Annotated in this window: 106 protein-coding genes, 2 rRNA genes and 1 pseudogene (1 of these 109 only partly in view); 45 read left to right on the top strand and 64 right to left on the bottom strand. The window is 60.2% G+C overall.

What is annotated here, in order from left to right:
* The first annotated feature begins 119 nt into the window (after window positions 1–119).
* Entirely contained in the window at window positions 120–449 is a 330-nt protein-coding gene (locus RB216_RS24320; RefSeq protein ID WP_236321708.1) for a hypothetical protein, read from the top strand.
* Window positions 450–457: 8 nt separating this feature from the next.
* Here the strand turns inward: RB216_RS24320 and RB216_RS24325 are convergent, their stop codons facing one another.
* Window positions 458–1,093: a LysE family translocator gene (locus RB216_RS24325; RefSeq protein ID WP_308907983.1), complete on the bottom strand. Its 636-nt coding sequence runs from the start codon at window positions 1,091–1,093 to the stop codon at window positions 458–460.
* Between the two features lie 125 nt (window positions 1,094–1,218).
* On the opposite strand from RB216_RS24325, the gene RB216_RS24330 reads away from it, so the two are divergent.
* From RB216_RS24330 to RB216_RS24345, 4 genes are all read left to right on the top strand, one after another.
* Window positions 1,219–1,590 carry a PH domain-containing protein gene (locus RB216_RS24330; RefSeq protein WP_028617859.1) on the top strand — a complete coding sequence of 124 codons (372 nt, stop codon included), beginning with the start codon at window positions 1,219–1,221 and terminating at the stop codon, window positions 1,588–1,590.
* Between the two features lie 132 nt (window positions 1,591–1,722).
* A complete protein-coding gene (locus RB216_RS24335) occupies window positions 1,723–2,886 on the top strand; it encodes an S-type pyocin domain-containing protein (protein ID WP_308907984.1) in 1,164 nt (387 codons plus the stop codon).
* A 15-nt stretch (window positions 2,887–2,901) separates the two neighbouring features.
* On the top strand, window positions 2,902–3,189 hold the full coding sequence (locus RB216_RS24340) for a colicin E3-like toxin immunity protein (RefSeq protein ID WP_028617861.1): 288 nt from the start codon (window positions 2,902–2,904) through the stop codon (window positions 3,187–3,189).
* Between the two features lie 4 nt (window positions 3,190–3,193).
* Window positions 3,194–3,751, top strand: a complete 558-nt coding sequence (locus tag RB216_RS24345; RefSeq protein ID WP_308907985.1) for a hypothetical protein — start codon at window positions 3,194–3,196, stop codon at window positions 3,749–3,751.
* 325 nt (window positions 3,752–4,076) lie between these two features.
* Here the strand turns inward: RB216_RS24345 and RB216_RS24350 are convergent, their stop codons facing one another.
* On the bottom strand, window positions 4,077–4,454 hold the full coding sequence (locus RB216_RS24350) for a c-type cytochrome (protein WP_028617863.1): 378 nt from the start codon (window positions 4,452–4,454) through the stop codon (window positions 4,077–4,079).
* A gap of 43 nt (window positions 4,455–4,497) precedes the next feature.
* The gene (locus tag RB216_RS24355) at window positions 4,498–4,929 is read right to left on the bottom strand and encodes a bleomycin resistance protein (protein WP_308907986.1); all 432 of its coding nucleotides are present in this window, start codon (window positions 4,927–4,929) and stop codon (window positions 4,498–4,500) included.
* A 148-nt stretch (window positions 4,930–5,077) separates the two neighbouring features.
* On the opposite strand from RB216_RS24355, the gene RB216_RS24360 reads away from it, so the two are divergent.
* The 3 genes from RB216_RS24360 (at window position 5,078) to RB216_RS24370 (ending at window position 8,508) form a co-directional block, all read left to right on the top strand.
* On the top strand, window positions 5,078–5,458 hold the full coding sequence (locus tag RB216_RS24360; protein WP_122683404.1) for a response regulator: 381 nt from the start codon (window positions 5,078–5,080) through the stop codon (window positions 5,456–5,458).
* Window positions 5,459–5,653: 195 nt separating this feature from the next.
* Window positions 5,654–6,268 (top strand): biliverdin-producing heme oxygenase, encoded by a 615-nt coding sequence (locus RB216_RS24365; protein WP_122683406.1) that lies wholly within the window; start codon window positions 5,654–5,656, stop codon window positions 6,266–6,268.
* A complete protein-coding gene (locus RB216_RS24370) occupies window positions 6,265–8,508 on the top strand; it encodes an ATP-binding protein (protein WP_068932159.1) in 2,244 nt (747 codons plus the stop codon). Before RB216_RS24365 ends, RB216_RS24370 begins: the two co-directional genes overlap by 4 nt.
* An 11-nt stretch (window positions 8,509–8,519) precedes the next feature.
* On the opposite strand, the gene RB216_RS24375 is transcribed toward RB216_RS24370, so the two are convergent.
* Window positions 8,520–9,836: a sensor histidine kinase gene (locus RB216_RS24375; protein WP_028617868.1), complete on the bottom strand. Its 1,317-nt coding sequence runs from the start codon at window positions 9,834–9,836 to the stop codon at window positions 8,520–8,522.
* Complete coding sequence (locus RB216_RS24380) at window positions 9,833–10,543, bottom strand: response regulator (protein WP_236321238.1); 711 nt, start codon at window positions 10,541–10,543, stop codon at window positions 9,833–9,835. The genes RB216_RS24375 and RB216_RS24380 overlap by 4 nt, the downstream gene beginning before the upstream one ends.
* Window positions 10,544–10,708: 165 nt before the next feature.
* Between RB216_RS24380 and RB216_RS24385 the strand changes: the two genes are divergently transcribed.
* The 4 genes from RB216_RS24385 (at window position 10,709) to RB216_RS24400 (ending at window position 14,991) form a co-directional block, all read left to right on the top strand.
* Window positions 10,709–11,497, top strand: a complete 789-nt coding sequence (locus tag RB216_RS24385) for an MlaA family lipoprotein (protein WP_028617870.1) — start codon at window positions 10,709–10,711, stop codon at window positions 11,495–11,497.
* Window positions 11,498–11,628: 131 nt separating this feature from the next.
* Window positions 11,629–11,835, top strand: coding sequence for a hypothetical protein (locus tag RB216_RS24390; protein ID WP_028617871.1), 207 nt, complete (start codon window positions 11,629–11,631; stop codon window positions 11,833–11,835).
* Between the two features lie 111 nt (window positions 11,836–11,946).
* A complete protein-coding gene (locus RB216_RS24395) occupies window positions 11,947–13,836 on the top strand; it encodes an alkaline phosphatase D family protein (protein WP_122683416.1) in 1,890 nt (629 codons plus the stop codon).
* A gap of 141 nt (window positions 13,837–13,977) precedes the next feature.
* The gene (locus RB216_RS24400; protein ID WP_308907987.1) at window positions 13,978–14,991 is read left to right on the top strand and encodes a sensor domain-containing diguanylate cyclase; all 1,014 of its coding nucleotides are present in this window, start codon (window positions 13,978–13,980) and stop codon (window positions 14,989–14,991) included.
* 12 nt (window positions 14,992–15,003) lie between these two features.
* Here the strand turns inward: RB216_RS24400 and RB216_RS24405 are convergent, their stop codons facing one another.
* A complete protein-coding gene (locus RB216_RS24405; RefSeq protein ID WP_028617874.1) occupies window positions 15,004–16,032 on the bottom strand; it encodes an amino acid ABC transporter substrate-binding protein in 1,029 nt (342 codons plus the stop codon).
* A 144-nt stretch (window positions 16,033–16,176) separates the two neighbouring features.
* Here RB216_RS24405 and RB216_RS24410 point away from each other — a divergent pair, with 144 nt between their 5' ends.
* A complete protein-coding gene (locus tag RB216_RS24410; RefSeq protein ID WP_032864356.1) occupies window positions 16,177–17,076 on the top strand; it encodes a LysR substrate-binding domain-containing protein in 900 nt (299 codons plus the stop codon).
* Between the two features lie 83 nt (window positions 17,077–17,159).
* Entirely contained in the window at window positions 17,160–18,410 is a 1,251-nt protein-coding gene (locus RB216_RS24415) for a 2-aminoadipate transaminase (protein WP_308907988.1), read from the top strand.
* Here the strand turns inward: RB216_RS24415 and RB216_RS24420 are convergent.
* A complete protein-coding gene (locus RB216_RS24420) occupies window positions 18,407–20,431 on the bottom strand; it encodes a c-type cytochrome (RefSeq protein WP_122683423.1) in 2,025 nt (674 codons plus the stop codon). The two genes, RB216_RS24415 and RB216_RS24420, sit on opposite strands and share 4 nt — an antisense overlap.
* Before the next feature lie 199 nt (window positions 20,432–20,630).
* Here RB216_RS24420 and RB216_RS24425 point away from each other — a divergent pair, with 199 nt between their 5' ends.
* Both RB216_RS24425 and RB216_RS24430 read left to right on the top strand, forming a co-directional pair.
* Window positions 20,631–21,134, top strand: a complete 504-nt coding sequence (locus RB216_RS24425) for a DUF6622 family protein (RefSeq protein WP_308907989.1) — start codon at window positions 20,631–20,633, stop codon at window positions 21,132–21,134.
* A gap of 70 nt (window positions 21,135–21,204) precedes the next feature.
* Window positions 21,205–21,924 carry a hypothetical protein gene (locus RB216_RS24430; RefSeq protein WP_308907990.1) on the top strand — a complete coding sequence of 240 codons (720 nt, stop codon included), beginning with the start codon at window positions 21,205–21,207 and terminating at the stop codon, window positions 21,922–21,924.
* Window positions 21,925–22,056: 132 nt separating this feature from the next.
* On the opposite strand, the gene ptaA is transcribed toward RB216_RS24430, so the two are convergent.
* From ptaA to hmpA, 8 genes are all read right to left on the bottom strand, one after another.
* Window positions 22,057–23,151 (bottom strand): pyoverdine biosynthesis transaminase PtaA, encoded by a 1,095-nt coding sequence (gene ptaA / locus RB216_RS24435; protein ID WP_308907991.1) that lies wholly within the window; start codon window positions 23,149–23,151, stop codon window positions 22,057–22,059.
* A gap of 145 nt (window positions 23,152–23,296) precedes the next feature.
* A complete protein-coding gene (gene cyoE / locus RB216_RS24440) occupies window positions 23,297–24,184 on the bottom strand; it encodes a heme o synthase (protein ID WP_003194050.1) in 888 nt (295 codons plus the stop codon).
* 11 nt (window positions 24,185–24,195) lie between these two features.
* A complete protein-coding gene (gene cyoD, locus RB216_RS24445) occupies window positions 24,196–24,537 on the bottom strand; it encodes a cytochrome o ubiquinol oxidase subunit IV (RefSeq protein ID WP_010206434.1) in 342 nt (113 codons plus the stop codon).
* The gene (locus RB216_RS24450; protein ID WP_010206435.1) at window positions 24,537–25,163 is read right to left on the bottom strand and encodes a cytochrome o ubiquinol oxidase subunit III; all 627 of its coding nucleotides are present in this window, start codon (window positions 25,161–25,163) and stop codon (window positions 24,537–24,539) included. The genes cyoD and RB216_RS24450 overlap by 1 nt, the downstream gene beginning before the upstream one ends.
* A gap of 3 nt (window positions 25,164–25,166) precedes the next feature.
* Entirely contained in the window at window positions 25,167–27,185 is a 2,019-nt protein-coding gene (cyoB, locus tag RB216_RS24455; RefSeq protein ID WP_028617881.1) for a cytochrome o ubiquinol oxidase subunit I, read from the bottom strand.
* Between the two features lie 3 nt (window positions 27,186–27,188).
* The gene (cyoA, locus tag RB216_RS24460) at window positions 27,189–28,130 is read right to left on the bottom strand and encodes a ubiquinol oxidase subunit II (RefSeq protein WP_028617882.1); all 942 of its coding nucleotides are present in this window, start codon (window positions 28,128–28,130) and stop codon (window positions 27,189–27,191) included.
* A gap of 792 nt (window positions 28,131–28,922) precedes the next feature.
* On the bottom strand, window positions 28,923–29,429 hold the full coding sequence (locus tag RB216_RS24470; RefSeq protein ID WP_010206438.1) for a disulfide bond formation protein B: 507 nt from the start codon (window positions 29,427–29,429) through the stop codon (window positions 28,923–28,925).
* Window positions 29,430–29,639: 210 nt separating this feature from the next.
* The gene (gene hmpA, locus RB216_RS24475) at window positions 29,640–30,821 is read right to left on the bottom strand and encodes an NO-inducible flavohemoprotein (RefSeq protein WP_305382727.1); all 1,182 of its coding nucleotides are present in this window, start codon (window positions 30,819–30,821) and stop codon (window positions 29,640–29,642) included.
* 147 nt (window positions 30,822–30,968) lie between these two features.
* On the opposite strand from hmpA, the gene norR reads away from it, so the two are divergent.
* A complete protein-coding gene (gene norR, locus RB216_RS24480; RefSeq protein ID WP_028617884.1) occupies window positions 30,969–32,492 on the top strand; it encodes a nitric oxide reductase transcriptional regulator NorR in 1,524 nt (507 codons plus the stop codon).
* A 46-nt stretch (window positions 32,493–32,538) separates the two neighbouring features.
* Here norR and RB216_RS24485 read toward each other — a convergent pair whose 3' ends face one another.
* The gene (locus RB216_RS24485) at window positions 32,539–33,438 is read right to left on the bottom strand and encodes a DMT family transporter (RefSeq protein ID WP_028617885.1); all 900 of its coding nucleotides are present in this window, start codon (window positions 33,436–33,438) and stop codon (window positions 32,539–32,541) included.
* Between the two features lie 138 nt (window positions 33,439–33,576).
* On the opposite strand from RB216_RS24485, the gene RB216_RS24490 reads away from it, so the two are divergent.
* Window positions 33,577–34,452, top strand: a complete 876-nt coding sequence (locus tag RB216_RS24490; protein WP_122683429.1) for a helix-turn-helix domain-containing protein — start codon at window positions 33,577–33,579, stop codon at window positions 34,450–34,452.
* On the opposite strand, the gene RB216_RS24495 is transcribed toward RB216_RS24490, so the two are convergent.
* The 8 genes from RB216_RS24495 to RB216_RS24530 form a co-directional block, all read right to left on the bottom strand.
* Window positions 34,449–36,950, bottom strand: coding sequence for a LuxR C-terminal-related transcriptional regulator (locus RB216_RS24495; RefSeq protein WP_308907992.1), 2,502 nt, complete (start codon window positions 36,948–36,950; stop codon window positions 34,449–34,451). The two genes, RB216_RS24490 and RB216_RS24495, sit on opposite strands and share 4 nt — an antisense overlap.
* Before the next feature lie 241 nt (window positions 36,951–37,191).
* Window positions 37,192–38,550 (bottom strand): DUF1329 domain-containing protein, encoded by a 1,359-nt coding sequence (locus RB216_RS24500; protein ID WP_068932147.1) that lies wholly within the window; start codon window positions 38,548–38,550, stop codon window positions 37,192–37,194.
* Window positions 38,551–38,576: 26 nt separating this feature from the next.
* Window positions 38,577–40,367: a DUF1302 domain-containing protein gene (locus tag RB216_RS24505; RefSeq protein WP_028617889.1), complete on the bottom strand. Its 1,791-nt coding sequence runs from the start codon at window positions 40,365–40,367 to the stop codon at window positions 38,577–38,579.
* 484 nt (window positions 40,368–40,851) lie between these two features.
* Window positions 40,852–41,763 carry an SDR family oxidoreductase gene (locus tag RB216_RS24510; RefSeq protein WP_028617890.1) on the bottom strand — a complete coding sequence of 304 codons (912 nt, stop codon included), beginning with the start codon at window positions 41,761–41,763 and terminating at the stop codon, window positions 40,852–40,854.
* A 117-nt stretch (window positions 41,764–41,880) separates the two neighbouring features.
* Window positions 41,881–42,783, bottom strand: coding sequence for an alpha/beta fold hydrolase (locus tag RB216_RS24515; protein WP_028617891.1), 903 nt, complete (start codon window positions 42,781–42,783; stop codon window positions 41,881–41,883).
* Window positions 42,783–43,565, bottom strand: a complete 783-nt coding sequence (locus RB216_RS24520; RefSeq protein WP_308907993.1) for a class II aldolase/adducin family protein — start codon at window positions 43,563–43,565, stop codon at window positions 42,783–42,785. Before RB216_RS24520 ends, RB216_RS24515 begins: the two co-directional genes overlap by 1 nt.
* A 150-nt stretch (window positions 43,566–43,715) precedes the next feature.
* Window positions 43,716–44,402 carry an LrgB family protein gene (locus tag RB216_RS24525; RefSeq protein ID WP_236318309.1) on the bottom strand — a complete coding sequence of 229 codons (687 nt, stop codon included), beginning with the start codon at window positions 44,400–44,402 and terminating at the stop codon, window positions 43,716–43,718.
* Complete coding sequence (locus RB216_RS24530) at window positions 44,392–44,763, bottom strand: CidA/LrgA family protein (RefSeq protein WP_028617894.1); 372 nt, start codon at window positions 44,761–44,763, stop codon at window positions 44,392–44,394. The genes RB216_RS24525 and RB216_RS24530 overlap by 11 nt, the downstream gene beginning before the upstream one ends.
* 98 nt (window positions 44,764–44,861) lie before the next feature.
* Between RB216_RS24530 and RB216_RS24535 the strand changes: the two genes are divergently transcribed.
* Window positions 44,862–45,758, top strand: coding sequence for a LysR family transcriptional regulator (locus RB216_RS24535; protein ID WP_028617895.1), 897 nt, complete (start codon window positions 44,862–44,864; stop codon window positions 45,756–45,758).
* Here the strand turns inward: RB216_RS24535 and RB216_RS24540 are convergent.
* Complete coding sequence (locus RB216_RS24540) at window positions 45,739–46,194, bottom strand: flavodoxin (protein ID WP_028617896.1); 456 nt, start codon at window positions 46,192–46,194, stop codon at window positions 45,739–45,741. The two genes, RB216_RS24535 and RB216_RS24540, sit on opposite strands and share 20 nt — an antisense overlap.
* 128 nt (window positions 46,195–46,322) lie before the next feature.
* Here RB216_RS24540 and RB216_RS24545 point away from each other — a divergent pair, with 128 nt between their 5' ends.
* Entirely contained in the window at window positions 46,323–46,790 is a 468-nt protein-coding gene (locus RB216_RS24545) for a PAS domain-containing protein (protein WP_028617897.1), read from the top strand.
* A gap of 58 nt (window positions 46,791–46,848) precedes the next feature.
* A complete protein-coding gene (locus RB216_RS24550) occupies window positions 46,849–47,454 on the top strand; it encodes a hypothetical protein (protein WP_028617898.1) in 606 nt (201 codons plus the stop codon).
* A 2-nt stretch (window positions 47,455–47,456) separates the two neighbouring features.
* Here the strand turns inward: RB216_RS24550 and RB216_RS24555 are convergent, their stop codons facing one another.
* On the bottom strand, window positions 47,457–48,407 hold the full coding sequence (locus tag RB216_RS24555) for a MerR family transcriptional regulator (RefSeq protein WP_068932142.1): 951 nt from the start codon (window positions 48,405–48,407) through the stop codon (window positions 47,457–47,459).
* A 215-nt stretch (window positions 48,408–48,622) separates the two neighbouring features.
* On the opposite strand from RB216_RS24555, the gene RB216_RS24560 reads away from it, so the two are divergent.
* The 6 genes from RB216_RS24560 to RB216_RS24585 are packed head-to-tail and all read left to right on the top strand — an operon-like array spanning window position 48,623 to window position 51,550.
* On the top strand, window positions 48,623–49,183 hold the full coding sequence (locus tag RB216_RS24560) for an antibiotic biosynthesis monooxygenase (protein WP_028617900.1): 561 nt from the start codon (window positions 48,623–48,625) through the stop codon (window positions 49,181–49,183).
* A 57-nt stretch (window positions 49,184–49,240) separates the two neighbouring features.
* Window positions 49,241–49,951, top strand: coding sequence for a dihydromonapterin reductase (folM, locus tag RB216_RS24565; protein WP_308907994.1), 711 nt, complete (start codon window positions 49,241–49,243; stop codon window positions 49,949–49,951).
* Between the two features lie 19 nt (window positions 49,952–49,970).
* Entirely contained in the window at window positions 49,971–50,525 is a 555-nt protein-coding gene (folE, locus tag RB216_RS24570; protein WP_028617902.1) for a GTP cyclohydrolase I FolE, read from the top strand.
* Between the two features lie 2 nt (window positions 50,526–50,527).
* A complete protein-coding gene (gene folX / locus RB216_RS24575) occupies window positions 50,528–50,899 on the top strand; it encodes a dihydroneopterin triphosphate 2'-epimerase (protein WP_003176029.1) in 372 nt (123 codons plus the stop codon).
* A gap of 23 nt (window positions 50,900–50,922) precedes the next feature.
* Complete coding sequence (locus RB216_RS24580) at window positions 50,923–51,219, top strand: DUF1244 domain-containing protein (protein ID WP_010206472.1); 297 nt, start codon at window positions 50,923–50,925, stop codon at window positions 51,217–51,219.
* Window positions 51,212–51,550: a HopJ type III effector protein gene (locus RB216_RS24585; RefSeq protein ID WP_028617903.1), complete on the top strand. Its 339-nt coding sequence runs from the start codon at window positions 51,212–51,214 to the stop codon at window positions 51,548–51,550. The genes RB216_RS24580 and RB216_RS24585 overlap by 8 nt, the downstream gene beginning before the upstream one ends.
* Before the next feature lie 155 nt (window positions 51,551–51,705).
* Here RB216_RS24585 and trxB read toward each other — a convergent pair whose 3' ends face one another.
* Complete coding sequence (gene trxB, locus RB216_RS24590; RefSeq protein ID WP_016976180.1) at window positions 51,706–52,668, bottom strand: thioredoxin-disulfide reductase; 963 nt, start codon at window positions 52,666–52,668, stop codon at window positions 51,706–51,708.
* 283 nt (window positions 52,669–52,951) lie between these two features.
* On the opposite strand from trxB, the gene cysZ reads away from it, so the two are divergent.
* Together cysZ and RB216_RS24600 are read left to right on the top strand one after the other, a co-directional pair.
* Window positions 52,952–53,719 (top strand): sulfate transporter CysZ, encoded by a 768-nt coding sequence (gene cysZ / locus RB216_RS24595; RefSeq protein ID WP_308907995.1) that lies wholly within the window; start codon window positions 52,952–52,954, stop codon window positions 53,717–53,719.
* 54 nt (window positions 53,720–53,773) lie between these two features.
* A complete protein-coding gene (locus tag RB216_RS24600; RefSeq protein WP_068932139.1) occupies window positions 53,774–54,976 on the top strand; it encodes a glycosyltransferase family 4 protein in 1,203 nt (400 codons plus the stop codon).
* Here RB216_RS24600 and RB216_RS24605 read toward each other — a convergent pair.
* The 7 genes from RB216_RS24605 to rplU all read right to left on the bottom strand — a co-directional run bounded on the left by RB216_RS24605 (window position 54,945) and on the right by rplU (window position 60,624).
* Window positions 54,945–56,048, bottom strand: coding sequence for an NADH:flavin oxidoreductase (locus RB216_RS24605; protein ID WP_123477922.1), 1,104 nt, complete (start codon window positions 56,046–56,048; stop codon window positions 54,945–54,947). The two genes, RB216_RS24600 and RB216_RS24605, sit on opposite strands and share 32 nt — an antisense overlap.
* Before the next feature lie 259 nt (window positions 56,049–56,307).
* Complete coding sequence (locus RB216_RS24610; RefSeq protein WP_078050157.1) at window positions 56,308–56,790, bottom strand: glutathione peroxidase; 483 nt, start codon at window positions 56,788–56,790, stop codon at window positions 56,308–56,310.
* Between the two features lie 101 nt (window positions 56,791–56,891).
* Window positions 56,892–57,356 (bottom strand): CreA family protein, encoded by a 465-nt coding sequence (locus RB216_RS24615; RefSeq protein WP_068932136.1) that lies wholly within the window; start codon window positions 57,354–57,356, stop codon window positions 56,892–56,894.
* A 15-nt stretch (window positions 57,357–57,371) separates the two neighbouring features.
* Entirely contained in the window at window positions 57,372–58,490 is a 1,119-nt protein-coding gene (gene proB, locus RB216_RS24620) for a glutamate 5-kinase (RefSeq protein WP_025999729.1), read from the bottom strand.
* 111 nt (window positions 58,491–58,601) lie between these two features.
* Window positions 58,602–59,825: an Obg family GTPase CgtA gene (gene cgtA / locus RB216_RS24625; protein ID WP_016976186.1), complete on the bottom strand. Its 1,224-nt coding sequence runs from the start codon at window positions 59,823–59,825 to the stop codon at window positions 58,602–58,604.
* A 192-nt stretch (window positions 59,826–60,017) separates the two neighbouring features.
* The gene (gene rpmA, locus RB216_RS24630; protein ID WP_003176049.1) at window positions 60,018–60,275 is read right to left on the bottom strand and encodes a 50S ribosomal protein L27; all 258 of its coding nucleotides are present in this window, start codon (window positions 60,273–60,275) and stop codon (window positions 60,018–60,020) included.
* A 34-nt stretch (window positions 60,276–60,309) separates the two neighbouring features.
* Entirely contained in the window at window positions 60,310–60,624 is a 315-nt protein-coding gene (gene rplU / locus RB216_RS24635) for a 50S ribosomal protein L21 (RefSeq protein ID WP_007950961.1), read from the bottom strand.
* A gap of 239 nt (window positions 60,625–60,863) precedes the next feature.
* On the opposite strand from rplU, the gene RB216_RS24640 reads away from it, so the two are divergent.
* From RB216_RS24640 to RB216_RS24650, 3 genes are all read left to right on the top strand, one after another.
* On the top strand, window positions 60,864–61,832 hold the full coding sequence (locus tag RB216_RS24640; RefSeq protein ID WP_005791318.1) for a polyprenyl synthetase family protein: 969 nt from the start codon (window positions 60,864–60,866) through the stop codon (window positions 61,830–61,832).
* A 115-nt stretch (window positions 61,833–61,947) separates the two neighbouring features.
* On the top strand, window positions 61,948–62,289 hold the full coding sequence (locus RB216_RS24645) for a zinc ribbon domain-containing protein YjdM (protein ID WP_236318294.1): 342 nt from the start codon (window positions 61,948–61,950) through the stop codon (window positions 62,287–62,289).
* Window positions 62,290–62,451: 162 nt separating this feature from the next.
* On the top strand, window positions 62,452–62,709 hold the full coding sequence (locus tag RB216_RS24650; RefSeq protein ID WP_028617909.1) for a PA4570 family protein: 258 nt from the start codon (window positions 62,452–62,454) through the stop codon (window positions 62,707–62,709).
* Between the two features lie 139 nt (window positions 62,710–62,848).
* On the opposite strand, the gene bamJ is transcribed toward RB216_RS24650, so the two are convergent.
* A complete protein-coding gene (bamJ, locus tag RB216_RS24655; protein WP_068937259.1) occupies window positions 62,849–63,466 on the bottom strand; it encodes a BamJ family beta-barrel-assembly machinery protein in 618 nt (205 codons plus the stop codon).
* A gap of 384 nt (window positions 63,467–63,850) precedes the next feature.
* Here bamJ and RB216_RS29940 point away from each other — a divergent pair.
* Window positions 63,851–64,780, top strand: a pseudogene (locus RB216_RS29940) (methyl-accepting chemotaxis protein); the annotation flags it as partial.
* A complete protein-coding gene (locus tag RB216_RS29945) occupies window positions 64,772–65,635 on the top strand; it encodes a methyl-accepting chemotaxis protein (protein ID WP_371923957.1) in 864 nt (287 codons plus the stop codon). The pseudogene RB216_RS29940 and the gene RB216_RS29945, both read left to right, overlap by 9 nt.
* 640 nt (window positions 65,636–66,275) lie before the next feature.
* Here the strand turns inward: RB216_RS29945 and RB216_RS24665 are convergent.
* The 4 genes from RB216_RS24665 to RB216_RS24680 are packed head-to-tail and all read right to left on the bottom strand — an operon-like array spanning window position 66,276 to window position 70,374.
* Complete coding sequence (locus RB216_RS24665; RefSeq protein ID WP_308907996.1) at window positions 66,276–66,644, bottom strand: glyoxalase superfamily protein; 369 nt, start codon at window positions 66,642–66,644, stop codon at window positions 66,276–66,278.
* A 29-nt stretch (window positions 66,645–66,673) separates the two neighbouring features.
* Window positions 66,674–68,137: an N-acyl-D-amino-acid deacylase family protein gene (locus RB216_RS24670; RefSeq protein ID WP_308907997.1), complete on the bottom strand. Its 1,464-nt coding sequence runs from the start codon at window positions 68,135–68,137 to the stop codon at window positions 66,674–66,676.
* A 1-nt stretch (window position 68,138) separates the two neighbouring features.
* Window positions 68,139–68,999, bottom strand: a complete 861-nt coding sequence (locus RB216_RS24675; RefSeq protein WP_028617914.1) for a MurR/RpiR family transcriptional regulator — start codon at window positions 68,997–68,999, stop codon at window positions 68,139–68,141.
* 25 nt (window positions 69,000–69,024) lie between these two features.
* The gene (locus tag RB216_RS24680) at window positions 69,025–70,374 is read right to left on the bottom strand and encodes a GntT/GntP/DsdX family permease (RefSeq protein WP_185035940.1); all 1,350 of its coding nucleotides are present in this window, start codon (window positions 70,372–70,374) and stop codon (window positions 69,025–69,027) included.
* Window positions 70,375–70,622: 248 nt separating this feature from the next.
* On the opposite strand from RB216_RS24680, the gene RB216_RS24685 reads away from it, so the two are divergent.
* Window positions 70,623–71,003 carry a lysozyme inhibitor LprI family protein gene (locus tag RB216_RS24685; RefSeq protein ID WP_028617916.1) on the top strand — a complete coding sequence of 127 codons (381 nt, stop codon included), beginning with the start codon at window positions 70,623–70,625 and terminating at the stop codon, window positions 71,001–71,003.
* Between the two features lie 4 nt (window positions 71,004–71,007).
* On the opposite strand, the gene RB216_RS24690 is transcribed toward RB216_RS24685, so the two are convergent.
* The 5 genes from RB216_RS24690 to RB216_RS24710 all read right to left on the bottom strand — a co-directional run bounded on the left by RB216_RS24690 (window position 71,008) and on the right by RB216_RS24710 (window position 76,062).
* On the bottom strand, window positions 71,008–72,453 hold the full coding sequence (locus tag RB216_RS24690) for a SulP family inorganic anion transporter (RefSeq protein ID WP_308907998.1): 1,446 nt from the start codon (window positions 72,451–72,453) through the stop codon (window positions 71,008–71,010).
* 209 nt (window positions 72,454–72,662) lie between these two features.
* The gene (locus RB216_RS24695; protein WP_308907999.1) at window positions 72,663–73,556 is read right to left on the bottom strand and encodes an NAD-dependent epimerase/dehydratase family protein; all 894 of its coding nucleotides are present in this window, start codon (window positions 73,554–73,556) and stop codon (window positions 72,663–72,665) included.
* Between the two features lie 103 nt (window positions 73,557–73,659).
* Complete coding sequence (locus RB216_RS24700; RefSeq protein ID WP_122683446.1) at window positions 73,660–74,556, bottom strand: LysR substrate-binding domain-containing protein; 897 nt, start codon at window positions 74,554–74,556, stop codon at window positions 73,660–73,662.
* A 30-nt stretch (window positions 74,557–74,586) separates the two neighbouring features.
* Window positions 74,587–75,177, bottom strand: a complete 591-nt coding sequence (gene mdaB, locus RB216_RS24705) for an NADPH:quinone oxidoreductase MdaB (protein ID WP_028617920.1) — start codon at window positions 75,175–75,177, stop codon at window positions 74,587–74,589.
* A gap of 120 nt (window positions 75,178–75,297) precedes the next feature.
* Window positions 75,298–76,062, bottom strand: a complete 765-nt coding sequence (locus tag RB216_RS24710) for a sulfite exporter TauE/SafE family protein (RefSeq protein ID WP_308908000.1) — start codon at window positions 76,060–76,062, stop codon at window positions 75,298–75,300.
* Window positions 76,063–76,244: 182 nt separating this feature from the next.
* Here RB216_RS24710 and RB216_RS24715 point away from each other — a divergent pair, with 182 nt between their 5' ends.
* Window positions 76,245–77,135, top strand: coding sequence for a LysR family transcriptional regulator (locus RB216_RS24715; RefSeq protein ID WP_126571423.1), 891 nt, complete (start codon window positions 76,245–76,247; stop codon window positions 77,133–77,135).
* Here RB216_RS24715 and RB216_RS24720 read toward each other — a convergent pair.
* Complete coding sequence (locus tag RB216_RS24720) at window positions 77,081–78,487, bottom strand: amino acid permease (RefSeq protein WP_028617923.1); 1,407 nt, start codon at window positions 78,485–78,487, stop codon at window positions 77,081–77,083. The two genes, RB216_RS24715 and RB216_RS24720, sit on opposite strands and share 55 nt — an antisense overlap.
* A 134-nt stretch (window positions 78,488–78,621) precedes the next feature.
* Complete coding sequence (gene kynU / locus RB216_RS24725; protein WP_308908001.1) at window positions 78,622–79,872, bottom strand: kynureninase; 1,251 nt, start codon at window positions 79,870–79,872, stop codon at window positions 78,622–78,624.
* A 144-nt stretch (window positions 79,873–80,016) separates the two neighbouring features.
* On the opposite strand from kynU, the gene RB216_RS24730 reads away from it, so the two are divergent.
* On the top strand, window positions 80,017–80,490 hold the full coding sequence (locus RB216_RS24730; protein ID WP_016974903.1) for an Lrp/AsnC family transcriptional regulator: 474 nt from the start codon (window positions 80,017–80,019) through the stop codon (window positions 80,488–80,490).
* Window positions 80,491–80,546: 56 nt separating this feature from the next.
* On the opposite strand, the gene catA is transcribed toward RB216_RS24730, so the two are convergent.
* From catA to RB216_RS24745, 3 genes are read right to left on the bottom strand one after another with little or no spacing between them, the layout of a single operon-like run.
* Window positions 80,547–81,476, bottom strand: a complete 930-nt coding sequence (gene catA / locus RB216_RS24735; RefSeq protein ID WP_028617925.1) for a catechol 1,2-dioxygenase — start codon at window positions 81,474–81,476, stop codon at window positions 80,547–80,549.
* A 41-nt stretch (window positions 81,477–81,517) separates the two neighbouring features.
* Window positions 81,518–81,808, bottom strand: coding sequence for a muconolactone Delta-isomerase (gene catC / locus RB216_RS24740; RefSeq protein ID WP_236318287.1), 291 nt, complete (start codon window positions 81,806–81,808; stop codon window positions 81,518–81,520).
* 12 nt (window positions 81,809–81,820) lie between these two features.
* Complete coding sequence (locus RB216_RS24745) at window positions 81,821–82,948, bottom strand: muconate cycloisomerase family protein (protein WP_028617926.1); 1,128 nt, start codon at window positions 82,946–82,948, stop codon at window positions 81,821–81,823.
* Window positions 82,949–83,062: 114 nt separating this feature from the next.
* Between RB216_RS24745 and RB216_RS24750 the strand changes: the two genes are divergently transcribed.
* Window positions 83,063–83,938 carry a LysR family transcriptional regulator gene (locus RB216_RS24750; RefSeq protein ID WP_028617927.1) on the top strand — a complete coding sequence of 292 codons (876 nt, stop codon included), beginning with the start codon at window positions 83,063–83,065 and terminating at the stop codon, window positions 83,936–83,938.
* Here the strand turns inward: RB216_RS24750 and RB216_RS24755 are convergent.
* Window positions 83,935–84,921, bottom strand: a complete 987-nt coding sequence (locus tag RB216_RS24755) for an AraC family transcriptional regulator (RefSeq protein WP_028617928.1) — start codon at window positions 84,919–84,921, stop codon at window positions 83,935–83,937. The genes RB216_RS24750 and RB216_RS24755 overlap by 4 nt on opposite strands.
* Window positions 84,922–85,231: 310 nt before the next feature.
* Here RB216_RS24755 and antA point away from each other — a divergent pair, with 310 nt between their 5' ends.
* The 4 genes from antA to RB216_RS24775 all read left to right on the top strand — a co-directional run bounded on the left by antA (window position 85,232) and on the right by RB216_RS24775 (window position 89,712).
* On the top strand, window positions 85,232–86,623 hold the full coding sequence (gene antA, locus RB216_RS24760; RefSeq protein ID WP_028617929.1) for an anthranilate 1,2-dioxygenase large subunit: 1,392 nt from the start codon (window positions 85,232–85,234) through the stop codon (window positions 86,621–86,623).
* Entirely contained in the window at window positions 86,623–87,114 is a 492-nt protein-coding gene (gene antB / locus RB216_RS24765) for an anthranilate 1,2-dioxygenase small subunit (RefSeq protein WP_028617930.1), read from the top strand. Before antA ends, antB begins: the two co-directional genes overlap by 1 nt.
* 117 nt (window positions 87,115–87,231) lie before the next feature.
* Window positions 87,232–88,239: an anthranilate 1,2-dioxygenase electron transfer component AntC gene (gene antC, locus RB216_RS24770; protein ID WP_308908002.1), complete on the top strand. Its 1,008-nt coding sequence runs from the start codon at window positions 87,232–87,234 to the stop codon at window positions 88,237–88,239.
* A gap of 72 nt (window positions 88,240–88,311) precedes the next feature.
* Window positions 88,312–89,712 carry an amino acid permease gene (locus tag RB216_RS24775; RefSeq protein WP_028617932.1) on the top strand — a complete coding sequence of 467 codons (1,401 nt, stop codon included), beginning with the start codon at window positions 88,312–88,314 and terminating at the stop codon, window positions 89,710–89,712.
* 145 nt (window positions 89,713–89,857) lie between these two features.
* Here RB216_RS24775 and kynA read toward each other — a convergent pair whose 3' ends face one another.
* Both kynA and kynB read right to left on the bottom strand, forming a co-directional pair.
* Entirely contained in the window at window positions 89,858–90,715 is an 858-nt protein-coding gene (gene kynA / locus RB216_RS24780; RefSeq protein ID WP_028617933.1) for a tryptophan 2,3-dioxygenase, read from the bottom strand.
* Entirely contained in the window at window positions 90,712–91,362 is a 651-nt protein-coding gene (kynB, locus tag RB216_RS24785; protein WP_308908003.1) for an arylformamidase, read from the bottom strand. The genes kynA and kynB overlap by 4 nt, the downstream gene beginning before the upstream one ends.
* Before the next feature lie 375 nt (window positions 91,363–91,737).
* On the opposite strand from kynB, the gene RB216_RS24790 reads away from it, so the two are divergent.
* Entirely contained in the window at window positions 91,738–92,082 is a 345-nt protein-coding gene (locus RB216_RS24790) for a cupin domain-containing protein (protein WP_025858010.1), read from the top strand.
* A 64-nt stretch (window positions 92,083–92,146) separates the two neighbouring features.
* Here RB216_RS24790 and RB216_RS24795 read toward each other — a convergent pair whose 3' ends face one another.
* Window positions 92,147–92,317: a hypothetical protein gene (locus RB216_RS24795; RefSeq protein ID WP_163002111.1), complete on the bottom strand. Its 171-nt coding sequence runs from the start codon at window positions 92,315–92,317 to the stop codon at window positions 92,147–92,149.
* Between the two features lie 39 nt (window positions 92,318–92,356).
* Entirely contained in the window at window positions 92,357–92,893 is a 537-nt protein-coding gene (locus RB216_RS24800; RefSeq protein ID WP_308908004.1) for an N-acetyltransferase, read from the bottom strand.
* 153 nt (window positions 92,894–93,046) lie between these two features.
* Between RB216_RS24800 and RB216_RS24805 the strand changes: the two genes are divergently transcribed.
* Window positions 93,047–93,757 (top strand): SIR2 family NAD-dependent protein deacylase, encoded by a 711-nt coding sequence (locus RB216_RS24805; protein WP_308908005.1) that lies wholly within the window; start codon window positions 93,047–93,049, stop codon window positions 93,755–93,757.
* 48 nt (window positions 93,758–93,805) lie between these two features.
* Here the strand turns inward: RB216_RS24805 and mmsB are convergent, their stop codons facing one another.
* Window positions 93,806–94,693 (bottom strand): 3-hydroxyisobutyrate dehydrogenase, encoded by an 888-nt coding sequence (gene mmsB / locus RB216_RS24810; protein WP_308908006.1) that lies wholly within the window; start codon window positions 94,691–94,693, stop codon window positions 93,806–93,808.
* A gap of 15 nt (window positions 94,694–94,708) precedes the next feature.
* Window positions 94,709–96,226 (bottom strand): CoA-acylating methylmalonate-semialdehyde dehydrogenase, encoded by a 1,518-nt coding sequence (locus tag RB216_RS24815; RefSeq protein ID WP_016974890.1) that lies wholly within the window; start codon window positions 96,224–96,226, stop codon window positions 94,709–94,711.
* A gap of 129 nt (window positions 96,227–96,355) precedes the next feature.
* Here RB216_RS24815 and RB216_RS24820 point away from each other — a divergent pair, with 129 nt between their 5' ends.
* The gene (locus RB216_RS24820) at window positions 96,356–97,303 is read left to right on the top strand and encodes a LysR family transcriptional regulator (RefSeq protein WP_028617937.1); all 948 of its coding nucleotides are present in this window, start codon (window positions 96,356–96,358) and stop codon (window positions 97,301–97,303) included.
* Between the two features lie 193 nt (window positions 97,304–97,496).
* Here the strand turns inward: RB216_RS24820 and yfiB are convergent, their stop codons facing one another.
* From yfiB to RB216_RS24860, 8 genes are all read right to left on the bottom strand, one after another.
* Window positions 97,497–97,988, bottom strand: coding sequence for an outer membrane lipoprotein YfiB (yfiB, locus tag RB216_RS24825; protein ID WP_028617938.1), 492 nt, complete (start codon window positions 97,986–97,988; stop codon window positions 97,497–97,499).
* 4 nt (window positions 97,989–97,992) lie between these two features.
* Window positions 97,993–99,255, bottom strand: a complete 1,263-nt coding sequence (gene dgcN / locus RB216_RS24830) for a diguanylate cyclase DgcN/YfiN (protein ID WP_068937246.1) — start codon at window positions 99,253–99,255, stop codon at window positions 97,993–97,995.
* Window positions 99,252–99,827, bottom strand: coding sequence for a regulatory sequestration protein YfiR (yfiR, locus tag RB216_RS24835; RefSeq protein WP_068937245.1), 576 nt, complete (start codon window positions 99,825–99,827; stop codon window positions 99,252–99,254). The genes dgcN and yfiR overlap by 4 nt, the downstream gene beginning before the upstream one ends.
* 146 nt (window positions 99,828–99,973) lie before the next feature.
* Complete coding sequence (recD, locus tag RB216_RS24840) at window positions 99,974–102,040, bottom strand: exodeoxyribonuclease V subunit alpha (protein ID WP_068937244.1); 2,067 nt, start codon at window positions 102,038–102,040, stop codon at window positions 99,974–99,976.
* A complete protein-coding gene (gene recB / locus RB216_RS24845; protein WP_122683467.1) occupies window positions 102,037–105,711 on the bottom strand; it encodes an exodeoxyribonuclease V subunit beta in 3,675 nt (1,224 codons plus the stop codon). Before recB ends, recD begins: the two co-directional genes overlap by 4 nt.
* On the bottom strand, window positions 105,708–109,160 hold the full coding sequence (gene recC, locus RB216_RS24850) for an exodeoxyribonuclease V subunit gamma (protein ID WP_308908007.1): 3,453 nt from the start codon (window positions 109,158–109,160) through the stop codon (window positions 105,708–105,710). The genes recB and recC overlap by 4 nt, the downstream gene beginning before the upstream one ends.
* Window positions 109,161–109,304: 144 nt before the next feature.
* A 5S ribosomal RNA gene (rrf, locus tag RB216_RS24855) occupies window positions 109,305–109,420 on the bottom strand.
* A gap of 155 nt (window positions 109,421–109,575) precedes the next feature.
* Window positions 109,576–110,000, bottom strand: a 23S ribosomal RNA gene (locus RB216_RS24860) (it continues 2,466 nt past the right edge of the window).

Genomic DNA, 110,000 nt, shown 5'->3' on the forward strand with positions numbered 1-110,000 from the left:
CATAAGCATTCCAGTTGCCTGCCTACGCATAGTAGTAGCCCCAGGTCTTTTTTTTCCGCCACGGAACAGGGATCATCGCCCTCCCCTACTATCCCCAAAGACGCCGAGGAACCGAGACCATGGAATTGACGCTGGAAGCGGCTGCGCTCTTTGCACTGAAGCTGGTGCACGAGACGGAAGGCGGCAGCACGGTTTTACGGGATGATCCGGTGATGGAGGGGTATGACCGCGAAGTGTTTGGGTTGTTGGTGCGGCAGGGGGATTTGGCTGGGATTCAGTTGAAGCTCAATGAATGCCTGAAGTTGGCGCTCGACTCCCTGGGCGGCGCCGATACTGTGCTGGGTCGCGAACTGCAACGGCTGGCGGTGGATGTGCGCCAAGCGTCGACACTGAATGAACTCAATGCCCCGCTCAGCGCACTCAAGGACTATCTGAAAGCCATCCTATAAAGAATAACTTACCGCCGCCCTTCCACCGCCATCCGCACCGCCAACCCCATCAACACCGACCCCATCAACCAACGCTGCACCACCTGCCACGCCGGTCGGGTGACGAAAAACACCGCGATGGATCCCGCCATGGAGGCAATCACCGCATTGACGCTCACGCTGATAAAAATCTGCGTAAAACCCAGCACCAGCGATTGCACCAGCACACTGCCATGACCGTTCGGGTCGATGAATTGGGGCAGCAATGACAAATACATCACCGCCACCTTGGGGTTCAGCAGGTTGGTGACCAGGCCCATGGTGAACAGCTTGCGCGGACTGTCCTTGGGCAGGTCCCGCACCAGAAAGGGTGAACGCCCACCCGGCCGGATCGCCTGCCAAGCCATATACGCCAGGTACATCGCCCCGCCGAAGCGCAGCGCGTCGTAGGCAAACGGCACCGCCATCACCAACGCCGTGATCCCCAACGCCGCGCACAGCATATAAACCAGAAACCCCAACGCCACGCCGCCCAGTGAGATCAATCCGGCCGTGCGCCCTTGGCAGATCGAGCGGGAAATGAGGTAGATCATATTCGGGCCGGGTGTGAGCACCATGCCGAGTGATATCAGCGCATAGGCCAGCCAATTGGAGAGTTCAGGCATGATGGGGCTCCGTTTTTGAAACATCTGGCCAAGGTTGTAAGGTTGGCGCCATGGTAGGGCGTTCAAAATGCCCGTGTTAGATACAGATCCGCGAGCAAAACGGCATACACCCAAGAGGCAGGCCCATGATCGATTTCAACAACAACGGTTTCTTCAAACTCAAGCAAAACAACGAATACGCCGAACGCGTCGCCGACCTGCTGCTGGACGGTGAAGAAGTGGTGGATGCGTACAAGGCCATGCGTGATGGGGTGGTGTTTACCACCAAGCGGATTATCGCGGTGAATGTGCAAGGGATTACCGGCAGCAAGAAGGACTTCACGTCGCTGCCGTACAAGAACATCGTCGCTTATTCGGTGGAGACGTCCGGGACGTTTGATCTGGACTCGGAGTTGGAGATTTACTTTTCTTCGCTGGGCAAGGTGAAATTCGAATTTACTGGGAGGACCTCGATTGTCGAAATTTCACGGTTGATTTCCAAGCACCTGCTGACCTGATCAACCTGCAGAAACAGACGCCTTCACTCAAGCGTCAGTCCACTTTTCCCACATCAATCGCCGATTGATGCCGACATAAGGTTTTAACTACCCCTCGTACGCTCACTCTCTCCCACAAGGAAGTGAGCCGACATGTCAGAACGCTTTTACCCACCCACAGAAGAAGAGTTAAGCAAGCGACGGATCCTGACCCCGCAACCATCGCGTGCGCCTTATTCGCCGTCTGTTGATTACTTCGAGGCATCCCCTGCCCCGCCACCCGCGATAGCCAAACCTCCCGGCTGCGTCTTTATCAAACCCTGCCAACTGCCTGACGGCATCACTCATTACTTCAACCCCGCCGGTTATGTCCCACTGGAGTTGATCAAGGAGTACAGCCATTTAAGCCTGTTGGGTGGGCGTGAAGTGGACAGCCGGGGGACGGTTGTCTTACGCAAGATCAGTGGTAGCGCTTTGCCTGCTGGGTTGGGGCAATTGGCATTGCGTTCGGCGGTTCTGGAGTCGGCGGCCACTGCCGTCGTGTCCGCTGCTGGTGGATTGTTGACAGGTTTGGTGGCTCTGGCTTGGCCGTCGGAATTGGGCGATAGCGCGCTCTACGGCGAAGCGCAATTGCGCTCGATGCAGCGGGCGCGTTCGCAGATGCGGCTGCATGTCGAACAAAGGGAGGACGGCACGCTCAAGGGGTATGGGTTTTACACAGGCAATAACCCTGACTGGCAGATGATTGATGTGGTGCAGTTTCAAAGCCGTGGCGATCAGTTTGTGGCGGATCTGGGTGAGGGTGTGGAGCTGATCTGGACACCTGCCGTTGATCCAGGTGACACGTTAGGTATTCCGGCGTTGGAGGCTGCGCCGCAAGCGCCGGTGATCTGGATTTATCCGCCGACGGAGAAGGCGGCGCAGATTCTGGTGAACCCGATTTACCCGCCGGAGTATCGGGATTTTATTCTGGTGTTCCCGGTGGAGTCGGGGGTTCGGCCGCTGTATGTGGTAATCAATAATCCAAGGAAAGGGCTCAAAAACCCAGACCATGATTACTTCCCTGCGCCCGAAATCGAAAACATAACAGGCTTCCCAGGTCTGATTTCGCAAAAACCTGTGACACCAAGAAGAGGTGGAGCAGGCTTACGTGAACGCTGGATAGACGCAAAAGGAAGAAAGATATTTGAATGGGATTCCAAGAAAGGCGAGCTGGAAGTCTATCGGAACAGTGATCTAGAACACCTTGGCGCGTTTGACCCTTACACCGCCGAACGTCGAGGCCCGGCGGACCCGAAACGTCGAATCTACAGATAACGAGGAACTCGGAAAATGGTGATGAAAATCAAATTACGATGGTACGAAAAGCACAGCAATGACTTGAAAGCGCATGAGTACTCAGCGGACATCGAAGATTCAGACGGTGTTTTTGAAGCGTTGGATTTAGCTGAAGAAACTGCGATATATGCAGATGTATTCAACGTATTGCCTAAGTGGCTAGCGATTATTCAACCTTACTTCCAACACATGATTGAACCCGACCACTTCGATTATCAAATCTCCTTCCGCTACCAAGGCGCCTGGCCACCACCTCCCAAGCAACCTAACAAGGAGTTTTGATACAATGAGACCTGTACTGCAGAAGCCCCTCCTCTACCGCTCAGTCAACACCCGAACCCATGGCGTACGCCACGGGAGTTGCAGCGCTTACCGATACGAACGCCACAGCAAAAAGGCACAGCGCGCACTATCAACCCGTGGCTCAATGCACAGCCATCATCAGCACGGGCTTGATTACACCCCGCTATTCCGCTTCCTCTTATCCAAAGTCGGTCATCAATGGGATAACGTTTTCAGCGAAGCCAACGCCCGTCTGGATCGTCCGGATCCTGTGTTCTGGATGGTTGCGCTACATGAAAGCGACAAGCGGGACTACGTAGTGTTGGATGAAAATAGCTATTACAGCGGCTTATGTGTCGACGAAGCGGGCCTGCTGCAAAAGGTCAATCCACAGCTGACGCCCGAGCAGATGAACCCCGTTTGCGATGGCTACACCCACACCTTCAACGGTGTGGTATTCGCCCAGCCTTTGCCACGCAAACGGAGGCCAACGCCCACCATCACCCCTCCTTCACCTCAGTCCCCGCCCCCCCGGATCAACACCGATTCCCCGGATCCGTAATATCAAACACCTGCAGCGCACACGCTGTTAAGCCGGAACTGGAACTCCACCCAATACACCTTGGCCTTCTGCGGGCTGAACGTGCTCATCACTGGCCCGCAGCTGTAGTAAGTCCCATTGCCCTGGCTTCTCGCCGAGCTGAACACGATGAGTTTCTTGCCAGGATCCGCCTGTATATCCAATTGAGGAAACCGCTTGAACCCCGCGCTCGCCACCGTCTGGTTGACCTTGGCAATCCAGTTGAAGACCTTGGCCGAACAACACTCCTAAGAGTTTCAACGCCGGTAAGGGCTGACCCGAGGGCTGTATGAGAGTGCGCGAATGATCACTTAGGCTGGAAGGTTTCCAGGTACGCCAGGATGTTTTCGATTTTCTCCTGATCACTAATGCCCCAGAAGATCATCCGCGTGCCACTCACCACCTTCTTCGGTGCCTCGATGTAGGCAGCGAGTTTGTCCCGGGTCCAGACCACGCCGGAGTTTTTCATCGCGTCGGAATACTGGTAGTCCGTGGTGGTCCCGGCGGGTCGGCCGATGATGCCGTTGAGTTCTGGCCCGAACCCACCTCGCGCACCTTCACCGATGCTGTGGCAACCGCCGCAGGTCTTGGTGAAGAGCTTGCCACCGGCCTCGGCGTCGCCGGCTGCGAAGGCAGGGCTTGTGGTGAGGATCAGGGCGAGGGTCATCAGAGCGCGGTACTTCATGGGGACTCCATTTCAAGCGTTGCGGCGACAAAGGTCGAGGTAATTATGCCGGTACTAAAGGCCTTTCCCCCAGCCGTTCAACCAGGCGTACCAGGTAACCGTCAGGGTCTTGCACAATGAACTGGCGCTGCCCGGCCTCCACATCGCCCGCGCGGTACCAGGCTTGCTCAACATCCTTGAATAGCGGCCAGTCAACACGGGCCAAACGTTGCAAAATCGGCGCGACGACGGGTACGTCGATCTGCAGGTTGATACCTCGTCCGAAAGGTCGATCCAAAGATGCGGTCAACCATTGCCCGGCGTTGGGGTCGTATTGCTCCAGCATGATTTGCGCGCCATTCAGGTCGAGGTATGCAAAGCCTTCCTCAACGCGCTGGTAAGCCAGGGTGAAACCCAACTTGTGCACCCAGAAATCCAGACTGGCAATGAGGGTGGTAACGATCAGTTCTGGAACCATAGGGTTACGAATAAACATGTCAATCCTTGAGCACGTAGAAGCAAGCCCCGCACTTTACCGGATAGTGCCTCTAAAACGACCATCCATCGCCCCATAGATATCCAATCGAACCTATATAGACGTGTTCTACTCCACCTCTATGAACCCTGATGGTGGAGTAAGGATCATGGCTCAGCCATCGATTTTAGTGCTGGAAGACGACGAGATCATTCGATCATTGATGGTGGATGTACTGGAGGATTTCGGCGCGCTGGTGACGTCGTTTCCTTCGGCGGATGAAGGGATGATTTACCTGGAACGGGGCGATGACCCGGTGGACTTGATTGTCAGTGATATCCAGATGCCGGGGTTGCTCAATGGTTATGACTTGAGCCGGGTAGTCGCCCATCGTTGGCCGAGCGTGCCGGTGGTGCTGACGTCGGGTAATACCAGGCTGGCGGCTCAGTTGGGGGGATCCGTGCGCTTTCTGCCCAAGCCGTGGAGCAGAGAACACCTGATTGAATGCGTGAAAACTGCCCTGACCCAACAGCGGTTGTCCATGCATTAATAGCATCACGACATCACTGAAACCGAACTTCGCGACAAGCCCTGCGGTCATTAATGAGGCAAGGAGCGACTTTTCTGATCCGCTGGTCAGCCTTTTCGCCTTGTGCGTACAGATGAAGGCTTTGAGGTGTGTAGAATCGTCGCCCATTTCGACGCGTCATTCATGGCCGAGAGGCCCACAGTTCGAGCTCATTGAATGCATTCACAGGCCCATGACGTTGGTGCGCCCTCATTGCTGGAAGCGTTGCGCACAGGCACGGCCCTGTTGCATGTGGCGCTGGAAAAGCGCCTGCCGTTTTTCTCAGAACGACTGGATGCCGATTGGTACGTGCGCTTGCTCGAGGCGTATTACGGGTTTTATCAGCCGATGGAGTCCGCCCTGTATGACAGTGGCTTGATCCCAGATGGATTCGACACAGCGCTGCGTGTGAAAACACCCACGTTGGTGTGCGATCTCAATGCGTTGGGCCTGGATGCCCCAGCCATCAACACCCTGCCCCGTTGTACTGAACTACCAACCTTCAATACCCCCGCCGCCTGCCTCGGTGCTCTGTATGTACTGGAAGGCGCGACCCTGGGCGGCCAGGTATTGCGTCGGGAAATCACTCAGCGCCTGAACGTAAACGCCGACAACGGTGGTGCGTTTCTCAATGTGTACGGAGCCGAAACCGGTCGGCGCTGGAAAGATTTTCTCGACTACCTGGGCGTCCAGCCACTGGACGCGCCAGCCAGGCAGCGCGCAGTAGACGCTGCCCGATCAACATTCAGCTGCTTTGAGCATTGGCTCGACAGCCAGGAGGTACTGCTATGAAACCCGAAGATTTTGAAGAGCTACTTGCCAACTGTGCCGACGAGCCCATCCGTTTTCCTGGAGCGATCCAGCCCCACGGTGTGCTGCTGACGTTGTCGGAGCCGGACCTGAACATCATCCAGGTCAGCGCCAACATCGGGATTTTGTTCGGCCATGCCCCCGAGGCGCTGCTGGGCCAGCCACTGCACACGTTGGTAGGCGCGGAGCACGCCAAGGCGGTTGCCGTCATGGCCGAAAACCATACGTTCTTCGATGCCCCCCCTTTGCATGTCACATTCAACGGCGCGGAATTCGAAGGCCTGCTGCACCGCCATCAAAATGTGCTGGTGCTGGAGTTCGAACCGCTGCTCAAGGATTTCCGCCCGCGGGCGCTGAATGGTCGCACCAGTGACCTGGGCAAAATGCTGCAGCGCTTGCAGTCAGCGAAAACCCTGCAAGCGCTGTACGAAATCAGCGTGAATGAAATCCAGGCCATGACCGGGTACGACCGGGTACTCATCTATCGCTTCGAAGACGAAGGCCATGGCCAAGTGATCGCCGAAGCGTCGGCGCCGTCCATGGAGCTGTTCAACGGGCTGTTCTTCCCTGCCTCCGACATCCCGGAGCAAGCCCGCGAGCTGTATCGCACCAATTGGCTACGCATCATCCCGAACGCGGCCTACGAGCCCGTGCCACTGCTGCCCAAGCTGCGCCCGGACACCGGCCAGCCGTTGGACTTGAGCTTCGCCACACTGCGCAGCGTGTCGCCGATTCATTGCCAGTACATGCAGAACATGGGCGTGTTGTCGTCCATGAGTATCTCGCTGATGAAGGGCGACAGGCTGTGGGGCCTGATTAGTTGCGGCAACCGTGAGCCGTTGCTGGTGCCTAATGACCTGCGTACGGCCTGCCAAACCATCGGCCAGGTGTTGTCGTTGCAGATCAGCGCCATGGAAGCCCTGGACCTGAGCCGTCAGCGTGAAGAGAAAGTCGAGGCCCTGGCCTTACTGGATCAGGCGATGAAGCGCTCGGAAGCAAACGTGTTCGACGGCCTGGCCCAGCAAGGTCAGTTGCTGATGGACCTGACCCTGTCCGGCGGCGTGGCGATCATCGAAGACAAGCAACTGCACCGCTACGGAAACTGCCCGGAGCCGGCGCAGATCCGTGCTTTGCACAAGTGGCTGCAAGAGGGTGGCGAGCCGGTGTTCTCCAGCCATAACCTGTCGTCGGTGTACCCGCCGGCCGCCGAGTTTCAGCAGGTAGCCAGTGGGGTGCTAGCCATGAGCCTGCCCAAGCCTGTGGATAACGGCGTGCTGTGGTTCCGCCCGGAGGTGAAGGAGAACATCAACTGGAGCGGCGATCCGAAAAAACCGCTGGACCTGGAAAACTCCGACGCCGGCTTGCGCCTTCGCCCACGCACCTCGTTTGAAATCTGGAAGGTGGAGATGGCCGGCATCTCCACCAAGTGGAGCCATGGTGACCACTTTGCCGCCAATGACCTGCGCCGCTCGGCTCTGGAAAACGACCTGGCGCGCCAGGTGCTGCGCGAACAACAAGCCGTGCGCGCCCGCGACGAGCTGGTGGCGGTGGTGTCCCATGACCTGCGCAACCCAATGACGGTGATCTCCATGCTGTGCGGCATGATGCAAAAGGCCTTCAGCTCTGCCGGCCCACACACATCGCGACGGATTTCCTCGGCCATCGACACCATGCAGCAGGCCGCCGGGCGCATGAATGTGCTGCTGGAAGACTTGCTCGATACCTCGAAAATCGAGGCCGGGCGTTACGTGGTGCGGCCAGTGATCTTGGATGTGAGCCAGATTTTCGACGAGGCCTACTCGTTGCTGGCGCCCCTGGCGATGGAGAAAGGCATCGATCTGTCGTTCAACGCTGAACCGGGCCTGCAAATCAATGCCGACCCGGAGCGTCTGTTTCAGGTGCTGTCGAACCTGATCGGCAATGCCATCAAGTTCACCCCGCGCCAGGGCAATATTGGTATCAGCGCCATGAGCAATGGCGAAGAAATCGTGTTCTCGGTGCGCGACTCCGGCGAAGGTATTGCACCGGAACAACTGCCTCACGTGTTCGATCGCTACTGGACGCAAACAGAAAACAACCCGACCGGCAGCGGGCTGGGACTGTACATCACGCAAGGCATCGTCCAGGCCCATGGCGGCAAGATCGTTGCCGAGAGTGAGGTGGGGCGCGGCAGTGAGTTCCGGTTCACAGTGCCGAAGGTGATTGACGACTCGCATACCTGACGGACCTTGGGTTAAACAGGTAACACCACCACCGCCTCCACCCCCCCACCCTGGCGCTCGGCCAGGGTCAAGGTGCCGCCATGTTCCAACACAATCGCCCGAGCGGTGGAGAGTCCCAAGCCGACACCGCCCGTGCTTTTGTTGCGTGACCCTTCAAGGCGATAGAACGGCAGGAACACCTGCTCACGATGCTCAACGGGAATGCCTGGCCCGCGATCCAGTACGCGAACCACCACCTCTCCATTTTTTTGCTGCAATTCGATCTCCGGCGCGGTGCCGTAGTGAATCGCGTTGTCCATCAGGTTGGTCATCACGCGCTTGAGGCCCAACGGTCGGCCGAAGTACACCAGGCGCGGCGGGCCGCGAAAGGTCAGGTCAATGGCCTGGTCGCGGTAGTCGTCGATCAGGGTTTGCAGCAATTCCGCAAGGTCCAGTTGGGTGGCTTGTTCCAGGCGGGCATCGTCGCGGAAGAATTCCAGCGCGGTGTTGATCATGGCCTGCATTTCATCCACATCGCGAAACAGCTTTTGCTGTTGATCAACATCCTCGATGAACTCACCACGCAGGCGCAGGCGGGTCAACGGCGCGCGCAAGTCGTGGGAAATGGCCGCGAGCATTTGGGTGCGGTCCTGGATGAAATGCCGCAACTGCGCCTGCATGCTGTTGAAGGCGAGGATCGCCTGGCGGATTTCGTGCGGGCCGACCGGCTCGATGGGCGGTGCCCGAAAGTCGGCACCAAAGCGCCGCGCGCCCTGAGTGAAGTGCTGCAGAGGGCGGGCCAGGCGGCGGGTCGCGACCAGGGTGACCAGCGCGGTCGATATCAGCACCAGCAACACCACGATCAGGCTGCGTGCACCATCGTCCAAACCCCAACTGCGCGACGGCGCGCTGAACATCAGCCAGGAGCGGTCAGCCAATTGCACCAGCAGCGCATAGCGGCCGTTGCCGCCGGGCCAGTCAGACGGCTCATACGCCTCCATCGGACGAGGTGGCCCTTGGAGCAGGTGCTTGAACACCTGCTCGCCCGAGTGGAAATCAGGGTCGGCCAGAACGGGTAACCCCAATGCCTGGCGCTGCGCGGCCCAGGTCACCCTGAACGTTTCGTCACCTACCGCTTGGGCCAGACGTGGACGTTGCGACGGGTCGGAGGCCTCGACCACGCGCACAACGACGGCGATCCTTTCCAACAATCCGATTTCAGTCAGCGGTGGTCGCGCCCACACACCTGCCATTTGCACAAACAAAGCGTTGAACGCCAATGCAGTCAACATCGCAATCAGAATGGTCAGGGCGATCCAGCGCGCCACAGTATCGCGTGGGCGCCTCATGAGCGGGTCACACTGGCGGTGAATTGGTAGCCACCGTTGCGCACCGTGCGAATCATCGCCGGGCGCTTGGTATCGAATTCCAGCTTGCGGCGCAGGCGGCTCACTTGCACGTCAATGCTGCGGTCGAATGCATCATGACTGTGGCCACGCGCCAGGTTCAGCAATTGCTCGCGACTGAGCACCCGTTGGGGGTGTTCGACAAACACCAGCAGCAGGTCGAACTCGCCGGATGACAATGGGATCATCACCTGATCGGGCGAGCGCAATTCGCGGCGCGTGAGGTCCAGTTGCCAGCCGGCAAAACGGATCAGCGGGCGCGCTGCATCGCCCAAGGGCGGCCCGCTCTCCCCCGCCCGGCGCAACACCGCGCGCACTCGGGCCAGCAATTCACGCGCGTCGAAAGGCTTGCTCAGGTAATCATCGGCGCCCATTTCCAGGCCCACCACTCGGTCGCTGAGTTCACCCATAGCGGTGAGCATGATCACTGGCGTGGCGTATTGCTGGCGCAGGCGCTGGCACAGCAGCAGGCCGTTGTCGCCGGGGAGCATCAGGTCGAGGATGATCAGGTCGGCGGGCTGGCGCTCCATGGCCGCCCACAGCTCGATGCCACTGGCCACGGTCTCGACCGCATAGCCGTGTTGCAGGAAAAATTTCTTCAGCAGGGCGAGGACTTCAAGGTCATCGTCCACGATCAACAGGTTGCTCACCGACGGTCTTCACTGGGCTGGGACAAGGTGCCATCTAAAACCATTCGGCGCGGCTCGTCATATATTTCAACCGTGCAATAAAGCGTCACCGGCGCAATAAACCAGACATCTTTGCGCAAGACGGCAGTGCCAGCATCGGCTTCCTTTTTGCGGAGACCGTCCCCCATGCGCTCGCTAACCTACCCCCAACATCTGGCCCGCCAGGCCGTGCTGTTGCTGACTGTGTCCTACCTGACGGGCTGTGCGAGCCCGGCGCCCGTGACGCCCGCCACGCAGTGCGCACAGGTGAACTACCCGGTGTATGACCCGGCGGAACCGGTCAACCGCGGGGTGTTTGCATTCAACCGTGCGGTGGACGACTACGCACTGGCTCCCGTAGCCCGCGGCTACCGTTACCTACCGGATTTTTTCCAGCAGGGTGTGCACAACTTCGCGAGCAACTTCAGCGAGCCAAAGGTGTTTATCAACGATCTGCTGCAAGGCAACCCGCGACGCTCGGTCAATACCCTGGGGCGTTTCGCAGTGAACACGACGGTAGGCGTGGTGGGGCTGTTTGATGTGTCAGATAGCCTGGGCATCCCGCGCCACACAGCTGACTTCGGCCAGACATTCGGCGTGTGGGGCATGGGTAACGGCCCCATTGTCGAGTTGCCATTGCTGGGCACCAGCAACAGCCGGGACGCTGCGGGCAAGGTCTTGAGTTTCCTGGTTTCGCCACTGGGGGACAGCGACACGGTGCAGACTTTGGGCACCCTCAGCCTGGTCGGCGGTACGGTCGATACACGGGCGTCATTGTTGCCGCTCACCGACAGCCTGCAGAAACTGCCGGATTATTACAGTGCGTTGCGTAATGTGGTGGCGGACAATCGCGCGGCGTTTGTGCGGGAGGGCAAGCAAGGCGCTACCTCTCCCGGCCTAGACAGTTGCGCGAACAGCGCCTCGGATGACTTCTGAAAGCGCCAGCCACCTCCTGGTCATATCTTGCAGCAGCGCGTTTATAGCTGACCCGTTTCGTCCTCTATAAGTTTGGCCTCACTTCGCTCCAACAGGCGAAGTAACCGTCTACTCACAAGAAGGAAACATTCATGCTTAGCGCAATCAATCACTCACTGGGCAGCTTTCAATACCCTCCCCTGCAGCAGGATGATGCAGAGCCCCAGCGCAGGAAGCGCAGCATTGAAGCAACACATACGCAACAGAGCGCCGCTGATCCTGAAGGCTCGGCCGCCAATGATCGGCGCCGTAAAACCGGAGGTGGGCTAGATAGCCTCGGTGGAGGCAATCTGCTGTAAACCGCATTAGACGAAGGGCAGTGCACGGCCCTTCGTACTTTCCCTTAACAAAATCATGACATTCACTGGATTAATCTCGCGGGTTCAATCCAGTCTGGAAATCTTGCCTGCATGCCGCTCACCCACACACTGCCCGCCGTACTGGCTGGACCGCTGCTGCGACGCCTCGAACCACGGCGCCTGGTGGTGTGGCTGGTGGGGAGTCAAGCGCTGGTATTGACCCTGAGGCTACATCTGCCCTCACGAATCCTGGAGGTCCCCCTTGACCACTGTCAGGTCGTACCCGTGGGGCGCCATGCCTTTATCCACCTGATCGATGTGACACTGGACAACGCACTGCCCCTGGACGTGGAGATCAGCTACGACCTGCTGTTCGACAACACCGGCATCGCCGACTGGGCACCGCACCTGCTGTACGCCAACGCCCAGTTACCGAGCTTTGTGCTGCACAGCCGCATTCATCAATTGGTTCACGGCTCATGCCGCAAACCCCATCACAGCGCCGACGAGGGTCTTTTGTGTGTCGATCGCCTGTTGGCCGATGCCCAAACGCCTGCCGACCGCCCGGCGCTGTTGATGATGAGCGGCGACCAAGTCTACGCCGACGATGTCGCTGGGCCGATGCTGCGGGCAATCCATGCATTGATTGCACGCCTGGGTTTGTTCGATGAATACCTGGAGGGCGCTGTGGTAGATGACAGCGCCAGCCTCTATGGACATAGCGCCAGTTATTACCATCGCGCCGACTTGCTGCCGGCGTTGGACAGCAACGAAACCCTGCGCGAACGCTTCTTTGGCGGTGTGAAAAAACCAATCTTTACCAGCAGCACCGCCGACAACCACCTGGTGACCTTCGCCGAAGTCATCGCAATGTACTTGCTGGTGTGGTCGCCGACGCCCTGGACGCTGATTGCGCCTCAACCTCCGCATCTGAATGCAGAACGACAGCAGCGTTACGCCCGTGAACAGACCCAGATAGAGCGATTCCGCGACGGCCTGCCAGGCGTCGCGCGGGTCTTTGCGCACCTATCCACCTTGATGATCTTTGATGATCACGACATCACCGATGACTGGAACCTCAGTGCCCAGTGGGAAGAAACCGCCTACGGCCATCCCTTTTCAAAGCGCATCATCGGCAACGCCCTGTTGGCCTACCTGCTATGCCAAGGTTGGGGCAACCAACCGGATGCATTTGGGGAACTGATCAACCAGACCCAAGCGCTCACTGCTCAACCACAAGCCAACCATCTTGACGCCACCGCGCAGGATGAACTGCTCGAAACACTGCTGGAATTTCAACGCTGGCATTACGTATTGCCTACCACGCCGGCCCTGGTGGTGCTCGACACCCGCACCCGCCGCTGGCGCAGCGAATTCACGCTCAAGCAACCTTCCGGCCTGCTGGACTGGGAAGCCTTGAGCGAGCTGCAACAGGAACTGCTGGACCACCCCTCGGCCATAATCGTCTCACCCGCGCCGATCTTTGGCGTCAAGCTGATCGAGACGGTGCAGAAAGTCTTCAGCTGGTGCGGCCACCCCTTGCTCGTCGATGCGGAAAACTGGATGGCCCATCGTGGCGCCGCCCAGGTGATCCTCAATATCTTCCGCCACTCGCGCACGCCGGGTAACTACGTGATCCTCTCCGGTGACGTGCACTACTCGTTCGTCTACGAAGTGCTGATCCGCCATCGCAACGCCGGCCCCAGGATCTGGCAGATCACCAGCAGCGGTATCAAGAACGAATTCCCACCACGATTACTGGAGTGGTTCGACCGCCTCAACCGCTGGCTCTACTCGCCCCGCTCGCCCCTCAACTGGTTCACGCGCCGCCGCACCATGCAGGTGGTGCCACATATTCCCGAGCATGCCGAAGCGGGCGAACGGTTATGGAATTCGGCGGGTATCGGCCAGGTATTTTTCAATGATCAGGGCCAGCCAGAAACGATTTACCAGCACAACGCGGATGGGAAGGTGCCGACGAGGATGGCGGCCCCAAATTAATAGCCTATAGCCATCAATCGTAAGCCGTACATCTGCCCTATTCAAAGCCTCCAGACCTCGTTGTACAGTAGCCTCAGCCACGGAGTATCGGCGACAACAATGGCGGGCTTCAGATGCTTGCCTACGCAAGGAAACGCGCAGATGAACGAGACCTCCGACAACAATCCGTTAAAGCAGGATTTCTCTCACTTCAACGCCGACATGCTGCACACCGTCCTGGAGCTGGTCAGCGATGGAATCTGGGATTGGAACGCCAATACCGGGTTCGTCTACCGCAACCCCGGCTGCTACGAAATGCTTGGCTATCATCGCCACGCACTGGAGAACAGCGTATTCACCTGGGAGAACGTGATCCACCCGGATGACTACCCCCAGGTGATGAAACGGTTCGACGACTACATCCACCGTCGCGCCCCTCACTACCAGGCCGAGTACCGTTGCCGCAAAAAAGATGACAGCTACCTGTGGATCGAAGACCGCGGCTACGTGATTGCGCGCAATGAGGATGGCTCGGTGGCGCGCATGGTGGGCGCCCACCGCGATATTCATCTAAGGAAATGCTCCGTCGAACAGTTGGAACGGCGCAATCAATCCCTTGAAGCGCTGGTGGCCGAACGCACCCGCGAGCTGTCACGGGTCAATCAACAGTTGCAACTGCAGTTGGATGAAAACCGCGCCCTGGCCGAAAGGGATGCCCTGACTCTGGTCGCCAATCGCTACCGCCTGGAAAAAGTGTTGCTGGAAGAGTGCGACCGCGCCCAGCGCTTTCGCCTGCCGCTGGCGCTGATCGCCATGGACATCGATGATTTCAAGTCGATCAATGATCGATACGGTCACGGTGTGGGCGATCAAACGCTGGTGCAGGTGGTTGAATGCCTGCAAAGCTGTATTCGCCCAGGTGACCTGCTGGCTCGATGGGGTGGCGACGAGTTTGTGCTGATCCTGCCCAAAACCTCGGTGGAAATCGCAAAAACAATGGCGGCGAGTGTGCGTCTGAAGTTGAAGAACAGCCCGCACCGGGATGACTTCAAGGTCACCCTGAGCCTGGGCGTGGCCGAGCGTCAAACGGATGAGCCCCCCGCCGCCTTGATAGCGCGCGCCGATCAGGCGTTGTATCGCGCCAAAGCGGCGGGGAAGGATGGGGTGTCCGAATAACACCCCAGCGTCTCAGCGAACCGGCGGTGCGTACTGGATGCCACCGTTGTTCCACAGCGCGTTGAGCCCGCGCTTGATCTTCAACACGCTGCCCTGGCCAATATTGCGTTCAAACACTTCGCCGTAGTTACCCACTTGCTTGACGATCTGCACTACCCAATCCTTGCGCAGCTTCAAATCCTTACCGTATTCGCCGTCCGTCCCCAGCAACCGCGCGACATCCGGATTCTTGGTGGTTTTGGCCTGCTCCTCGACGTTCTGCGAGGTGATGCCCATTTCCTCGGCGTTGAGCATCGCGAACAGGGTCCATTTGACGATGCTGAACCACTCGTCATCCCCCTTGCGCACCAATGGACCCAGTGGTTCCTTGGAGATCACTTCCGGCAACACCACGAACTCGTCCGGGTGAGCCATCTTGATGCGCTGGGCGTACAGGCCCGACTGATCGGTGGTCAGCACGTCGCAACGCCCGGCTTCCAGGCCCTTGGCGCTTTCGTCGGCGGTGTCGAAGGTAATCGGCGTGTACTTCATGCCATGGGTGCGGAAGTAGTCCGAGACATTCAACTCGGTGGTGGTGCCGGCCTGGATGCACACCGTGGCGCCGTCCAGTTGCTTGGCAGCGGTGACGCCCAGTTTGTTGTTCACCAGAAAGCCAATGCCGTCGTAGTAGGTGACGCCGGTGAACACCAGGCCCATGCCCGAATCACGGGAACTGGTCCAGGTGGTGTTGCGTGAGATCAGGTCGATTTCACCGGATTGCAGCGCAGTGAAGCGCTCCTTGGCGGTCAACTGGGTGAACTTCACTTTTGATGCATCGCCAAAAACCGCCGCCGCCACCGCGTGGCACACGTCCACATCGATACCGGTCATCTTGCCCTTGCTGTCCGGTACGCCGAAACCCGGCAGTCCGTCACTGACGCCGCACTGGATAAAACCTTTTTTCTGGATGGCGTCCAAGGTCGTGCCCGCCTGGGCGGTGCTCGCCAAACCGAAAACGGCGGTGGCGCCGATGGCGGCCAAGGTGGTTTTGAATGGGTTCATGCAAGGCGCTCCCTGTCATTCCTTATTATTCGGCGCCCCACAGCCCGCGCCGGTTTATAGTGCTGCGGGGCAGTATCAACGGCTTTGCGCTACTGCCACAAACGACCTTTAGGCAAAGGCTCCTTCCGATTTGGAATGAACTGCATGATTTCAAAACGCTTGACCCCATCGATGACCGCCCTGCAATGCTTCGAAGCCGCCGCCCGCCATTTGAGTTTCACTCGCGCCGCCGAAGAGCTGCACCTGACCCAGAGTGCGGTGAGCAAGCAGGTGGCGCAGCTGGAAGAGATGCTTTGCCACAATCTGTTCGAACGGGTGCGTCAGCGCCTGTACCTGTCGCCGGCGGGCTCGCTGTACCTGGCCGAGGTGCACAAGATCCTCACTCAGGTGGACATCTCCAGCCGCTACATCCTCACCTACGGCGGCGAGACTGAAGTGCTGCGCATCGCCACCCAGCCCACCTTCGGTGACCGCTGGCTGGTGCCCAAACTCAAGGATTTCGCGGCGAAACATCCGAATATCCATCTGGACGTGCGCAACGAGCTGGAGCCTTTCGACGTATTGCAGGCCAAGGCCGATATCGCGTTTTTCTTCGGCCAAGGCTCATGGCCAGGTGCAACCTGCATCGAGCTGTTCCGTGAGGCGGTAGTGCCGGTGTGTGCGCCAGGATTCGTCGCCGAAGGCAGCGATGCGTCGTCGCGCCACACCTTGCTGCAATGCACCTCGCGTCCGGAGGCCTGGCACGAATGGTTCCTGGAGCAGGGCCTGCACTCGCAAAACAGCTACCACGGCCCGCGTTTCGACACGTTCTACATGTGCATCCGCGCGGCACAATCGGGCTATGGCGTAGCGCTGGTGCCGCAGTATCTGGTGGCGGATGAACTGGCGCAGGGTAGCCTGATGATTCCGTGGAACTACGCGATGCCCAGCAGCGGCGCGCACTTCATCGCCCATGCCGAACATGCTGGCGAGATTCCCAAGGTGAAAGCCTTCCTCAACTGGATGGTGGAGTACATCGGCACACATCCCGACTTTCAGTCATGACCCGGCGACTTTATTTCGTTTGCGGCAAGTGCGGGTGCCCGGCTTAGATAAAAACAAGCCCGTCATTGCCGAGTCCCCGATTCATGAGCCGCGAAACCATCAGCCAATCGATTTCCATTGTTCACCCCATCAGCCTCAGCCACGGTAAAAACGCTGAGGTCTGGGACACCTCGGGTAAACGCTACATCGATTTTGTCGGCGGCATTGGTGTGCTCAACCTCGGTCACTGCCATCCCGGCGTGGTCGAGGCAATTCGCGACCAGGCGACCCAGCTGACGCACTACGCGTTCAATGCCGCCCCTCACACGCCCTACATCGAGCTGATGGATCGTCTTACCGCATTTATCCCGGTGGACTACCCGGTCAGCGGCATGCTCACCAACAGCGGCGCGGAGGCGGCGGAAAACGCGCTGAAGATCGTACGCGGCGCTACCGGCCGCACCGCAGTGATAGCGTTTGACGGCGCCTTCCACGGCCGTACCCTGGCCACGCTCAACCTCAATGGCAAAGTCGCGCCCTACAAACAAAAGGTCGGCGTACTACCAGGCCCGGTGTATCACCTGCCCTACCCCAGTGCCGATAACGGCGTGACCTGCGCCGAGGCGCTGAAGGCCATGGACCGCTTGTTCAGCGTGGAAATCGATGTCAACGACGTGGCCTGTTTCATCATCGAGCCGGTACAGGGCGAAGGGGGGTTCCTGGCGCTGGACATCGAATTCGCCCAGGCGCTGCGGCGCTTTTGCGACGAGAACAACATTTTGCTGATTGTCGATGAAATCCAATCGGGCTTTGGCCGTACCGGCGAGCGTTTTGCGTTCTCGCGCCTGGGGATCGAGCCGGACTTGATCCTGCTGGGTAAAAGCATCGCCGGCGGTGTGCCGTTGGGCGCCGTCGTAGGGCGCAAGGCGTTGATGGACAATCTGCCCAAAGGTGGCCTGGGCGGCACCTATTCCGGCAACCCCATTGCGTGCGCGGCAGCGTTGGCGACCCTCGATGCCATGACCGATGAACACCTGAAAACCTGGGGCTTACAGCAGGAAGAAGCCATCGTCAGCCGCTATCAGACCTGGTGTGCGCAAGGCCTGACACCCTACCTCGGCCGTCTGACCGGCGTGGGCGCCATGCGCGGCATCGAACTGGCCAACGCCGACGGCACACCCGCGTCGAAACAGCTGACCCAGTTGCTCGGGCTGGCGCGGGACGCCGGATTGTTGCTGATGCCCAGCGGCAAGTCGCGGCATATCATCCGCCTGCTGGCACCGCTGACCATCGAGCCTGCGGTGCTGGAGGAAGGCCTGGATATTCTCGAGGCCTGCCTCAAACAGTTGGACTAGTAACGCGCATCGACAGGTTTACCGCCGTTCGGCCAGTCCTTGATCTTGTCCGGGAAGTCCGGGCGCGGTTGACCAGAGAAATACGCCGCCACATCCACGGCTTCCTGGTCCGATAAACCGCCCTGCCCCAGCGGGAATTTCTCGTGGAAGCCAATCGGCATGTTGCGTTTGACGAACGCCGCTGCCGTGTAGGTGCGCGCCATGCCGGCACCGATGTTGAACGATTGGTCGCCCCACAGCGGCGGGTAGATCAGCTCTCCATCGGCACGTGCCAGGCCCTGGCCGTTGTCGCCATGGCACACCGCGCATTGCTTGGCGTAGACCTGTTTGCCATTGGCCAGGTCCGGCTTGATCGCCGGGTCGACCTTGCCCACGCCGCGCCCGGCTACTTTGTCTTCGGGGCGGGTGTTGTTTTTCATCCAATCGAAATAGGCGACCATCGCTTGCATGTCTGCCGATTGTGGCGGCAGTGGTTTGCCATTCATCGAGCGGCGGAAGCAGCCGTTAATTCGTTCTTCCAGGGTCACCACCTTGCCTGCGCGCGGCGCATAGCTGGGGAAAAACGCCGAGACGCCTACAAACGGAGACCCATCCGCTACCGTGCCAGCGTTGAGATGGCAACTGGTGCAATTGAGTGAATTGCCGACATTGCTGGGCAGCAGCTCTTTGGTTTGCAGATGCAGGCGCATGCCGCGAATCACCTGGTCGGCGTTGGGCGCCGCAAGCAACTCGGCCAGGCGCGGGGTTTCGAAGGCCGATGAATCGGTGGTGGCCGGGTTGAGTTGGTCACGCAGTTTCTTCACCTGGCCGGCGCTGATCGGCGTGCCTTCGTTACCCCAACGGGTACGTACGAAACTGAGGATCTCGGCGATTTCCTGATCGTTCAAGCGGGCGAAACCCGGCATGGTGTAGATCCGTGGGTGCGTTGCCGTTTGTGCGGTCTCCCAGCCGGTGAGGGTGATGTGCAGCAGTGAAGTCGGATTGCTGGACGCAATGCTCGGATTGACGGCCAAAGGTGGGAACAGACCTTTCACGCCCGCACCATCGCTGCGATGACAGTCGCTGCAGAACTGCATGTAACCCAGTCCGCCACGACTGGTGAACAAATCTGCAGGTGGCACGGCTGGGGCCTGGGCCACGGACGGCATGGGCAAGTCGTCTTTACCGAGGGGTAGGGATTTCAAGTAACTGGCGATAGCCGTCAGGTCGTAGTCGCTGAAGTGCTGGGTGCTGTGGTGAATCACATCGGCCATGTTGCCGGCGACCGTGGCAAAGCGGTTTTGCCCGGTCTTGAGCAGTTGCACGGTGTCTTCCACCGTCCACAGGTTGCGCAGGCTCAGGGCGCGCCAATGCTCGACGGTTTCGCCGGCCAGGTAGTGCTGGCCGCTGGAACCCTCGTCGCTCATGGCTTTTTCCTGGAACGCAATGCCCCGTGGCGTGTGACAGGAGCCGCAGTGGCCCAGGCCCTGGACCAGGTAGGCGCCACGGTTGAGTTGTGCATCGCGTGCAGGATTCGGCTTGAAGGGTTGTTTGTCGAGGAAGACAAAATTCCACAACGCCAGACCCCAGCGCTGGTTGAACGGGAAGCCCATGTCCGCCTCAAGATTGGCCTGCTGCACCGGCTCGACGCCTTGCATCAAATAAGCGAACAGGGCACGCATGTCGGTTTCGCTCATCTTGGCGTAGGACGGGTACGGCATCGCCGGGTACAGGTTCATGCCCGTCGGCGTCACGCCTTCGCGCATGACGCGGTCGAACGCTTCGAAGGTGTAGGCGCCAATCCCTGTCTCTCGGTCCGGCGTAATGTTGCTCGAATAGATCGTGCCCATCGGCGTGCTCAGCTCCAGGCCGCCGGCCATCTCCTTGCCTTGCTTGGCGGTGTGGCAGGCGATGCAGTCGCCCAGTTGCGCGACGTATTTGCCCTGCTCGATCAGCGAAGCGTCGGGAACGTTGGCGTGCAGGGGAAGAGACAGGCAAAGCGTCGCCCCCAGCGAGGCCAGGCGAGAAAGGGAAAGCGCCATCGCATTAGTCCTTTAACAACCTGGCGTGGGGCGGTCCCCTCGGCGCAGGTCAGTGGTCGTTTTTATGGGTTCATCAGGCCTCTGTGTTGTAACGGTTTTGTGGGCGGGGAGTGTTGATGTGGGTCAGGGGCAGATCGCTGGACAAAGGCGTCAGTACTCAACGACTATCCACCACCTCCCCTTTGCACGGACGCACACCATGCTCGACATCCTCCAAGGCACGCCCATTTGGGTCTACGCCATTTACCTGTGGATTTGCTACTACGGCATCAAGGCCTGCCTGGGTGGACGCGAAAATCGCCGCTCGCTGGTAATCCTGCCGGTGGTGCTGGTGGTGTGGTCGTTGATGTCGCTGGCGCCTTCAATCTTGTCGAGCGGCGCCTGGGTTGCCGGCGCGGTGCTGGGCAGCCTGGTGGGGATGGTGCTGTTCAACGTTGAGGGGGCGCGGCTGGATGCCAATGGCGAGACCCTGGTATTGCCGGGCACCTGGAAAACCCTGCTGATCTCGCAACTGTTCTTTGCGGTGAAGTACTACTTCGGTTACCAGCAAGCCGTGCATCCGCTGCTGCTGAGCACGCCGTCGATGTTGATGGCAGTGGGCGGCATATCGGGGTTTACCGTAGGTCTGTTTTGCGGACGAGCCGTACGGCTGCAGCGGGCGCTGACGGCGTTGCGTCGGGATAAGGGCATTGTGCTGCCTTGACCTGACCTCCCTCCCCCCTGAAAATGCCCGACGCTTTTTTGTCCTCGTTTACTGAAGTAGTGAAATTTCAATGTCCGATTCTTACACCGAAAAATCCGCCCCCGAAGAATCCGTAGTCGCCTTGCACGCCAAAGCCGAATACGAAAACGCCATCAATCTTTCACAGCATCTGCCAGCAGCCAAGATCATCAGTGAGATGGTGCTGGACGCGTTCCACACGTCCAAGGAAAGCGACCAGATCCGCGAGCTGCGCGTGGCCATCCGCCAGGCCCACGATGCTTTCGATGACGACAAGGCCTACGACCTGATGGGCCAGCTCAAGCAACTCAAGGACGCCGAAGCCGCCGATAACGCAGCCCTGGAAGACCTGAGCAGCAAGTTTTCGATCAGCCGCATCCTGTCCAGCTTCAAGGACGACCCCGAATTCCAGGAGTTGGTCTACGGCCTGGCGTTGAAAGTGCTGAACCAGAGCCACCAGGCCATCAGCAACCCAAGCGCCGGCAAGAGCAAGGCCTCACGGCCCAAGAAAGAAGCTGAAGTGTTTGTGATCAGCAAGGATGGCATCAGCGTCACCCTGCCGCTGCGCACGCCGCGCTCCAAGCTGAATGTCGACCGTGAGGCGTTCGAGTTTTTGGGGTTCAGCTTTGTGGGTGAAGGAGATGAGGCGGAGCTTGCGGTTGAGAGCTTTGTGGATAACGCCGGCGCCGAGCAGCCGCTGAGCCGCAAGAGCGTGATCACTGCGCTGCAGCAGCAGACCGCATTTGATGGGTACAGCATCGCGCAGCAGTAACCCAAGGCAAGCGACACCGCAGAATCAAATGTGGGAGCTGGCTTGCCTGCGATAGCATCACCTCGGTCTCATTGATATACCGAGGCGTCTGCATCGCAGGCAAGCCAGCTCCCACATTTGTTTTGCATCGGTTTAACCCGCGCGTTCGACTTGTGCCGCAAACACCTCACGAAACCGTGCCATCTCCCGCTTGTTCCCCACCGTCACCCGAACCCACTGCGGCCAGTTTTTAAACACACGGCCGATCAGCACGCCTTGGGCTGCCAGTTTCTCGATCACCTGCTCCGCCGGTTGCTTCACGTCGATCATGAAACAATTGGCCTGGGAGGCCGTGCAGGTGAAACCACGCCCCTGCAGCCAGGCCACAGTCTCATCGCGCAGTTGTTTATTGAGCGCCTTGCGTTGCGGCAGCAGTTTGACGTCCTCAAGGCTGGCAAGGCCGCCGAGCAGAGTGGTGCCGGCCGGCACGTTGTCGCCGCCAAATATGGCGAGGCGTTCCAGCAACGCCGGATGCCCGACCGCCAAGCCCAGGCGGGCACCGGCCATGCCGTAAATTTTCGAGAAAGTGCGCAGCACCAGCAGGTCGTCGTGGTCCTTGACCCAACTGACCACGCTGGGTACGTCGGCGAAGTCGATGTAAGCCTCGTCTACCACCAGCACACTGCCTTTGGGTTTATTCGCCAACGCGTGGCGGATGTCGTCGACGGGCGTAACGGTGCCAGTGGGGTTATTGGGGTTGCACAGGTAGAGCATGCCGGCCTGTGGATCGGCGGCGAGCATGGCCGGGATGTCGTGGGCGTGGTCGGCGTTCAGGCTGACTTCCTTCACCGCAGCTTTGTTCGCCTGCGCCGCCTGGTGCGGCACTTCGTAGGACGGCGTAGCCATCACCAGGCCGCGAGTTTCGCTGGTGAATGCCAGCACCGCATAACGTAAGGCCGCCATTGAGCCTGCAAACACTGCCACCTGTTCTTCGGCAATGCCTTGCTGCTGAGCAAATAGCCCGGCTAAAGCATACATGTGGTTGTAGGGGTAACGCCCGGACGTCGCGATACCACGCTGCATCGCTTCACGGGCGGCCTGTGAGGGTCCGTAGGGGCTTTCGTTGTAGTTGAGTCGCACCTCGTCAGACTTTGCCGGCGGCGGCGCCGCGACCGCCCAATCCAGGCGCCCCAATAAAGGCAGGGCGGCGCCCAGGGCGAGAAGGGACCGACGACTAACGCTGACCATGGGGCAACTCCTTGTTGGCGGGTGGTGGATTCGCAGAGCACGTACAGAGGGGTATGACGAGATAAACATCCGCAGATTTAAACCGACGCCCAAGAAAAAGCCCCGCGCTTCTCTCGAAGGCGGGGCTCTTTCACTGCAGGACCACTCAGTGAGCGTAGGTCAGCAACAGCTCTTTCGGCACTTGGAAATCCAGGGACATCATCACGCTGAGCGCGGTGATGGTGAAGATCGAGAACACGAACAGCTTGCGTGCCCAGACGGTGTCATCCACCGCCTTGTAGCCGGTCCAGGCCATGTACAACCAGTACATGCCCATGGCGGCGGCGACGGCAAGGTAGCTCATGCCGGCGTAGCCACTGAAGGTCAACATCAAGGTCGCCACGAGGAAGGCCAGGATGTACAGCAGGATGTGTTTCTTGGCGACCTGGATGCCACGCTTGACCGGCAGAACCGGAATCGAAGCAGCCAGGTAGTCATTGAAGCGGAAAATCGCGATGGCGTACGAGTGCGGCATCTGCCACAGGCTGAACATCACCAGTAGCGTCAGCGCGGCCATGTCGAAGCTATTGGTCACAGCCACATAACCAATCACCGGCGGCATCGCTCCCGACAGACTGCCCACCAGCGTGCCGTGAACCGACTTGCGCTTGAGGTACAGGCTGTAGAGGCCGACGTAGATGACAAAGCCGATCACGGCAAACAGCGCCGCCAGCGGGTTGGCCACCTTGTACAACAACGCCACGCCGGCAACACCGAGGACGGTCGCGTAGATCAGTGCCAGCTTCAGGGAGATGAGGCCCTGGACCAGCACACGATTCTTGGTGCGTTCCATCTTGATATCGATGTCACGGTCGATGCAGTTGTTGAACACACAACCGGAAGCTACCACCAGGGAAGTGCCGATCATTGCAGCCAGGAAGATGGCCAGATCGACATGTCCCTTGGAGGCCAGGAAGAAACCGCCCGCCACAGAAAGCACGTTACCGAAAATGATCCCCGGTTTGGTGATTTGGATAAAGTGCTTAAGCGACATCGGGTCTTACCTCACTTCGCCATCATGAACGTATGGATGCTGAACATGATCCATATCGACAGGCCAACCAGCAGCAGGATTACCAACCCTGCGAACACGAACGCAATCACGTTATCGCGTTGCTCTTTGGAGCGGTCCAGGTGCAGGAAGTACACCAGGTGAACCAGAACCTGAATCACCGCGAATGCCAGCACGATCATCAAGGTGATCGACTTAGGCAGGGTCGGGTACATCACCAGACCGAACGGGATGAGCGTCAGGATTACCGACAGGATGAAGCCGATGGCGTACGACTTAACGCTGCCGTGGCTTGCATCATGGCTGTCATGGTCATGGGAGTGTGCATTAGCCATTACAGAGTCCCCATCAGGTAAACAACGGTGAAGACGCAGATCCAGACCACGTCCAGGAAGTGCCAGAACAGGCTCAGGCAGCTCAGGCGAGTCTTGTTGGTGTTGGTCAGGCCGTGTTTATTGACCTGATACATCATCACCGCCATCCACAGCAGGCCAGCCGTTACGTGCAGACCGTGGGTGCCTACCAGCGTGAAGAACGCCGACAGGAAGCCGGAACGGTGCGGGCCGTAGCCTTCGGAGATCAGCAGGTGGAACTCATTGATCTCCATGCCGATGAAGCCCAGGCCGAACAGGAAGGTCAGTGCCAACCAGCTCAGTACGCCTTTCTTGTTGCCCTTGTAGAAGGCCAACATGGCGAAGCCGTAGGTGATCGAACTGAACAACAGCAAGGCGGTTTCGCCGAGCACGTAAGGCAGTTCGAAGATGTCGTGGCCCGACGGGCCACCCGCTACGTTATTTACCAGTACCGCGTACACCGCGAAGATCGACGCAAACAAGATGCAGTCGGTCATCAGGTAGAGCCAGAAACCGAAAACGGTCATCGGCCCCGAGTCGTGGTGATGGTCATCGTGCCCATGGTCATCGACATGGGCGTGTCCAGCATTGGTCACTAAGTTCGACATGGTTTAAGCCTGTTCCAACGAGGTTTCTACACGGTTGGCCGGGATTTTCTTCTCGGCGACCAGGCGAGCGTGTTGCTCGGCTTCGATGCGTTCGATCGTCTCGACCGGCACCATGTAGCCTTGATCATCACGTGCGGCGTGGACAATGAAGTAGCCGATGGTGCCCACCAGGCTCGCGATTGCCAGCCACCAGATGTGCCAGATCATCGCGAAACCGAACACGGTCAACAGCGCGCCCATCACCACGCCAGTGGCGGTGTTGTTTGGCATGTGGATCGGTTCGTAGTGCTTAGGACGCTGGTACGCAGTACCGTCTTCCTTGGCTTCGGTGAACGCATCAATGGTGTTCGCAGTAGGGATCACGGCGAAGTTGTAGAACGGCGGTGGCGAAGAAGTCGACCATTCCAGGGTGTGGCCATTCCATGGGTCACCGGATTCGCAAGCGTTCTGCTTACGGTCACGGACACTCACGTACAACTGGATCAGCTGGCAGGCGATACCCACAGCGATCATCACCGCACCGAACATGGCGACGTACAGGTACGGCACCCACTCAGGGTTGGTGGTAGCGTTCAGACGACGGGTCATGCCCATGAAGCCCAGTGCATAGAGCGGCATGAACGCGACGAAGAAGCCCGAGATCCAGAACCAGAATGCAGCCTTGCCCCAGCCTTCGTGCAGCTTGAAGCCGAACGCTTTCGGGAAGTAGAAGCTGAAACCAGCGATGTAACCGAAGACAGCACCACCGATGATCACGTTGTGGAAGTGAGCGATCACGAACAGGCTGTTGTGCAGCACGAAGTCAGCACCCGGGATGGCCAGCAGTACGCCGGTCATGCCGCCAATGGCGAAAGTCACCATGAAGCCCAGGGTCCACAGGACCTGGCTGGTCATGCGCAGACGACCGTGGTAGATGGTGAACAGCCAGTTGAATAGCTTCACCCCCGTCGGGATGGAAATCAGCATCGTCGCCAGGCCGAAGAAGGCGTTGACGCTGGCACCCGAACCCATGGTGAAGAAGTGGTGCAGCCAAACCATGAAGCCCAGTACCGAGATTGCGCCCGATGCGTAAACCATCGAGTGGTGACCGAACAGGCGCTTGCCGGTAAAGGTCGAGATCACTTCGGAGAAGATACCGAACGCTGGCAGGATCAGGATGTACACCTCAGGGTGACCCCATGCCCAGAACAGGTTCACGTACATCATTGGATTGCCACCAAGTTCATTGGTGAAAATGTGGAAATCCAGGTAACGGTCAAGCGACAGCAGCGCCATGGTAGCGGCCAGGATCGGGAACGAAGCCACGATCAGCACGTTTGCCCAGGTGCAGGTCCAGGTGAAGATCGGCATGTCCATCAGTTTCATGCCAGGGGCGCGCATTTTCAGGACGGTGGCCAGGAAGTTGACCCCCGTCAGTGTCGTCCCGAGTCCTGATAACTGTAGGGCCCAGATGTAGTAGTCCACACCCACGCCAGGGCTGTATTGCAGGCCCGACAATGGCGGATACGCAACCCAACCGGTCTTGGCGAATTCGCCGACGCCCAGGGACACGTTGATCAGCACCACGCCGGAAACCAGCAGCCAGAAGCTCAGGGAGTTCAGGAACGGGTAGGCAACGTCACGCGCGCCAATCTGCAGCGGCAAGGCAAGGTTCATCAGGCCGGTGAAGAATGGCATCGCCATGAAGATGATCATGATCACACCGTGAGCGGTGAAGATCTGGTCATAGTGTTCAGGTGGCAGGTAGCCAGGCGAACCCTCGGTGGCCATGGCCAACTGGGTACGCATCATGATGGCGTCGGCAAAACCACGCAGCAGCATGACCATGGCAACGATGACGTACATGACGCCGATTTTCTTGTGGTCGACCGACGTCAACCACTCGGTCCACAGGTAGGTCCACTTCTTGAAGTACGTAATACCTGCAAACAGTGCCAGACCACCCAGCGCGATCATGGCGATGGTCACCATTACGATCGGCTCGTGGAACGGGACCGCATCCCAACTTAATTTACCAAACATCGTTTACTCCTCTGCCCCAGCAGTTGAATGCGAGCCCGTGTCAGAACCTTCAACCGCGGCCACTTCTTTCTTCTCGTGCTTGACCGGCTTGCCTGGCTTCATACCTTCGTACTTGTCGACGATTTTCTGAAACAGGTCCGGCTCATACGCGGAGTACAGAGCGACTGGGTTGTTCTGGCTTGGTTTGGTCAGGGCATCGTATTCAGCTTGATCAAGCTGTTTAGGTGCGGCCTTGACTTCGGCTACCCAGGCGTTGAAACCTTCCTGGCTCGTCGAGATCGCTTTGAATTTCATGCCGGTGAAGCCAGCGCCGCTGTAGTTTGCGGAGATGCCTTCCATTTCAGCTTTTTCGTTGGCGATCAGGTGCAGGCGAGTCTGCATGCCTGCCATCGCGTAGATCTGACCGCCCAGGGCTGGGATGAAGAACGAGTTCATCACGGCGTCGGAGGTGATCCGGAAGTTAAGCGGAGTGTTCTCTGGGAACTGGATTTCGTTGACGGTGGCGATACCCAGGTCCGGGTAGATGAACAGCCACTTCCAGTCCAGCGCGACCACTTCGATGTTGATCGGCTTGACGTCGGATTCCAGCGGACGGTACGGGTCCAGCTCATGGGTCGACTTATAGGTGATGTAACCCAGGGCGATGATGATGAGGATCGGCACCAGCCACACTGCGATTTCAATCTTGGTGGAGTGCGACCACTTCGGCGCGTAGGTCGCGCTGGTGTTCGACGCGCGGTATTTCCAGGCGAAGGCGAAGGTCATGATGATCACAGGCACCACAACCAACAACATCAGCAGGGTGGCGGTGATGATCAGGTTTCGTTGATCCAGACCGATCTGTCCTTTTGGGTCCATCAAGGTCCACTTGCAGCCTCCCAGCATTAACATCATGCCAAGCAGCGGCAAAAAGCCTAGTAATCGGGGGTACCTGTTTTTACTCATCTCACGACCTCTAAAGCAGCTTGCGCAATGCAGTTGGGTTTTGATCGCCAACACTTCACCCTGCCAAGGGTTGGCATTTCTCTTCGATTGAATAAGAGCCTGCCCATCGCGCCATTAGGTGGCGTTTCACGGACCTGCGGTGAGTTCTTATTCGATTTCGTGGTTAAAGGCCTTGTTACAGACCAATTCCATTTGGTGCGGATAGTTGAAAGGCTGTCGGAACCTTGGGGTCGCACAGAGCCGTCCATCTGCCCCTCGACCGCTCCAGTGCTCAAATATTGAACAGCACCGGACATTCAGTGCGGGCGATTGTAGTTAGCTAGCGATGTATAAACCATGTCTTATAAAGAAATAATTTTTATCGATTACAGCAATAATCCTTCACCAATATTGCAAAGGTTCGCGATCTTATCGTGTTCGATTCTCAACAAAAACCACAAAAAATGCCGTGTTATAGGGCGACCCGTCGCAGCCCATATGGGCTGTAAGGGTAAGCCAAAGCGATGCAAGCCCCCATAAAACAAGGCATTCGGACATCACGCAATTGCTGACGTGGCCTGAGGTTCGTGGCCTCGCCGGAACCACGAACTGACAGCACATCTTGGCCGTTTTATGCAAATTTAAGCGGCCGTTCGGCGGGTCAGAAACGTCCTGCGGCAGCTTCCGTGTGACAACATGTCGCACACTGCGCGCACCTAAAATTGTCCGGCGTCACGTTCTATTCACAAATCCCTACAAACAAAAACGCCCCGGCCGTCCCTCAAGAAGGACCGGGGCGTTTCAGGGATGGGCTCAGGCTTTGCGCTGGCGATTCCGGTAAATCCCCAACGGCACCAGGATCACCGTCAGCACGAACGCAACCAGTGCCCACTGCGCCAGGGACAGACCCAGCACGGGCGGATACGGGGTGCTGCAGAAGCCATCGACCTGGAACCCCAGGGGGAACACTTTGGCCAGTGGCAGGTCATCGACGATCGGTTGCAGCACATCAATGCCGCAACTGACCTGGGGGAAGAACTGGGTGTACACGTGGTGACCGGCTGCGGCTACACCGCCGAGGGCGCTGAGTATCACCAGCCCTTCGAAAAACGTGAGCGCCCCTTTGGTGCGCATCGCCGCACCGATGAACGCGAAGATCGCGATCAACAGCAAGGCGTAGCGTTGCAGGATGCACAGCGGGCACGGCGCCTCGCCGAGTACCACCTGCATATAAAGCGCACCGCCGATCAGCGCCAGGCAGATGATGCCCAGCAACACCAGAAAGCGCCGCTCCCTGCCTAAACGCAATTCGTCACTCATCACCGTTTCCCTTTGTTTGGTTGTGCCAATGGCCGCAAGTTTACACACAGGGAGTGGTTTAAACAGAGGGGGTTAACGGGGGATTAACCTGGAGGAATAGATAAGCAAATGTGGGAGCGGGCTTGCTCGCGAATGCGGTTTGTCAGTCGACCTGTAAGTGACTGATCTATCGCATTCGCGAGCAAGCCCGCTCCCACATTTTTGAGCGTGTTATTCCAGGGCCGCAGCCGGGCCGAAGAACTCATAGCGGCTTTGCTTCTCGGGTACACCCAGCGCCTTGAGATGGCGCTTGATCGCGCCCATGAAGCCTTTAGGGCCGAGGAAGTAGGCATCGAGGTCGCGCTGCTCGGGCAACCATGCCGCCAATTGTTCCTGACTCAGCAAGCCGACCTTGTCCGCCGCCGGGCTCACGCCATCATCTTCGGCGTAGCAATAGAAGCGCTTGAGCTGTGGGTGCTTGGCCGCCAGGGCATCGACCCAATCACGGAACGCATGCACCCCGCCGTTACGCGCGCAGTGGATGAAGTGCACCGGGCGCTGGGTAGCCAGGGCCGCTTCGAGCATCGGCAAGGTCGGCGTGATGCCTACTCCACCGCTGATCAGCACCAGCGGTTTGTCGCTGGCTGCCAGGGTGAACTCCCCCGAAGGCGGAAACAGGTCAATAGTCGCACCGACGTGCAGTTGGTCGTGCAGGTAGTTGGACACCCGCCCGCCGGCTTCGCGTTTGACGCTGATGCGGTACAGGCCCGAATCGGTCAGGGCTGACAGCGAATAGTTGCGGCGCACTTCCTCGCCATCCAGCACCAGTTTCATGCCGATGTATTGGCCCGGTGCAGCGGCAAGAATCGGACCGTTGTCCACCGGGGCAAAGTAGAAGGAGATAATCTCGTCACTCTCCACCACGCGCTTGACGATGATAAACGGCCGCGCACCCCGCCAGCCACCCGGGGCCTGCGCTTTCTCTTCATAGATCGCCGCCTCGGCGCCGATCAGGATGTCGGCCAGTTGGCCGTAGGCCGCGCCCCAGGCGTTCATCACCTCGGGAGTCGCAATCTCACTGCCTAGCACTTCGGAAATCGCGCGCAGCAGGCACGCGCCGACGATCGGGTAGTGCTCCGGCAGGATCTGCAGGGCCACATGCTTGTTGATGATCTTGGCCACCAGGTCGCCCAGTTGGTCCAACTGGTCGATATGCCGCGCGTACATCAACACCCCGTTGGCCAAGGCGCGGGGTTGGTCGCCGCTGGCCTGGTGGGCCTGGTTGAACAGCGGGCGAACTTCCGGATACTCGGAAAGCATCATGCGGTAGAAATGGGTGATCAGCGCTTCGCCGCCGCTTTCCAGCAGGGGCACGGTGGATTTGACGATGGCACGGTCTTGGGCACTAAGCATGGGAGCCTCCTGGGCTTCTTTACTGATTGCCTTTACCTACTCAGTATTCGTGCCAACAAATAAATCGTTTAATTTCAATAAGTTATGCAATTTGTAGTCAGTATGACTTCCTGCAACGTATAGTCATAAGGACTACAAGGAGTCATTATGACTGCGCAATCGCTGCTCACCACCCTGCTGCCTCTGGTCGCCGACCTGTCCCGTGAACTGCCCGAAGGCGAGCGTTATCGTCGTCTATTACAAGCCATGCGCGCCCTGCTGCCCTGTGACGCCGCCGCGCTGTTGCGCCTGGACGGCGAATGGCTGGTGCCGCTGGCCGTCGACGGCTTGAGCGCAGACACCCTGGGCAGACGCTTCAAAGTCAGCGAACACCCGCGCTTCGCCGTGTTACTGAGCAGCCCAGGCCCTACGCGGTTTGACAGTGACAGCGAATTGCCCGACCCCTACGACGGCCTGGTCGATGGACTGCACGGGCACCTGGAAGTCCACGATTGCATGGGTTGCCCGCTGTTCGTCGACGATCAGCCCTGGGGCCTGCTGACCCTGGACGCCCTCGACACCGAGCGCTTCGAGCGCGTCGAACTGGACGCCCTGCAAGCCTTCGCCAGCCTCGCCGCAGCCACCGTCAACGTGGCCGAACGTATCGAACGCCTGACCCTGCGCGCCGAAATCTACCGCGAGGCCAGCGGCCAGCAGCACAAGGAGATGATCGGCCAGAGCAAACCCCACAAGCGCCTGGTGGAAGAGATCAAACTGGTGGGCGGCAGTGACCTCACTGTGCTGATCACCGGCGAAACCGGAGTTGGCAAAGAACTGGTGGCCCAGGCCATCCACGCCGCCTCAACCCGCGCCGATAAACCGCTGATCAGCCTCAACTGCGCCGCCCTGCCGGAAACCCTGGTGGAAAGCGAGCTGTTCGGCCATGTACGCGGGGCCTTTACCGGCGCGTTGAACGAACGTCGTGGCAAGTTCGAACTGGCCAATGGCGGCACGCTGTTTCTCGATGAAGTGGGCGAACTGTCGCTGACTGTGCAGGCCAAGCTGCTGCGAGTACTGCAAAGCGGTCAATTGCAACGCCTGGGCTCGGACAAGGAACACCAGGTGGACGTGCGCCTGATCGCCGCCACCAACCGCGACCTGGCTGACGAAGTGCGCCATGGTCGCTACCGCGCCGACTTCTATCACCGCCTCAGCGTCTACCCGCTGCAAGTGCCGGCGCTGCGCGAGCGCGGGCGCGATGTGCTGCTGCTGGCCGGCTTTTTCCTTGAGCAGAACAGGTCACGCATGGGCTTGGGCAGTCTGCGCCTGACCAGCGATGCCCAGGCGGCGCTGCTGGCCTATAACTGGCCAGGCAATGTGCGGGAGCTGGAACATTTGATCGGACGCAGCGCACTCAAAGCCTTGGGAAACTGTCGCGAGCGTCCGAAGATTCTGAGTCTGAACGCCCAGGACCTGGATCTGCCCGATGTCAGTGCGCCGGTGATCGACGAACCGGTCGATGCGGTGCCCAGCGTGACCGGCGACCTGCGCCAAGCCACCGAACACTATCAACGCCAGATCATCAGCGCCTGCCTGGAGCGCCACCAGCACAACTGGGCCAGCGCCGCCCGAGAACTGGGCCTGGACCGCGCCAACCTAGGCCGCATGGCCAAGCGCCTCGGCCTCAAATAACCCCACCCTCTGTAGGAGCCGGCTTGCCGGCTCATACAGTGATGGGTCAGGCCAAGGATTGTGAGGCAACCACGACCGGCTTGGGCTTACGAAACACCAACACATTGCCCAGCATCACCAGCACCAACCCCGCCAACGCTGGTGCAGTCCACTGGTACCCTTCGGCAAATGCCGAGACGTTCAACGCCACCACCGGGAACAGCACCGTGCAATACGCCGCACGCTCCGGCCCCATACGTCCGACCAACGTCAGGTATGCAGTAAAGCCGATCACCGAGCCGGGAATCACCAGGTACCACAGCGCGCCGATGTACCGCGCACTCCAGTCCATCTCGAACGGAATCCCACGCACCACGCAGTAGGTTGCCAGCATCAACGAACCATACAACATGCCCCAGGCATTTGTGGTCAGCGGTCTCAGACCGGCCTTCTGTTGCAGGCTCGAGAGCATATTGCCAGCCGAGAAACACATCGTCCCCAGCAGCGCCAATCCCAAACCGAGCAAGGTTTGCGGGCTGGCGGTATGCCCCACCAGTTCCGGCCAGAACAGCAGGCCCAAGCCCATCAAGCCCAGCCCGCCGCCCATCAACACAGTGCGCGCCACCCGCTGGCCGAAAAACACCCGGGCATTCAGCGCATTCCACAGCGTGGCCGTGGAAAACACCACCGCCACCAACCCGCTGGGGATCCATTGGCTGGCCGTCAGGAAACACATGAAGTTCACGCAAAACAGGCACAGCCCCTGGGCCAGGCAGATCAAATGCCCGCGCCGGTTCATCACCTGCAACTTGCGGCTGACCAGCAACAGCGCAAACAACACCAGCGCCGCCAGGCCGAAGCGATAGACGATGGACACAGGAATCGCCACCACGCCCAGTTGCCATTTGAGGGCGATCCAAGTGGTGCCCCAGATCAGCACGGTGAGTAAATACAGGGAAAGGTTCATAGCGGGCTCCATCGATTGAGCCACAGTGTGGCCTGCGATTCATGGCGCGCTCTTGCACAATCTTGCGCTTTTGTCGGACGGTGGGCGCACAGCACTCAACGCGCGGAGTAGGATGCAAGGCGTCGGAGAGTACGAACAATGCCTGATCTGGAATCCCTGCACGTCTTTCAAGCCCTTAACCGCTCGCCCAATGCACGCCTCGAAGCCTGCGCCGAGCTCGGTGACGGCTTGTCTGCGGCTTTGTGGAGCAACCATCACGATGCCCAGGATTACCAGGCTCCCAGCCATCACACCTTGTCGTGCTACATCGGCGGTGGCACCGGCACCTTTCGGCGTGACCAGCCGGGCACCAAGGGCGGGCCCGACAAGTTGTGCATCCTGCCCGCCGAGCATCAGTCGGCCTGGGTGATCAACGGCGAAATCCGCCTGGCCCATGTGTACTTCAGCCCGGAGCAATTCGCCCTGGGCTGCGTCACCCTGCTCGACCGCGAACCGCGCACTCTGCAATTGCGCGAAAGCACCTTCCTGGAAGACGCCAGCCAGGCCCGGCGCTTTCACCAGTTGATCGCGCTGAACTGGCACGAGCCCGCCGAGCGCCTGCTGACCAGTAGCCTGGCCCATGAAATGCTCAGCCACACCCTGCTCAGCCAGGTCGGCGCCCGCGATGGGCTGCGATTGAAAGGCGGGCTGGCGGCGCATCAGCGACGGCTGTTGGTGGACTACATCGACCAGCACCTGGAAGACCCGATCAGCCTGGGCCAGCTCGCCGGGATGTGTGCGCTGTCGGAATACCATTTCGCGCGGATGTTCCGCCAAAGCTTCGGCCTGCCGCCCCACCAATACCTGCTGGCGCGCCGCCTCACCCGTGCCCAGGCCCTGCTGCGCAGCAGCGCCCTGCCCTTGAGTGAAATCGCCTTGATGTGCGGTTTCTCCAGCGCCAGCCACTTCACCCATCGCTTCCGTCAAGCCATGGGCGCCACGCCCGGCGAGTACCGACAGGCGTTTTGCGCCTAGGTCATCAACCCCAACGTCTTGGCCTTGGCCACGGCTTGCGTACGTCGCTCCACGCCGAGCTTACTGTGGATACGCCGCGCGTGGGTCTTGACCGTATGCAGGGAGATAAACAGCCGGTCGGCGATTTCCAGGTTGGAATTGCCCAGGGCGATCAACTGCAGGACTTCCAACTCGCGCTGGCTGAGTGGGCTCTCTACCGTTCCCGACCCTGGCGCTTGCGGCTCCATGCCCAGCTCACTCAACAACCCCGGCGAGCGCAACCGCAGTTCGCGAATCGCTTGCTGCACTTGGCAGCGTGCCGCCAACGCCAGCCCGGTTTGCAGCGAGCGGCGTGCCAGCGCGCAATCACCGACTTGCCAGGCCACTTCGCCCAGCACCAGGTGCAGCTCGGTTTCCAGGCAGAGCATGCCGCGCTGATGGGCGGTGTCCAGCAAGGCCGTGAGCCGCTCCACCGATTGATCGGCGCAACCCAGTTTCACTTCAGCCAGCACCAGCAGGTACTCCAGGCGCGGCACCAGTTCCAGAGTGGCCGGCGGTGCCTGTCTGGCCTGGGGCCCACGAAAGTGGCGAAGCACGCGGCGCACCGCTTCCACTGTCAATTCAGCACGCCCCTGCTGCAACCAGAAATGACCGCTGACCAACAGCAACACCGCGCGGTACACCGTGTCGGGCACCTGACGCTGTTGCATCAGCCGCTCGGCGTCGCGCAGTTGCACAAAGGCCTGGGCGTAATCGCCACGGTTGGCGGCCAGCAGAGCCAGTCCAAGAAATCCGTAAAGCACGCGCTTGTCCTGGCTGTGCAGGCACATCTTCAAGCCCGCCTCGAAACACTCGGCAGCCAGGCTGTCCTGCCCTTGCCGCAACGCCAGGTGCCCGCGCCGCAGGGCGATGCGCCCGACCAGAGGCCCGGCCTTGAGGCGCTGCTCGAGCAGCATCGCCTGCACATTCTCCAGCAGGCTTTGCGCCCGATAAGGAGCGCCACGCTGCTCCAGCAGTTGCGCGTGATCCAGCTCCAACAAGGCTTCGAGCAGCAACGAGCCGTGGGCACGGGCCAGGCACAAGGCTTCGCGGCTCAGGGCCTGGGCCACGTCCAGTTCACCGCGCAACAAGGCTTGCTGGGTCAGGCCCGAAAGACACATCAACCGCGACGTCCAGGCGCTGTCGGGCAAGGCTTGAAGCGCTTCGAGGAAGTGTTCGCGAGAACGTTCGGCATCGCCACCCAGATGCAGCAGCCAGCCCCACTGCGCCTGCCAGCGCGCCAGCAGATAGCGCTGCTGCGCCGCTGTCGGTTGCGGCGCGAAGCGTGCCAGTTGATGGATGCATTGCGCGGCCTGCTCGAAGCGCCCGGCGAACAGCAACGCCGCGGTCAACAGCCCGACCAATTGCGCCGAACCGAGCATCAGCTCATCGCCGTGCTGTTCGTGCAGGCGCAACAGCAGCATCGCGTTCTGCTGGCGGAACAGGTCTTCGAAACTGAAGTGCTGCAACAGGCTCACCGCCACTTCATATTCTTCGGCGAGCAAGGCTTGTTCAAATGCGGCCTGCCAGTCCTGTTCGGCGGTGAACCATTGGCAGGCGCGGCGATGCCATGAACGCTTGGCCGGCCAGGGCTCATCACGCAGCAAATGGGAGAGCGGAGGAAAAACCTGCAACCAGTCGGTGTCTTCCCAGGGCTGGATAAACGCGCCGAAGGCCTGCAGATCGTGCAGGTACTGATCACCGTCGCCAAAGCCGAACAAGTGCTCGCACAGCCCAGCGTTGAAGCGCGGCAGATGGGCCAGCACGCGCCAGGCTTCGGCCAGTTCGGTTGGCAAGGTGCTGAACAGTTCGTGTTGCAGGTAATCGAGCAAGGTCTTTTCCGGGTGGCCGTCCCCCAGCAAGGCAATGCGCGCGCCGGCACACCAACCAGCACTGAACTGCAACACGCTGTCGACGGATTGCCCCGGGGCATGAGTGAGCAAATGCTGGATCTCGACAGGGCTGAACGCCAAGTCTGCGCCGCACTCCAGCAACTCGTCGTCGAGCAGCAACCGCGGCCAATTGCACAGTGGCCGACGCCGCGCGCCCAGCCACCAGGTCAGGGCTGGACTGCTGGCGGTCAACAGGCGATCGAGCAAAGCGTCGGTGTCCGGCGCGGGCAAGCGGCAGAAGTCATCGAGGAACACCCACGCCGGGGCCTGCCAACGCGCAAGGTCCGACAGCAGGGTGGCTTCATCGGTGAACGGCAAACCCAGGTTCTGCGCCAAGCGCAGGCAAAGATCGACGGGGCTCAGGGCAACGCCATTGAGCGGCAGCCAGTACACCGGGCAATCCTTGGGTGCCTGCAACGCGCACTCGGCGAGCAGCGCACTCTTGCCACTGCCAGCCGGCGCGCAGAGCAACTTGACCCTGACCTGCGCCGCCAGCAAAGGCTCGGCCAAACGTGGGCGCAATAGATGGTGGGCGGACAGCCGAGGCATGAATCCAGGACGGTCCAGGCAGCGTGTCATGGCGGTCATTGCTGCATCCTGCTTTTTTATTGTTATGCAACGTGGCGCCTACCCTAGTCCTGTGGTCGGCGGTTGTTGAAGAAGTATTCAGCAGGGTGATTTCCAGCCATAAAATTCAAGGTATCCACAACCCAATGTGGGAGCGGGCTTGCTCGCGAAGGCGGCGGATCAGTCTATGAATTCGGTGACTGACACTCCGCGTTCGCGAGCAAGCCCGCTCCCACATTGGACCTGCATTTTACATCAAGGATCAACGAACCCCTTCGGCCCTCAATGCGGCCGGGGTGTAGTCCGCAGCCTTGGCCGCGAAGCCAAACATAAAGCTGCTCTTCTCCTCATTCTTCATGCCCAGCGCGATGTAGCGCCCGGCGATGATGTCGTAGAGGGTTTCCACGGTGTAGGCCGGAGTCTGGTGGTCGTAATAGAACTGCGCATGACCTTCGGCGACACGCCACAGTTGACCACGGCCGTCGTAGTGATCCACCAGCGCCACCTGCCAGCTGTCCTCGTCGATATACATGTGGCGCTTGGCGTAGATATGCCGCTCACTCGGCTTGACCGTGCCCACCACTTCCCACACGCGGTGCAGCTCATAGCGGGTCAGGTCCTGGTTGATATGGCCGGCCTTGATGATGTCGTCGTACTTGAGTGTCGGCTGGTCCAGCTTGTAGCTGTTGTAGGGGATGTACATCTCTTTCTTGCCCACCAGCTTCCAGTCGTAGCGGTCCGGAGCACCGGAGAACATGTCGAAATTGTCCGAGGTGCGCAGGCCGTCGGAGGCGGTGCCCGGCCCGTCATAGGCCACTTGCGGCGCGCGGCGTACGCGACGCTGGCCGGCGTTGTAGATCCACGCCAGGCGCGGCTCCTTCACTTGGTCGAGGGTTTCATGCACCAGCAGCACGTTGCCCGCCAGGCGCGCCGGGGCCGTCACCGACTGTTTGAAGAAGGTCAGCACGTTGGCCGCCTTGGCCGGGTCCATGTCCGGGATCAATTGCGGCACCGCCACTTCCTCTTCGAAGCGGATCGGCGTGTAGCTGCCGTTGGTCTGCGGCGTGGCCTGGGTGATGATGCGGCGCAAATTGCCGCCGTGGTAGCGGGTGATGTGGTTCCACAGCACTTCCACGCCATTCTTCGGAATCGGGAACGCGTAGTAGCGGTTACCGGTGAAACCTTCCAGTCCATTGCCGTCGTTGATCGGCTTGACGTTCAGCGCGCTGCGCTTGATCGACTCGTAGATCTCCGGCGGCAGGTTGACCGTGCGGTGGGTTGGGTACACCGGAATTTTGTAGGTCTCAGGGTAACGCTTGAACATCGCCACCTGGCCGTCGGAAAGTTTGTCCTTGTACTTGTCGACAGTGGCCGCGGTGATCACGAACAGCGGTTTCTCACTGGCGAACGGGTCGGCGAGGAAGCCTTTGCTGTCGACGGCGCCGGCATTTTTAGGAATGCCACCGGTCCAGGCCGGGATTGAGCCGTCGGCGTTGCCGGCTTTTTCGGCGCCGACCGGGGTCAGGGTCGTGCCGAGCTTGGCCGCCTCTTCCGGCGACACCGCTGCCATCACGTGGGTGGCCAACAGGCTGAGGGCCAACACTGCAATTGTCTTACGCATGGATGCTTGTCCTTCTTTAAGCCAGGTCAGAAGTTCGCGCCGAAGCTGAGGGCGAGGAAGTCGCGGTCGGTCAGGGTGTTGTAGTCGCCACCGAAAAAGTCGGTGTAGCTCAGGCTGGCGGTGTAGGTGCTGCGGTAGTCCGCGTCCACGCCGATGCTGATGGCCTTGGCGCCTTTGTTGAACAGACCATTGGGGCCGTAGCCGGCCACGTCATGGGACCACGACAGGTTGGGCTTGAGGTTCACCCCGAAAATTGCATTGTTGTAGTCAAGGATCGCGCGCGCTCGGTAGCCCCAGGAATTGGCTGTGACAAAACCGTCGGTGTCGCCTTGAAAACCATAGGCACCGTAGACCGAGTCGCGGCCGTAGCGCAGTTTGGATTTGTCTTCCAGCCCGGCGACGTGCACGTACGCAGCCTCGCCAACCAGCGTCAGGCGTTCGGCCCCCAGCACCTGGTCGAAGAACTGGGTCATGGTGCTTTGGATCTGGGTGATTTCCTTGCGGCGGTAGCCTTTGTTGTCGTCGCCAAAGTTGCTGCGGATCGGCGAGGCCAGTTGGCCTGCAACCGGGTTGATCAGGGCCAGGGTCAGGTCGGTGGTGTTGAGTTGCACGGGGGCATTGGGGCGATAGCTGATCTCGCCGGTCCAGGCCGTGCCGGTAGGCAAGGTGGTGGAGAAGCTCGCACCGAACAGGCGGATGTCTTCCGGGTAGTCGAGGTAATACTGGCCACGACCGAGCATCAGGCTCTGGACCAGACCTGCACCCGAGCCGGGCGCGATGCCATTGGCTGCGCCGGAGATCGCACCGAGCCTGGCCAGGCTTGTATTGTTGGTGATGGTGCCCACCGTCGGGGTGCGGCTGTGGTAGTTCATGAAGTACAGGCCGTATTCGGTGTCATCTCCCAACCAACGCAACGCCGTACCGAACTGACCACTGTCACGGGCATCACGATCCCGTGCACGCTGCACGATCACACCTTCACGGGTCACTTGAAAGCCCTGTCCAAACGCGGCGGCTAGAGGCTGCAACGGCGCAATCGCCGGGTTACCGACCGTGTAGTTGTCATTACAGCCGTGGGCCGCCACATCCCCACCAAAGAATGTGCCGCAATTATCCAGTACGGTATTTTCCCAGTTCAGTTGGTAAAAACCTTCCACTGTCAGCTGGTTGGTCAAGCTCTGGGAAGCGAACAGCATATTTACCGGAATCAGCCCTTCCTTGATCTCCGCACCGGGGCGGCGAAAGGCTGAAACGTCGATGGGGTTGATGCTGTTGATGGAGTTACCGATAAAAGTGCTCTCGCCCCAACTGACCACTTGCTTGCCCAGCCGCACGTTCCCTGGCTGATCGCCAATGGAATAGTTGTGATAGACGAAGGCATCGAGCAATTCGTAGCCGGAAGACCGCGCGCCTTCATCGCGGTGGTGATTGCTGATCTGTTTGAATTCGCGATCTTCATCCTGCAACTCGAAGTCGTACCAGTACTTGCCCCGAACGAACACGCCGCTGTCACCGTACTTGAGTTCCAGGTCGTGAATACCCTTGAAGATCTTGGAAAAGGTCTCGCCCTTCTTGAAGTTCAGGCGCCCGTCATCCCCGGTAGACGCCTGGCCAGTGCCGCCGTTGACGGTGCCCACCAGCTTTTTATCGGCGTCGCGCATGCCCCAGCTCGCGCCCACCGACAGCGAGGAGTCGAATTGCCCTTCGATCTCGCCAATGTTGAACGAAACAGCCTGTGCCTGGGCACAGCACCCCAACGCAACCGCAGCGGCCAGCGCCTGTGGCCTGAAGATGGCGCGCATTGTTGTTCTTGTCATGCGTCTTCCCCGGTGAGTGACAGAAGGCCCCACCCTACTGCCGCCCAACGGGAGCGATAAGCGCACCAAGGAGGGATTCGTGTTGTCGCCCAAAAGGATGACACGGCGCTCTGGCCTGGGCTCCGGGCGCAGGCATGCATTAGGTGGATGGAGGGTTATCAGGGGGATGTATGGAGGACTGCGCAACTGTTGCTGATTGCGCAACAGTCCTTGTCACGAATCGGCATTACTCATTTTGTTACAAGCGGCTATTCTTGTCGGGCTTTCAGGGCAAATGGCCCGCTTCCCCATCGGGAAGAAAAGCCAGATTCAAATGGATTGATGCCTGTTTTCAGTCTATTAGCCGTGTTCACTGACGTTGATTTGTCGCTCCTTGATCCAACGTCTTACTTCGGCCGCTGCCTATGCAGCGGCCTTTTTTATGCCTGGAATAAAACGGGACGCCATCAGCGCCCTGTAGGATTCAAGCTTATTCAAGCAACGATCACAGGCTGAACTTCTGCAAATTGGCCATCATCTCCTTCAACGCCTCGATGTTGTCCTTGGGGTGCGCCGCCCCTTCGAAGTCGCAGATCTGCTGCCAATGCGCCGCCACGTCATCAGGCGAGAAGCCCGTTTCCGGATCAAAGCCCACCCCCAGGCTACGCTCCCAACGGGTCTTGCCGATCCAGCCGCCGCCCACTTCAAACAGCCCCGAGGTTTCCTGGCACGCTTCGCTGCCCAGGTACACCACCAATGGGCTGACCAGCTCCGGCTTGAGCCGCTCGAATACCTGCGGCGGGATCAGGCCTTCGGTCATGCGCGTGCCGCCTGTCGGGGCGATGGCGTTGACCAGGATGTTGTTCTTGCGACCTTCCAGCGCCAGGGTCCGCGTCAGCCCGTACAGACCCAGCTTGGCCATGCCGTAGTTGGACTGGCCGAAGTTACCGTAGATGCCCGAGGTGGATGCGGTGAAGATCACCCGGCCGTAACCTTGCTCGCGCAGATGGGGCCAAGCGGCGCGGGTAACTTTGTAGGCGCCCTCGACATGCACCCGGTAAACCAGGTCCCAGTCGCTGTCGTCCATTTTGTGGAAGGTCTTGTCGCGCAGGATGCCGGCGTTGTTGACCACCACATCGATACGGCCAAACGCATCGAGGGCGTTCTGCACAATCTTGTCACCGTCGGTGACAGAGTCATGGTTGGCTTCAGCAATACCGCCAGCTTCGCGAATCTGCGCCACCACGCGATCGGCAGCCGAAGCGTTGGCGCCTTCGCCCTGGGTGGAACCGCCCAGGTCGTTGACCAGCACCTTGGCGCCATGTTTGGCGAACAGCAGCGCATGGGCACGGCCCAATCCGCCGCCGGCACCGGTGACGATCACGACCTTATCCTGGAACTGCACTGATTCACTCATACCGAACTCCAATGGCGACAATGGGAATAGGTCGAGTGTCAGGCAAGGGGGCGCTGGTCACAATAAAGCCGGCCAGGGCTGAATGGTGCTCGATAAGGCTGGGGGATAATCGTCAGCTCAGGAATAGGCCAATCGAGGTGTCGGTTGCCCAATCCGGTCACGAAACGCCAGGTAGTGTTTGAGCACCTGCACCGGCGCCTCGATCTGTGGGTAGTGGCCGATATTGGCCAGCAGCACCGTGTCGGCGTGGGGCACCAACTCGCGGTAACGCGCCACCATATGAGCGCCCGAAATCGGGTCGATCTCGCCGTCGATCACCCGCAGCGGCACATCGCCCTGTTGCATCGCTGCCACCCAACGCTCACGCATACGGCGGCGTTGAGGGATGTAGGCAATGAGTTTGTGCAGGATGCGCGTGCCGTCATGGCAGTCGATCAGGCTCCAGAAATCATCCAGAGCGCTTTCGCTGGGGCGGGTATCAGGGCCAAAGATCTGGTTGAAACTGTTCGCCAAGGCATTGCGCCCAAAGGCACGACCGATCATCCAGCCCAGCGGGCTCAGCAAGAGTTTTTGCACCAGCGCCGGGCGATGGGTTTCGGGAAACAGCCCACCGTTGAGGAACACGCAGCTGGCCATCTGAAAGCGACCCTCGTAGTGCCGGGCCAGCAGTTCCTGGGCGACGCTGTCACCGTAGTCGTGGGCGAGCACGTGCACCGGCTGCTCAACGCGCAGGTGTTCCAGCAATGCTTGTTGCAAATCCGCCTGCTCCAGCAGGCAGTAACCGTGGTCGAGTGGCTTGGCCGAGTCGCCGAAACCGAGCATGTCGCAGGCGATCACCAAGTTGCGCTGGGCCAAGGGCTGCCACAAGTAGTGCCAGTCCCAACTGGCGGTGGGAAAGCCATGGATCAGCAGCAACGGCTCGCCCTGCCCCGCCACCCAATAACGGAGGGTGCGGCCATGGAAGTCGAACGTCTGGCTGCGTTTGCGCCAGGCTCTCAGCGGGATCTCGGCGAGTGGCATCAGCTTCTATACCCAGGGTCTTGAGTGTCCAGCTTACGCAGCAACGCCGGCCAGGCCAGCGCGCCTCCCATACCTTGCGCGCTCTTTGTGACAGCCGCCACCATCGCCTTGGCGCCAGCGAGAATCTGCGGGCCGATGTTGATCAATTCAGCGCCACCGTTTTGCGCCAGCACCTGGATATCGCAGGCGCGCTGGAAAGTGAACATCATCAGAAAGGTGTCGGCAATGGTGCTGCCGCAGGTCAGCAGGCCATGGTTGTGCAGCATCAGGAAGTTGTTGTCGCCCAGATCGGCCTGCAGGCGGGCCTTCTCTTCATGATTCAGCGCCACGCCTTCGTAGGCGTGATAAGCCAGGCTCGACAGCACGAATATCGACTGCTGGCTGATGGGCAATATGCCTTGCTTCTGTGCCGCCACCGCCACACCGGCAGCGGTGTGGGTGTGCAGCACGCAGGTCACGTCGTGGCGCACTTCGTGGATGGCGCTGTGAATGGTGTAGCCCGCCGGGTTGATCTCGTAGGGGCTGTCCATCAGCTTCTTGCCGGCCTGGTCGACCTTCACCAGGCTCGACGCGGTGATCTCATGAAACATCAGCCCGTAGGGGTTGATCAGGAAGTCATCAGTGCCCGGCACCTTGGCCGAGATGTGGGTGAAGATCAGGTCATCCCAGCCATGCATCGCCACCAGGCGGTAGCAGGCGGCAAGGTCGACACGGGTCTGCCATTCGGCAGCGCTGACCTGATCTTTGACATTCTGTGGCGATAGAACGGGGGCATGACTCACGGCAACGACCTCCTTGGCACATTTTCTTCTTGTTATTTTGGGTGATGGGCCAGTCTAGTCAGACGTCTCTGCCGCCGTAGTTGCCTTGGCAGCCAGCTTGATGACCGTACGAGTCAGCGTTGAGAATAGTTGAGATCCATCCAAGCGACGTCAGAGAATTGCCGTCAATAAGGGCGCGGCGAACAGGTTGAGCAACCCCGTCAGCACCATCACCAAGCCCGCGACGGAGCCCTCTTCGCCGCCGACTTCATGGGCTCGGCTCACGCCCGCACCGTGGGCACCCACGCCAAACAGCGCGCCGCGCGCCAAGGGTGTGCGCAGCGGCAGCCACTTGAGCAGCACGCCGCCGAGCATGGCGCCGAATACGCCGGTGAACATCACGAACACGGCCGTCAGTTCCGGCACGCCACCCAGGTCGGACGACACGGGCATGGCGAACGGTGTGGTGATGGAGCGCGGCACCAAGGACATCGTCACCGAGCTGTCCAACGCCAGGGCTTTGGCCAGGCCGAACGAGGTGGCGATAGAGGCCACGCTGCCGGCGATCATGCCCAACAACAAGGCCGGCCAGTAACGCGCCAGCAACGTGCGCTGCTGCCAGATCGGCACCGCGAACGCCACCGTCACCGGCCCCAGCACGAGCATCAGCCAGTGGGTGTCGGCGGAGTACTCGGCGTAGGCGGTGTTCATCGGCACCGCCACGGCCAGCAAGAGTACCGGCACCAAGATCAGCGGCGACAACAGGTAAAGGCCGGTACGGCGGTAGATCCAGCGGCTGAAAATGTACGCACCCAAGGTCAAGGCGAGCCAGAATACCGGCATCCATTCAAGCTTCATGGCGCAGCCTCCAACGGCACACCAGTTCGACGGTGAACGCGGTCACCAACATCACCGCCAAGGTGCTGAAGCCAATTACAAGCAAGATGCGCCAGCCGTCATTGCGCAACAGGCCGCCGTAGTCCAGCAGGCTCATCAGCGCGGGGATGAAGAACAACAACATTTCAGCCATCAATACACCGGCGCCCAATTGCAGGGCCGCCGGTTTGACCAGGCCGCTGGCGAAGGTTGCAAGCAGCAAGCCGAGGCCTACTACACCACCAGGGATCGGCCACGCCAGCCAGACGGCCAACTGGCAACCGAGCAGGTAAATGGCCAACAACACGACCAGTTCAATCAACAGACGGATGAAACGTTTCATGGGCTTTGGGTCCTCGCAGGCCTTCATTTTAGAGAGGCGCGCCCTATCCCCACAGCGAATTGTTAGACTGCCAGCCATTCCAAACAGGAATTCAGTAGATGGAATTCAAACAGCTGCGCAGTTTTGTAGAAGTGATCCACCGGGGTGGCTTCACTCAAGCGGGAAAAACGCTGCACATCAGTCAATCCGCCGTCAGTAAACAAGTGGCACAACTGGAGCAGAGCCTGGGCACACCGCTGTTGGAACGTACCGGCTCACACATCCGCCTGACCGCCACCGGCGAAGTGGTGCTGCAACGGGCTGAAGCCATGCTGCGCTTGCAAACAGAACTGCTCAGTGAACTGGATGATATGCAGCAACTGACCCGCGGCGAGTTACGCCTGGGCCTGCCGCTATTGGCGGGCGATACGCTGTTTGCCGGGCTGTTTGCCGAGTACCGCAAGCGCTACCCGAAAGTCACCATCCAGTTGCTGGAGGGCGGCAGTCGCACGATCGAACAGGCGATTCTCAATGGTGAACTGGATGTGGGGGGCTGCCTGAACTCCAGTGATCCGGCCTTCGCCCGACAAGCCTTCTGCGATGAACCGCTCGACGCCCTGCTGCCGATGGATCACCCGCTGGCACACAACGCTCAGGTGCGCCTGGAGGAACTGGCGGACACGCCGTTCCTGATGTACCAGCGCAGCTTTGTGCTCAATGATCGGTTGATCCAGGCCTGCCAGCAGGTAGGTTTCACTCCCCGGGAAATCGGGCGCAGCGGCCAGGCCGACTTCCTCGCTGCCCTGGTCGCGGCCGGACAGGGCGTGGTGCTGTTGCCCAGCGTGGTTGCCCGTGGACTGGTGCGACCGGGCGTGGTGCGCCTGACGCTCAAGGCACCCGACGACCTGCGCTGGGACATTGCGTTTACCTGGCGTGCGGGCGCCTATCTGTCGAAGGCCGCCCAGGCCTGGCTGGCGTTGCTGCGGGAATTTCCGGTCAGCCGCGCAGTGCAGTGACCAGGTCGGCCAACCACGGTTCGGCGTCGGCTTCGGGGGTGACGCTTTCGCTGGCGTCCAGGCGCAGCATCGGCAGCACTTCGCGCACGCCGAGTTCACCAAACAGCTCGCGCATTTGTTCGCCGCCACCACAGAAGGTATCACCGTAGCTGGCGTCACCCAGGCCGATCACCGCGCCGGGCAGACCGCGCCAGGCGGCAGGCAGTTGGTCGCGAATGGCCGAATACAGGGGTTGCAGGTTGTCGGGCAACTCGCCCATGCCGGTGGTGGATGTCACCGCAAGGAACGCCTCGGGGCCGAAGGCTTGCACATCCGCCAGCGTGGCGCGTGGATTGTGCCAGGCCTCGAAGCCGGCGGCCTTGAGGATGTCGGCGGCGTGGCGGGCGACTTCTTCTGCAGTGCCGTAGACCGAGCCGGAAAGGATGGCGACTTTCATCAATCTGATCCTGTAGTTGAGCGAAAGCGTGGGATATTAACAGCTGAGGCAAATATTTCGGCGCAGCCCGTGCAACATTCGCCAATTGCCATAAACTTCAGGCTCAAAAACAAGCCATGGACCGCTCAATGATTAACGCCAAGCTGATGCAACTGGTCGTCAACGCTTCCAACGACGGCATCGTCGTCGCCGAGCGCGAAGGCAAGGACAAGCCGCTGATCTATGTCAACCCGGCATTCGAACGCCTGACCGGCTACACCCTGGATGAAATCCTCTATCAGGATTGTCGATTCCTGCAATCGGGCGACCGTGACCAGCCGGCCCTGATGGCCATTCGGGAGGCACTGGAGAGTGGCGGGGCCTGCCGGGAAATCCTGCGCAATTACCGCAAGGACGGCACCCATTTCTGGAACGAGCTGTCGCTGTCGTCGGTGTACAACGAGGCGGACAAGCAGACGTATTTCGTCGGTGTGCAAAAGGACGTTACCCTGCAAGTCAAAGCCCAGCACCGCGTCGCCCAACTGGAGAGCGAACTGGCGCAGGTCAAGGCTGAACTGGCGATGTTCAAAGCGACGAGCGGATCTAACAAAATTTAGAAAATGCGGTCATTAGGGGGGATAATGGCATTTTAATACCCCCTAATGAGCATGAGTGATGCAGCGTGACGCGCTTCTGACCCAGGATGAGCTGGACTTCATTCAGAATATGCAACACAACCCGCAACTGAACCTGCGGGATGCGTCGTCGAGCTTAACGGTCAACGGGGGCGCGCAAATTCGCGATTTGCTCACACGACTGGCCGCTCATGACCACGTCACCATCCAGGCGCAATTCGACAACCAGCAACTCACTTTTCCGCTGCACCTGGTGGAAGATGAGTTCCATGCGATTCACCTGCGTCTGGGCGTACCGAGTATTTTCGAAGACGGCCCGATGATTCGGCCGTGGCGCCTGGCGCTTGAAACACCGGTGGCGCTGGAAAACATCAGGGGCAACGCAGGTGCGTTGTGGGTGCATGAGGTGTCGTTCAAGGGTGTGCTGGTGGAGATTCGCGGTCGGGTCAAGCCGCCGAAAACCTTTTCCCTGTGGTTCAGTCCTTCAGGTTACGAACGCATCGCGCTGCGCGGAACCTTCGAACGAGAAACCGCACGGGGGCTGTTCGCCTATCGGCTGAGCCAGGGCGACATCGACGAAACCGAGCGCCTGCGCCAATTCATCCTGCACCAGCACCGTCTGGTCCATCCTGAAGTCCATGCTTGAGATCAGGTATCCAGGCCACCGCCCAGAAACTGCTGCAAGCGGCGCTGCATCAACCGGCCTTCATTCCCCAGACAGCCGATTGATGACCCGGCGAGGCTTTCCTGCGCCAAGTCCGCTGCATCACCGGCCAGCAACAGCGGGCAATGCAGGGTCAGCGCCAGACGCTTGAGCCGTAGCGGCAACTCGCTGCTGGGGGCGCGATTGGAAAACAGCACCAAGGCACTGGGTTGGGTCTTTTCACAGATCAGCGTCAACTCATCGAATGGCTGCCCCACACCCAAGATCTTGACCGCTTGTTTTTCCCCGGACATCAGCAGGCCCGCGACCAGCAACTCCAACTCGCGGCACTCCCCTGCAACAGCCGCCAGCAATACGCGAGGCAGCGGCGCAGCGGCGGCCATCTGCAGACGTTGTGCGGTACGCGAGCGCAGGAAATTATCGAAGAACACCCACTCACTGGCTTGGCCGAAGCGGCCTTGGTGACGCAACAATGCCTGCCAGAGCGGCATGAAAATGTCCTGGAACACCACGGCGAGGGGATAGGCGGAAAAGATCTGGCCGTACAAACGGTCCAATTGGCGGTCATCGAACGCGCTGATTGCATGGCGCAATTGCCCGTGCCATTGCTCCCACTCCGCCTGCGCGCCGAGGGCGGCATCAGGTTCGCTGAGCAACGCGTCGCGCGCCAGGATCCTGCCGACTTTGCTCACCGCCACGCCGCGTTCGATCCAATCGAGAATCCGGTGCACGGTGTCGATATCGATGCGCGAGTACAACCGATGCCCGCTTTCGGTGCGAGTGGGTTGGATCAGGCCGTAGCGCCGTTCCCAGGCACGCAAGGTCACCGGGTTGACGCCGGTCAGCCGGGCGACTTCGCGGATAGGGAAAAGATCATCGGAAACGGTGCCGTTGTCGGAAGTCGTTTCGCGCTGAAGATCAATAGTTTCGGGCATCAGAGGTCAAAAACGTCCGTGTCAGTTTGGATACTATTTAACGCTTATTAGACGGGTTGATTCAAGGAGCACGACGAGCCGACCAAAGTATCTGGCGTATTTCGCTAAAACAGGAATAATCCTTGCCTGTTTTTTCTACGTCGCTGCAACACCCCGCAGCCTCGTTCGTGTGCCGCCTACCCGGCCCAGCGCACTCGCTTATTTGGAGATACACAATGTCTACCTCTCCCGTCACCCTGATGGTTGCGCGCCGCGTGGCCAAAGGTCGCTACGAAGAACTGATGGCCTGGCTGCGCGAAGGCGAGCAATTGGCCACAGACTTTCCCGGCTACCTGGGCTCAGGTGTCCTTGCACCGCCGCCCAACGATGATGAATTCCAGATCATTTTCCGCTTTGCCGATGAAAAGACCCTGCATGCCTGGGAGTTTTCGGCGTCCCGCAGTGCCTGGTTGAGCCGTGGCAGCGAGCTGTTTGCCGACCCGTCCGAGCACCGCGTACGCGGTATCGATGGCTGGTTCGGCGCAGTCGGCGCCCGCCCACCACGCTGGAAGCAGGCGGTGGCGATCTGGTTGGCATTTTTCCCAGTGTCACTGCTGTTCAACTTTGTCCTCGGACCGCTGCTCAGCGAGCTCGACCTGGCGCCGCGAGTTCTGGTCAGCACAATGGCCCTTACGCCGCTGATGGTGTACTGGTTCATCCCGCTGTCGACCCATCTGTTGGCCAATTGGCTGCATCCTGTTCCGACCCCGCGCAAGGCCAGCGAAGCCGCTGCTTGAGTACAGGGGCGCCCGGTCGCTGGTATAGTTTCAATCTGCCAGCGACTCGAGCCTCCCATGACTGCAACGAACGCCCCGATCCTGATCACCGGCGCCGGCCAGCGTGTCGGTCTGCATTGCGCCCAGCGCCTGCTGGACGACGGCTATCCGGTGATTTTCAGCTACCGCAGCGAGCGGCCCGGCGTACAGGCCCTACGCGAACGCGGAGCGATTGGGGTGTTTGCCGATTTCTCCAGCGAGGCCGGCATCCTGGCGTTTATCGCTGAACTGAACACCCATACCCAACGCCTGCGCGCGATCATCCACAACGCCTCGGCCTGGATCGCCGAAACGCCCGACGAAGAAAGTCGCGCCTTTACCGACATGTTCAGCGTGCACATGCTTGCGCCGTATCTGATCAACCTGCATTGTTCACCTTTGCTGCAACGCTCTTCTCCCGCAGACATCGTGCACATCAGCGATGACGTGGTGCGCAAGGGCAGCCGCCAGCACATTGCCTATTGCGCCACCAAGGCCGGCCTCGACAGCCTCACGCTGTCATTTGCCGCGCAGTTCGCGCCGTCGATCAAGGTCAACGGCATCGCCCCGGCAATGGTGATGTTCAACGAAGGCGACGACGCAGCCTACCGCGCCAAGGTGCTGGCCAAGTCGGCACTGGGCATCGAGCCCGGACCCGAGGTGATCTATCAGAGCGTGCGTTACCTGCTGGATAACCCTTATGTCACCGGTACCACCCTGACCGTCAACGGCGGGCGGCATATCAAGTAGCCGTTTGTGAGGATGTTGTATGACCCTGCCCCACCATTACCGCGAGATCCTCAAAGGCCTGGGCGAAGACCCGGAACGCGAAGGCTTGCTCGACACTCCCAAGCGCGCCGCCAAGGCCATGCGGTACCTGTGTCACGGCTACGAGCAAAACCTGGAAGAGATCGTCAACGGTGCGCTGTTCACCTCCGACAATGACGAGATGGTGATCCTCAAGGACATCGAGTTGTACTCGCTGTGCGAGCACCACCTGCTGCCCTTCATCGGCAAGGCCCATGTGGCCTATATCCCCACCGGCAAGGTGCTGGGCCTGTCGAAGCTGGCGCGCATCGTCGATATGTTCGCCCGGCGCCTGCAGATCCAGGAAAACCTCACGCGGCAGATCGCCGACGCGATCCAGGACGTGACCCAGGCCGCCGGCGTGGCCGTGGTGATCGAAGCCAAGCACATGTGCATGATGATGCGCGGTGTGGAAAAACAGAATTCAACCATGAACACCTCGGTGATGCTCGGCGCGTTCCGCGAGTCGAACACCACGCGCATGGAGTTCCTGCAACTGATCGGACGGAGCAAGTAGCAATGCCACAACTTCAACCAGGCATGGCGCGCATCCGGGTCAAGGACCTGTGCCTGCGCACGTACATCGGCATCAACGAGGACGAGATCCTCAACAAGCAGGATGTGCTGATCAACCTGACCATCCTGTATGCCGCCCAGGAAGCCGTACGCGACAATGACATTGATCATGCGCTGAACTACCGCACCATCACCAAGGCGATCATCGCCCACGTCGAGGGCAACCGCTTTGCCCTGCTGGAGCGCCTGACCCAGGAACTGCTGGACCTGGTGATGAGCAATGAGTCGGTGCTGTACGCCGAGGTCGAAGTGGACAAGCCCCATGCACTGCGCTTTGCCGAATCGGTTTCGATTACCCTGGCGGCCAGCCGCTAACCCCTGAATTGTCAGTGAGCCCTATGAACGACCAACAACGTCTCGAACTTGAAGCCGCCGCCTTCCGCCGACTGGTGGCGCATCTGGACAGCCGCAAGGATGTGCAGAACATCGACCTGATGAACCTCTCGGGCTTCTGCCGCAACTGCTTGTCCAAGTGGTACAAGGCCGAGGCCGACGAGCGCCAGATCGAGCTGAGCCTCGATGACGCCCGTGAAGTGGTGTACGGCATGCCGTACGCCGAGTGGAAAGCCCAATACCAGAAAGAAGCCAGCGCCGACCAACAGGCTGCGTTCGCCAAAGGAAAAACCCATGACTGATTTGAACACCCTGCGCGCCAGCCTCAACAGTGGCAAACATGTTTTTGCCGATACCTTGGCGTTTGTGGCTGCCGGTTATGACTACCAGCCGCAAGCCTTTACCAATGGCGACGTGGAAAATGCCGCGGGGCAGAACGAAGGGTCGTGCAAGACCTTGGGCTTGGCGTTGCTGGAAGGTCTGAGCGACCAGGAAGCATTGCTGGCGTTTGGTGAGCATTACCGCTCGGTAGTGGCGACGCCTGAGGGCAGTGATCACGGCAACATCCGTGCGCTGATCGCCCATGGGTTGGCCGGTGTGAAATTTGACCAGCAACCTCTGACACGCCGCTAAATCAATTTGAAAACCTGGTCAGTGTGGGAGCCGGGCTTGCCCGCGATAGCGGTGGTAACTGACACACCGCTATCGCCGGCAAGCCGGCTCCTACAGCGGATAACAGCGGACATAAAAAAACCGGCCTTTCAGCCGGTTTTTTTAGTTCAACGGGTTCAGAACGAAGCGTTCTGCAGGCCGTCGAGATAACGCTCGGCATCCAGTGCCGCCATGCAGCCGGCGCCAGCCGAGGTGATGGCCTGGCGGTAGACGTGGTCGGCCACGTCACCGGCAGCGAAGATACCTTCGATGTTGGTGGCCGTCGCGTTACCTTCACGACCGCCCTGCACCACCAGGTAACCGTCTTTGGCTTCCAGCACGCCTTCGAACAGCGAAGTGTTCGGGGTGTGGCCGATAGCGATGAACACGCCGTCGACTTTCAGTTCGTCGAAGCTGCCGTCGTTGTTCTTCAGGCGGGCACCGGTCACGCCCATGTTGTCGCCCAGGACTTCGTCCAGGGTGGCGTTGAGCTTGAGGATGATCTTGCCTTCAGCGACACGGGCATGCAGCTTGTCGATCAGGATCTTCTCGGCGCGGAAGGTCTCGCGGCGGTGAACCAGGGTCACGGTGCTGGCGATGTTGGCCAGGTACAGCGCTTCTTCCACGGCCGTGTTGCCGCCACCGACTACGGCGACTGGCTTGTTGCGGTAGAAGAAACCATCACAGGTCGCGCAGGCCGAAACGCCTTTGCCCATGAACGCCTCTTCCGACGGCAGGCCGAGGTAGCGGGCGCTGGCGCCGGTGGCGATGATCAGCGCGTCGCAGGTGTAAACGCCGCTGTCGCCGGTCAGGCTGTAAGGCTTTTTGGAGAAGTCGACCTGGTTGATGTGGTCAAACACGATCTCGGTTTCGAAACGTTCGGCGTGTTCTTTCATGCGTTCCATCAGCACCGGGCCGGTCAGACCGTGGACGTCGCCCGGCCAGTTGTCGACTTCGGTGGTGGTGGTCAGTTGACCACCCGCCTGCATGCCAGTGATCAGCAGCGGCTTCAGGTTGGCCCGGGCAGCGTAGACCGCAGCGCTGTAACCGGCAGGGCCGGAACCCAGGATAATCACTCGCGAATGACGGGTATCAGACATGACTCACTCCTATCGACCGCCCGGACTACAAGGCGGCTGGAATAAAAAAGGGACCACGAAGCACTTGGGGAAGGCTTCAACTCGCAGACCCTGAAAAATAATGGGTGCAGCGTATCGAGGGGGGCAAGATTAAGGAAATACGGAATAACAATCCAGCTCATAGGTGGTCTCTATTCAGTTACCGATGTTGATCAACACCTTTGTTACCACTGATGTCGCCGCTTTCGCCTGTTAAACAAAGCCGGTAAGGTCGGCGCGTTCGTCACTTTGTTCGGAGTTCTCCATGCCCGCCCCCGCTCTTTCCGGCCCGCAATACCTGCGTGAAGGCCTCAAACTGGTGTTGAGCCCCGGCCTGCGTCTGTTTGTGCTGTTGCCGCTGGCGATCAACCTGGTGCTGTTCGTCGGCTTGATCTATTTCGCCGGTCATCAGTTCAGCCTGTGGGTCGATCATCTGATGCCGACGCTGCCGACTTGGCTGAGCTTTTTGAATTACCTACTCTGGCCCCTGTTTGTCGTACTGGTGGTACTGATGGTGTTTTTCACCTTCACCATGCTGGCCAACATCATCGCCGCGCCCTTCAACGGTTTTCTCTCGGAGAAAGTGGAAGTGGTGGTACGCGGCACCGATGACTTCCCGGCCTTCAGCTGGGGCGAGTTGATCGCCATGGTCCCGCGCACACTGGCCCGGGAAATGCGCAAGCTGGGTTACTTCCTGCCACGGGCCATCGGCCTGTTTATCCTGTCGTTCATACCAGTGGTCAACCTGATCGCCGCCCCGCTGTGGCTGCTGTTCGGCGTGTGGATGATGGCGATCCAATACATCGACTACCCAGCGGACAACCACAAGCTTGGCTGGAACGAGATGCTCGCCTGGCTGCGCCAGAAACGCTGGCAGAGCATGAGCTTCGGCGGGATTGTTTACCTGGTGCTGCTGGTACCGGTGGTCAACCTGCTGATGATGCCGGCAGCGGTGGCTGGGGCGACGTTGTTCTGGGTGCGTGAGCAAGGTGCCGAAGCGATGGCGCAGCAGCAAAAGATAACCCAGTCATAAATCCATCATCTCGATGACACAATGACGACATGGCCCGCGGTGACACTGTGGGTCATGACGACAGCTTCGCTTCACATCACCCTCATTACCGAAACCTTCCCGCCAGAGATCAACGGGGTGGCCAATACCCTGGGTCGCCTGTGCGAGGGGTTGCGGGCCCGCGGCCATCAAGTCGAACTGGTGCGCCCGCGCCAAGGTGTCGACCAGAGCCGCCCCAGCGACGACGCCCTGCTGCTGTGCCGTGGCTGGCCGCTGCCGGGTTATCCGGGGCTGCAATGGGGGCAGTCGTCGATGCACAAGTTGCTGCGGCGCTGGACCCGTCAGCGCCCGGACGTGCTGTACATCGCCACCGAAGGCCCGCTGGGTTTGTCTGCCCTGCGCGCGGCTCGACGCCTGGGGATCAGCGTGGTCAGCGGCTTTCACACCAACTTCCAGCAGTACTCGAACCAATATGGCATGAGCCTGTTGAGCCGGATGGTCACTCACTATCTGCGCTGGTTCCACAACCGTTCGACGCTGACCCTGGTACCCAGCGCCAGCCAGCGCCTGGAGCTGGAACGCAAGCATTTCGAGCGTCTGGGGATGTTGGCGCGCGGGGTGGACAGCCAACTGTTTCATCCCGCCAAACGCGATAACGCGCTGCGTGAAAGTTGGGCACTGAACAGTGAGCAGACCGCAGTGCTCTATGTGGGCCGACTGGCCCAGGAAAAAAACCTGGGCCTGCTAAAGCGCTGCTTCGAGGCCTTGCAAGACACCTATCCCCTGCGTCAGATGAAGCTGATCATCGTCGGCGATGGCCCGCAACGCGCGACGATGGAAAAGGAACTGCCAGAGGCGATTTTCTGCGGCACCTTGCGCGGCGAAGAACTGGCACGGCATTACGCGTCAGGCGATGTGTTCCTGTTTCCCAGCCTGACTGAAACCTTCGGCAACGTGGTGCTGGAAGCGATGGCGTCGGGGTTGGGTGTGGTGGCCTACGATCAGGCAGCGGCGACCCAGCATATCCGCCATGGCTACAACGGCGTGCTGGCGATGCCTGGGGATGAGAATGCGTTTTGCGAGGCGGCCAACTGGCTGCTGGAAGACGCTGAAAGCCTGCGCCGTATGCGCCTGAACGCGCGCCAGCATGCGAGTCGCCAGGGGTGGCCGGCGATTATCGAGCAGTTCGAGCGCCAGCTGCGCGGGGTATGCAAGGACGGGCACCCGGTGCCCGCCCTGTTGCCACTTACACCAGGGTCGTCAACGCCTCACGACTGAATGGCAGGATGTCGCTCTCGCGACCTTCGCGCACCTTCACCGCCCAGTCCGGGTCCACCAGCAGGGCACGGCCCACGGCTACCAGGTCGAACTCGTCGTTGTTCAGGCGCTCCAGCAACTTCTCCAGGCTCGCCGGTTGCGCGACCTTGTCGGTGTTGACCATGAACTGCAGGAACTCGCCATCCAGGCCGACGCTGCCTACAGTAATGGTCGGCTTGCCGGTGAGCTGCCGGGTCCAGCCGGCCAGGTTGAGGTCGGAACCTTCGAACTCTGGCTCCCAGAAACGACGGGTGGAGCAGTGGAAAATATCCACACCCGCTTCAGACAATGGCTTGAGAAACTCGCCCAGCGCCTCGGGGGTTTGCACCAGGCGCGCGGTGTAATCCTGCTGCTTCCACTGGGAGAACCGGAAGATGATCGGGAAGTCCGGACCCACGGCAGCGCGGGTGGCCTGAATCAGCTCAATGGCGAAACGCGACCGGTTGGCCAGGCTGCCACCGTACTCGTCGGTACGCTGGTTGCTACCTTCCCAGAAGAACTGGTCGACCAGATAGCCATGGGCGCCGTGGATCTCAACGCCGTCCATGCCGATGCTCTGGGCATCCTTGGCGGCTTGGGCGAAGGCGTTGATGACCTCCTTGATGTCTTGATGCGTCATGCCGTGCACGACCACGTTGCCATCCTTGAGTTTTTCCATCGGGCCATAGGCCGGCACGCTGGCATCCGGCTCGGTGCCGATGCGGCGCACGCTGCCCACGTGCCACAACTGCGGGACGATCTTGCCGCCTTCGGCGTGTACCGCGTCGACGACTTTTTTCCAGCCAGCCAGCGCGGCTTCACCGTAGAAGTGCGGCACATTGGGGTAGCCATTCGAGGCTTGATGACCGACCACGGTGCCTTCGGTGATGATCAGGCCTACGCCGGCAGCGGCGCGGCGACGGTAGTACTCGATGACTTTGGAGTTGGGAACGCCACCCGGCGAGAACGAGCGGGTCATCGGTGCCATGACGACGCGGGTCGACAGTTGCAACGCACCGAGCTGGAAGGGTTTGAACAAGGCTTGGACGGGCATGGGGCACTCCACGAAAGACGGGGTTTATGATGTGGATAATATGGGGAGCGCAAGGTGGTGGATAGCACTATTGATCTGGGTGATTAAGGGGTAAAAGTGGCACAACCGGTTGCCGCTAACCTGAAGTGAGCGGGCTTGCCCCGAAGCCGCCCCAGTAAAAACGCCGCGTTCTGTCTAGAAATGCGGCGTCTGATTTTAGGGCGGCTTCGCCACCCAGCGCGGGACAAGCCCGCTCACCACAAAAGCCTCCTGGACGTCTTCAGGCCAGGGCTTTTTCGATGGCCTGGACGATCGTCGGATCATCCGGCGCAGTACGCGGGGAAAAGCGTGCGAGCACCCGCCCATCCTTGCCCAGCAGGAACTTCTCGAAATTCCAGGTGATGTCCCCAGGAAACTCGGCCCCCTCGCCCGCCAGCAGGCGGTACAGCTGATGACGATCAGGCCCGTTGACCTCAAGCTTGCTGCCCAACGGGAAGGTCACCCCGTAATTCAGGCTACAGAACGCCTGGATTTCTTCCTCGGTGCCCGGTTCCTGACCGGCAAACTGATTGCACGGCAGGCCAAGCACGGTAAACCCCTGGTCCTTGTACTGCTGGTAGAGGTTCTCCAGCGCGGCGTATTGCGGGGTCAAACCACATTTGGAGGCCACGTTGACCACCAGCACCACTTGCCCCTTGAAGGGCGCCAGCGGTAGCTCTTGTCCGTCCAAAGCTTTGAGTTTCAGGTCGTGGAAAGCACTCATGACGAACTCCAGATATCCCATGTTCTTCGCATTGCGGCACGTCGAGATTACAACTCGCAAGCCTGCAATCATAGACGCCGATTGCAAAACCCGCCCGCGAGTTACTGAGCGGTCGGCCAGGGCAAAATCGGAATGGCGGTCACGGCGTTTTGCGGGCTGCCTTCGATCAGGCGGTCGCTGTACACCAGGTAAACCAGGGTGTTGCGCTTCTTGTCGAGGAAGCGCACCACCTGCATGGTCTTGAACACCAGGGAGGTGCGTTCCTTGAACACTTCGTCGCCGTCCTTGAGCTCGCCCTTGAAGCGGATCGGGCCGACCTGACGGCAGGCAATCGAGGCTTCGGCGCGGTCTTCGGCCAGGCCCAGGCCGCCTTTCACGCCGCCGGTCTTGGCACGCGACAGGTAGCAGGTCACGCCGTCGACCTTGGGGTCATCGAAGGCTTCAACCACGATCCGGTCGTTGGGGCCGACAAACTTGAACACTGTCGACACCTGACCGATTTCTTCAGCCGAGGCCAACAGCGGCATGACCAGCAGCAGGCCGAGCAATCCCTTCATTACGCGCATCGTGTATTCCTTTGGTTAGACCAGGATCAGGTTATCGCGGTGAACCAGCTCTGGTTCGGCCATGTAACCTAGTAGTCCGACAATCGCATCGGAGGATTGTCCAATGATTTTCTGGGCTTCAAGGGCGCTGTAGTTGGCCAGGCCACGGGCAATCTCACGACCGTCCGGCGCCACGCACACCACCATCTCGCCCCGGCGGAAGCTGCCCTGCACCAGCTTGACGCCGACCGGCAGCAGGCTCTTGTTGCCTTGGGACAACGCCGATACGGCGCCATCGTCCAACACCAGGGTGCCACGGGTTTGCAGATGACCGGCCAGCCATTGTTTGCGCGCCGCCAGCATGCCGCGTTCCGGCGACAACAGCGTACCGATGCGCTCGCCCGCCTTGAGCCGGTCCAGCACGCGCTCGATGCGCCCGCCAATGATGATGGTGTGGGCGCCGGAACGCGCCGCCAGGCGCGCCGCACGCAGCTTGGTCTGCATGCCGCCGCGGCCCAGGGCGCCGCCAACACTGCCGGCCACGGCGTCCAACGCCGGGTCATCGGCGCGAGCCTCATAAATAAGTTGGGCTTCGGGGTTGTTGCGCGGGTCAGCGTCGAACATGCCGTCTCGGTCGGTGAGGATCACCAGCAGGTCAGCTTCCACCAGGTTGGCCACCAGGGCGGCCAAGGTGTCGTTGTCGCCAAAGCGGATTTCGTCAGTGACCACGGTGTCGTTTTCGTTGATCACCGGGATAACCTTGAGTTCCACCAGCGCGCGCAGAGTGCTGCGGGCGTTGAGGTAACGCTTGCGGTCGGACAGGTCGTCGTGGGTCAGCAGGATCTGCGCCGTGTGCCGGCCGTGCTCGGCAAAGCTGGATTCCCAGGCTTGCACCAGGCCCATCTGACCGATGGCGGCGGCGGCTTGCAGTTCGTGCATCGCGCTGGGTCGCGCAGTCCAGCCGAGGCGGCTCATCCCGGCGGCAACCGCTCCGGACGACACCAGCACCAACTCCACACCGGCCTCATGCAAGGCCACCATCTGCTCGACCCAGACGCTCATGGCTGCACGATCGAGCCCCTTGCCATCCGCCGTCAGCAACGCACTGCCGATCTTTACGACCCAGCGCTGCGCACCTGTCACTTTGCTCCGCATCATCTTCAACCTTAGATTGAGGGCTGCGCGACCCAGCGCGGCCCATAACGTTAAACCCGGATACTAAAACGCCGCTCTAACAGGAGCGGCGTTCAAGTTTATCGCAACGACTCAGTCGCGCACGTAAATGATTTCAGGACCGTCTTCATCATCCACGTCTTCTTCGTCCCAATCGTCGTCACCGATGTCATGGACCGACTTCACGCCGCTGCGGCGCAGGGCACGCTGGTCGTCCAGCGCTTGCAACTGGGCGCGGGCTTCGTCTTCGATCTGTTGATCGAGCTCAGCCAGTTCGGCCTTGAACACCGGATCGGCCGCCAGGCGGTCGGCGCGGTCTTCGAGGTAGCGCATGATGTCACGGGTCAGGCGCTCGGTGCCTTCTTTGGCGATGGCCGAGATCACGTAGACCGGACCTTCCCACTCCAGGCGGTCAACGATTTCCTTGACGCGCTCTTCGTGCTCTTCTTCCAGGATCTGGTCGCACTTGTTCAGCACCAACCAACGATCACGCTCAGCCAGGGCCGGGCTGAACTTGGTCAGCTCGCTGACGATCACTTCGGCGGCGTCCGGTGCGCTGGTGTCATCCAGCGGCGCCATGTCGACGAGGTGCAACAGCAAACGGGTACGCGACAAGTGTTTGAGGAAGCGAATCCCCAGGCCGGCGCCATCGGAGGCGCCTTCGATCAAGCCGGGAATGTCGGCGATCACAAAGCTTTTCCAACGGTCGACGCTGACCACACCGAGGTTTGGCACCAGGGTGGTGAACGGGTAGTCGGCGACTTTCGGCTTGGCGGCCGAAACCGAGCGAATGAAGGTACTTTTACCAGCGTTCGGCAGGCCCAGCAGGCCCACGTCAGCGAGTACTTTCATTTCCAGCTTGAGGTCACGCTGCTCGCCCGGCTTGCCTGGCGTGGTCTGGCGTGGCGCACGGTTGGTACTGGACTTGAATCGGGTGTTACCCAGACCGTGCCAGCCGCCCTGTACAACCATCAGCTTCTGGCCAGCCTTGGTCAGGTCGCCGATCACTTCCTGGGTCGCAGAATCGATAATCGTGGTACCGACCGGTACGCGCAGTACCAGGTCTTCGCCTTTTTTACCGGTGCAGTCGGTGCTGCCGCCGTTGGAGCCACGCTCGGCATCGAAGTGCCGGGTGTAACGGTAGTCGACCAGGGTGTTGAGGTTTTCGTCGGCCATCATGTAGATGGAACCGCCGTCACCGCCGTCACCGCCGTTGGGGCCACCGTTTTCGATGAACTTTTCGCGACGGAAACTCATGCAACCGTTACCGCCGTCGCCTGCTTTTACTCGGATGGAAACTTCATCAACGAACTTCATAACAAAACGCCTCTCGTCGCATGGACGAGCTTAAAGAACCAAGACATAAGACTCTTGCAAAAATGAGCGCAGCGACCTCAATCAGCGACCGCAAACCAGCGCCTGAGCCCATTACAAACAGCTTTGCAAGAGACTCACTCCACAAACGAAAAAGCCCCGTCGCAAGACAGGGCTTTTCCAGCGATCTCGCAATTAAGCTGCGACAACGCTCACGTAACGGCGGTTGAACGCGCCTTTTACTTCAAACTTGATCACGCCTTCGATTTTCGCGAAGAGGGTGTGATCTTTACCCATGCCAACACCGTAACCGGCGTGGAATTGGGTGCCGCGCTGACGCACGATGATGTTGCCCGGAATGATTTTCTGGCCGCCATACATCTTCACGCCAAGGCGTTTGGCTTCTGAGTCGCGACCGTTACGGGTACTACCACCAGCTTTTTTGTGTGCCATGAGTCAATTCTCCTAGTGAGGAATTAGGCTGAAATTAAGCCTGAATACCGGTGATTTTGATCTCGGTGTACCACTGGCGGTGGCCCATACGCTTCATGTGGTGCTTACGACGACGGAACTTGATGATGCGGACTTTATCGTGACGACCTTGGGAGATCACTTCAGCCACAACGGTAGCGCCAGCAACAACTGGAGCGCCGATGTTCACGTCATCGCCATTGGCGACCAACAGAACGCGATCAAAAGTAACGGATTCGCCGGTAGCGACTTCCAGTTTTTCGATCTTCAGGTATTCACCTGGGGCGACTTTGTATTGCTTGCCACCAGTAACAATTACTGCGTACGACATGGTATTTCTCCGATAATCCTGCTCACCCAGCGCTTTATAAGAAGAGGTATTGGCTGGCATGGCTGCATGGGATGGACGTCCCGAATGCAATTGCGTAAGGCAGGTGCTGCCCAGGAAGTTCAGGGTGCGCGATTGTACGCAAGGCTTTGATGCGTTGCAAGTGGCCGTCTATCGCGCCTTGACACTACGGGGCGTGGGTCCTAGCATGCCGCGCAACCCTTCTGGAGCGACTGTCGCTGATGCAACCCCAAGCTTTCTACCGCGCGGTCGCGGACGATTTTAGCGCCGTCGACGGCATCATCAAGCAGCAGCTGACGTCTAAAGTGCCGCTGGTCTCCAAAATTGGTGACTATATTACGTCGGCGGGCGGTAAGCGCCTGCGTCCTTTATTAGTGCTGCTGTGCGGCAAGGCCCTGGGTCGCGAAGGCGATGACCTGCGCCTGCTGGCCGCCACTATCGAATTCCTGCACACCGCCACCCTGCTGCATGACGACGTCGTCGACATGTCCGGCATGCGCCGTGGCCGCGAGACCGCCAATGCCATGTGGGGCAACGCCCCTAGTGTGCTGGTGGGCGACTTCCTGTACTCGCGCTCGTTCGAAATGATGGTTGAACTCGGCTCGATGCCGGTGATGAAGATTCTTTCACAGGCCACCCGCATCATCGCCGAAGGCGAAGTGCTGCAACTGTCGAAGGTCCGCGACGCCAGCACCACCGAAGAAACCTATATGGAAGTGATTCGCGGCAAAACCGCGATGCTCTTCGAAGCCTCCACCCACAGCGCCGCCGCGCTGTGCGGCGCAACGGCCGAACAGGCCGAAGCCCTGCGCACCTTTGGAGACCACCTGGGCGTGGCGTTCCAATTGGTCGACGACCTGCTCGACTACAAGGGCGACGCTGAAACCCTGGGCAAGAACGTCGGTGATGACCTGGCCGAAGGCAAGCCGACCCTGCCGCTGATCTACACCATGCGCGAAGGCACGCCGGAACAGGCCGCCTTGGTGCGCAAGGCGATCCAGAAAGGCGGGATCGAAGACCTGGAGGCCATCCGTGCCGCCGTGGAAGCCTCGGGTTCGCTGGAGTACACCGCACAACTGGCGCGTGACTACGTGGCCCGTGCCATCCAGTGCCTGGAAGCCCTGCCCGCCAGCGAATACCGCGACGCCCTGGTCGAGCTGAGTGAGTTCGCGGTCGCGCGTACTCACTAAAGCGCGGCCTATGTGGGAGGGGCCCCTCCCACATTTAGATTTCATACAACCTGTAAGACTGCAAAACCCTATATAATGTGCGCCCTTTAGCCATCCTGACTCTCAAGGAGCCTTAGTGAGCACGTTGCCACCCTGCCCGAAATGCAATTCCGAATACACCTACGAAGACGGCGCCCAGCTGATCTGCCCGGAATGCGCCCATGAGTGGTCCGCCAATGGCGAGGCCGAACCGGCTAGCGACGACACCGTGAAGAAAGATTCTGTGGGCAACGTCCTGCAGGACGGCGACACCATCACCGTGATCAAGGACCTCAAGGTCAAGGGCACTTCTCTGGTCGTCAAAGTGGGCACCAAGGTCAAGAACATCCGCCTGTGCGACGGCGACCACGATATCGACTGCAAGATCGACGGTATCGGCCCCATGAAGCTCAAGTCCGAATTCGTGCGCAAAGTCTGAATATGCTGCCCCCCATCCCGCGCCCGCCGCGGGATGGCGTTTCGCCCTCCCGTTTGATCCCGCGCAATATCCACACAGAAAAACCCAGAAACCGCCAATAGGCACTTGCTATTCTACGAATAAGAATTATTCTCATTGAAACCCATCAAGGAGATGAGACCCATGACTTATTTGATAGATGCCTGGCTGGACCGCCCACAGCCTTACCTGCGGATCCTGCATCGGGAAACCGGTGAAGTCTGTGCCGTGCTGGAAGAAGAAGCGCTGAATGAACTGCAGGACCAGGGCGACCTGGACGTCAATGGGCTGAGTTCGAGCGAACCTGGCGTGTTGAAGGAAGTGGTGCGCAATCTGTTTCTGTTCTGCTATGCCCGAGCGTTGCGCCCGGCGACAGAGCTGAATGGCAAGTTCCATCCATGAGCGAGGTTGAATGCACCTGCTTTATGTGGGAGCTGGCTTGCCTGCGATGGCATCAACTCGGTAAGACATCAGACCGAGTCGCCGGCATCGCGGGCAAGCCCGGCTCCCACATAAAGCCAGGCGCAGTAATCAGCAGGTCTTACAGAACGTCGAGCAGCTCGACGTCAAACACCAGAACGCTGTGCGGCGGGATGCTGCCAACGCCTTGAGCGCCGTAAGCCAGTTCGCTCGGCACGTACAGGCGCCATTTGCTGCCGGCATTCATCAGTTGCAGGGCTTCGGTCCAGCCGGCGATCACGCCGCCCACCGGGAATTCCGCAGGCTGGCCGCGCTCGTAGGAGCTGTCGAACACAGTCCCGTCGATCAGGGTGCCGTGGTAGTGAGTGCGCACTTGATCTTCACGGGTCGGCTTAGCGCCGTCACCGGCGGTCAGCACTTCGAATTGCAGGCCGGAAGCCAGAGTGGTGATGCCATCACGCTTGGCGTTTTCAGCCAGGAAAGCCAGGCCTTCGCCAGCAGCCGCTTCAGCCTTGGCAGCCGCTTCGGCTTGCATGACTTCGCGGATAACCTTGAAGCTGGCAGCCATTTGCTCTTGGTCAACACGGCTTGGCTTACCGGCGAAGGCGTCGGTCAGGCCGGCCAGGATTGCGTCCAGGCTCACACCCGGTGGCGGGTTGTCGCGCAGTTGGTCGCCCAACTGACGGCCGATACCGTAGCTGACGCGGGTTTCGTCGGTGGACAGATTAACTTCGGACATGAAGAGGCTCCGCTGTAGGACAACACGGTTTCCCGCGCAATCCAGAACTAAAAGGGCCCGCAGACTAGCACACAAGACCGGCCCAAGATCAGCCCCCTCCCCGGCCAGCCACTGCGGCGGCGACCCTTCGTCGCACCTTACGAATTAGCATTTCAGATTCAACACCTGCCGCCGATACAGCCCTACACAGCAGCTGGCTCCAAAACCAATAACCGTCCAGCACCCCCCATCATTCTTGCGGAGCATTCGATGAATAGCTGGTTCGGCAACATTAGCGTCAATCTCAAACTGGGCCTGGGCTTCGGCCTGGTACTGGTCCTCACCTCGATCCTGGCCCTGACCGGCTGGACCAGCCTGGGCGGCCTGATTGATCGCAGCAACTGGATGAGCGACATCACTCAGCTCAATGCGTCGTTGACCAAGCTGCGTATCGTGCGCCTGCAGTACATGCTCGCCAACGGCGATGAAGCCGTGGCCCAGAACGTACAGACCAACCTGGATGCGTTCGCTGCCCAGCAACAGAAGCTGCTCGACAGCTTCAAAAGCCCGGAAAACCTCAAGCTGCTCAACGAGCAAAAGTCCATCATCACCGCTTACCAGCAGTCGCTGAACAAAATGCGCGAGGCCTACCGTAACGGCAACGCCTCGCGCCAGGTGATGGGCGACAAGGCGGATATCGCCAATGCGCAGATCAACGCATTGGAAACCAGCGTGAAGCAAATGCCCGACAGTTCGGAGCACCTGGCACAGTTCCAGGCGGTGGCCGACGCCAAGATGCAGTTCCAGTTGGCTCGCTACGAAGTACGCGGCTACACCGGTAACGTCAGCCCGGAGACCGAAGCACGCGCGGCTGCACAGATTGAAAAAGCCATCGCCGGCGTGAAAGACCTCAGCGCCGCATTCGGCGCCAGCCAGCAAAGCGCGCTGACCGCATTGGAAACGGCCCTGGGCGCCTATCGCAGCGCCGTTCAGAACTACAAGGCAGCCAACGCCAACATCGTCACTGCCCGCGCCGAAATGACCACTCAGGGCGCTGATATCGTCACGATCAGCGACAAACTGTATGACATCCAACTGACCCGCCGCGACGCAGAAAGCGCCCAGGCCCGCAGCCTTCAACTGATCAGCACCTTGTTGGCCCTGTTGGTTGGCGTCATCGCAGCATGGGTCATCACCCGCCAGATCACCCGCCCGATCCAGGAAACCCTGGCGGTGGTGGAGCGCATTGCCTCCGGCGACTTGAGCCACAACATCCAGGTCACTCGTCGCGATGAACTGGGCGTGTTGCAACAAGGTATCCAGCGCATGGGCACCACCTTGCGTGAGTTGATCAGCGGTATTCGTGACGGCGTGACACAGATCGCCAGCGCCGCCGAAGAACTGTCGGCCGTGACCGAGCAGACCAGCGCCGGCGTAAACAGTCAGAAGATCGAGACCGACCAGGTCGCCACCGCGATGCACGAAATGACTGCCACCGTGCAGGAAGTGGCGCGCAACGCGGAGCAAGCTTCCCAGGCGGCCGCCGATGCCGATGGCCAAGCCCGCGCAGGCGACAAGGTGGTGGCCGAGGCCATCGCTCAGATCGAGCGTCTGGCCGCTGAAGTGGCGCGTTCCACCGACGCCATGACCCACCTGCAACAAGAGAGCAACAAGATCGGCAGTGTGATGGACGTGATCAAGGCCGTCGCCGAACAGACCAACCTGCTGGCCCTCAACGCGGCGATCGAAGCCGCGCGGGCTGGTGAAGCCGGGCGTGGGTTTGCCGTGGTCGCCGACGAGGTGCGCGGCCTGGCCCAGCGCACGCAAAAATCCACCGAGGAAATCGAAGGCCTGGTCGCCGGCTTGCAGAACGGCACCCAACAAGTGGCCAACGTGATGAACAACAGCCGCAGCCTCACTGACAGCAGTGTCGAGCTGACGCGCAAGGCCGGTGTGTCACTGGAGAACATCACCCGTACGGTGTCGAATATCCAGTCGATGAACCAGCAGATCGCCGCCGCCGCCGAGCAGCAGAGCGCCGTGGCTGAAGAGATCAGCCGCAGCATTGTGAATGTGCGGGATGTGTCGGAGCAGACCGCTACGGCGAGTGACGAGACGGCCAAGTCGAGTGTAGAACTGGCGCGGCTGGGTAGTCAGTTACAGCAGATGGTCAGTCATTTCCGGGTGTAAGAAACCAAAAAGCCGCCTCAGCCTAAACCGGGGCGGCTCCACTTCTCAGACCTTAGCGGTCATCGAAGCTGTCCCGCAGGAACTTCCAGACGTGATAAGCACGCAGGCAGTTCACCACGAGGTTCCACGTACGTCGTGCAAACTTAGACATACTCGGCCCTCCGTGAGTTGGGCCTTACCTCCAGCGCACTTACCGGAACACGTGAGCCTTCGGACGCGGGTCAATGCGTCCTTTGAGGTGGCCGGGCTAATGGTCCTTCCGCATCAATCCGGCACGGATTACTAGCCCGTGGCGGTCAGTCCAGAATTCGCGCGCAGACCCAGCCCACCCAAAAGCGACCAACGCAGAACGGGGAAGATCCTAACCAACATCCCCGTTGAAGGTGTTTCAAAGAGTGGTCAAATATCCAGTATTGATCGATAGATTCATTGCAAGCTTTTGCAGTCGAATCACGCGAGAAAAGAATGCCGAAAAGCGCTCCATGCCAACTATCCTTCCGTCTTGCGTGATGACGTGACCGGCGGTAGTATTCACCTGCGGGTCAATGCGTCTTTTGAGATCGCAACCCCAGCCGAAAACTGGGATTGCAAAAAAAAACCGCCCTACTAAGGCGGTTTTTTATTGCCTGCGATTTACCCCTCAGCCCTCGCCTTCCTCGACAAACACCACCCGATTCCCAAACGGGTCCTTGATGCTCATCTCCCGCGATCCCCAAGGCGTTTCCTCAACCCCAGGCTTGGCATACCGGTAATCCTTGCCTACCAATTGCTGCTGGTAAGCGTCCACACCCTGAGCCTGAATCCGCACCGCCGCGCCCGGGGAGGCGTCGCCATGATGCTCAGTCAAATGCAGCACGCACTCACCCAGAGACACTTGCAGGTACAACGGAAAATTCGCCTCGAAACGATGCTGCCAATCCACCTTGAACCCCAGGAAATCGACGTAGAACTCCAGCGCCTTGGCCTCGTCGAAAATCCGCAGGATGGGGATGACTTTTCCTAAGTGCATGGCAACCGCTCCGTTTAAATGAGCGCCCACTATAGAGACGAAAAACCTCGACGCAAATCCCCGCTGCGTGCCAGGAACCGGCCCGGCCGCTGACCATTCGCTTGGCCGTCGCTGTAGCTCAGCACGCCGTTGATCCACACCCCATCGATGCCCTCGGCCGCGCGTTGCGGTTCCTTGAAGTCCGCCACATCGCGCACGCGCAACGGGTCGAACAACACCAGGTCGGCCCAGTGCCCTTCGCGGATTTCACCCCGCTCCGCCAGGCCAAAACGCGCGGCTGAAAGGCCCGTCATCTTGTGCACGGCGGTATGCAATGGGAACAACCCCACATCCCGGCTGAAATGCCCCAGCACCCGTGGAAACGCCCCCCACAAACGCGGATGTGGGAACGGATCTTCCGGCAGCCCATCCGACCCGACCATCGACAACGGATGCGCCAGGATCCGTCGCACATCCGCCTCATCCATCCCGTAATACACCGCCCCTGCGGGTTGTAGCCGACGGGCTGCGTCCATCAACGAAACATCCCACTCAGCGGCGATATCCTGCAAATCACGCCCGCCCATTTCCGGGTGTGGTGTCGACCAGGTGATGGTGATCCGAAAGGCGTCAGTCACCTGCTTGAGATCCAGGGTCGAAGAACTCGCCGCATAGGGGTAGCAATCACACCCCACGGGATGGGTTTTAGCCGCCAGTTCCAGCGACGCCAACAACTGCGGGCTACGCCCCCAGTTACCGGCGCCGGCACATTTGAGGTGGGAAATGATCACCGGCGCTTTGGCATGCCGGCCGATCAGGAACGCCTCGTCCATCGCCTCCAGCACCGGCTCGAATTCACTGCGCAAATGGGTGGTGTACACCGCGCCGAATGCGGTGAGTGCTTCACTCAGTTGCAGCACTTCATCGGTCTCGGCATTGAATGCACTGGCGTAGGCCAAGCCTGTGGATAAACCAAGGGCACCGTCTTCGAGACTCTCTTGCAACTGCGCGCGCATGGCGGCAATTTCATCCGCTGAGGCAGTGCGGTGCAGGTCATCCATGTGGTTGCTGCGCAGCGCCGTATGGCCGACCAACGCTGCGACGTTGACCGCCGGGTGAGCGTTCTCGATCGCCGTGCGATAGTCGGTGAAACGCGGATACACAAACGCCGAAGCACTGCCCAACAGGTTCATCGGATCCGGCGGATCACTGCGCAACGTCACCGGCGACGCGCTGATGCCACAGTTGCCGACAATCACCGTGGTCACACCCTGGCTCAGTTTGGGCAGCATCTGCGGATGGCGGATCACCACGGTATCGTCGTGGGTATGCACGTCGATAAACCCCGGCGCCAGCACACGTCCGCACGCCTCGATTTCATGCTCGGCCACAGCCGTCGACAAGTCGCCGATCGTCTCGATGCGCCCGTCGCGCAGCCCAACATCGGCGACGTAGCCTGGGGTGTTACTGCCATCAATGATCAGCGCCTGGCGGATCAACGTGTCGTACTTCATATCAGTCTCCAAGCGGCAGGCTGTCGGGGCCGCCGCGATAATCGTCCAGGGCCAGCTTGATCCGGCGCAGGCGTTCCTGGTTGTCGTCCGGCAGGGCCAATGCCAACTCGGTGGCGAGCAAGTCGATGGCCAGCAGCATTCCGTAGCGCGCCGCAGTGGGCTTGTAGATAAAACTGGTTTCGGCCGGTTGCAGCGGCAGCAGCACGTCCGCCAACTGGGCCAGGGGCGACTCGGCCAGGGTGATGGCGACAATGCGCGCGTCGTAGTTGCGTGCCAGCGTCACCACGTCCAGCAACTCGGGGGTGAGGCCGGTCAGGGAGCACACGATCAACGCATGCTCCGGTCCCAGCGTCGCCGCCGTGACGCGCATCATTACCGGGTCATGGCAGGCGGCAATCGGATAACCCAGGCGTACCAGGCGCACCTGCAACTCATCGCTGCACAGGCTCGACGGGCCGCCCATGCCGAACGCGTGGATCATCCGCGCCTTGCCCAGCAGGTTGACCGCATCGACAAAACCCGCCTGGTTGAACCCCGACAAGTGCTGACGCAACGTCGCCTCGATATCCCCCAGGATCTGCCGATGAAACGCCGATTGCTCCGGCAACCCCGCCGGGTCGAGGAAGCGACTGCCGACCCCGCTGGCCTGGGCTAATTGCAGACGCAAATCCCGCAGATCCCGGCAACCCACACTGCGCGCGAACCGCGACAAGGTGGCCGTACTGACCTCGGCCCGCTGGGACAACGCTTCCAGGCTGGCCGACGCGGCAAAGCCCACGTCCTCGAGCATCAGTTTGGCGATACGCCCTTCGCCAGCGCTGAAAGAGTCCTGGCGGGCGCGGATCTGGTAGAGGATGTCCATGGGCTCTCCGGTTACAAAATGCGGCTCATAAAACAAGAGACAGGCCGTAAGTCAGACCGAAGGCGACAACAGAAATCAGAGTCTCCAACACGGTCCAGGTCTTGAAGGTCTGGATCACCGTCATATTGAAGTATTCCTTGATCAGCCAGAAGCCGCCGTCGTTCACGTGGGAAAAGATCACCGAACCCGCGCCGGTGGCCAGCACCAGCAATTCAGGGTGTGGATAACCCAGGCCCATGGCAACCGGTGCTACCACGCCGGACGCGGTGGTCATGGCGACGGTGGCCGAGCCCGTGGCAATACGCATCAGCGCGGCAAACAGCCAACCCATTACCAAAGGCGACAGCTGGAAAGCATGGGCCAGGCCGAGAATTTCGTTGGTCACACCCGCATCCACCAGGATGCGATTCAAACCGCCGCCCGCGCCCACCAGCAGGGTGATACTCGCGGTCGGCGCCAGGCATTCATTGGTGAACTTGAGGATCGATTCGCGGTTGAAGCCTTGGGCGATACCCAAGGTCCAGAAGCTGACAAGGGTCGCCACCAGCAGCGCGATCACCGAGTTACCGATAAACAACAGGAACTGATTGAAACCGGTGCCTGGCGTGGAAATCACGTTGGCCCAACCGCCGATCATCATCAGCACCACCGGCAACAGGATGGTGCCCATGGTCAGCGTGAAACTCGGCAAGCGAGTACGCGGTTCGCGCTCGATGAATTGGCGTTCCAGCGGGTTTTCCGCCGGCAGATGAATACGCGGCACGATGAATTTGGCGTAGACGGGACCTGCGATGATTGCCGTCGGAATACCGATCAGGATGGCGTAGAGCACGGTCTGCCCCACCGACGCGTTGTACGCCAGCACTGCCATCATCGCCGCCGGGTGCGGTGGCACCAGCGCATGCACCACCGACAGGCCGGCGACCATCGGCAAACCGACCATCAGGATCGATACGCCTACACGCCGCGCCACGGTAAAAGCAATCGGCACCAGCAGCACAAAACCGACCTCGAAAAACAGCGGCAGCCCTACCAGGAAGGCGATGCACACCATGGCCCAGTGCGCATTGCGCTCGCCGAAACGGTTGATCAGCGTGCGCGCCACCTGCTCGGCACCGCCTGACTCGGCCATCATCTTGCCCAGCATGGTGCCTAGCGCCACCACCAGGGCAATGTGCCCCAGGGTCTTGCCGACGCCCGCTTCATACGAGCCCATGATGGTGTCTGCCGGCATCCCGGCCATCAGCGCCAGGCCAATGGACACCAGGGTGATGACGATAAACGGGTTGAGCCGGTAACGTGCTATCAGCACGATCAAAGCAATGATGGCGATGGCAGCGTATGCCAATAGCCCGAAGCCCGGTGATGCGGCCATGCGGTACTCCTCGGAAAGGGTCACGTCGAATTGGTTGTGAAACTCATAAATCATTACCGAAGAGTATTTTCAATTTTTATGAAAGTAATTTTCGCCCACGGATAAGCGCTGTCGCGCTGGGATATGCCCAACGGTCGCCTATGAAAATTCGGGGGGTGTTCTTACATGAAGATCAGAAGATGCTGGAAACTCAAACGCCGCCATCGAGTCATAGAATGCGCCTCCCCTCATGCCCAGGAAAACCGACCATGATTCGCACATCCCTAGCCGTCAGCGCTTTGTTTCTCGCCCTGTGCGGCAGTGCTGCGGCCGCTGATAACGCGGCGTTGAAAAAATGCATGGACAGCGCCGACACGACCGCGGACATGGTCAATTGCAACGCCAAGGAAGCCAAGGTCCAGGACACGCGCCTGAACAAGGCCTACAAGACCGCCCTCGCCGCCCAGGAAGGTGCGCGCAAGCAGCAACTGCAAGACGTGCAGCGCCTGTGGATAAAATACCGTGATGCCAACTGCGGCTTCGCCGGCTCCGCGACCGGCGGCACCATCGACCAGGTCAACGGCTCCGGCTGCGTGCTGGACATGACCCAGACCCGCGCCCAGGAACTCGAAGACCTGGTCGGGCCGTGATCACTTACTCATGATGGACCCGGGCGCGCTTGAGCAGTTTCTTGCAGCGCTCCGACAAATGCAGTACCCGCAGGTGCTTGCCGGCTTTGGTGTAACGCTCACGCAGGGTCATCAGCGCCGCAATCGCTGAATAGTCGACAAAGCTCAGGTGACGGCAATCCAGCGTCACCTGGGCCGGGTCGTTGGCCGGGTCGAACTGGTTGAGGAACGGCGTGGTCGAGGCAAAGAACAAGGTGCCATGCAGGCGATAGAGCTTGCTGCCATCGGCCTCCAGATGCTCATCGGCATACAGCTCGCGCGCCTGTTGCCAGGCGAAGTTCAGCGCCGCAATCACAATCCCGCACAACACGGCCGTGGCCAGGTCGGTGAACACGGTGATCACCGTCACCGCGATAATCACCAGCACGTCATTCAACGGCACTTTGTTGATCACCCGCAAGGACGCCCAGGCGAAGGTCTGCTGCGACACCACGAACATCACGCCCACCAGCGCCGCCAGCGGGATCCGCTCGATAAAGGGCGACAGGAACAGGATGAACAGCAGGATCATCACCCCGGCAAACACCCCGGAAAAACGCCCGCGCCCGCCGGAGCTGAGGTTGATCACGGTTTGCCCGATCATCGCGCAACCGCCCATGCCGCCAAACAGGCCCGAGACCATATTGGCCGCGCCCAGGGCTACGCTTTCGCGGTCCGGGTAGCCACGGGTCTCGGTGATTTCGTCGGTGAGATTCAGGGTGAGCAGGGTTTCCAGCAGGCCGACCATGGCCATCAGGAACGCGTACGGCGCGATGATGGCGAGGGTTTCCAGGGTCCAGGGGACTTGCGGCAGGGCAAAGGTGGGCAGGCCACCAGCGATATGGGCCATGTCGCCTAGGGTGCGGGTCGGCAGGCCGAGCAGGTACACCGCCAGGCCCACGCCGAGGATCGCCACCAATGCAGGCGGCACCGCGCGGGTGATGCGTGGCAACAGGTAGACGATGGCCATGGTCACCAACACCAGGCCGATCATCACGTACAGGGGCGTGCCGCTGAGCCAGTGTTCACCGCTCTTGAAATGCTCCAACTGCGCCAGGGCAATGATGATCGCCAGGCCATTCACGAACCCTAGCATTACCGGGTGCGGCACCATGCGCACCAGCTTGCCCAGGCGCAGCAGGCCGAAGGCGACCATGATCAACCCGCCCAGCAACACCGTCGCCAGCAGGTATTCCACACCGTGTTGCACCACCAGCGCCACGATCACCACCGCCATCGAGCCGGCCGCACCGGACACCATGCCGGGTCTGCCGCCGAACAATGCCGTAAGGGTGCAGATGATAAAGGCGCCATAGAGCCCCATCAGCGGATTAAGGTGAGCCACCAGGGCAAAAGCGATGCATTCGGGCAGCAGCGCAAAAGACGTGGTGAGGCCGGCCAGGGCATCGGCGCGCAGACGGGTGAGATTCATGAGGTACCAGGGCATTGCGGGGGATAAGGCGGGGAATGGTACGGAATTGAAGGGAATGGGGCTAGTCTCGAAGACCGTATCGTCCCCTTCGCGAGCAAGCCCGCTCCCACATTTGACCGAGTTCCGGCTTTGGAATGCAGTCAGTGTGGAAGCGGCGGTGCGACGATTCGACTTGCTCGCGAAAGAAGCGCCCCGGTATCAAGCGAACATCACACCATCTCGTGGCGTATCCACTCCACCACCGACGTACGCTTCGGCGCCCAGCCCAGCAACTCACGGGCATGCTTGCCACGCACCCGGCTGTTGGAGCCCAGGCCATAGTTGGCCATTTCGTAGCCCCACTCGGCTTCAGCATCGACCAATGGCCAATCCTGGGGTTTGCCCAGATCCAGGGCTTCGGCGATGGCGGTGGTCATGTCGATAAACGCCGCCTCGCTGCTTTCCACAAAGTAGAAGGTGCCCGGTACGTTCTTGTTCAGTGCCAGCAGGTACAGCGCCACCACGTCTTCAATGTGCACGTTGGACCAGATGTTCTGCCCACTGCCCACATGGCGCACCACCCCACTCTTGCGCGCCTGCTTGAGCAGACGCGGCAATTGCACGCTGTCGCGCTTCACGCCCAGGCTGTGACCGTAGATCAGGGTGTTGCAGATCACCGCCGAGTTCACGCCTTCGTTGGCAGCCGCCAGGATCAGCTTGTCGATAGCGACGCGAGCGGCCTTGTCGACGGTCGGCTCCGGAAGGTTGTCTTCGAAGTAGATGACATCGCTGGACTTGCCGCCCGACGCATCCCCCACGATGCTTGAACCGCTGGTGTGCAGGAATGGCTTGTTCGAGCCCTTCAACGCTGCCAGCAGGGTTTCCACGGCTGCGCGATGGTCGCTGCTTGCGGCATTGATCACGGCATCGGCCTTGTGCGCTTGCTCGGTCAATACAGCAGCGTCATCCAGAGTGCCGATCACTGGGGTGATACCCAATGCGGTCATCTCGGCCGCCTGCTCAGCGCTGCGCACCAGGCCAGTCACGCTGTGGCCTGCCTTGACCAGGCCGGTTGCGATGGACCCCCCGATAAAACCTGCTGCGCCGGTGACGAATACGTTCATGGAGAGTGCTCCTGTGTGAGTAAGTAATGGGACCAGTATCAAGGGCCGATCCCTGACGAATAAGCCCTTATTGCCCAATTCACTCTTGCGCGAAGGTCACGAATCAGCAGGCATACCGCGCCAGCTTGGCCTGGATGAAGTCGAGGAAACACTGGATGCGCAAGGCCAGCTGCGAGTTACGGTAGAACACCGCGTGGATCGGCTGACGATAACCGCTGTTGAACGCTTCCAAGACCGGCACCAGGCGCCCGGCTTCAATGTCGTCGATGGTCATGAAGTTCGACAGGCAGCAGATGCCCTGCCCGTCCAACGCCAAATGACGCACGGTTTCACCGCTGGACGCGGCCACGCCGGGCTGGATCAACCAGCGGTCGCCTTCCACATGGCGCAGCGGCCAGTGGTTGAGGGTCTCGGTCTGGGTGAACCCCAGCAAGGTGTGGTTCGCCAATTCGGCGACCGTAGTCGGCGTGCCGTACTGCTTAAGGTAGTCGGGGCTGGCGAGGATATGCAGCGGCGTACAACCGAGCGCGCGCGCATGCAGGGTGGAGTCGGCCAACGCACCGATGCGGATGGCGATGTCGGTACTCTGCTCCAACAGGTCGATGATCAGGTCATCGCTGTTCAGCTCCAGCTGGATATCCGGGTAAAGGCTGCGAAACTCTGCGATATACGGCACGATCCCATGCAGCATAAAGGGCACCGCCGCATTGATGCGCAGGCGCCCCGCCGGTTTTTTCTGGCGTGACGACAGGCGCTCTTCCAACTCGTCCATCTGCGCCAGGATCACCTTGGCCTGTTCGAAGAAGTACTTGCCTTCCTCGGTCAGGTCCATGCGTCGCGTCGTGCGGTTGATCAGCGTGGTGTCGAGCTTGGCTTCCAGGCGTGACAAGGTGCGACTGACCGCCGAGGGCGTCTGCCCGACTTGTTCCGCGGCAGCGGAAATCGAACCGCATTCAATCACGCTGACGAAGATCTGTAGCTCATCGGATCGGGCTTTCACAGGCGCTCCTCGTTATCGGTTCACAGCAGCTTACACCGAGAAATTGAACACCTGCGCCAGATGCTGCTCATAGCGTGCTACGTCAGCCTCGATCGCCGGGCGCTTCATCACGTCCACGCACAAGAAGGTCGGCAGGCCGGTCATGCCAAGGAATTCGTTGGCCTTGTGGAACGGGAAATACACCGCGTCCACACCCTTGGCTTCGAAGAAGTCGGTCGGGTCGTCGAAGGCTTGCTGCGGCGCGTTCCAGGTCAGCGAGAGCATGTACTGCTTGCCCTGGATCAGGCCGCCGCTGCCATATTTCTGCGAGGCATCGGAGCGCGTGCGGCCGTCGCTGGCGTACAGGCTGCCGTGGCCTTCGGTGAAGACTTCGTCGATGTATTTCTTGACGATCCACGGCGCGCCCATCCACCAGCCGGGCATCTGGTAGATGATCACGTCGGCCCAGAGGAATTTTGCGACTTCTTCGGCCACGTCGTAGCCTTCGTCGATGTGAGTGACTTTGACGTCGAGGCCGGCGCGGTCCAGCACGGCCACGGCGGCATCATGCAGGGTGGTGTTGTAGCGGCCATCGGAGTGAGCGAATTTTTTGCCGCCGTTGAGCAGGAGGATTTTTTTCATGGGAGGGCATCCAGAAGGGTTAAAAATGTCTGCCGGCAGGCTATCGACATTGGCCCCTCGGAATAAGCGGCGGCACGGCAAAATACATTTGACCGCAAAGCACGAATTCACCACCCATTGTTAACCGCTGATCAGCAGATGCGCGCCCAGCAAGGCCATGCCGACGAAAAACACGCGCTTGAACAACACGGCACTGATGCGCTGACGCACCGCCTGGCCCAGCCACATGCCCAGCAGTGCCGGCACCAGCGCCAGCAGTGACGCGTTGATTTCACCCCCACCGAGGGTGCCGCGCCAGGCCAGCCCCGCCGCCAATGCCAGGGTGGAAGCCGTGAACGACAGCCCCAGCGCCTGTATCAACTGATCACGGTTCAAGCCCAGGGCCTGCAGATAGGGCACAGCAGGAATCACGAACACACCGGTCGCTGAAGTGATGACTCCCGTGATGACCCCGCACAGAGGGCCCAGCCAACGTTCAGTCTCAGGTTTTACCTTGAGCGTCGGCAGGAACAATCCGCTCAGCGCATACACCAGCAACGCACCGCCCAACGCCTGGCCCACCCAGCTTCCCCCGCTCATGCCCAGCCACAGCGTGCCAAACCCGGTGCCGAGGAAGATCAGCAGCAGCATCGGCCACAGGCGTTTGAGCAACGCACTCAGATGCCCACCGAACGCCAATTGCCACAGGTTGGTGATCGTCGAAGGGATGATCAGCAACGCCGCAGCCTGCGCCGGTAACATAGCCAGGCCGAGCAAGCCCATGGAGACTGTCGGCAAGCCCAGGCCGATAACACCCTTGACGGTGCCGGCCAGCACGAAGGTGCCGATCACCAGCAGGGTCAAGGCGGGGCCGATTTGTTGGTAGAACGCGAGGAAGGTATTCATGGGGGGATTGTGCGGCTTTTCGCTGAAGGCTGAAATTCGCCATATACTGAGGCAGCCTCTTGTTTTGTGAGAGGCTGATGCCGCCTTCGCGAGCAAGCCCGCTCCCATATTTGAAATGCGTTCCAAATGTGGGAGCGGGCTTGCTCGCGAAGGGGCCAGTCCAGTCACCCGAGAACCCCGGCATGCACTTTGACCTGATCGACCTGCGGCTTTATCTGCACATTCTCGACACCGGCAACATCACCGCTGGCGCCGGGCGCAGCCATTTGTCCCTGGCCGCCGCGAGTGCGCGTATCCGGGCGATGGAGGCTTCGCTGGGTATCGATTTCCTGGAGCGTAACCGTCGAGGTGTCACCCCAACGCCCGCCGGCAAAGCCCTGGCCCGCCACGCACGCCTGTTACTGCAACAGGCCGAACACCTGCAGCAGGACCTCGCGGAATACGCCAACGGCATCAAAGGCCAGGTGCGCTTGCTGTGCAACACCACCGCCCTCAGCGAATACCTGCCGGAACTGCTGGCAGACTTTCTATGCGAGCACCCCAACCTCGACATCGACCTGCAAGAGCTGCCAAGCCTGCGTATTACCCAGGCCTTGCGCCAGGGCACGGCGGATCTGGGGATCATCTCCGACGCCGTGGACACCCACGGCCTGCAGACCCAGCCCTTCCGTGATGACCCGCTGGTGCTGATCGCGCCACTGGATCATCCGTTCACCGAGGGGAGTTTTGTCGATAGCCTGCAACACGAATTTGTCGGCCTCGCCACGCACAGCGCGTTGACGGTTTACCTCGAAGAACAGGCACTGCACGCGGGTTTCCGCCTGCAGACTCGCATCCGTGCCGAGGGCTTTGACGGGGTGATTCGCATGGTCGCCCGTGGCGCTGGCTTGGGCATCGTGCCCCAAGCCGCGCTGGAGCGCTGGCCGCAGAAGCGCACCTTCAAGGCCCACCCTCTGCAAGAAGAGTGGGCCTGTCGGAAACTGCTGTTATGCGCGCGCTCGTTCGAACAGCTGCCCGGTTATGCCAAGGCCTTGTTCGACGCCTTGGCCCTGCCCTTGCGGAAAAACCCGTAATACACCGCCGACAGAATCAACAGGAACGGCACACCAAACACCAGGGTCATCTTGAACGCCTCGGTGAAATACGTGGTGATCATCACCGCGCCCATCAGCACCAGACCCAGCGACGTGCTGTAGGGAAACAGCCGCAGTTGGAACGACAGCTTCGGCCCACCGTGACGCTTGCGGTAGCGACGGAAAAACAGGTGGGTGAGGAAGATCATGAACCAGGTGAAGATCGCGCCAAACATCGAGATCGCCATCATCAGGGTGAACGAGCTTTCCGGGTACACGACGTTGAGCAACGTCGCCAGCGCAATGCCCGAGCTGGACAACAGCAACGCGTTCAGCGGGATGCCACTCTTGCTCAACGCACCCATGGATTTGGGGGCAAAGCCGGCGCGGGACAGGCTGAACATCATGCGGGTAGTGATGTAGAGCTGGCTGTTCATCGCCGAGAGCGCCGCGATCAGGATCACGAAGTTCATCACCCCGGTGGCGCCGGGAATGCCGATGGTCTGCATCACCGTGACGAACGGGCTCTGGGTTTGTCCAGCCTGGTTCCAAGGCACGATGGCCAGCATCAGCGCCAGGGTCAGCAGGTAAAACACCACCAGCCGCACGATGGTGGCGCGGAAGGCTTTCTTCACCGCCTGTTCCGGATCAGCGGCTTCACCGGCCGCCACGGCAATCATCTCCACGCTCAGGTAGCTGAAGATCGACACGATGACCGCGATCCACATGCCGCTCAGGCCATGGGGGAAAAAGCCGTCGTGGGCCGTGTAGTTCTGCACCCCGTATTCCGGGTTGCCGGAGCCGAACACCACGTACACGGCGAGGATGATGAAGCCGACAATGGCGCTGATCTTGATCGTCGAAAACCAGTATTCGAAGTTGCCGAAGGTCTTCACGCTGATCGCATTGAGCAGGATCAGCACGCTGGAAAACGACACGATCCACACCCATTCCGGTACGTTGGCGAACCAGTACTTCATGTACATCGCCACCGCTGTGACCTCGGCGCCCACCGCCAGCACAATCGCCGCCCAGTAGGCATAACGCACCAGGAACCCGGCCAGCGGGCTGATGTAGAACTCGGCGTACGCACCAAAGGAGCCCGAGGTGGAATGGGCCACCGTCATCTCCGCCAGGCAGCCCATCAACAGCAAGGTGATCAATGCGCCAATGGCATAGCTCACCAAGACGCTGGGCCCGGCATAACCGATGGCGTAGGCGCTGCCCATGAACAGCCCAGTGCCAATGGCGCCGCCGATGGCGATCATGCTCATCTGGCCGGAAGTGAGCTGGCGCCGCAGGCCCAGTTCGCGGTGGGTGATCTCTGCAAAGCCGTTGTCTGGCGTGGTCACGTGGGGTGCCCCTTTATTATTGTGATTGCACAGGAAATTTGCGCCGTCCTGTGTAGGAGCCCGGCTTGCCGGCGATGGCGATCTCAAGGCCGCTATCGCCGGCAAGCCGGGCTCCTACAAGGGAGGGGTCGTTCTTAAGTGACGCTGTTGCGAACTTTGAATTGCGGCTGGTCCCAGGTGTGGTGGTCGAGGATGTCGCCGAGGATTTCTACGGCGTCAAACACCTCGGTAAAGCTGGTGTACAAAGGCGTAAAACCAAACCGCATGATGCGCGGCTCACGGTAGTCACCGATCACCCCACGGGCGATCAAGGCCTGGATCACCGCGTAGCCTTCGGGGTGTTCGAAGCTCACATGACTGCCGCGCCTGGCGTGCTCACGTGGGGTGATCAACTTCAAGTCATGGGCAGCGCAACGGGCTTCGACCAACGCGATAAACAGGTCGGTCAACGCCAGGGACTTGCTGCGCAAACTCGCCATATCGGTCTGGGCAAAAATCTCCAGCCCACATTCAACCATCGCCAGCGAAGTAATCGGCTGCGTGCCACACAGGTAGCGAGCGATGCCGGCACTCGGTGCATAAGTCGACTCCATGGCGAACTGCCGGGTATGCCCGAACCAGCCTGACAACGGCTGGCGCACCACATCCACCAACGCCGGGTTGACCCACACAAACGCCTGGGAACCCGGGCCGCCGTTGAGGTACTTGTAGGTGCAGCCGATCGCATAATCGGCGCCCGCCTGATGCAGGTCGATAGGCACCGCGCCGGCCGAATGCGCCAGGTCCCAGATGCTCAGCGCACCGCACTCATGGCTCAAGGCGGTCAGCGCCTGCATGTCGTACATGTAGCCGGTCTTGTAGTTGACGTGGGTGAGCATCACCACCGCCACGTCCTGGTCGATGGCCTGGGGCAGTTCATCCGGGCTGTTCACCAGGCGTAGGGAATAGCCCTGCTGAAGCAGTTCGGCCAGGCCCTCGGCGATGTACAGGTCGGTGGGAAAGTTGCTCGCCTCGCTGACGATGACCTTGCGATGCGGCTGGCGTTGACGCTGCACAGTCAACGCGGCGCTCAGCACCTTGAACAGGTTGATCGAGGTGGTATCGGTGATCACCACTTCGTTGTCGCGCGCGCCAATCAACGGCGCCAGGCGATTGCCCAGGCGTTGGGACAAATCCGCCCAGCCCGCGCTGTTCCAACTGCGGATCAGCCCGTTGCCCCACTCTTCGGCAATCACCGCCTGCGCCCGCGCCAACGCCGCCACCGGGCGTGCGCCGAGGGAGTTGCCGTCGAGGTAGATCACGCCCTGCGGCAAGGCGAACTGGCGGCGCAAGGGCGCCAGTGGGTCTTGGGCATCGAGGGCTTGGCAATGGCTTCGAGTGGTCATGGGCGATCCTGGTTTTTATAAGTAAGAATGGACCAAATAATGAACGAACTTTTAGAGAATTTTCGTGCAAAGTGAGTAGCAACAGGCTAATTAAGCTGTAGGAAATTCGAATTTAACCCCCAAACACGCGGATTTATTCTAACCATGATTCTCGACGCCACCGACCTGCGCCTCCTGCATTTCCTGCAACAGGATGGCCGCATCAGCAACCAGGAACTGGCAGAAAAAGTCGCGCTGTCGCCGTCCGCCTGCCTGCGCCGTTTGCGCTTGCTGGAGAGCGAGGGAATCATCAGCGGCTATCGCGCGGTGTTAAACGCAGAGCAACTGGGGATTGAACTGGAGGCCATCGTCCACCTGTCCTTGCGCCAGGATGTGGAGGATTGGCATGAGACGTTCATCAAGAAGGTGCAGGGCTGGCCGGAAGTGGCCAGCGCCTATGTGATCACCGGCGCCAGCAACTATGTGCTGCGGGTGCAGGCACGCAACCTCAAGCACTTTTCGGACTTTATCGTGAACCACCTGAACCGCACGGCGGGGGTGATGGATATACGCTCGGAGATTGTGTTGCAGAAGATCAAGGACCGGGATGAGGTGCTTGACCTGGTCATCCGCAAATAGCGGCAACACCACAAAACTCTGTGGGAGCAAGCCCGCTCCCACATTTTTAACCGTGTTTAATCTTCCAAAGCACGCACGCGCTGCATGCGCTTTTGCTCTACCGGCGCATCCGCCACTTGCAACTCAAAGTCAAAATCAATCTGCGCAAACCGCCCTTCCACGCCAAACTCTCGCGCCAACTGCGGATCTTCACTGAAGCGAATCTCGGCGATCAACTCATCCCGCGTCGCATAGGCAAAATCATCATGCAGGTACGGGTCATCCGACAGGTTGATCTGCGTGGTCAGGTGCCGATGCCCCGGCGCCGAAATGAAGAAGTGAATATGCGCCGGCCGCTGCCCGTGGCGCCCCAGTTGATCCAGCAGTTGCTGGGTCGGCCCGGTCGGCGGGCAGCCGTAGCCGGATGGCACGATACTGCGGAATCGGTAGTTGCCCTGGGCATCAGTCTCGATGCGTCGGCGCAGGTTGAATTCGGACTGTGTCGGATCGAACCACGAATACGTACCACCGGTATTGGCCTGCCACACATCCACAATCGCCCCAGCCAGCGGCTTGCCCTCGGTGTCACGCACTTGCCCGCGCATGAACAGCGGCACCGCTTCATCGTTGCCATCATCCAACCGTGCCTCGACCTTCGACAGCGGCGCACCGGCCACATACAACGGGCCTTCGATGGTGCGCGGCGTACCACCGGATTTGCCGGCCTCCTCATCGGCCGCGTCCATCAACAGGTCGAGGTAATGCTCCAGGCCCAGCCCGGCGGCGAGCAGACCGGCTTCTTGGTTCTTGCCCAAGTCGTTCAGATAGTTGACCGCCTTCCAGAATTCTTCCGGGGTCACTTCCAGGTCTTCGATGATGTTCACGGTGTCGCGCAGGATCCGGTAAATCAGCGCCTTGGTGCGCGGGTTACCGCCGTCGTTGAGGTTGCCGCTGGCTTCTTCGAGAAACTGTTGGGCATGGGCAGTCTGGGACAGTCGGATGGACATGGTGCATTCCTCATCTTGTAGTTATTAGGGTGAAAACCGGCTTAGCGGTCATCCTCATGGATCGACGACGGGTGACGGCACAGGGCATTCACTTCGATGGCCATGTAGGGAAAGAGCGGCAGTTGCATCAGCAAATCGTGCAGGTCCTGCACGCTGTCGACATCGAACACGCTGTAGTTGGCGTAGTGCCCGGCGATGCGCCACAGGTGGCGCCATTTGCCTTCCTGTTGCAGGCGCTGCGCCAAGACTTTTTCCTCGGCCTTGAGGCCAGCGGCGCGCTCGGGGCTCATATCAAGGGGCAGGTTCACGGTCATTTTTACGTGGAACAACATGGCAGGTGCCTCTTAGTGTTTGTCACGACGGAAGAACGCCAGACGCTCTTCATCGATGGCCAGGCCCAGGCCCGGTGCGGTGGAGACATGCAGCTGGAAATCGCGGTACACCGGCGGCTCGGTGAGGATGTCTTCGGTGAGCAACAACGGGCCGAACAGTTCGGTGTCCCACGCCAGTTTGCTCAGCGTGAGAAAGGCATGGGCCGACGCCAGGGTGCCGATGCCGCCTTCCAGCATGGTGCCGCCGTACAGGCCGATGCCCGCCGCTTCGGCAATCGCCGCCGTACGCAACACCGCACGCGGGCCGCCGTTCTTGGCGATCTTGAGGGCGAACACCGAGGCCGCACCTTCGCGGGCCAGGTTGAACGCATCCTCGACACACTCGATGGACTCATCCGCCATGATCGGCGCCGGGCTCGACAGGTTGAGCCGCGCCATACCGCCGCGGTTGTTGCGTGAGATGGGCTGCTCGATCAGGTCGATGCCGTTGTCGCCGAGCACCTTGCACGCCCGCAATGCCACCGCTTCATCCCAGGCCTGGTTGACATCGACGCGCACACTGGCGCGGTCGCCCAGGGCTTTTTTGATCGCGATCACATGGGCCAAGTCGTGGCTGACTTCACCGGCGCCGATCTTCAATTTGAAAATGCGGTGGCGGCGCAGGTCGAGCATTTTTTCGGCTTCGGCAATGTCCTTTTCCGTGTTGCCGCTGGCCAGGGTCCAGGCCACCGGCAAGGCATCGCGCACACGGCCGCCGAGCAGTTCGCTGACCGGCAGGTTCAGGCGTTTGCCCAGGGCATCGAGCAAGGCGCTTTCGATCCCGGACTTGGCAAAGGTGTTGCCGCGAATGCTGCGCTCCAGGCGCAACATGGCCGCGTTGATATTGCTCGCGTCTTGGCCGATCAGCAGCGGCGCGAAGTGGCGGTCGATGTTGACCTTGATGCTGTCGGGGCTTTCGTTGCCGTAGCTCAGGCCGCCAATGGTGGTGGCCTCGCCAATGCCTTCGATGCCGTCGGCGCAGCGCAGGCGGATGACCACCAAGGTCTGGTTTTGCATCGTGTGCATCGCCAGCTTGTGCGGGCGGATGGTGGGGAGGTCGACGATGATCGTGTCGATCGACTCGATGGCGCAAATCGGCATGGCTATACCCGTTGGGTTCTTTATAGATTTGAGCCGATTCTGTGCCGTATCTTTCAAGGGTTCCAATATAGAATGGGTCTCGACCAATACCCTCAAGGTATGAAAGGAGCCGTCATGGAACTGCGTCACCTGCGCTATTTCCAGGTGCTGGGGGAGACCCTCAACTTCACCCGCGCGGCCGAACGCCTGCACATCGCCCAGCCGCCGTTGAGCCGGCAGATCCAGCAATTGGAGGATGAACTGGGCGTCATTTTGCTTGAGCGTGGCCGACCGCTGCGGCTGACCGAGGCCGGGAGGTTTTTTTATGAACACGCCAACGTGCTGCTGGAACAACTGAACAAGGTCTGCGACAACACGCGACGCATCGGCCAGGGCGAAAAGACTTGGCTGGGCATCGGCTTTGCGCCCTCGACCCTGTATGGCGTGCTGCCGGAACTGATTCGCCGGCTGCGCACCCATGAGGCGCTGGAGCTGGAGTTGGGGTTGTCGGAAATGACCACCTTGCAGCAGGTCGAAGCGCTCAAGGCCGGGCGCATCGATGTGGGATTCGGGCGGATTCGCATCGACGACCCGGCCATTGTCCAACGCGTCTTGGTCGAGGATCGGCTGGTCGCTGTGCTGCCTGCCGGCCATCCGTTGCTGGGCGCGCCCACCACCCTCGCCCAACTGGCCGCCGAGCCTTTTGTGCTCTACCCCGGCAACCCACGCCCCAGCTACGCCGACCATGTGATCGCACTGTTCGACGCCCATGGCTTGAGCCTCAGGGTGGCGCAGTGGACCAACGAATTGCAGACCGCCATCGGCCTGGTCGGCGCCGGCATGGGCGTGACGCTGGTGCCCGCGTCGGTGCAGGTGTTGCACCGTGCGGACATCGGCTACACGCCGATTGTGGAGGCGACTGCGACCTCGCCGATCATCCTCAGCCGACGGGTGAATGATCAATCGCCGGGGCTCAGTCATTGCCTGCAACTGGTGGAAGAGTTGATCTAGCCACGCAGGCGTCGCGCATCATTGCGCTGCAGGGTCTGGCTCGGCGACTCATCGAACAGCTTGCGGTACTCCGCCGAGAACCGCCCCAGGTGGGTAAAGCCCCAGCCCAGGGCAATCTCAGAGATGGTGCGTGTAGAGCCGTGCTCAAGGATTGCCTGGCGCACCGCAGAAAGCCGATGCTTCTTCAAATAAGCCATCGGCGACAGCGCAAAGTACTTGCGAAACGCATCGAACAGCTTGAACCGCGACACACCCGCAGCGGCTTCCAGGTCTTCCAGGTGCACCGCTTCGCGGGCGTTGTCGTGGATGTACTGGCGCGCACGGATCAGGTAATGCGGCAGTTTCACCCCCAGTACATCGCGCAGCTCTTCGGAGTAGTTGTTCGGCTGGGCCAGGATCAGCCCCTTGATCAACGAGCTTTCCAGGTCGCGGGTAAAGGCGGCCTGCTCATACAACTCGCTGCCGTGCTCCAGTTCTGCAATGAAGTAGCGCGCCATGCGCCACCACGCCGCCGAAGCGCCGTCCACCGCGTCCATCCCCGACTCAAAGCGCAGCGGCGCATCAATCGGCCGTTGCAGCAAACCTTCCAGCGACTCACTCATCGCCGCACGCGTGATCACCACCTGCAACTTGCGGCAGTCGCCGGAAATCGCCAGTACCTGGTGCTCGTTGGGCGAGATAATCACGCCCTGGTCGCGGTTGGAGTTCAGGCGCTCACCGTTCTTGCTCAACTCCTGCTCGCCCACCAACGGGAGGCTCAGGCTGTAGCTGCTGAAGTGCTCGGCGTCTTCGATGTCGATGGTCACGTCGGTGCCGTATTCGATCACACCCAAGGTGGTGGCGCGGGACTTGAACATATTGGCACTGTGGTGGAAACGCAGGCGCTCGGGCGTGGCGGTGGCCAGGCGATGGGGCCCGCAGATGCCGGACATCCAGCTGCGTGCGCCTTCCAGGTCGAAGCGTTGAATCGTTTGGCTGCTCATCAGGGTGCACCCACGGCGGTTAGGCTGTTGCGCGCTCTGATGGCGCGTCGTTGTTGTTCGACAGCAAATAATGCGCCACGCCGACGCAATGGCCAGCGGGTGGATAGCAATGGTCGACTAAGTGGATAAGACGCCGACTTTTACGGCCATTGCCCTGCCAGACAGTAGCGCATCCCGTCACCGCTGCGCACCGGGTTGGGTATTTGCTGCCCAATTATCCGGCGCAGGTTCCCCCACTAAGCGGATAGCCCGCGCCCTGCCCCGCTGCCTCTAATAAACCACCGATTAGCCCTATCAAAAGGTGCCTCCCATGAGTGGTGCAAGAAGCGTCGAGCAGTGGAAAACATTTATCGAAGGTTGTCTGGATTTTCGCCCGGCGGATGAAGTGTTCCGCATCGCCCGTGACATGTTCACCGAGCCGGAGCTGTTCGATCTGGAGATGGAACTGATCTTCGAAAAAAACTGGATCTACGCCTGCCACGAAAGCGAACTGGCGAACAACCATGACTTCGTGACGATGCGCGCCGGGCGCCAGCCGATGATCATCACCCGCGACGGCGAAGGTCGGCTCAATGCACTGATCAATGCTTGCCAACATCGCGGCACCACGCTTACCCGTGTCGGCAAGGGCAACCAGTCCACCTTCACTTGCCCATTCCATGCCTGGTGCTACAAGAGCGATGGCCGGCTGGTGAAGGTCAAGGCGCCGGGGGAATACCCGGAGGGTTTCGACAAGGCGACGCGCGGGCTGAAAAAGGCACGCATCGAGAGCTACAAAGGCTTTGTGTTCATCAGCCTGGATGTGGCGGGCACCGACAGCCTGGAAGACTTCCTGGGCGACGCCAAAGTGTTCTTCGACATGATGGTCGCCCAGTCCGCTACCGGCGAGTTGGAGGTATTGCCAGGCAAATCCGCCTACACCTACGACGGCAATTGGAAGCTGCAAAACGAGAACGGCCTGGACGGTTATCACGTCAGCACCGTGCACTACAACTACGTGGCCACGGTGCAGCATCGCCAGCAAGTAAACACCGAAAACGGCACCGGCGCAGGTAGCACCCTGGACTACAGCAAGCTTGGCGCGGGTGACGCCAACACCGACGACGGCTGGTTTGCCTTCAACAATGGTCACAGTGTGTTGTTCAGCGACATGCCCAACCCCAGCGTGCGCTCCGGCTACGCCACCATCATGCCGCGCCTGGTGGAAGAACACGGCCAGCCAAAGGCCGAGTGGATGATGCACCGCCTGCGCAACCTGAATATCTACCCGAGCCTGTTCTTTCTCGACCAGATCAGCTCGCAACTGCGCATCATCCGCCCGGTGGCGTGGAACAAGACCGAGATCATCAGCCAGTGCCTGGGGGTTAAGGGCGAATCCGACGCGGATCGCGAAAACCGTATTCGCCAGTTCGAGGACTTCTTCAACGTCTCGGGCATGGGCACGCCGGATGACCTGGTGGAATTTCGCGAAGCCCAACGCGGTTTCCAGGGCCGCCTGGAACGCTGGAGCGACATCTCACGCGGCAGCCATCGCTGGGAAACCGGCCCCACGCCGAACAGCGAAGCCATCGGCATCCAACCGGCCATGACCGGCACCGAATTCACCCATGAAGGCCTTTACGTGAACCAGCACCGCAACTGGCAGCAGTTTCTGCTCAAGGGCCTGGACAGACAAGCGCTGACATTGCGGGAGGTGGAATGATGAATGCGCAACTGCAGTACCAGATCGAGCAGTTCTTCTACCGTAAATCCGAGCTGTGCGACGCCCAGGATTGGGACGCTTATGTGCAGCTGTTCGACCCGCAGAGTGAGTTCCACCTGCCGCAATGGGACTCGGAACACGTCTACACCCGTGATCCCAAGCGCGAGATGTCGTTGATCTACTACGCCAACCGCTCGGGCCTGGAAGACCGTGTGTTCCGTTTGCGCACCGGCAAAGCCGCGTCGGCCACACCGATGCCTCGCACCTTGCACCTGATCAATAACGTGCGCATTGCCGAGCAGGCGGATGGAACGCTGGAGGTGAAATTGAACTGGCACACGTTGTTCTATCGATTGGCTACGTCGGAGCAGTTCTACGGACAGGCTACCTACAGCCTCAAGCCCCATGACGACAGTTGGTTGATCACCCGCAAACACGCGTTGCTGCTCAACGACACCATCAACTCGGTGCTGGATTTCTATCACCTGTAACCCTGTAGGAGCCGGCTTGCCGGCGATGGCGTCTGACCTGTTGAACACTGTCGCCCGACAGACCGCTATCGCTGGCAAGCCAGCTCCTACAGTTATTGAATCCATGGAGAATGGTGGATGAATCACAAAGTGGCCTTCAGCTTTGCCGACGGCAAGACCCTGTTCTTCCCCGTCGGCGCCCATGAAATCCTGCTGGATGCGGCACTGCGCAACGGCATCAAGATCCCACTGGATTGCCGTGAAGGTGTGTGCGGCACCTGCCAGGGCCGTTGCGAGTCCGGCGATTACAGCCAGGACTATGTAGACGAAGAAGCCCTGTCCAGCCTCGACCTGCAACAGCGCAAGATGCTCAGTTGCCAGACGCGGGTAAAGTCCGACGCGACGTTCTATTTCGACTTTGATTCGAGCCTGTGCAACGCGCCGGGACCGGTTCAGGTCAAGGGCAGCGTGAGCGCGGTGGAACAGGTGTCGGCCAGCACGGCGATCCTGCAGGTGCAGTTGGATCAGGCACTGGATTTTCTGCCGGGCCAATATGCGCGCCTAGCGGTGCCTGGCACGGACAGTTGGCGGTCCTATTCTTTCGCCAACCTGCCGGGCAATCACCTGCAATTTTTAGTGCGCCTGTTGCCCGATGGGGTGATGAGCAACTACCTGCGCGAACGCTGCCAGGTGGGCGATGAACTGTTGATGGAAGCGCCCCTCGGCGCCTTCTACCTGCGCCACGTCACCAAGCCATTGCTACTGGTGGCGGGTGGCACTGGGTTGTCGGCCCTACTGGGCATGCTCGATGAACTGGCCACCAATGGTTGCGACCAACCGGTGCACCTGTATTACGGCGTGCGCGGTGCCGAGGACTTGTGCGAAGCGGCGCGTATCCAAGGTTATGCTGCAAAAATCGCAGGCTTTCGCTACACCGAAGTCCTCAGCGCCCCCTCCGACGATTGGCCCGGCAAGCGCGGCTACCTCACTGAGCATTTTGACCTGGCCGAATTGCGGGACAGTTCGGCGGATATGTACCTGTGCGGCCCCCCTCCAATGGTCGAATCCATCCAGCAATGGCTGGCGGATCAGGCACTTGATGGCGTTCAGCTGTATTACGAAAAGTTTACGCAGAGTAATATCTGACCCCTCAGCACTTCTGAGGGGCTGATGCGGCGTGCACTCAACCCTGAGAAAAACAAGTAGAAGGGAATGTTAATGGCGGATGACATGGTTAACCCGGTAGGCCTAAAGCGTGGCCTGAAGAACCGGCACATTCAGCTGATCGCCTTGGGAGGGGCGATCGGCACGGGGTTGTTCCTCGGCTCGGCCGGGGTGCTCAAGTCGGCGGGGCCGTCGATGATCCTGGGTTACGCGATTGCGGGTTTCATCGCGTTCCTGATCATGCGCCAGCTCGGCGAGATGATCGTCGAAGAGCCGGTGGCCGGCTCCTTCAGCCACTTCGCCCACAAATACTGGGGCGGTTACGCTGGCTTCCTGGCGGGCTGGAACTACTGGGTGCTCTACGTGCTGGTGGGCATGGCCGAACTGACGGCGGTGGGTAAGTACATCCAGTTCTGGTGGCCGGAGATCCCGACCTGGGTCAGTGCACTGGTGTTCTTTGTCGCGGTGAACCTGATCAACACCCTGAACGTGAAGTTCTTTGGTGAAGCCGAGTTCTGGTTCGCGATCATCAAGGTGGTGGCGATTGTCGGCATGATCGTGCTCGGTTGCTACCTGCTGTTCAGCGGCACCGGCGGCCCGCAAGCCACGGTCAGCAACCTGTGGAGCCACGGCGGGTTCTTCCCGAATGGCGGCATGGGGCTGTTGATGTCCATGGCGTTCATCATGTTCTCGTTCGGTGGCCTGGAGCTGGTCGGCATCACTGCCGCCGAAGCCAGCGAGCCGCGCAAAGTGATCCCGAAAGCGATCAACCAGGTGGTCTACCGGATCCTGATTTTCTACGTGGGTGCCCTGACCGTGCTGCTGTCGCTGTACCCGTGGGACCAACTGCTGCAAACCCTCGGCGCGTCGGGCGATGCCTACAGTGGTAGCCCGTTCGTGCAGATCTTCTCGCTGATCGGCAACGACACCGCCGCACACATCCTCAACTTCGTGGTGCTGACCGCGGCGCTGTCGGTGTACAACAGCGGCGTGTACTGCAACAGCCGCATGCTGTTCGGCCTGGCCGAGCAAGGTGATGCACCGAAATCGCTGATGAAGCTGAACAAACAAGGCGTGCCGATCCGCGCCCTGGCGATTTCAGCGTTGGTGACGATGCTGTGTGTAGTGGTCAACTATGTGGCACCGCAGAGCGCGCTGGAGCTGCTGTTCGCGCTGGTGGTTGCCTCGTTGATGATCAACTGGGCGCTGATCAGCATCACCCACATCAAGTTCCGCAAAGCCATGGGCGAACAAGGCCTGACGCCGTCGTTCAAGACCTTCTGGTTCCCGTTCAGCAACTACCTGTGCCTGGCGTTCATGGTGATGATCATCAGCGTGATGCTGGCGATTCCAGGCATCAGCGAGTCGGTGTATGCGATGCCGGTGTGGGTGGGGATTATCTACATTGCCTACCGTTTGCGGGTTCGAAACACGAAAGCAGCCGTGGCGCAGTAACCCCTGTGGGAGCGGGCTTGCTCGCGAATGCTGTGCGTCAGTCACCAGATGTGCGGGCTGACCCACCGCTTTCGCGAGCAAGCCCGCTCCCACAGCGTGGATAGCATTCCAAAACAAAAAGCCCCGGAATTCCGGGGCTTTTTGTTTACAGCGTTGAGCGCACTCGCCACAACTCGGGGAACAACACCGTGTCGAGCATCTTGCGCAAATACCCCACACCTTCCGTGCCGCCCGTGCCGGGCTGGAAGCCGATGATCCGCTCTACCGTCGTCACATGGCGGAAGCGCCATTGGCGGAACGAGTCCTCCAGGTCGATAAACTTCTCGGCCAACTGATACAGGTCCCAGTAGCGGTTCGGATCGCGATACACCTCGCGCCACGCCGCCTCCACCGATTCATCGTGAACCGTCGCCGCCGTCGGGTCGCGCTCGGCACGTTTCGGGTCAATCGCCAGGCCAGCCTTGATCATCAGGTTGATCGCTTCGTCGTACAGCGACGGCGTGGCAATCGCCACTTTCAACTCGTTCAACAGCTCCGGCCGATGGGCGTGAGGCCGCAACAGCGCCGCGCTTTTGTTGCCGAGGATAAATTCGATCTCGCGGTACTGGAACGACTGGAACCCCGACGACTGCCCCAGGAACGGACGGATCGACTTGTACTCCGACGGCGTCATCGTCGCCAGCACTGCCCAGGCATGCACCAGTTGATCGAAGATCCGCGACACCCGCGCCAGCATCTTGAACGCCGGCGGCAACTCGCCCAGGCGCACGTGTTCGCGGGCGGCCTTGAGTTCGTGGAGCATCAGTTTCATCCACAGCTCGGACGTCTGGTGCTGGATGATGAAGAGCATTTCGTTGTGGTCCGGCGACAGCGGGTGCTGGGCGCTGAGGACTTTGCCCAGGTCCAGGTAATCGCCGTAGCTCATGGACTCGGAGAAATTCAGTTCGGCGTTATGCCATTCTTCAGGCGGCTGGTAGTCAGCAGAGAAAGGACATTGGCTCATCGCGTGGGCTCCTTGAGCGGGCGGAGAATGGCGCGGACCGGGCTCGCGTCCAGGTTGGCAAACCGCAGCGGCAGTGCGATCAATTCATAGTCGCCCTCCGGTACGTCATCGAGCACGATGCCTTCGAGAATCGCCATGCCATGGCGGGCCACGGCGTTGTGGGAATCCATGGTCTTGGACTGCTGCGGGTCCAGCGAGGGCGTATCGATGCCGATCAAGCGCACCCCCAGACTGGCCAGCAGTTCGATGGTTTGTGGAGCGATGGCGGTGAAATTCGAATCCCACTCAGTCAGCGGCGCTTGTGGATAAGTGCGCAGCAACACGCGCTCGGGCAAGTTATCCACACGGCCTTGCAACTGATGCGGCTGCACCAGCGCGCCGCTGTCCAGGCAATGCAGCACCCGGCATGGGCCCATGTACACATCCAGCGACACTTCGCCAATTGGCGCACCGTCCGCGCTGTAATGCAGCGGCGCGTCCACATGGGCGCCGGTGTGCGGAGACAAGGTGATACGCCCGACATTCACCGGACACTCCGGGCCAAACTGCCACACGCGCTCTTCCTGGAACGGCGTATCTCCCGGCCAGGTCGGGGTCGCCGTACTCAAGGGCGGGCTGATATCCCACCACGTTTTTATTGGGTTCATTTGAAGGCTCTCGGCGGTTACTGGGGTGAATGATACGAGGGCCAGCTGCGAATTTTCTTGCGAATTCTGGCGTGAAGCAGGAAATCTTTCGCACTTACTGCGAAGAACGGACGAGAAATCGCACAAATATATCGTCCGGATGCGTCACCGTGCCCTGTGGGAGCCGGGCTTGCCCGCGATGACGGTGGCACTGCTTGCATCTTCATAGCCTGACACTCCGCTATCGCGGGCAAGCCCGGCTCCCACAAGGGTTCGCGGTAATTTCCGGATCATCACACCGCTGCGCTTCTGAGCATCCCGATGTCGAGTTCAGACCACTGACACAACGCCCGAGGCCTTAGGGTGCATCTTTCCATTCCCTGCCTCGGAGACATCATGTCCAAGCCCATCACCGTACTGCGCGACACCCACCCCCTGCCGGTCCTGGACGCCTGCAAATGGGAAAAACTCGAAGGCGATCCGCATACCGTCAATCTCAACGCCTACACCAGCGAAGACGGCAGCAAGATCATGGGCACCTGGATCTGCACCCCGGGCAAGTGGTACGTGGACTACGTGAAGTGGGAATACTGCCACTTCCAGGAAGGCTACTGCATCATCACGCCCGAGGGGTTGGCGCCGATTCACTTGCGAGCTGGGGATATCTTCGTGGTGGAACCGGGGATGAAGGGGACGTGGGAAGTGGTGGAGACAGTGCGTAAGTATTTTGTGTTTGCGTGAGCTAGTGACCACCCACGCTCGCAAATAAAAAACCGCCCTAAACGGCGGTTTTTTTCTGTGCAGCTTAGCGGCTCAGGCCAGCCAAGGGCCCTGCCGGCTCCATGGTCTTGCCGTGTTCAATAGCAACACAGAAAAACCTTTTTTGATTGGCAGACGTCGCTCCACCAAGCTTTTTAGCTTCGGCGCAAAACATCTCAACCAATTTCGCTTTTGTTTTCTGGGTAGTAATTTTCATAGAACCAAGCCTCTGTAAGCCTTGTATATGCGGCCCATACTAGGTGTGCTCAACTGAAATCACAAGACGCTGCTTTTCGTCATAGCTAAAGCCAAGTCGCTCATAAGTCTGTACGACGTCCGGTCGTGGCTCCTGAATTTCTATACGAGAACACCCGATGACACGCGCGTATGCGTCGATGGCGCCGAGAGCAAGCGCTGCGATCAAGCCTTTCAAAGGATGTTCGTTATCTGAGTTACCTTCGAGAAGCACAATCTTGATCGTGACTTTACTGTCACGAGGCGTTGCATAACAAAGGCCACATAGTTGCTCATCGTGCCAGATCGACAAATCAAACCCTTTGGCGTCCAAAGCCCTCCAGGCTGGAACATCCTCCCAGGGAAATTGAGCGTCTCCTCCCCAGAGGTAAAACGCCTCTATGGCCCGACCATCAATAACATCGAAGCGAACTCTCGAAGCATCGCGCCATTGATGCCCCAACGCTGTCCACTGTTCGATGAATGAAGCCAGCGCCGCCTTCCTCGATTGAGACTGGAAGATCAGGTACTTGAGGGAGTTCGAGTATCGACGTGCCATTACGATCAGATTCTTATGCGTGTTGTGGAAAGATCAGAAAGTCGCGTTAACAGCGAAAGGGCGTAAACGGTAGCAAGATCGGGTGTAGCCTTGGGCCAACGATGAATTCAAGATTTTTCAGGTGTATTCGTCACGAGCAATGGAGCCTTCCCCATGACGGCGGAATTCGACAGACAAAAAATCGTGATCTTCACCGGCTCTGGCATCAGCGCCGAAAGCGGCCTGGACACGTTCAACGACGAAACCGGACTGTGGATGGACCATCGCGTCGAAGACGTGGCTACGCCCGATGCATGGCATAGGCACCCCGCGCAAGTGCTGGCGTTCTATAACGCGTTGCGGCACAAGGCGTGGACTGCACAGCCCAATGCGGCGCACCGCGCCATAGCGGAGTTAGAACAGCAGTTTGATGTCGTGGTGATCACGCAAAACGTCGACGACCTGCACGAGCGTGCAGGGTCCACGTGCGTTCTGCATCTGCATGGTCAAATCAACCTGGCGCAAAGCACGGTCGACGAGCAACTGATTTACAAGATCGACGATAAGCCGGTCTTGCTCGGCGACACCTGCGAAAAAGGCAGCCAATTACGCCCACATATCGTCTGGTATGGCGAAAATGTGCCGAATATCGAGAAGGCGCTGCAGCACTTTAAAAACGCAGAGAAAGTACTGGTCGTGGGCACATCACTGACCACTCAACCGGCCGCAGGACTGGTTACAAAAGCCAGATACTCTGCCGAAAAGCTCCTGATTGGATTGGCCGTTTCGCGCAAGCCGTACGGCTACGAATTCATGCGAGGAAAGGCATCAAGCCTGGTGCCTTATGTGGTGGGATGCTGGCTGAAAGGTCAAAAGGCTCGCTAACCGCAAAAACCCGGGAGCCCACCAAAGGCAGTCTCCCGGAAAACGCCCCTACTTGGGCTTGCGATAGCTGTTGATAATCGCCGAGAAGTCCTTGCCCCCTTCCCCACGCTGGCTCATCGATTGATACAACTGCTGGGCCACAGCGCCCAGAATCACGGGTTGCTTGGCCTGACGCGCCGCTTCGGTGGCCAAGCCCAAATCCTTGAGCATCAGGTCAGCACCAAACCCACCGGTATAACCACGCGACGACGGTGCGGTTTCGATCACGCCCGGCCATGGGTTGTAGGTATCGGAACTCCAGCAACGTCCGGTGGAGCTGTTGATGATGCCGGCCAGCACCTGGGTGTCGATGCCCAGCGCATCGCCCAAGGCCATGGCCTCACTGACGCCGACCATGCTGATCCCCAACAACAAGTTGTTGCAGATCTTCGCGATTTGCCCCGTGCCCACATCACCGCAGTGCACGATGTTGCGGCCCATTTGCGCCAGCACCGGTTGTAGGGTGGCGAACAGTTCCGGGGTAGCGCCGACCATGAAGGTCAGCGTCCCGGCTGCGGCGCCGCCCGTGCCTCCGGAGACGGGGGCGTCGGCTACGGCCACACCTTGTTTGGCCGCCACAGCCGCTACGTCGCGGATGGTCTGCGGGTCAATGGTGCTGCAATCCACCGCCGGTACGCCTTCACCGATGCCGGCAAGTACACCGTCTTCATTCAGCCAGACGCTGCGCACATGGGCGGCGGCGGGCAGCATCGTGATCACCAGTTCAGCACCGGTGGCCGCATCACGCGGCGAATCGCTGATGGTGCCACCCAGCTCGGCCAGTTCCTTGAGCACCGTCTGGTTCAGGTCGAACAGGTTCAGCGCATGGCCGGCCTTGATCAGGTTGCGGGCCATGGGTGCGCCCATGTTGCCCAAGCCGATAAATGCAATCTTCATGGTCTTCTCCCAGAATCAGCGCAGGTTGATGGTGGTGTTGACGCCATCGTTTACCGTGTCGTCATCGAACCAGCGGCTGGTGACGGTCTTGGTCTGGGTGTAGAACTGCACCACTTGCTTGCCATACGGGCCCAGGTCGCCGAGCTTGGAGCCACGCGAACCGGTGAAGCTGAAGAAAGGGACGGGCACCGGGATCGGGATGTTGATGCCGACCTGGCCTACGTCGATTTCGCTCTGGAACTTGCGCGCCGCCGCGCCGCTCTGGGTGAACAGGCCGGTACCGTTGCCGAACGGGTTGGCGTTGACCAGGGCGATGGCCTCGTCGAGGGTCGCGACCTCCAGCACCACCAGCACCGGGCCGAAGATTTCCTGGGTGTAGATCTGCATATCGGTGGTCACGCCCGAGAACAGGGTCGGGCCGACAAAGTTGCCTTGCTCGAAGCCCGGCACCTTGATGTCGCGGCCGTCCAGTTCCAGCTTGGCGCCTTCTTTCACGCCGCTCTCGATGAGTTCCAGGATACGTGCCTTGGCGCGCTTGGAAATCACCGGGCCGACATCAGTGCCCGCTTCACTGCCCGCGTTGACCTTGAGCTTTTGCGCCAGCGCTTTCAGGTCCGGCAGCCATTGCTTGGACGCGCCCACCAGCACCACCACCGAGGTCGCCATGCAACGTTGGCCCGCCGCACCGAAACCGGCGCCGACCAGAGCATTGAGGGTGTGTTCACGGTTGGCATCCGGCAGCACCACGGCGTGGTTCTTGGCACCCATCATCGACTGCACACGCTTGCCGTGTTTGCCGGCCAAGTCGTAGACGTGAGTGCCCACTGCGGTCGAGCCCACGAAGGACACGGCCTTGATGTCTTTGTGAGTGCACAGCGCATCCACCACATCCTTGCCGCCGTGCACCACGTTGAGCACGCCAGCCGGCACGCCAGCTTCCAGCGCCAACTCCACCAGCAGCATCGTTGACAGCGGGTCCTGCTCGGACGGTTTGAGAACGAAGGTGTTACCGCAGGCGATGGCCATCGGGAACATCCACAGCGGGATCATCGCCGGGAAGTTGAACGGAGTAATGCCGGCGCACACGCCAATGGGTTGGCGAAGGGTGTAGGTGTCGACGCCACCTGCGACGTTTTCAGCAAACTCGCCCATCTGCAGGGTGCCGATGGAGCAGGCGTGCTCCACCACTTCCAGGCCACGGAAAATATCGCCCTCGGCATCGGCAATGGTCTTGCCCTGCTCGTTGCTGAGCACCACGGCAATGCGCTTGGAATGTTCGCGGATCAAGGCTTGCAGCTTGAGCATGATGCGCATGCGCGCGCCGATCGGCGTCAGCTTCCAGGTCTGGAAGGCGCGGTGGGCAGCGTCGATGGCAGCGTTGACTTCATCGGCAGTAGCGAACGGGACTTTGGCCAGCACCTCTTGGGTGGCCGGGTTGACGATGTCTTGCCACTCGGTGGTCTTGGACTCGACCCACTCGCCGTTGATCAGCAACTTGACCTGTTGCACGGAAATATCGGCAGATGCGTTCATGTGGTCTCCAATCTTATATTTATGCAGAGACAAGGCGCGTAACCGCCTTGGGAAATGAGGCGTTCGGACTGTTTTTGGAGTATAGATGTGCAAATCTCTAATAAGAACGCACATAAAAGCCGGACCAATATGCAAAAAAACATCACGTCGCTGGGCTCCCTGAACTGGGATGACCTGAAGTTTTTCCTCGAAGTGGCCCGCACCCGCAAGGCCAGCGTGGCCGCCAAGCGCCTGGCGGTGGACTACACCACCGTGTCGCGGCGCATCAGTTCACTGGAAGTGTCCCTCGGCACCCTGCTGTTCGAAAAATCCCGGACCAACGGTTTCGTGCTCACCACCGAGGGCCAGCGTTTGCTGGGCTACGCCGAGTCCATCGAAAGCACCCTGCACATGGCCTGCGAGCAAGTCTCCGGCTCCGGCGTGGCGCTGTCGGGCCATGTGCGCATGGGCTGCACCGAAGGGTTCGGGAGCTTCTTCGTCACCCCGCAGTTGAGCCACTTCGTCGACACCTACCCGGCCATCTCAGTGGACATCCTGCCCCTGCCCCACTTCATCAGCCTGTCCAAGCGCGAAGCCGACATCGTCATCGCCCTGGAACGGCCGGAACATGGGCCGTATGTGTGCTGCAAACTGTGCGACTACAAATTGCAGCTGTACGCGACCCAGGAATACCTCGACCAGCACCCACCGATCCGCAAACCGGCGGATTTGGCCGAGCATCCGTTTATCAGCTATGTGGATGACTTGGCGTTCAGCTCGGAGTTGCTGTATCTGGCCAACGTGGTGCCCGGCGCCAGCGCCAGCCTGCGCAGTACCAGCGTGATCGCGCAGTACGTGGCGGCGCAGCAGGGTCGGTCGATGGCGATATTGCCGTGTTTTTTGGCGGCGCAGGATCCACGGTTGTTACCGGTGCTGGGGGAGCAGATTTCCATCACTCGCCAGTTCTGGATGTATTGCCGGGAGGATTTGCGCAAATTGAAGCGGATTACGTTGTTGTGGGACTACATCAGGGAAGTGACGGAGCAGAATCAGGGGTTGTTGATGGGGGAGACACGGGAGATCAGGTTCGCGGATTAAAGGGCCATCAATGGGTAAAGCCAGTGTCGATGACCTGACACAAGCAATGACGCCGAGCCGCTAAGCGAACACGTTAGCAAGCGCGCCGCAAGGCAAACTGTAGGAGTCGGCTTGCCGGCGATGGCGTTCTCAAGGCCGCCATCGCCGGCAAGCCGGCTCCTACCGTTGAGCGCGTTTCAAACTGAAGGCGGGCTCAGTCTGACTTCACCACAATCGACACCCGCCGATTCTCCGTGCGCCCCGCCACCGTGGTATTCGGCGCCACCGGCTCGCTGCTACCCAGCCCGCGCAGTTGAATGTTCTCTTCCTTCATACCCACACCGGTCAACACCGCCGCCACGCTTTTTGCGCGGCGCAGGGACAGTTGCTGGTTGTAGGTTTCCTTGCCCGACGCATCGGTGTGGCCGTCGACGCGTACGCGTTCGATGCCAACGCTCAGCAAGGCCTTGCCGATGCGCTGGACGATGTCGGTGCTGGGTTGGTTGAGGGTTTCGACATCGCTGCCGAACAGCACTTTGCCGGACAGGCCGAATGCCCAACCGTCGTCGGTCAGCTCAAAACCTTGTTGTTTGAGAACGGCCACTTGCTCCGCGGTCAAGCCTTTGGGGGGCGGCGTCTGGCAGCCGCCGAGGGCGAGCAGTGCTACCAGCAGGGTGATAAACATGAAACGTGCGGTCGTGAACAAGGGGTCAACTCCTGTGTTGAACGTTGACGACGGGGTTATCCGACTCCGCCGTTTGCTGGCCGCCCGAGGATAAACGCTTGGCCTGATACATCGCCGCGTCGGCGGCGTTGAGCAAGGTGCCAGGAGTGGCGCCATGCTCGGGGTAGATCGCAATGCCGATACTGAGGGAGGTCAATACCTGGGTGTTGCCGGGCACGGGGATGGGCAGGTCCATGCTGGCGATGATCTTTTCGGCAATACGCTCGGCGTCTTGCGCCTTGTGCAACGGCGCCAGCAGGATGGCGAACTCATCGCCGCCCAGGCGCGCCACCAGGTCATCTTCACGCAATTGCGCACGCACGCGCTCGGCGACGGCGACGAGGACGGCGTCGCCGGCGGCGTGGCCAAAGCTGTCGTTGATCTCTTTGAACCGGTCACTGTCGAGGTACAGCACCGCCACCTGTTCTTTGGCCTTGGCTGCGCTGCGCAGGGCGCGGATCAAACGGCCTTCGAAGAACGCACGATTGGGCAGGCCGGTCAGGCTGTCGTGGTTGGCCTGGTGGGCGAGGGATTCGTTCTCGCTTTGCAGGTGGCTTTGCCAGGCTTCCATTTCGCCGAGCAAGGCATTGAAGTCACTGCCCAGGTTGTCGAGTTCGGCGATACGCGCCGGCGGCACGCGGCGGTCGAAGTCGCGCTCGCTGCGGGCGGCGTGGGCCACGGCGGCAAGGCTTTGCAGCGGGCCGGTAATGCCGCGCAACAGGCGTCGCGCCAGGTGTAGGGCAATCCACGCGCTAAGCGCGGTGCAGATGAGGATCCCGGCCAGGCCGCTGAGCAGGAAGCGCAGCAGGCTACCGCCGTGGCCGGTGAGATGAATGCTGCCGATGGCTTTGCCTTGATGCAGGATCGGCTGGCTGATGGGTTGTTCGAGCAGGGTATGCGCCAACTCCAACTCGACCCGCGAGAGCATGCCGGTTTCCGGGCGTATCCACTTCGCCAACAGCTTGCCATTGGCATCGAATACTTCGGCCTCAGCCACTTCTTCGGTGGAGGCGATCAGGCTGAGGGCTTCAGTGGCCGCCGCGCTGTCGTTGAACACCACCGCCGCTTCCACCGTGTAGTTGATAGAACGTGCGATCAGGTGCAGGTTGTGCTCGGCATAAACCCGCAGCGCCAGTACGCCGAGCAGGGTCAGTGAGACGCTCGCCAGCGTCACCGCCACCAGCGCCAGGATCATGTGCCCCCGACCGATGACGGAACGCAGGGTCGGCCGCGCTTTAACGGCTTTCATGACGCCGGCGCTCGGCGACGGGACAACTGCAGCACGCTGGGATGAATGCGCACGCCGCTGCGGGCGACGGAGTCGAGGTTGACCTCAAACGACACCTGCTCATCGCTCACGCGCAGGCAGAACAGGCTGCCCACGGTGCATTGGTCGCCGCCTTCGCTGATGCTCAATACCGGATGGCCGATCAACGACGTGAACAACTGGCTGCGTTCATCGGCGCTGAGCTTGCCGATGTACACCGCGTCGCACGCATTGACGATATCGGGATGGCTGGCCAGCAGGCGCTGCACCACCACTGGGCGACCGGTGGCCTGGGTGGTGCCTTTGATCAGGTCGTCGGTATATTGAGTCGGGCCGACGATGCACAGGCGCAATTGCGCAGGTTCTACCGGCCAGCGCGCATAACTGAGGATACCGAGTACCACTTGGGTGACAGCCTGCGCACGATGGGTGGCAAGGCTCGCAGGGTCGGGCGCCTGGGCGAAGGTGTGTGGCGCGACCACGCACAGGACCGCCACCAGCAGCATGCGTCTCCAGCTCAAACTGCGCTCTGTGGGCGAGACAGCCACGTTCATGCAGCGATTCTCTCAGGTGTTTTTTAGATGATGCCGCAACGATAGCACAGCGGCGGAAAACCCCGCGAAGAGTAGGTCTTCGCAGGGGGCGCTATTTTTCCAGAAAAATCAGGCGACTGAACCAGAAATCTGACATGACCTAGCAGTCAGTTATTTTCGGATTCGTGACCCAACTCCAGCATCAACCCACTCAAACGCTTGACCTTGCGCCTGACGGCTTCTTCAAACACGCCGCCACGGGGCTCGATCAGGCTGAACCAGCGCTTGGCCCTTGTGATGCCGGTGTAGATCAGCTCCTTGGTCAGCACCGGGTTCAACGCATCCGGCAGGATCAGCGCGGTATGGGTGAATTCCGAGCCCTGGGATTTGTGCACGGTCATGGCGTACACAGTTTCTACATCGTTCAGACGGCTGGGCAGCACAAATCGCACACCGCCCTGACCGTCATTGCGTGGGAAGGCCACGCGCAGCATCTGGGGGCCGCCGTCGCTTTCGGGCAGTTTGAGCGCGATGCCGATGTCACCGTTCATCAGGCCCAGACCGTAATCGTTACGGGTCATCAGCACCGGGCGGCCTTCGTACCATTGCTCGTCGCCTTCGATCAACCGCACCTTGCGCAGGGCGGCGGTGATGCGCAGGTTCAGACCTTCCACGCCCCAGGGGCCTTTGCGTACCGCGCAGAGCAGTTGGAAAGCGTCGAAGGCTTGCAGCAGTTGTTGCGCCCAGTGGGTCCAGGCTTGGCTTTCACGGGGCGTATCCGGCGACGGACGGGCGCTTTGCAACAGTTTGAGGTAATAGCGATAGCCCTCGGCACCGTCACCCTGCCCGTCCAGCACCAAGCGTTCCAGGGCGTGATCATGTTCGCCCTTGAGGCTGACGCAAAACAGATCAGCGTGACTCCGCGCGGCCAGCAGTTTGCGAGCTTCCTCTGCGTTTTGCTGGTTGACCCAACGCGCCAGTTGGCCGATGCCGCTGCCTTCGCCGAAACGTCGCGAGTAACGCAGCATCACCACCTGCTGGGCCAAGGGGTGGCTGGCGTCGCGGTCTTCCTGCAGGCCGCTGGCGCTGAGGTCTTCACCGCTGACGGCTTGCAGCCATTGGCGGGTCTCGGCGCTATAGAAACCGGCTTCGGCGTCGCGACACAAGTCTCCGAGGACAGCGCCCGCCTCCACCGATGCGAGTTGGTCCTTGTCGCCCAGCAGTACCAGGCGCGCATGGGGTGGTAAGGCGTCGAGCAGGTTAGCCATCATTTCCAGGTCGATCATCGAGGCTTCGTCCACCACCAGCACATCCAGGGGCAGCGGATTGCCGAGGTGATGACGAAAATGCCGCGTGCCTGGGCGACTGCCCAGCAAGCGGTGAACGGTGGTGACCTGGGTCGGGATTTTTTCCTTCACGCTGTCCGGCACTTTCAGTGACAGCACTTGTTGGCTGATGGACTCGGTGAGGCGTGCGGCGGCCTTACCGGTGGGCGCGGCCAGGCGAATGCGCAATGGACTGCCGGACTCCACAGCCGGCGCCTGCAACAGCGCGAGCAAGCGCACCACGGTGGTGGTTTTGCCAGTGCCTGGGCCGCCGGTGACGATGCTGAATGCGCCGCGTGTAGCCAGGGCGCAGGCGAGCTTTTGCCAGTCGATCACGCCGTCAGGCGGCGGTTGATCGAAGAGGCTGTTGAGGCGCTGCGGCAAATCGACGGCCACGTTTTCCTGAGTGGCAAGACGCAGGCGCAAGGCGCTGTCGATACGCCGTTCGTAAGTCCAATAGCGGCGCAGGTACAGGCGCTTGCCGGACAGGACCAGAGGGCGACTCTGCGCGGATTCGCTGGCATCGACCGCCAGCGCGACCAGATGACTGGCGGCCAGTGCATGGCACCAGTGGGCGCCGTCCAGGCCTTCCAGTAACTGCGACGGCAGCAACATGGCGCCGGTTTGCAGGTCGCCTTCAGGCGGCAACGACAGCGCAAAGTCCGGCGCCTTGAGGGTTTCGAACAGGTCGAGGCAGACGTGACCATGGCCCAGTTGATGGCTGGTCAGCGCGGCAGCCAGCAGCACCAACGGGTCGGCCTGTGGATCGAGTTCGTGCAGGAAGCCGACGAAGGCTTTGTCCAAGGCACGCAACCAGCCACGGTCGACCCAACGCTCCAGCAATTGCACCAGGTCGGCGGCGCGGCTGAGGGGCGTCAGCTCCTCCAGCGGTAACGGCGACAGGCTCATAACAACACTCCTTGTTCCCAGGCAGGCTCAACCTTGGGCGGGATGGGCTTGCCCTGGAACAGCAGGTCCAGGCCTTCGATCAGTTCCCGCGGCGGTCGGGTGAAATACGCACCCTGGCTCGCGGACTGCGTGCCCCGTAGGAAAATGTACAGCGCACCGCCGACATGGCGGTCGTAGTCGTAGTCCGGCAGCCGCGCCTTGAGTTGGCGGTGCAGGGCCAGCAGGTAAAGCACGTATTGCAGGTCGTACCGATGATCGAGGATCGACTGTTCCATGGCATCCAAGGTGTAGGCCGAATCGTCGGGGCCAAGCCAGTTGGATTTGTAGTCGGCCACGTAATAGCGGCCGTCATGTTCGAAGGTCAAATCGATGAAGCCCTTGAACATGCCGTTGAGCAGCACAGGCTCGGCGGCGACGCGGGAAACGCCGTTGTGGGTGTATTGGCACACCAGCTTGTCGAGGGCGAGTACGTCGACCTTGTGGCTGGCAAACCAGAACTCCATCTCGATCTGGTACTGCTGCAAAGCGCTGAGGGAGACGTGGCCGTTGTCCACAGGCAGTGGCGTTTGCAGCAGGTGGCCGAGCCAACTGCTGAGGGTGATGATCCAACCTTCCCAGTTGCGCCGGTTGCAGCGGGCGCCCACAGCCTTTTCGATGGCCTCGGGCGTAACGCTGAAACCCTCCTCCCCAGCCCATTCCAGCAAGCCGTGCAGGAAGGTCCCTGGGTTAGGGCCACGAGGGAAACGATGAATATCGCCGCCGGATGCCGCCACTTCGCGGGGTGCGTCGGGGTCGAGGCGTTCGTCATCGAACAGCTTCTGGGCCTGCGGGCTTTCCGGTGCTTCGAGCGTGGCAGCGCTCATGCTGTCGCCAATGCGCAAGGCGCTGTAGGAGGCTATCCACCAGTTTTCTGCAGCCTTGCGCTTGGGCAGCAAGGGTGCTCGCAGTGTGGCTTCGTTGCGCGGAGGGTGGAAAAGGATGTCTCGCGCTTCGGGCACCTGGACGTAGTTGATTGCGGTACAACCTTCTTGAAGGTCCAGGAGCCAGCGCGCCAAGCCGGCGGATTCACCCAACGAGGCGCCTGCACCGAGCAAATAGCCCAGCGCCGACAGGTGCAGCACGGAGCTGTTGCTGTTGCCGCGTTTGAGGTCGGCGATTCCGAGCCAGCACGCATGCTTGGCACGGGTCAGGGCTACGTAGAACAGGCGCAGGTCTTCGGCCAGGCGCTCATTGTCGGCTTGGACGATCAGCTCAGGCGTAGGGCGCAGGCTGACTTGAGATTTGCCGTTTTCATCGTGGTAGTGCAGCGGTAAGCGGCTGCCATCCACGGGTTTGGCTGAGCAGATGAAGGGCAGGAAAACCAGGTCGTATTCCAGGCCTTTGGATTTGTGGATAGTCACGACCTTGACCAGTTGCTCATCACTTTCCAGGCGCAGGATTTGTTCTTCACCCGCCTGCCCCGAGAGCGCCAGATGCTCGGCCAGATGGCGGATCAGCGCCTGTTCGCCATCCAGTTCAGAGGCAGCCTGTTGCAGCAGTTCGCTGAGGTGCAGCAGGTTAGTCAGCACACGCTCACCGTCACTGCGCGCGATCAGGGTTTGCGGCAGTTTGAAGTCGTGTAGCAGACGACGCAGCATCGGCAACACGCCTTGGGTACGCCAGATCGCACGGTAGCCACGGAACTGCATGACTCGGCTTTCCCACGCCAGTTCATCCTGATTCAGACGCTCCAGCTCCGGCAGTGACAGGTTCAGGGTCACGCAGGCCAGTGCGGCGCGCAGCGGGCGCTCGACATCCGGCTCGGCGCAAGCCTTGAGCCAGGCCAGCAGGTCGTGGGCTTCCTGGGCGGCGAAGACCGAGTCCTTGTCGGACAGATAGACGCTGCGCACGCCACGCCCGGCCAACTCGGCGCGCACGGCCTGGGCCTCTTTGCCGTCGCGCACGAGGATGGCGATGTCTGACGGGCGCACGCCGTTGAAGCTGCCGTCCGGTTGTAGGAAGCCTGCGCTGCCTTGCTGCCCGCCGTTGAGCAATTCAACGATGTGCGTGGCACAGGCCGCCGCAAGCTGCTGACGATACAGCACGTTGGAAACCGGCTGGTCAGTAGGCAAGTGCCAGAGGTTCATGGCTGGCAGCGTTTGGCCATTTACCTGCAATTGTTCTTTACGTCCTTGGGACAGTACCGAGTGGAACGGCACCGGGTTTTCACCATTGGGCTCGCGGAACAGGAACGCGCCGCGACCGGTTTCCGCACGCTGGAACACGTGGTTCACCGCGTCGACCATCGCGTGGCTGGAGCGGAAGTTGGTGCCCAAGGTGTGGTGACGACCGGTGGTGGACTGACGGGCGCGCAGGTAAGTGTAGATATCGGCGCCGCGGAAGGCGTAGATCGCTTGCTTGGGGTCGCCGATCAGGAACAGGCCACTGTCGAGGTGGTTTTCTTCGATGCGATAGATGCTGTCGAAGATGGCGTATTGCACCGGGTCGGTGTCCTGGAACTCGTCGATCAAGGCCACCGGAAATTGCTCGCGAATCACGCTGGCCAGGCGTTCGCCGCCGTCAGCGTGCAGCGCGGCGTTGAGGCGGATGAGCATGTCGTCGAAGCCCATTTCGGCGCGACGGCGTTTTTCTTCTTCAAAGCGTTTGCCGACCCAGCCGGCCGCGTGTTGCAACACGGCGGCGTCGGGGGTTGGCAGCGCATCAAGCGCCGCCTTGAGGCCGGCCATTGCGTCGATACCGGGATGCTGCGGTGGCTCACCTTTCCAGGCTTCGGCCATGCCGTCGGGTGTCAGGCGCGTGAAACCGGTGCCGATGTCGAGTTGTTCGAGGGTTTCGTCAGCAGCCCAGGCGCTGATCTTTTCGAACCAGGGCTCGAAGTAGCGCGCCTGCATCTTGCGCCCGTCGACGGCTTTGGCGGCTACGGCTTGCAGGCAGATGTCGCGCAGCTCGGCGGCCCATTGTTGCCAAGGCATCTTGAGGGTTGTCAGCGCTTCTCGGCGCTCGTGCAGGCAGGCCGTGATCAGTTCTGCGGGCTCGCGGGTTTCATCCGTCGGCCGTTCGCTGCCGAACAAAGCGCGCACTCGCGGCATCAAGGCGGCGGGGCCACCCCAGTTGTTGCGCACCCAATTGAGCGCATCGTCGTGCATCGGGTAGCAGAACAGTCGCCAATAATCGCGCAATACTTCGCCGAGCAAGTCGCTGTGATCGGTTTCCAGGGTCTGGGTGAATAGGCTGCCACTGTCGAAGGCATGTTCGCGCAGCATGCGCTGGCACCAACTGTGGATGGTCGAGACGGCGGCTTCATCCATCCATTGGGCGGCGATGTCCAGGCGATTGGCGCAGGCGGGCCATTGTTCGGCTAGATAATCGGCGCGCAGATCGGCGATCAGGGCGTCTGGCTGTTCAATCTCTTCACGAAAAAACCGCGCGGCTTCGGCCAGGCGGATGCGGATGCGTTCGCGCAGTTCTTTGGTGGCGGCATCGGTGAAAGTCACTACCAGGATTTGCGGTGGCAGCAGTTCGCGGCCAAAGCCTGATTCATCGCCTCCATGGCCGAGGACCAGGCGCAGGTAGAGGGCGGAGATGGTGAAGGTCTTGCCGGTGCCAGCGCTGGCTTCAATCAGCTGGCTGCCTTTGAGCGGGAAGGCCAGGGCCAAGGGTTTGCTGGTCATGCGCCGGCCTCCTCGCCAGTGAGTGATCGCCATGGGGCGTTGAGCAGCGGGCGATACAGGGTTTCGCACCAACCTTCGAATTCTTCGCTGGCAATCAGCGTGGCGTAGTCGGGGAATTGCCGGGTAAGCGCCGGAGTTTCGCGGCGCTCACCATCGGTGGTCAGGCCATCGCCTTCGTAAGCTTTGCTGGCGGCCGCCTGGGCCTTGGCAGGATCGGTTTGGCCAAGCCAAGCGAAAGCGGTTTTGACGGCGACGGGCAGCGGCTGGCTCATCCCGGTATGCCAGGCCAGCAATAGGTTACCGAGTAGTTCCTGGGCATTGGTTTTATCCAGCGGCGGCAGCAACAGGGTGTCATCGCTGGCCACCAAGCCGGTGCTCAATGGCAGACCGCAGGCGCAGGCAACCACATGATTGACCCAGGGGCGAATCAGGCGATGCCACTTGCGGGTCTTGATCGAGCCTATGCTGTTAGGGATGGTGGTGACGCTGAGCAACCCGCCATCGCTGCGTCGATGCAGACCACTGATCCAGCCTTCCAACTGAACGCCATTATGCTCAAAAATGACCGGTTCGGCACCGGTGTGCGGGGTGGGCCAGAGGGCGAGTAATTGCTGATAGCGTCGCAACAGATCGGGTAACGGTTCGATCAGTTCGTTGCGTAGGCATTCGCCGAAACCGACCATCGGCAACAGGCCACTCCCCTGCAGGCGCAGGGCCTGGGCGTTCAGTGCCTGGTCGAGATGATCAGGCTGGGTGAGTGCGGCGCTCAGTAGGCTGTCGCTCAGGCTGTAGCGTTGCAGGGCATCGAGGACGAAGGGTTCTTCGTCGGCCAGTGGCACTTCGGCGGCTTCGAAGAACACTTTCAGGCGTTGGCTGAAGAAATGTTTGACCGGGTTGCGCAGGAAGTCTTGAAGCTGACCGAGGCTCAGGGGTTCGTCCTGTTGATGCGAGCTGAGTTCCTCTTCTTTTTGCATGGCATCCGGCGTTTCGTGCAGTAATTGCCACTCACGGGCGTAGCTGAACAGCGCGTCGCCCTCATGGAAGTAGCGGGCACTGAAAGGTTGCAGTGGGTGCTCTTGCGTCATGGCTTCGATAAGCGATGCGTCACTGTTGGCGTGGTGCCAGCCGCTGGCGAGATGGTCGCGTAGTTGGCCTATCAATACCGAGGCCGGGCGGTCGCTGTTGTCGCGGATGCTACGACCTACCCAACTGATGTACAACTGGTCGCGGGCTGAAAGCAGCGCTTCGAGCAGCAGGTAGCGGTCGTCCTCGCGGCGCGAACGGTCGCCGGGGCGGTAGTCGCTGCCCATCAAGTCGAAGTCCAGCGGGGGTTGCGCGCGCGGGTAATCGCCATCGTTCATGCCGAGCAGGCAAACGAGCTTGAATGGGATCGCTCGCATAGGCATCAAAGTACAGAAATTGACAGCCCCGGCGAGGAAACGTTGGGACAGGCGACCTTGATCCAGACCCGCGAGCCAGGCTTCGCGGACTACGGTGAGAGGTAACTCGTCCTGCAGTCCTACAGATTCGCAGGTTTCCAGCCAGGTTTCCCTGAGTTGTTCGAGTTGGCCCAGCAGGTAGTCATCGTGTTCGCTGCTGGGTAGGAAGAACAGTTGCATCAGGCGTTGCAGACGACCGCCCCACTCCGTCGGAGAAGCCGGTAGCGACAATGCTTGATGCGCGTCGTTAAGTGCGTCGAGCAAAGCGACCAGAGGACCAATGAGCGCTGCGTCGAGGCCACCGATTTCATCGTAGGGCTCGATACCCTCACACGCTGCGCCGGTGCCTACGGCGTAACCGAGCAACATGCGCCGCAGGCCGAAACGCCAGCTGTTTTGTTCCAACTCCTTTGGCAGGCCCAGGCCGGCACGTTGTTCGGCGTTGAGCCCCCAGCGGATGCCGGCACCTTCTATCCAGCGATGCAGCGTAGGCAGGTCGCGCTCCTTGATGGCGAAGCGTTCGCGCAGGGCCGGAACGTCGAGCAGGTCGAGGATCTCGCTGACGGGGAAGCGGCTGTCGGGCAGTTTCAGCAGGTGTTCGACGGCGATAAGCAGCGGGTCGCGGCCGCGTTGGCCTTGGTCGGTCAGGGTGAACGGGATGAAGCGTGGGTCATTGCGTTCGAGTTGGCCAAACACGGCGCGAATGTGCGGCGCGTAGCTGTCGACATCCGGAACCATGACGATGACATCTCGCGGACGCAGCGAGGGGTCGGCACTGAAGCGTTGGAGCAGTTGGTCGTGGAGGATTTCCACTTCGCGCTGGGCGCTGTGGGCAATGTGGAAGCGGATTGAGGTATCGTGATCCAGATCAACGGCAGGCCATAGCTCGCGGGTTTCGTTGAGTGGACGCAGTTCCAGGATGTCGTCCTGGAGCTGATTGAGCAGTGTGGTGGGCTCACTGTCGCTGAACAGGTCAATGCGACCATCGCGGAATGCAGCGCGATAACTGTTAGGGTCGTCGTAGCTGTCCAGCAGGCTGATGTAGTCACGGCCTTGCTTGCCCCAGGCGGCCAGTAGCGGGTGGGCGTGCTGGTGCAGGGTTTGTGGGTCGATGGTGACCGGCATGCCGGCTTTACGCGCTTGGCGTTTATATTCGTTACGCAGCAGGTCTTTGTCGGCGACGATGTCAGCCCAATGGTGACGGCAGGGGTTGTGCACGCAGAGCAGGACTTGGCTGAATCGCGCGAGGCCGGCGAGGGCCTCAAGGGCCTGGGCGGGCAACGAGGAGATGCCAAAAACTATGACTCGGGATGGCAGGCCCTCGGGTGCTGTTTCCATTATATTGATGCGCTCGATAAAGCGTTGGTGAACGCCGGCGCGGCTTTCGGCCATGCCTTCTTCACCGACATCCAGCAACAGTGCGCGCCATAGTTCGGCTTGCCAGCAGTTGGCTGGGTTGAGCGGTTTTGATTCGCCTCGACCGTTGCGCAGTTGGTGGCGGCCGGCAGCCCAGTCTTCGAGCCAATCGGCGCGGTAGACCTGATATTGGTCGAACAAGTCAGCCAGGCGCTCGGCGAGTTGGTAGCGTTTGCGCAAATCGGTGTCGTGGGTGAGAAAACGCTGCAGCGGTTCGAAGTGCGGCTGATCGATAAGCTCCGGGAGCAGTCGCATAAGGCGCCAGGTCAGCGGGGCTTTGTCGAGCAGGGACTTGGGCGGAATTTCATCTTTGCCCAAGACCATACGATAGAGCTGCCACATGAAGCTGCCAGGCAGTTGAACATCGATTGCTGCGGCTATTCCGCAGCCGCCCATGTCGTCTTCTTCCGGATCTTCAGCCAGGGCCAGCTTGAGCCATTGGGCGATGCCGTTGCTTTGTACCAGGGCAATTTCGTTTTCCAGGGGCGCCAGGGGATAACGGCGCATCCAACTGACCACCAGGCTGCGCAGTTCGTCCAAGCGGTTGCCGTGAACCACCATGAATCCAGGGCTGAGGGACGTCGCATCCGGCATAACGGCTTCCTTGGGAAAAGCAAAAATCGAGGGTGCGACTTTAGCACTGTGGGCAGTTGTTGGAGGAATTGGGATGTTAGCTGTCTTTTCGACCGCCCAAAACAAAACCCCATCTGCTTTCGCAAATGGGGTTTCGGAATTTAATCTTGACGATGACCTACTCTCACATGGGGAAACCCCACACTACCATCGGCGATGCATCGTTTCACTACTGAGTTCGGGATGGGATCAGGTGGTTCCAATGCTCTATGGTCGTCAAGAAATTCGGGTACTGAATCGTGGCTTATGCCTCGCTTCAGCAAATTGGGTATGTGACAGCTTTCGGTGCTTGTGAGCGTCGAACTTTCGGTTCATTTTCGTCTTCACACACCGCAATCTGATGCTCGTTAGAGTAGTCAAATTGCTTGGGTGTTATATGGTCAAGCCTCACGGGCAATTAGTATTGGTTAGCTCAACGCCTCACAGCGCTTACACACCCAACCTATCAACGTCGTAGTCTTCGACGGCCCTTCAGGGAACTCAAGGTTCCAGTGAGATCTCATCTTGAGGCTAGTTTCCCGCTTAGATGCTTTCAGCGGTTATCTATTCCGAACATAGCTACCCGGCAATGCCACTGGCGTGACAACCGGAACACCAGAGGTTCGTCCACTCCGGTCCTCTCGTACTAGGAGCAGCCCCTCTCAAATCTCAAACGTCCACGGCAGATAGGGACCGAACTGTCTCACGACGTTCTAAACCCAGCTCGCGTACCACTTTAAATGGCGAACAGCCATACCCTTGGGACCGGCTTCAGCCCCAGGATGTGATGAGCCGACATCGAGGTGCCAAACACCGCCGTCG

This window comes from Pseudomonas canadensis (assembly GCF_030980095.1).
GTDB lineage: Bacteria > Pseudomonadota > Gammaproteobacteria > Pseudomonadales > Pseudomonadaceae > Aquipseudomonas > Aquipseudomonas canadensis.

What these genes read in the sequence shown, in the direction of transcription:
- dgcN (WP_068937246.1), bottom strand. Translation starts at nt 99,255, where the DNA reads ATGAAAGCCGTTAAAGCGCGGCCGACCCTGCGTTCCGTCATCGGTCGG.
- RB216_RS24485 (WP_028617885.1), bottom strand. Translation starts at nt 33,438, where the DNA reads ATGAACCTTTCCCTGTATTTACTCACCGTGCTGATCTGGGGCACCACT.
- RB216_RS24385 (WP_028617870.1), top strand. Translation starts at nt 10,709, where the DNA reads ATGCGCTCGCTAACCTACCCCCAACATCTGGCCCGCCAGGCCGTGCTG.
- RB216_RS29945 (WP_371923957.1), top strand. Translation starts at nt 64,772, where the DNA reads ATGGGCACCACCTTGCGTGAGTTGATCAGCGGTATTCGTGACGGCGTG.
- RB216_RS24430 (WP_308907990.1), top strand. Translation starts at nt 21,205, where the DNA reads ATGTCCGATTCTTACACCGAAAAATCCGCCCCCGAAGAATCCGTAGTC.
- RB216_RS24695 (WP_308907999.1), bottom strand. Translation starts at nt 73,556, where the DNA reads ATGAACGTATTCGTCACCGGCGCAGCAGGTTTTATCGGGGGGTCCATC.
- kynU (WP_308908001.1), bottom strand. Translation starts at nt 79,872, where the DNA reads ATGACCACTCGAAGCCATTGCCAAGCCCTCGATGCCCAAGACCCACTG.
- mdaB (WP_028617920.1), bottom strand. Translation starts at nt 75,177, where the DNA reads ATGAAAAAAATCCTCCTGCTCAACGGCGGCAAAAAATTCGCTCACTCC.
- norR (WP_028617884.1), top strand. Translation starts at nt 30,969, where the DNA reads ATGACTGCGCAATCGCTGCTCACCACCCTGCTGCCTCTGGTCGCCGAC.
- RB216_RS24710 (WP_308908000.1), bottom strand. Translation starts at nt 76,062, where the DNA reads ATGAATACCTTCCTCGCGTTCTACCAACAAATCGGCCCCGCCTTGACC.
- mmsB (WP_308908006.1), bottom strand. Translation starts at nt 94,693, where the DNA reads ATGAAGATTGCATTTATCGGCTTGGGCAACATGGGCGCACCCATGGCC.
- RB216_RS24355 (WP_308907986.1), bottom strand. Translation starts at nt 4,929, where the DNA reads ATGTTTATTCGTAACCCTATGGTTCCAGAACTGATCGTTACCACCCTC.
- cysZ (WP_308907995.1), top strand. Translation starts at nt 52,952, where the DNA reads ATGCCCGCCCCCGCTCTTTCCGGCCCGCAATACCTGCGTGAAGGCCTC.
- RB216_RS24755 (WP_028617928.1), bottom strand. Translation starts at nt 84,921, where the DNA reads ATGAGCAGCCAAACGATTCAACGCTTCGACCTGGAAGGCGCACGCAGC.
- RB216_RS24470 (WP_010206438.1), bottom strand. Translation starts at nt 29,429, where the DNA reads ATGAGTGACGAATTGCGTTTAGGCAGGGAGCGGCGCTTTCTGGTGTTG.
- RB216_RS24750 (WP_028617927.1), top strand. Translation starts at nt 83,063, where the DNA reads ATGGAACTGCGTCACCTGCGCTATTTCCAGGTGCTGGGGGAGACCCTC.
- RB216_RS24680 (WP_185035940.1), bottom strand. Translation starts at nt 70,374, where the DNA reads ATGGCCGCATCACCGGGCTTCGGGCTATTGGCATACGCTGCCATCGCC.
- RB216_RS24715 (WP_126571423.1), top strand. Translation starts at nt 76,245, where the DNA reads ATGCACTTTGACCTGATCGACCTGCGGCTTTATCTGCACATTCTCGAC.
- RB216_RS24665 (WP_308907996.1), bottom strand. Translation starts at nt 66,644, where the DNA reads ATGCACTTAGGAAAAGTCATCCCCATCCTGCGGATTTTCGACGAGGCC.
- RB216_RS24610 (WP_078050157.1), bottom strand. Translation starts at nt 56,790, where the DNA reads ATGAGTGCTTTCCACGACCTGAAACTCAAAGCTTTGGACGGACAAGAG.
- antB (WP_028617930.1), top strand. Translation starts at nt 86,623, where the DNA reads ATGAATGCGCAACTGCAGTACCAGATCGAGCAGTTCTTCTACCGTAAA.
- RB216_RS24670 (WP_308907997.1), bottom strand. Translation starts at nt 68,137, where the DNA reads ATGAAGTACGACACGTTGATCCGCCAGGCGCTGATCATTGATGGCAGT.
- RB216_RS24535 (WP_028617895.1), top strand. Translation starts at nt 44,862, where the DNA reads ATGGAATTCAAACAGCTGCGCAGTTTTGTAGAAGTGATCCACCGGGGT.
- yfiR (WP_068937245.1), bottom strand. Translation starts at nt 99,827, where the DNA reads ATGAACGTGGCTGTCTCGCCCACAGAGCGCAGTTTGAGCTGGAGACGC.
- RB216_RS24540 (WP_028617896.1), bottom strand. Translation starts at nt 46,194, where the DNA reads ATGAAAGTCGCCATCCTTTCCGGCTCGGTCTACGGCACTGCAGAAGAA.
- RB216_RS24555 (WP_068932142.1), bottom strand. Translation starts at nt 48,407, where the DNA reads ATGCCCGAAACTATTGATCTTCAGCGCGAAACGACTTCCGACAACGGC.
- trxB (WP_016976180.1), bottom strand. Translation starts at nt 52,668, where the DNA reads ATGTCTGATACCCGTCATTCGCGAGTGATTATCCTGGGTTCCGGCCCT.
- kynA (WP_028617933.1), bottom strand. Translation starts at nt 90,715, where the DNA reads ATGAGCCAATGTCCTTTCTCTGCTGACTACCAGCCGCCTGAAGAATGG.
- RB216_RS24415 (WP_308907988.1), top strand. Translation starts at nt 17,160, where the DNA reads ATGAGCCGCGAAACCATCAGCCAATCGATTTCCATTGTTCACCCCATC.
- RB216_RS24345 (WP_308907985.1), top strand. Translation starts at nt 3,194, where the DNA reads ATGAGACCTGTACTGCAGAAGCCCCTCCTCTACCGCTCAGTCAACACC.
- RB216_RS24420 (WP_122683423.1), bottom strand. Translation starts at nt 20,431, where the DNA reads ATGGCGCTTTCCCTTTCTCGCCTGGCCTCGCTGGGGGCGACGCTTTGC.
- RB216_RS24790 (WP_025858010.1), top strand. Translation starts at nt 91,738, where the DNA reads ATGTCCAAGCCCATCACCGTACTGCGCGACACCCACCCCCTGCCGGTC.
- RB216_RS24330 (WP_028617859.1), top strand. Translation starts at nt 1,219, where the DNA reads ATGATCGATTTCAACAACAACGGTTTCTTCAAACTCAAGCAAAACAAC.
- folE (WP_028617902.1), top strand. Translation starts at nt 49,971, where the DNA reads ATGACCCTGCCCCACCATTACCGCGAGATCCTCAAAGGCCTGGGCGAA.
- RB216_RS24675 (WP_028617914.1), bottom strand. Translation starts at nt 68,999, where the DNA reads ATGGACATCCTCTACCAGATCCGCGCCCGCCAGGACTCTTTCAGCGCT.
- RB216_RS24500 (WP_068932147.1), bottom strand. Translation starts at nt 38,550, where the DNA reads ATGCGTAAGACAATTGCAGTGTTGGCCCTCAGCCTGTTGGCCACCCAC.
- RB216_RS24560 (WP_028617900.1), top strand. Translation starts at nt 48,623, where the DNA reads ATGTCTACCTCTCCCGTCACCCTGATGGTTGCGCGCCGCGTGGCCAAA.
- RB216_RS24450 (WP_010206435.1), bottom strand. Translation starts at nt 25,163, where the DNA reads ATGTCGAACTTAGTGACCAATGCTGGACACGCCCATGTCGATGACCAT.
- RB216_RS24320 (WP_236321708.1), top strand. Translation starts at nt 120, where the DNA reads ATGGAATTGACGCTGGAAGCGGCTGCGCTCTTTGCACTGAAGCTGGTG.
- RB216_RS24395 (WP_122683416.1), top strand. Translation starts at nt 11,947, where the DNA reads ATGCCGCTCACCCACACACTGCCCGCCGTACTGGCTGGACCGCTGCTG.
- RB216_RS24795 (WP_163002111.1), bottom strand. Translation starts at nt 92,317, where the DNA reads ATGAAAATTACTACCCAGAAAACAAAAGCGAAATTGGTTGAGATGTTT.
- RB216_RS24365 (WP_122683406.1), top strand. Translation starts at nt 5,654, where the DNA reads ATGCATTCACAGGCCCATGACGTTGGTGCGCCCTCATTGCTGGAAGCG.
- RB216_RS24530 (WP_028617894.1), bottom strand. Translation starts at nt 44,763, where the DNA reads ATGAAACGTTTCATCCGTCTGTTGATTGAACTGGTCGTGTTGTTGGCC.
- ptaA (WP_308907991.1), bottom strand. Translation starts at nt 23,151, where the DNA reads ATGGTCAGCGTTAGTCGTCGGTCCCTTCTCGCCCTGGGCGCCGCCCTG.
- antC (WP_308908002.1), top strand. Translation starts at nt 87,232, where the DNA reads ATGAATCACAAAGTGGCCTTCAGCTTTGCCGACGGCAAGACCCTGTTC.
- RB216_RS24550 (WP_028617898.1), top strand. Translation starts at nt 46,849, where the DNA reads ATGCAGCGTGACGCGCTTCTGACCCAGGATGAGCTGGACTTCATTCAG.
- RB216_RS24410 (WP_032864356.1), top strand. Translation starts at nt 16,177, where the DNA reads ATGATTTCAAAACGCTTGACCCCATCGATGACCGCCCTGCAATGCTTC.
- bamJ (WP_068937259.1), bottom strand. Translation starts at nt 63,466, where the DNA reads ATGTCCGAAGTTAATCTGTCCACCGACGAAACCCGCGTCAGCTACGGT.
- RB216_RS24605 (WP_123477922.1), bottom strand. Translation starts at nt 56,048, where the DNA reads ATGCCCGTCCAAGCCTTGTTCAAACCCTTCCAGCTCGGTGCGTTGCAA.
- RB216_RS24495 (WP_308907992.1), bottom strand. Translation starts at nt 36,950, where the DNA reads ATGACCGCCATGACACGCTGCCTGGACCGTCCTGGATTCATGCCTCGG.
- RB216_RS24685 (WP_028617916.1), top strand. Translation starts at nt 70,623, where the DNA reads ATGATTCGCACATCCCTAGCCGTCAGCGCTTTGTTTCTCGCCCTGTGC.
- RB216_RS24800 (WP_308908004.1), bottom strand. Translation starts at nt 92,893, where the DNA reads ATGGCACGTCGATACTCGAACTCCCTCAAGTACCTGATCTTCCAGTCT.
- RB216_RS24775 (WP_028617932.1), top strand. Translation starts at nt 88,312, where the DNA reads ATGGCGGATGACATGGTTAACCCGGTAGGCCTAAAGCGTGGCCTGAAG.
- RB216_RS24545 (WP_028617897.1), top strand. Translation starts at nt 46,323, where the DNA reads ATGATTAACGCCAAGCTGATGCAACTGGTCGTCAACGCTTCCAACGAC.
- catA (WP_028617925.1), bottom strand. Translation starts at nt 81,476, where the DNA reads ATGTCCATCCGACTGTCCCAGACTGCCCATGCCCAACAGTTTCTCGAA.
- RB216_RS24600 (WP_068932139.1), top strand. Translation starts at nt 53,774, where the DNA reads ATGACGACAGCTTCGCTTCACATCACCCTCATTACCGAAACCTTCCCG.
- recC (WP_308908007.1), bottom strand. Translation starts at nt 109,160, where the DNA reads ATGCCGGATGCGACGTCCCTCAGCCCTGGATTCATGGTGGTTCACGGC.
- RB216_RS24745 (WP_028617926.1), bottom strand. Translation starts at nt 82,948, where the DNA reads ATGCCGATTTGCGCCATCGAGTCGATCGACACGATCATCGTCGACCTC.
- RB216_RS24820 (WP_028617937.1), top strand. Translation starts at nt 96,356, where the DNA reads ATGCAAAAAAACATCACGTCGCTGGGCTCCCTGAACTGGGATGACCTG.
- RB216_RS24525 (WP_236318309.1), bottom strand. Translation starts at nt 44,402, where the DNA reads ATGAAGCTTGAATGGATGCCGGTATTCTGGCTCGCCTTGACCTTGGGT.
- recB (WP_122683467.1), bottom strand. Translation starts at nt 105,711, where the DNA reads ATGACCAGCAAACCCTTGGCCCTGGCCTTCCCGCTCAAAGGCAGCCAG.
- RB216_RS24815 (WP_016974890.1), bottom strand. Translation starts at nt 96,226, where the DNA reads ATGAACGCATCTGCCGATATTTCCGTGCAACAGGTCAAGTTGCTGATC.
- folX (WP_003176029.1), top strand. Translation starts at nt 50,528, where the DNA reads ATGCCACAACTTCAACCAGGCATGGCGCGCATCCGGGTCAAGGACCTG.
- RB216_RS24360 (WP_122683404.1), top strand. Translation starts at nt 5,078, where the DNA reads ATGGCTCAGCCATCGATTTTAGTGCTGGAAGACGACGAGATCATTCGA.
- rpmA (WP_003176049.1), bottom strand. Translation starts at nt 60,275, where the DNA reads ATGGCACACAAAAAAGCTGGTGGTAGTACCCGTAACGGTCGCGACTCA.
- RB216_RS24580 (WP_010206472.1), top strand. Translation starts at nt 50,923, where the DNA reads ATGAACGACCAACAACGTCTCGAACTTGAAGCCGCCGCCTTCCGCCGA.
- RB216_RS24340 (WP_028617861.1), top strand. Translation starts at nt 2,902, where the DNA reads ATGGTGATGAAAATCAAATTACGATGGTACGAAAAGCACAGCAATGAC.
- RB216_RS24425 (WP_308907989.1), top strand. Translation starts at nt 20,631, where the DNA reads ATGCTCGACATCCTCCAAGGCACGCCCATTTGGGTCTACGCCATTTAC.
- RB216_RS24690 (WP_308907998.1), bottom strand. Translation starts at nt 72,453, where the DNA reads ATGAATCTCACCCGTCTGCGCGCCGATGCCCTGGCCGGCCTCACCACG.
- cyoD (WP_010206434.1), bottom strand. Translation starts at nt 24,537, where the DNA reads ATGGCTAATGCACACTCCCATGACCATGACAGCCATGATGCAAGCCAC.
- RB216_RS24615 (WP_068932136.1), bottom strand. Translation starts at nt 57,356, where the DNA reads ATGCGCGTAATGAAGGGATTGCTCGGCCTGCTGCTGGTCATGCCGCTG.
- kynB (WP_308908003.1), bottom strand. Translation starts at nt 91,362, where the DNA reads ATGAACCCAATAAAAACGTGGTGGGATATCAGCCCGCCCTTGAGTACG.
- RB216_RS24650 (WP_028617909.1), top strand. Translation starts at nt 62,452, where the DNA reads ATGACTTATTTGATAGATGCCTGGCTGGACCGCCCACAGCCTTACCTG.
- RB216_RS24375 (WP_028617868.1), bottom strand. Translation starts at nt 9,836, where the DNA reads ATGAGGCGCCCACGCGATACTGTGGCGCGCTGGATCGCCCTGACCATT.
- RB216_RS24510 (WP_028617890.1), bottom strand. Translation starts at nt 41,763, where the DNA reads ATGAGTGAATCAGTGCAGTTCCAGGATAAGGTCGTGATCGTCACCGGT.
- RB216_RS24350 (WP_028617863.1), bottom strand. Translation starts at nt 4,454, where the DNA reads ATGAAGTACCGCGCTCTGATGACCCTCGCCCTGATCCTCACCACAAGC.
- RB216_RS24370 (WP_068932159.1), top strand. Translation starts at nt 6,265, where the DNA reads ATGAAACCCGAAGATTTTGAAGAGCTACTTGCCAACTGTGCCGACGAG.
- RB216_RS24515 (WP_028617891.1), bottom strand. Translation starts at nt 42,783, where the DNA reads ATGCCACTCGCCGAGATCCCGCTGAGAGCCTGGCGCAAACGCAGCCAG.
- catC (WP_236318287.1), bottom strand. Translation starts at nt 81,808, where the DNA reads ATGTTGTTCCACGTAAAAATGACCGTGAACCTGCCCCTTGATATGAGC.
- RB216_RS24490 (WP_122683429.1), top strand. Translation starts at nt 33,577, where the DNA reads ATGCCTGATCTGGAATCCCTGCACGTCTTTCAAGCCCTTAACCGCTCG.
- RB216_RS24730 (WP_016974903.1), top strand. Translation starts at nt 80,017, where the DNA reads ATGATTCTCGACGCCACCGACCTGCGCCTCCTGCATTTCCTGCAACAG.
- RB216_RS24390 (WP_028617871.1), top strand. Translation starts at nt 11,629, where the DNA reads ATGCTTAGCGCAATCAATCACTCACTGGGCAGCTTTCAATACCCTCCC.
- cyoE (WP_003194050.1), bottom strand. Translation starts at nt 24,184, where the DNA reads ATGTCGCTTAAGCACTTTATCCAAATCACCAAACCGGGGATCATTTTC.
- hmpA (WP_305382727.1), bottom strand. Translation starts at nt 30,821, where the DNA reads ATGCTTAGTGCCCAAGACCGTGCCATCGTCAAATCCACCGTGCCCCTG.
- RB216_RS24405 (WP_028617874.1), bottom strand. Translation starts at nt 16,032, where the DNA reads ATGAACCCATTCAAAACCACCTTGGCCGCCATCGGCGCCACCGCCGTT.
- cyoB (WP_028617881.1), bottom strand. Translation starts at nt 27,185, where the DNA reads ATGTTTGGTAAATTAAGTTGGGATGCGGTCCCGTTCCACGAGCCGATC.
- cyoA (WP_028617882.1), bottom strand. Translation starts at nt 28,130, where the DNA reads ATGAGTAAAAACAGGTACCCCCGATTACTAGGCTTTTTGCCGCTGCTT.
- rplU (WP_007950961.1), bottom strand. Translation starts at nt 60,624, where the DNA reads ATGTCGTACGCAGTAATTGTTACTGGTGGCAAGCAATACAAAGTCGCC.
- RB216_RS24325 (WP_308907983.1), bottom strand. Translation starts at nt 1,093, where the DNA reads ATGCCTGAACTCTCCAATTGGCTGGCCTATGCGCTGATATCACTCGGC.
- recD (WP_068937244.1), bottom strand. Translation starts at nt 102,040, where the DNA reads ATGAGCCTGTCGCCGTTACCGCTGGAGGAGCTGACGCCCCTCAGCCGC.
- cgtA (WP_016976186.1), bottom strand. Translation starts at nt 59,825, where the DNA reads ATGAAGTTCGTTGATGAAGTTTCCATCCGAGTAAAAGCAGGCGACGGC.
- RB216_RS24585 (WP_028617903.1), top strand. Translation starts at nt 51,212, where the DNA reads ATGACTGATTTGAACACCCTGCGCGCCAGCCTCAACAGTGGCAAACAT.
- RB216_RS24640 (WP_005791318.1), top strand. Translation starts at nt 60,864, where the DNA reads ATGCAACCCCAAGCTTTCTACCGCGCGGTCGCGGACGATTTTAGCGCC.
- RB216_RS24335 (WP_308907984.1), top strand. Translation starts at nt 1,723, where the DNA reads ATGTCAGAACGCTTTTACCCACCCACAGAAGAAGAGTTAAGCAAGCGA.
- RB216_RS24805 (WP_308908005.1), top strand. Translation starts at nt 93,047, where the DNA reads ATGACGGCGGAATTCGACAGACAAAAAATCGTGATCTTCACCGGCTCT.
- folM (WP_308907994.1), top strand. Translation starts at nt 49,241, where the DNA reads ATGACTGCAACGAACGCCCCGATCCTGATCACCGGCGCCGGCCAGCGT.
- antA (WP_028617929.1), top strand. Translation starts at nt 85,232, where the DNA reads ATGAGTGGTGCAAGAAGCGTCGAGCAGTGGAAAACATTTATCGAAGGT.
- RB216_RS24505 (WP_028617889.1), bottom strand. Translation starts at nt 40,367, where the DNA reads ATGACAAGAACAACAATGCGCGCCATCTTCAGGCCACAGGCGCTGGCC.
- RB216_RS24400 (WP_308907987.1), top strand. Translation starts at nt 13,978, where the DNA reads ATGAACGAGACCTCCGACAACAATCCGTTAAAGCAGGATTTCTCTCAC.
- proB (WP_025999729.1), bottom strand. Translation starts at nt 58,490, where the DNA reads ATGCGGAGCAAAGTGACAGGTGCGCAGCGCTGGGTCGTAAAGATCGGC.